General features: G+C 60.2%; 105 protein-coding genes and 9 pseudogenes. 74 read left to right on the forward strand and 40 right to left on the reverse strand.

What is annotated here, in order from left to right; translation table 11 throughout:
• From FJ492_RS10440 to FJ492_RS10450, 3 genes and pseudogenes are all read left to right on the forward strand, one after another.
• A pseudogene (locus FJ492_RS10440) lies at positions 1-258 on the forward strand (substrate-binding domain-containing protein); the annotation flags it as partial.
• Between the two features lie 122 nt (positions 259-380).
• Positions 381-1,457, forward strand: a complete 1,077-nt coding sequence (locus FJ492_RS10445; protein ID WP_140509604.1) for an ABC transporter permease — start codon at positions 381-383, stop codon at positions 1,455-1,457.
• Positions 1,458-1,459: 2 nt separating this feature from the next.
• Positions 1,460-2,230: an ATP-binding cassette domain-containing protein gene (locus FJ492_RS10450; protein WP_140661259.1), complete on the forward strand. Its 771-nt coding sequence runs from the start codon at positions 1,460-1,462 to the stop codon at positions 2,228-2,230.
• A gap of 118 nt (positions 2,231-2,348) precedes the next feature.
• Here FJ492_RS10450 and iolE (FJ492_RS10455) read toward each other — a convergent pair whose 3' ends face one another.
• Positions 2,349-3,248 carry a myo-inosose-2 dehydratase gene (iolE, locus tag FJ492_RS10455; RefSeq protein ID WP_140769842.1) on the reverse strand — a complete coding sequence of 300 codons (900 nt, stop codon included), beginning with the start codon at positions 3,246-3,248 and terminating at the stop codon, positions 2,349-2,351.
• Between the two features lie 280 nt (positions 3,249-3,528).
• Here iolE (FJ492_RS10455) and FJ492_RS10460 point away from each other — a divergent pair, with 280 nt between their 5' ends.
• The 5 genes from FJ492_RS10460 to FJ492_RS10480 all read left to right on the forward strand — a co-directional run bounded on the left by FJ492_RS10460 (position 3,529) and on the right by FJ492_RS10480 (position 9,316).
• Positions 3,529-4,965: an NAD-dependent succinate-semialdehyde dehydrogenase gene (locus FJ492_RS10460; RefSeq protein ID WP_140714444.1), complete on the forward strand. Its 1,437-nt coding sequence runs from the start codon at positions 3,529-3,531 to the stop codon at positions 4,963-4,965.
• 11 nt (positions 4,966-4,976) lie between these two features.
• A complete protein-coding gene (locus tag FJ492_RS10465; RefSeq protein ID WP_140769844.1) occupies positions 4,977-5,792 on the forward strand; it encodes an aldolase/citrate lyase family protein in 816 nt (271 codons plus the stop codon).
• Positions 5,792-6,757, forward strand: coding sequence for a hydroxyacid dehydrogenase (locus FJ492_RS10470; protein WP_140714448.1), 966 nt, complete (start codon positions 5,792-5,794; stop codon positions 6,755-6,757). The genes FJ492_RS10465 and FJ492_RS10470 overlap by 1 nt, the downstream gene beginning before the upstream one ends.
• Positions 6,747-7,871 carry a Gfo/Idh/MocA family oxidoreductase gene (locus FJ492_RS10475; RefSeq protein ID WP_140714450.1) on the forward strand — a complete coding sequence of 375 codons (1,125 nt, stop codon included), beginning with the start codon at positions 6,747-6,749 and terminating at the stop codon, positions 7,869-7,871. Before FJ492_RS10470 ends, FJ492_RS10475 begins: the two co-directional genes overlap by 11 nt.
• 230 nt (positions 7,872-8,101) lie before the next feature.
• Positions 8,102-9,316: a substrate-binding domain-containing protein gene (locus tag FJ492_RS10480; RefSeq protein WP_140714452.1), complete on the forward strand. Its 1,215-nt coding sequence runs from the start codon at positions 8,102-8,104 to the stop codon at positions 9,314-9,316.
• 76 nt (positions 9,317-9,392) lie between these two features.
• Here FJ492_RS10480 and FJ492_RS10485 read toward each other — a convergent pair whose 3' ends face one another.
• Positions 9,393-10,211 (reverse strand): SDR family oxidoreductase, encoded by an 819-nt coding sequence (locus tag FJ492_RS10485; RefSeq protein WP_140714454.1) that lies wholly within the window; start codon positions 10,209-10,211, stop codon positions 9,393-9,395.
• Positions 10,212-10,357: 146 nt separating this feature from the next.
• Here FJ492_RS10485 and iolG (FJ492_RS10490) point away from each other — a divergent pair, with 146 nt between their 5' ends.
• From iolG (FJ492_RS10490) to FJ492_RS10510, 5 genes are all read left to right on the forward strand, one after another.
• Positions 10,358-11,371, forward strand: coding sequence for an inositol 2-dehydrogenase (gene iolG, locus FJ492_RS10490; protein WP_210241530.1), 1,014 nt, complete (start codon positions 10,358-10,360; stop codon positions 11,369-11,371).
• A gap of 373 nt (positions 11,372-11,744) precedes the next feature.
• Complete coding sequence (locus FJ492_RS10495; RefSeq protein WP_140620354.1) at positions 11,745-12,809, forward strand: sugar ABC transporter substrate-binding protein; 1,065 nt, start codon at positions 11,745-11,747, stop codon at positions 12,807-12,809.
• A gap of 29 nt (positions 12,810-12,838) precedes the next feature.
• On the forward strand, positions 12,839-14,323 hold the full coding sequence (locus tag FJ492_RS10500) for a sugar ABC transporter ATP-binding protein (RefSeq protein ID WP_140714458.1): 1,485 nt from the start codon (positions 12,839-12,841) through the stop codon (positions 14,321-14,323).
• Positions 14,320-15,366, forward strand: coding sequence for an ABC transporter permease (locus FJ492_RS10505; protein ID WP_140714460.1), 1,047 nt, complete (start codon positions 14,320-14,322; stop codon positions 15,364-15,366). The genes FJ492_RS10500 and FJ492_RS10505 overlap by 4 nt, the downstream gene beginning before the upstream one ends.
• 68 nt (positions 15,367-15,434) lie before the next feature.
• On the forward strand, positions 15,435-16,397 hold the full coding sequence (locus FJ492_RS10510; RefSeq protein WP_140769848.1) for an aldo/keto reductase: 963 nt from the start codon (positions 15,435-15,437) through the stop codon (positions 16,395-16,397).
• A 9-nt stretch (positions 16,398-16,406) separates the two neighbouring features.
• On the opposite strand, the gene FJ492_RS10515 is transcribed toward FJ492_RS10510, so the two are convergent.
• The 9 genes and pseudogenes from FJ492_RS10515 to FJ492_RS10555 form a co-directional block, all read right to left on the reverse strand.
• Entirely contained in the window at positions 16,407-17,411 is a 1,005-nt protein-coding gene (locus FJ492_RS10515; RefSeq protein ID WP_181166628.1) for an ABC transporter permease, read from the reverse strand.
• A gap of 25 nt (positions 17,412-17,436) precedes the next feature.
• Positions 17,437-18,435 (reverse strand): ABC transporter permease, encoded by a 999-nt coding sequence (locus FJ492_RS10520; RefSeq protein WP_140714466.1) that lies wholly within the window; start codon positions 18,433-18,435, stop codon positions 17,437-17,439.
• A complete protein-coding gene (locus tag FJ492_RS10525) occupies positions 18,428-19,936 on the reverse strand; it encodes a sugar ABC transporter ATP-binding protein (RefSeq protein ID WP_140769852.1) in 1,509 nt (502 codons plus the stop codon). Before FJ492_RS10525 ends, FJ492_RS10520 begins: the two co-directional genes overlap by 8 nt.
• 129 nt (positions 19,937-20,065) lie before the next feature.
• Positions 20,066-20,920: pseudogene (locus tag FJ492_RS10530) on the reverse strand (substrate-binding domain-containing protein); the annotation flags it as partial.
• Positions 20,921-20,932: 12 nt separating this feature from the next.
• Positions 20,933-21,070, reverse strand: coding sequence for a twin-arginine translocation signal domain-containing protein (locus FJ492_RS29125; RefSeq protein WP_246675967.1), 138 nt, complete (start codon positions 21,068-21,070; stop codon positions 20,933-20,935).
• A 79-nt stretch (positions 21,071-21,149) separates the two neighbouring features.
• Positions 21,150-21,944: a FadR/GntR family transcriptional regulator gene (locus FJ492_RS10535; protein WP_181166629.1), complete on the reverse strand. Its 795-nt coding sequence runs from the start codon at positions 21,942-21,944 to the stop codon at positions 21,150-21,152.
• Positions 21,941-22,768, reverse strand: coding sequence for an SDR family oxidoreductase (locus FJ492_RS10540; protein WP_246676010.1), 828 nt, complete (start codon positions 22,766-22,768; stop codon positions 21,941-21,943). The genes FJ492_RS10535 and FJ492_RS10540 overlap by 4 nt, the downstream gene beginning before the upstream one ends.
• Positions 22,769-23,132: 364 nt before the next feature.
• Positions 23,133-23,735: a methyltransferase domain-containing protein gene (locus FJ492_RS10545; RefSeq protein WP_140769860.1), complete on the reverse strand. Its 603-nt coding sequence runs from the start codon at positions 23,733-23,735 to the stop codon at positions 23,133-23,135.
• Positions 23,736-24,179: 444 nt separating this feature from the next.
• Positions 24,180-24,629 (reverse strand): cupin domain-containing protein, encoded by a 450-nt coding sequence (locus FJ492_RS10555; protein ID WP_140714476.1) that lies wholly within the window; start codon positions 24,627-24,629, stop codon positions 24,180-24,182.
• 157 nt (positions 24,630-24,786) lie between these two features.
• Here FJ492_RS10555 and FJ492_RS10560 point away from each other — a divergent pair, with 157 nt between their 5' ends.
• The 3 genes and pseudogenes from FJ492_RS10560 to FJ492_RS10570 all read left to right on the forward strand — a co-directional run bounded on the left by FJ492_RS10560 (position 24,787) and on the right by FJ492_RS10570 (position 28,268).
• On the forward strand, positions 24,787-25,998 hold the full coding sequence (locus FJ492_RS10560; RefSeq protein ID WP_181166631.1) for a LuxR C-terminal-related transcriptional regulator: 1,212 nt from the start codon (positions 24,787-24,789) through the stop codon (positions 25,996-25,998).
• 106 nt (positions 25,999-26,104) lie between these two features.
• Positions 26,105-27,114 (forward strand): annotated as a pseudogene (locus FJ492_RS10565) (IS110 family transposase).
• A gap of 542 nt (positions 27,115-27,656) precedes the next feature.
• Entirely contained in the window at positions 27,657-28,268 is a 612-nt protein-coding gene (locus tag FJ492_RS10570) for a hypothetical protein (RefSeq protein WP_140714480.1), read from the forward strand.
• A 417-nt stretch (positions 28,269-28,685) separates the two neighbouring features.
• Here FJ492_RS10570 and FJ492_RS10575 read toward each other — a convergent pair.
• Positions 28,686-28,805, reverse strand: a pseudogene (locus FJ492_RS10575) (short-chain dehydrogenase/reductase); the annotation flags it as partial.
• A 182-nt stretch (positions 28,806-28,987) separates the two neighbouring features.
• Between FJ492_RS10575 and FJ492_RS28695 the strand changes: the two are divergent.
• The 7 genes from FJ492_RS28695 to FJ492_RS10605 all read left to right on the forward strand — a co-directional run bounded on the left by FJ492_RS28695 (position 28,988) and on the right by FJ492_RS10605 (position 34,872).
• The gene (locus FJ492_RS28695; protein ID WP_181165895.1) at positions 28,988-29,143 is read left to right on the forward strand and encodes a hypothetical protein; all 156 of its coding nucleotides are present in this window, start codon (positions 28,988-28,990) and stop codon (positions 29,141-29,143) included.
• Between the two features lie 305 nt (positions 29,144-29,448).
• A complete protein-coding gene (locus FJ492_RS10580; RefSeq protein WP_140769864.1) occupies positions 29,449-30,111 on the forward strand; it encodes an XRE family transcriptional regulator in 663 nt (220 codons plus the stop codon).
• Positions 30,112-30,220: 109 nt separating this feature from the next.
• Positions 30,221-31,177: an ABC transporter substrate-binding protein gene (locus tag FJ492_RS10585; protein WP_140714661.1), complete on the forward strand. Its 957-nt coding sequence runs from the start codon at positions 30,221-30,223 to the stop codon at positions 31,175-31,177.
• Between the two features lie 186 nt (positions 31,178-31,363).
• On the forward strand, positions 31,364-32,134 hold the full coding sequence (locus tag FJ492_RS10590; protein ID WP_140747214.1) for an amino acid ABC transporter ATP-binding protein: 771 nt from the start codon (positions 31,364-31,366) through the stop codon (positions 32,132-32,134).
• Positions 32,131-32,808: an amino acid ABC transporter permease gene (locus tag FJ492_RS10595; protein WP_140747074.1), complete on the forward strand. Its 678-nt coding sequence runs from the start codon at positions 32,131-32,133 to the stop codon at positions 32,806-32,808. The genes FJ492_RS10590 and FJ492_RS10595 overlap by 4 nt, the downstream gene beginning before the upstream one ends.
• Positions 32,805-33,485: an amino acid ABC transporter permease gene (locus tag FJ492_RS10600; RefSeq protein ID WP_140714486.1), complete on the forward strand. Its 681-nt coding sequence runs from the start codon at positions 32,805-32,807 to the stop codon at positions 33,483-33,485. Before FJ492_RS10595 ends, FJ492_RS10600 begins: the two co-directional genes overlap by 4 nt.
• 61 nt (positions 33,486-33,546) lie before the next feature.
• The gene (locus tag FJ492_RS10605) at positions 33,547-34,872 is read left to right on the forward strand and encodes an FAD-binding oxidoreductase (RefSeq protein WP_140714488.1); all 1,326 of its coding nucleotides are present in this window, start codon (positions 33,547-33,549) and stop codon (positions 34,870-34,872) included.
• 484 nt (positions 34,873-35,356) lie between these two features.
• Here FJ492_RS10605 and FJ492_RS10610 read toward each other — a convergent pair whose 3' ends face one another.
• On the reverse strand, positions 35,357-36,175 hold the full coding sequence (locus tag FJ492_RS10610; protein ID WP_246675970.1) for a site-specific integrase: 819 nt from the start codon (positions 36,173-36,175) through the stop codon (positions 35,357-35,359).
• Positions 36,176-36,329: 154 nt separating this feature from the next.
• Positions 36,330-36,620 (reverse strand): DUF982 domain-containing protein, encoded by a 291-nt coding sequence (locus FJ492_RS10615; protein ID WP_140714492.1) that lies wholly within the window; start codon positions 36,618-36,620, stop codon positions 36,330-36,332.
• Between the two features lie 861 nt (positions 36,621-37,481).
• Between FJ492_RS10615 and FJ492_RS10620 the strand changes: the two genes are divergently transcribed.
• The 5 genes from FJ492_RS10620 to FJ492_RS10645 all read left to right on the forward strand — a co-directional run bounded on the left by FJ492_RS10620 (position 37,482) and on the right by FJ492_RS10645 (position 43,476).
• Positions 37,482-38,501 carry a sugar ABC transporter substrate-binding protein gene (locus tag FJ492_RS10620; RefSeq protein ID WP_140714494.1) on the forward strand — a complete coding sequence of 340 codons (1,020 nt, stop codon included), beginning with the start codon at positions 37,482-37,484 and terminating at the stop codon, positions 38,499-38,501.
• 73 nt (positions 38,502-38,574) lie between these two features.
• Complete coding sequence (locus FJ492_RS10625; RefSeq protein ID WP_246675971.1) at positions 38,575-40,095, forward strand: sugar ABC transporter ATP-binding protein; 1,521 nt, start codon at positions 38,575-38,577, stop codon at positions 40,093-40,095.
• A gap of 13 nt (positions 40,096-40,108) precedes the next feature.
• A complete protein-coding gene (locus FJ492_RS10630) occupies positions 40,109-41,134 on the forward strand; it encodes an ABC transporter permease (RefSeq protein ID WP_140714496.1) in 1,026 nt (341 codons plus the stop codon).
• Between the two features lie 825 nt (positions 41,135-41,959).
• Positions 41,960-42,700 carry a hypothetical protein gene (locus FJ492_RS28700; protein ID WP_181166632.1) on the forward strand — a complete coding sequence of 247 codons (741 nt, stop codon included), beginning with the start codon at positions 41,960-41,962 and terminating at the stop codon, positions 42,698-42,700.
• Positions 42,701-42,876: 176 nt separating this feature from the next.
• Positions 42,877-43,476 carry a LysR family transcriptional regulator gene (locus tag FJ492_RS10645; RefSeq protein ID WP_181166633.1) on the forward strand — a complete coding sequence of 200 codons (600 nt, stop codon included), beginning with the start codon at positions 42,877-42,879 and terminating at the stop codon, positions 43,474-43,476.
• A gap of 374 nt (positions 43,477-43,850) precedes the next feature.
• On the opposite strand, the gene FJ492_RS10650 is transcribed toward FJ492_RS10645, so the two are convergent.
• Complete coding sequence (locus tag FJ492_RS10650) at positions 43,851-44,291, reverse strand: Lrp/AsnC family transcriptional regulator (RefSeq protein WP_140508126.1); 441 nt, start codon at positions 44,289-44,291, stop codon at positions 43,851-43,853.
• 135 nt (positions 44,292-44,426) lie between these two features.
• Between FJ492_RS10650 and rocF the strand changes: the two are divergent.
• Together rocF and FJ492_RS10660 are read left to right on the forward strand one after the other, a co-directional pair.
• Positions 44,427-45,358, forward strand: a pseudogene (gene rocF / locus FJ492_RS10655) (arginase).
• 2 nt (positions 45,359-45,360) lie between these two features.
• A complete protein-coding gene (locus tag FJ492_RS10660) occupies positions 45,361-46,416 on the forward strand; it encodes an ornithine cyclodeaminase (protein WP_140747053.1) in 1,056 nt (351 codons plus the stop codon).
• A 156-nt stretch (positions 46,417-46,572) separates the two neighbouring features.
• Here the strand turns inward: FJ492_RS10660 and FJ492_RS10665 are convergent.
• Positions 46,573-46,959, reverse strand: a pseudogene (locus FJ492_RS10665) (leucine zipper domain-containing protein); the annotation flags it as partial.
• 229 nt (positions 46,960-47,188) lie between these two features.
• On the opposite strand from FJ492_RS10665, the gene FJ492_RS10670 reads away from it, so the two are divergent.
• The gene (locus tag FJ492_RS10670) at positions 47,189-47,545 is read left to right on the forward strand and encodes a thermonuclease family protein (protein WP_246675973.1); all 357 of its coding nucleotides are present in this window, start codon (positions 47,189-47,191) and stop codon (positions 47,543-47,545) included.
• A gap of 312 nt (positions 47,546-47,857) precedes the next feature.
• Here the strand turns inward: FJ492_RS10670 and FJ492_RS10680 are convergent, their stop codons facing one another.
• Positions 47,858-48,175 carry a YMGG-like glycine zipper-containing protein gene (locus FJ492_RS10680; RefSeq protein ID WP_140508130.1) on the reverse strand — a complete coding sequence of 106 codons (318 nt, stop codon included), beginning with the start codon at positions 48,173-48,175 and terminating at the stop codon, positions 47,858-47,860.
• Between the two features lie 236 nt (positions 48,176-48,411).
• Here FJ492_RS10680 and FJ492_RS29135 point away from each other — a divergent pair, with 236 nt between their 5' ends.
• The 3 genes from FJ492_RS29135 (at position 48,412) to FJ492_RS10690 (ending at position 50,836) form a co-directional block, all read left to right on the forward strand.
• A complete protein-coding gene (locus FJ492_RS29135) occupies positions 48,412-48,834 on the forward strand; it encodes a recombinase family protein (protein ID WP_246675980.1) in 423 nt (140 codons plus the stop codon).
• Positions 48,835-48,908: 74 nt separating this feature from the next.
• Positions 48,909-49,976: a recombinase family protein gene (locus tag FJ492_RS10685; protein ID WP_246675981.1), complete on the forward strand. Its 1,068-nt coding sequence runs from the start codon at positions 48,909-48,911 to the stop codon at positions 49,974-49,976.
• The gene (locus FJ492_RS10690) at positions 49,973-50,836 is read left to right on the forward strand and encodes a plasmid partitioning protein RepB C-terminal domain-containing protein (protein WP_140769868.1); all 864 of its coding nucleotides are present in this window, start codon (positions 49,973-49,975) and stop codon (positions 50,834-50,836) included. Before FJ492_RS10685 ends, FJ492_RS10690 begins: the two co-directional genes overlap by 4 nt.
• A gap of 58 nt (positions 50,837-50,894) precedes the next feature.
• On the opposite strand, the gene FJ492_RS29140 is transcribed toward FJ492_RS10690, so the two are convergent.
• The gene (locus FJ492_RS29140; RefSeq protein WP_246675982.1) at positions 50,895-51,083 is read right to left on the reverse strand and encodes a hypothetical protein; all 189 of its coding nucleotides are present in this window, start codon (positions 51,081-51,083) and stop codon (positions 50,895-50,897) included.
• A gap of 684 nt (positions 51,084-51,767) precedes the next feature.
• Between FJ492_RS29140 and FJ492_RS10705 the strand changes: the two genes are divergently transcribed.
• From FJ492_RS10705 to FJ492_RS10725, 4 genes are all read left to right on the forward strand, one after another.
• Positions 51,768-52,043, forward strand: coding sequence for a hypothetical protein (locus FJ492_RS10705; RefSeq protein WP_140769870.1), 276 nt, complete (start codon positions 51,768-51,770; stop codon positions 52,041-52,043).
• 191 nt (positions 52,044-52,234) lie between these two features.
• A complete protein-coding gene (locus tag FJ492_RS10710; protein WP_140769872.1) occupies positions 52,235-52,540 on the forward strand; it encodes a hypothetical protein in 306 nt (101 codons plus the stop codon).
• Between the two features lie 1,584 nt (positions 52,541-54,124).
• On the forward strand, positions 54,125-54,946 hold the full coding sequence (locus FJ492_RS10720; protein WP_140508204.1) for a Ku protein: 822 nt from the start codon (positions 54,125-54,127) through the stop codon (positions 54,944-54,946).
• Between the two features lie 67 nt (positions 54,947-55,013).
• Positions 55,014-55,607, forward strand: a complete 594-nt coding sequence (locus tag FJ492_RS10725) for an SOS response-associated peptidase (RefSeq protein WP_140769874.1) — start codon at positions 55,014-55,016, stop codon at positions 55,605-55,607.
• A gap of 11 nt (positions 55,608-55,618) precedes the next feature.
• Here the strand turns inward: FJ492_RS10725 and FJ492_RS10730 are convergent, their stop codons facing one another.
• The gene (locus FJ492_RS10730; RefSeq protein WP_140769876.1) at positions 55,619-55,882 is read right to left on the reverse strand and encodes a hypothetical protein; all 264 of its coding nucleotides are present in this window, start codon (positions 55,880-55,882) and stop codon (positions 55,619-55,621) included.
• Positions 55,882-56,181 carry a hypothetical protein gene (locus FJ492_RS10735; protein WP_140769878.1) on the reverse strand — a complete coding sequence of 100 codons (300 nt, stop codon included), beginning with the start codon at positions 56,179-56,181 and terminating at the stop codon, positions 55,882-55,884. The genes FJ492_RS10730 and FJ492_RS10735 overlap by 1 nt, the downstream gene beginning before the upstream one ends.
• Before the next feature lie 122 nt (positions 56,182-56,303).
• Between FJ492_RS10735 and FJ492_RS10745 the strand changes: the two genes are divergently transcribed.
• The 5 genes and pseudogenes from FJ492_RS10745 to FJ492_RS10765 all read left to right on the forward strand — a co-directional run bounded on the left by FJ492_RS10745 (position 56,304) and on the right by FJ492_RS10765 (position 60,252).
• Positions 56,304-56,975 carry a hypothetical protein gene (locus FJ492_RS10745; RefSeq protein WP_246675983.1) on the forward strand — a complete coding sequence of 224 codons (672 nt, stop codon included), beginning with the start codon at positions 56,304-56,306 and terminating at the stop codon, positions 56,973-56,975.
• A gap of 13 nt (positions 56,976-56,988) precedes the next feature.
• Complete coding sequence (locus tag FJ492_RS10750) at positions 56,989-57,330, forward strand: hypothetical protein (protein WP_140769880.1); 342 nt, start codon at positions 56,989-56,991, stop codon at positions 57,328-57,330.
• 725 nt (positions 57,331-58,055) lie between these two features.
• Positions 58,056-58,496 (forward strand): DUF2867 domain-containing protein, encoded by a 441-nt coding sequence (locus FJ492_RS10755; protein ID WP_246675985.1) that lies wholly within the window; start codon positions 58,056-58,058, stop codon positions 58,494-58,496.
• Positions 58,497-58,851: 355 nt separating this feature from the next.
• Positions 58,852-59,559, forward strand: a pseudogene (locus FJ492_RS10760) (HAMP domain-containing protein); the annotation flags it as partial.
• Between the two features lie 267 nt (positions 59,560-59,826).
• On the forward strand, positions 59,827-60,252 hold the full coding sequence (locus FJ492_RS10765; protein ID WP_140769883.1) for a hypothetical protein: 426 nt from the start codon (positions 59,827-59,829) through the stop codon (positions 60,250-60,252).
• A 385-nt stretch (positions 60,253-60,637) separates the two neighbouring features.
• Here FJ492_RS10765 and FJ492_RS10770 read toward each other — a convergent pair whose 3' ends face one another.
• Together FJ492_RS10770 and FJ492_RS10775 are read right to left on the reverse strand one after the other, a co-directional pair.
• Positions 60,638-61,078, reverse strand: a complete 441-nt coding sequence (locus tag FJ492_RS10770) for an ion channel (RefSeq protein WP_140714524.1) — start codon at positions 61,076-61,078, stop codon at positions 60,638-60,640.
• Between the two features lie 359 nt (positions 61,079-61,437).
• A complete protein-coding gene (locus FJ492_RS10775) occupies positions 61,438-61,869 on the reverse strand; it encodes a recombinase family protein (protein ID WP_348641907.1) in 432 nt (143 codons plus the stop codon).
• A gap of 429 nt (positions 61,870-62,298) precedes the next feature.
• Between FJ492_RS10775 and FJ492_RS10780 the strand changes: the two genes are divergently transcribed.
• Genes FJ492_RS10780 through FJ492_RS10790 form a run of 3 tightly spaced genes read left to right on the forward strand, consistent with a single transcriptional unit; the run spans position 62,299 to position 64,147 of the window.
• Complete coding sequence (locus FJ492_RS10780) at positions 62,299-62,919, forward strand: hypothetical protein (protein WP_140769885.1); 621 nt, start codon at positions 62,299-62,301, stop codon at positions 62,917-62,919.
• A complete protein-coding gene (locus FJ492_RS10785) occupies positions 62,916-63,308 on the forward strand; it encodes a phage holin family protein (protein WP_140508152.1) in 393 nt (130 codons plus the stop codon). The genes FJ492_RS10780 and FJ492_RS10785 overlap by 4 nt, the downstream gene beginning before the upstream one ends.
• A complete protein-coding gene (locus FJ492_RS10790) occupies positions 63,305-64,147 on the forward strand; it encodes a DUF3618 domain-containing protein (RefSeq protein ID WP_140714526.1) in 843 nt (280 codons plus the stop codon). The genes FJ492_RS10785 and FJ492_RS10790 overlap by 4 nt, the downstream gene beginning before the upstream one ends.
• 403 nt (positions 64,148-64,550) lie before the next feature.
• Here FJ492_RS10790 and FJ492_RS10795 read toward each other — a convergent pair whose 3' ends face one another.
• Entirely contained in the window at positions 64,551-65,993 is a 1,443-nt protein-coding gene (locus FJ492_RS10795) for a PLP-dependent aminotransferase family protein (protein WP_246675988.1), read from the reverse strand.
• A gap of 274 nt (positions 65,994-66,267) precedes the next feature.
• Here FJ492_RS10795 and iolE (FJ492_RS10800) point away from each other — a divergent pair, with 274 nt between their 5' ends.
• From iolE (FJ492_RS10800) to FJ492_RS10830, 7 genes are all read left to right on the forward strand, one after another.
• Positions 66,268-67,176 (forward strand): myo-inosose-2 dehydratase, encoded by a 909-nt coding sequence (gene iolE, locus FJ492_RS10800; RefSeq protein WP_140747023.1) that lies wholly within the window; start codon positions 66,268-66,270, stop codon positions 67,174-67,176.
• A gap of 27 nt (positions 67,177-67,203) precedes the next feature.
• Positions 67,204-68,295, forward strand: a complete 1,092-nt coding sequence (locus tag FJ492_RS10805; protein WP_140769887.1) for an ABC transporter ATP-binding protein — start codon at positions 67,204-67,206, stop codon at positions 68,293-68,295.
• Position 68,296: 1 nt separating this feature from the next.
• Complete coding sequence (locus FJ492_RS10810) at positions 68,297-69,616, forward strand: extracellular solute-binding protein (protein WP_181166634.1); 1,320 nt, start codon at positions 68,297-68,299, stop codon at positions 69,614-69,616.
• Positions 69,616-70,524 carry a sugar ABC transporter permease gene (locus FJ492_RS10815; RefSeq protein WP_140747018.1) on the forward strand — a complete coding sequence of 303 codons (909 nt, stop codon included), beginning with the start codon at positions 69,616-69,618 and terminating at the stop codon, positions 70,522-70,524. Before FJ492_RS10810 ends, FJ492_RS10815 begins: the two co-directional genes overlap by 1 nt.
• A complete protein-coding gene (locus FJ492_RS10820; protein WP_140508165.1) occupies positions 70,521-71,339 on the forward strand; it encodes a carbohydrate ABC transporter permease in 819 nt (272 codons plus the stop codon). Before FJ492_RS10815 ends, FJ492_RS10820 begins: the two co-directional genes overlap by 4 nt.
• Positions 71,340-71,436: 97 nt before the next feature.
• A complete protein-coding gene (gene iolG / locus FJ492_RS10825) occupies positions 71,437-72,429 on the forward strand; it encodes an inositol 2-dehydrogenase (protein ID WP_140747015.1) in 993 nt (330 codons plus the stop codon).
• Between the two features lie 24 nt (positions 72,430-72,453).
• A complete protein-coding gene (locus FJ492_RS10830) occupies positions 72,454-73,392 on the forward strand; it encodes a sugar phosphate isomerase/epimerase (RefSeq protein ID WP_140508169.1) in 939 nt (312 codons plus the stop codon).
• A gap of 39 nt (positions 73,393-73,431) precedes the next feature.
• On the opposite strand, the gene FJ492_RS10835 is transcribed toward FJ492_RS10830, so the two are convergent.
• The 4 genes from FJ492_RS10835 to FJ492_RS10850 form a co-directional block, all read right to left on the reverse strand.
• On the reverse strand, positions 73,432-73,623 hold the full coding sequence (locus FJ492_RS10835) for a hypothetical protein (RefSeq protein ID WP_140508170.1): 192 nt from the start codon (positions 73,621-73,623) through the stop codon (positions 73,432-73,434).
• A gap of 484 nt (positions 73,624-74,107) precedes the next feature.
• On the reverse strand, positions 74,108-74,656 hold the full coding sequence (locus FJ492_RS10840; protein ID WP_140747012.1) for a hypothetical protein: 549 nt from the start codon (positions 74,654-74,656) through the stop codon (positions 74,108-74,110).
• Positions 74,657-74,666: 10 nt separating this feature from the next.
• Positions 74,667-75,842 carry a zinc-dependent alcohol dehydrogenase gene (locus FJ492_RS10845; RefSeq protein WP_140714600.1) on the reverse strand — a complete coding sequence of 392 codons (1,176 nt, stop codon included), beginning with the start codon at positions 75,840-75,842 and terminating at the stop codon, positions 74,667-74,669.
• Positions 75,843-76,360: 518 nt separating this feature from the next.
• Positions 76,361-77,476 (reverse strand): PHB depolymerase family esterase, encoded by a 1,116-nt coding sequence (locus FJ492_RS10850; protein WP_140769889.1) that lies wholly within the window; start codon positions 77,474-77,476, stop codon positions 76,361-76,363.
• Positions 77,477-78,069: 593 nt separating this feature from the next.
• Between FJ492_RS10850 and FJ492_RS10860 the strand changes: the two genes are divergently transcribed.
• From FJ492_RS10860 to FJ492_RS29560, 3 genes and pseudogenes are all read left to right on the forward strand, one after another.
• The gene (locus FJ492_RS10860) at positions 78,070-78,363 is read left to right on the forward strand and encodes a helix-turn-helix transcriptional regulator (protein WP_281405578.1); all 294 of its coding nucleotides are present in this window, start codon (positions 78,070-78,072) and stop codon (positions 78,361-78,363) included.
• A 396-nt stretch (positions 78,364-78,759) separates the two neighbouring features.
• Positions 78,760-79,173, forward strand: coding sequence for a hypothetical protein (locus tag FJ492_RS29145; protein WP_246675989.1), 414 nt, complete (start codon positions 78,760-78,762; stop codon positions 79,171-79,173).
• A 362-nt stretch (positions 79,174-79,535) separates the two neighbouring features.
• Positions 79,536-79,731, forward strand: a pseudogene (locus FJ492_RS29560) (hypothetical protein); the annotation flags it as partial.
• 413 nt (positions 79,732-80,144) lie between these two features.
• Here the strand turns inward: FJ492_RS29560 and FJ492_RS10875 are convergent.
• Together FJ492_RS10875 and FJ492_RS28705 are read right to left on the reverse strand one after the other, a co-directional pair.
• Positions 80,145-80,366 (reverse strand): DUF768 domain-containing protein, encoded by a 222-nt coding sequence (locus FJ492_RS10875; RefSeq protein WP_140747003.1) that lies wholly within the window; start codon positions 80,364-80,366, stop codon positions 80,145-80,147.
• A 387-nt stretch (positions 80,367-80,753) separates the two neighbouring features.
• A complete protein-coding gene (locus FJ492_RS28705; RefSeq protein WP_181165890.1) occupies positions 80,754-81,008 on the reverse strand; it encodes a hypothetical protein in 255 nt (84 codons plus the stop codon).
• 160 nt (positions 81,009-81,168) lie between these two features.
• On the opposite strand from FJ492_RS28705, the gene FJ492_RS29455 reads away from it, so the two are divergent.
• The gene (locus tag FJ492_RS29455) at positions 81,169-81,747 is read left to right on the forward strand and encodes a low affinity iron permease family protein (RefSeq protein WP_140769891.1); all 579 of its coding nucleotides are present in this window, start codon (positions 81,169-81,171) and stop codon (positions 81,745-81,747) included.
• A 294-nt stretch (positions 81,748-82,041) separates the two neighbouring features.
• On the opposite strand, the gene FJ492_RS10890 is transcribed toward FJ492_RS29455, so the two are convergent.
• Together FJ492_RS10890 and FJ492_RS10895 are read right to left on the reverse strand one after the other, a co-directional pair.
• The gene (locus tag FJ492_RS10890) at positions 82,042-83,121 is read right to left on the reverse strand and encodes a hybrid-cluster NAD(P)-dependent oxidoreductase (protein WP_140510063.1); all 1,080 of its coding nucleotides are present in this window, start codon (positions 83,119-83,121) and stop codon (positions 82,042-82,044) included.
• An 89-nt stretch (positions 83,122-83,210) separates the two neighbouring features.
• The gene (locus FJ492_RS10895; protein WP_140510065.1) at positions 83,211-84,068 is read right to left on the reverse strand and encodes a LysR family transcriptional regulator; all 858 of its coding nucleotides are present in this window, start codon (positions 84,066-84,068) and stop codon (positions 83,211-83,213) included.
• Positions 84,069-84,201: 133 nt separating this feature from the next.
• Here FJ492_RS10895 and FJ492_RS10900 point away from each other — a divergent pair, with 133 nt between their 5' ends.
• From FJ492_RS10900 to FJ492_RS10930, 7 genes are all read left to right on the forward strand, one after another.
• Complete coding sequence (locus tag FJ492_RS10900) at positions 84,202-85,284, forward strand: amidohydrolase family protein (RefSeq protein ID WP_140747001.1); 1,083 nt, start codon at positions 84,202-84,204, stop codon at positions 85,282-85,284.
• A gap of 11 nt (positions 85,285-85,295) precedes the next feature.
• Complete coding sequence (locus FJ492_RS10905; protein WP_140510069.1) at positions 85,296-85,649, forward strand: Rieske (2Fe-2S) protein; 354 nt, start codon at positions 85,296-85,298, stop codon at positions 85,647-85,649.
• A gap of 120 nt (positions 85,650-85,769) precedes the next feature.
• Positions 85,770-87,377, forward strand: coding sequence for an ABC transporter substrate-binding protein (locus tag FJ492_RS10910; RefSeq protein WP_140746998.1), 1,608 nt, complete (start codon positions 85,770-85,772; stop codon positions 87,375-87,377).
• 63 nt (positions 87,378-87,440) lie between these two features.
• Complete coding sequence (locus FJ492_RS10915; RefSeq protein WP_140510073.1) at positions 87,441-88,487, forward strand: ABC transporter permease; 1,047 nt, start codon at positions 87,441-87,443, stop codon at positions 88,485-88,487.
• 65 nt (positions 88,488-88,552) lie between these two features.
• Entirely contained in the window at positions 88,553-89,377 is an 825-nt protein-coding gene (locus tag FJ492_RS10920; RefSeq protein WP_246672792.1) for an ABC transporter permease, read from the forward strand.
• On the forward strand, positions 89,367-91,007 hold the full coding sequence (locus tag FJ492_RS10925) for an ABC transporter ATP-binding protein (protein ID WP_140714608.1): 1,641 nt from the start codon (positions 89,367-89,369) through the stop codon (positions 91,005-91,007). The genes FJ492_RS10920 and FJ492_RS10925 overlap by 11 nt, the downstream gene beginning before the upstream one ends.
• 147 nt (positions 91,008-91,154) lie before the next feature.
• On the forward strand, positions 91,155-91,358 hold the full coding sequence (locus FJ492_RS10930; protein WP_140746995.1) for a KTSC domain-containing protein: 204 nt from the start codon (positions 91,155-91,157) through the stop codon (positions 91,356-91,358).
• 339 nt (positions 91,359-91,697) lie between these two features.
• Here FJ492_RS10930 and FJ492_RS10935 read toward each other — a convergent pair whose 3' ends face one another.
• Positions 91,698-92,003: a hypothetical protein gene (locus FJ492_RS10935; protein WP_140510079.1), complete on the reverse strand. Its 306-nt coding sequence runs from the start codon at positions 92,001-92,003 to the stop codon at positions 91,698-91,700.
• Positions 92,004-92,304: 301 nt separating this feature from the next.
• On the opposite strand from FJ492_RS10935, the gene FJ492_RS10940 reads away from it, so the two are divergent.
• Positions 92,305-92,511: a hypothetical protein gene (locus FJ492_RS10940; RefSeq protein ID WP_140510081.1), complete on the forward strand. Its 207-nt coding sequence runs from the start codon at positions 92,305-92,307 to the stop codon at positions 92,509-92,511.
• Positions 92,512-92,626: 115 nt separating this feature from the next.
• Here the strand turns inward: FJ492_RS10940 and nadE are convergent, their stop codons facing one another.
• Complete coding sequence (gene nadE / locus FJ492_RS10945; protein WP_140746992.1) at positions 92,627-93,466, reverse strand: ammonia-dependent NAD(+) synthetase; 840 nt, start codon at positions 93,464-93,466, stop codon at positions 92,627-92,629.
• Positions 93,467-93,931: 465 nt separating this feature from the next.
• Between nadE and FJ492_RS10950 the strand changes: the two genes are divergently transcribed.
• Positions 93,932-94,297: a metalloregulator ArsR/SmtB family transcription factor gene (locus FJ492_RS10950; protein WP_140746989.1), complete on the forward strand. Its 366-nt coding sequence runs from the start codon at positions 93,932-93,934 to the stop codon at positions 94,295-94,297.
• A complete protein-coding gene (locus tag FJ492_RS10955; RefSeq protein WP_140510087.1) occupies positions 94,275-94,796 on the forward strand; it encodes an SRPBCC domain-containing protein in 522 nt (173 codons plus the stop codon). Before FJ492_RS10950 ends, FJ492_RS10955 begins: the two co-directional genes overlap by 23 nt.
• A 449-nt stretch (positions 94,797-95,245) precedes the next feature.
• Here the strand turns inward: FJ492_RS10955 and FJ492_RS10965 are convergent, their stop codons facing one another.
• Complete coding sequence (locus FJ492_RS10965; RefSeq protein ID WP_140746983.1) at positions 95,246-97,333, reverse strand: HWE histidine kinase domain-containing protein; 2,088 nt, start codon at positions 97,331-97,333, stop codon at positions 95,246-95,248.
• Positions 97,334-97,646: 313 nt separating this feature from the next.
• A complete protein-coding gene (locus FJ492_RS10970) occupies positions 97,647-98,681 on the reverse strand; it encodes a PAS domain-containing protein (RefSeq protein ID WP_140746980.1) in 1,035 nt (344 codons plus the stop codon).
• A 291-nt stretch (positions 98,682-98,972) separates the two neighbouring features.
• Between FJ492_RS10970 and FJ492_RS10975 the strand changes: the two genes are divergently transcribed.
• From FJ492_RS10975 to FJ492_RS10985, 3 genes and pseudogenes are all read left to right on the forward strand, one after another.
• Complete coding sequence (locus FJ492_RS10975) at positions 98,973-99,155, forward strand: CsbD family protein (RefSeq protein WP_027143691.1); 183 nt, start codon at positions 98,973-98,975, stop codon at positions 99,153-99,155.
• 154 nt (positions 99,156-99,309) lie between these two features.
• Positions 99,310-99,527 (forward strand): annotated as a pseudogene (locus FJ492_RS29155) (DNA repair exonuclease); the annotation flags it as partial.
• A gap of 205 nt (positions 99,528-99,732) precedes the next feature.
• Positions 99,733-100,161: a DUF1810 domain-containing protein gene (locus tag FJ492_RS10985; protein WP_140746977.1), complete on the forward strand. Its 429-nt coding sequence runs from the start codon at positions 99,733-99,735 to the stop codon at positions 100,159-100,161.
• A 1,105-nt stretch (positions 100,162-101,266) separates the two neighbouring features.
• Here FJ492_RS10985 and FJ492_RS10995 read toward each other — a convergent pair.
• Positions 101,267-102,310 carry an SDR family oxidoreductase gene (locus FJ492_RS10995; protein ID WP_140746974.1) on the reverse strand — a complete coding sequence of 348 codons (1,044 nt, stop codon included), beginning with the start codon at positions 102,308-102,310 and terminating at the stop codon, positions 101,267-101,269.
• Positions 102,311-102,692: 382 nt separating this feature from the next.
• Positions 102,693-103,010 carry a SemiSWEET transporter gene (locus tag FJ492_RS11000; protein ID WP_027146084.1) on the reverse strand — a complete coding sequence of 106 codons (318 nt, stop codon included), beginning with the start codon at positions 103,008-103,010 and terminating at the stop codon, positions 102,693-102,695.
• Between the two features lie 755 nt (positions 103,011-103,765).
• On the opposite strand from FJ492_RS11000, the gene FJ492_RS11010 reads away from it, so the two are divergent.
• From FJ492_RS11010 to FJ492_RS11040, 4 genes are all read left to right on the forward strand, one after another.
• A complete protein-coding gene (locus tag FJ492_RS11010) occupies positions 103,766-105,880 on the forward strand; it encodes a catalase (RefSeq protein ID WP_140746971.1) in 2,115 nt (704 codons plus the stop codon).
• Between the two features lie 32 nt (positions 105,881-105,912).
• The gene (locus FJ492_RS11015) at positions 105,913-106,260 is read left to right on the forward strand and encodes a hypothetical protein (RefSeq protein WP_140746968.1); all 348 of its coding nucleotides are present in this window, start codon (positions 105,913-105,915) and stop codon (positions 106,258-106,260) included.
• A gap of 531 nt (positions 106,261-106,791) precedes the next feature.
• On the forward strand, positions 106,792-107,208 hold the full coding sequence (locus FJ492_RS29565; RefSeq protein WP_181165888.1) for a hypothetical protein: 417 nt from the start codon (positions 106,792-106,794) through the stop codon (positions 107,206-107,208).
• 467 nt (positions 107,209-107,675) lie between these two features.
• Positions 107,676-107,999, forward strand: a complete 324-nt coding sequence (locus FJ492_RS11040; RefSeq protein WP_140714627.1) for a helix-turn-helix transcriptional regulator — start codon at positions 107,676-107,678, stop codon at positions 107,997-107,999.
• Here the strand turns inward: FJ492_RS11040 and FJ492_RS11045 are convergent, their stop codons facing one another.
• The 3 genes from FJ492_RS11045 to FJ492_RS11060 form a co-directional block, all read right to left on the reverse strand.
• Complete coding sequence (locus FJ492_RS11045) at positions 108,000-108,347, reverse strand: hypothetical protein (protein ID WP_181165887.1); 348 nt, start codon at positions 108,345-108,347, stop codon at positions 108,000-108,002. It abuts the gene before it with no gap.
• Positions 108,348-109,126: 779 nt separating this feature from the next.
• Positions 109,127-109,486, reverse strand: coding sequence for a sugar-binding domain-containing protein (locus tag FJ492_RS11050; protein ID WP_140769893.1), 360 nt, complete (start codon positions 109,484-109,486; stop codon positions 109,127-109,129).
• 1,216 nt (positions 109,487-110,702) lie between these two features.
• Positions 110,703-111,584: a YihY/virulence factor BrkB family protein gene (locus FJ492_RS11060; protein ID WP_140769895.1), complete on the reverse strand. Its 882-nt coding sequence runs from the start codon at positions 111,582-111,584 to the stop codon at positions 110,703-110,705.
• Positions 111,585-112,556: the final 972 nt, after the last annotated feature.

The following is a 112,556-nucleotide window of genomic DNA, read 5'->3' on the forward strand; positions in this document are numbered from 1 at the left end:
ATCCAGGCGATGAAGGCCGCCAACATCGACATGAAGGCAGTCGTCGTCGGCGGCGTCGACGCCACTCAGGACGCGCTCGCCGCCATGCAGGCCGGCGACCTCGACGTAACCGTGTTCCAGGACGCGGCCGGCCAGGGCGCGGGTGCGCTGGATGCGGCACTCAAGCTGTCCAAGGGCGAGAAAGTCGAACACAAGGTCTACATCCCATTCCAGTTGGTGACCCCCGCGAACATCGACAAGTTCCTGAAGAAGAACTGAGGTAGCAGATCGCTAGATACGGGGCGGCGCTTAAGCTCAAACAACAACAGCGCCGCTCCGCCTTTCTCCTGTCGCGCGACCGCGACGGGAGGGCGATCTCGGCTGACGGGAGGATCAAAGACGTGGCACAGACATCTCACGGCGTCGGCGGGGTCAGCTATGACGCCAAGAAGCGCACATGGCCGGCCGAATTCAACGTCTTTCTGGCGCTTGTCATCCTCGTCGTCATCTTCGAACTGATCGGCCGCATCTTTCTCGGCGACAGTTTCCTGTTCAACACCCGCAGCGACGTCTCCGGCATCTTCAACGAGGCCCGCCTGCAGATCATCATCCTGCAGGTGTCGATCGTCGGCATCATCGCCATCGGCGTCACGCAGGTGATCATTACAGGCGGCATCGACCTGTCCTCGGGCTCGATCGTCGGCGCGACCGCCATGATCGCCATGAGCTTCGCCCAGGTCGCGACCGTCAACGGCAACCCGAATCCCAAGGCGATGTTCCTGGCGCAGGGCTGGACCGACCTGCCGGTGATCGTCCCGGTGCTGGTGGCGATCGGCTGCGGCCTGCTCGCCGGCTTCGTCAACGGCGCGCTGATCGCCTACACGCGCATTCCGCCCTTCATCGCCACGCTCGGCATGATGGTGACCGCGCGCGGCATCGCCAAATGGTGGTCCAAGGGCCAGCCGATCTCGTTCCCAACAGACAGTTTCGCCGCGATCGGCAAGGGCCTGATGCCAGTCATCATCTTCCTGTCACTGGCGGTGCTGTTCCAGCTGATCATGACCTACACCAGATATGGAAAGCATTGCTACGCGATCGGCTCCAATGAGGATGCCGCGCGCATGTCGGGCATCAAGATCGCCAACCACAAGATCCTCGTCTACGTCATCGCCGGCATACTCGCCGCGCTCGCCGCCGTGGTGCTGTCCTCCAAGAACCTTACCGCCCAGGCCGGCATGGGCGTGATGTATGAACTCGACGCGATCGCCATGGCGGTCATCGGCGGCGTTTCGCTGTCGGGCGGCCGTGGCTCCATCATCGGCACGGTGATCGGCTCGCTGATCTTCGGCGTCATCATCTCCGGCTTCACCTTCCTGCGCCTCGACGCCTACTACCAGGAGATGGTCAAGGGCGTGATCATCGTCGGCGCGGTCGTTCTCGATCAGTGGCGCCAGCGCATGCGGGCATTGAGGGCTTGACCATGTCAGATATCGTCCTGAAGACCGAAAACCTGACCAAGCGCTATGGCGGCGTGCATGCGCTGGAAGGCGCCAACTTCGAGCTGCGCAAGGGCGAGCATGTCGCCATCATGGGCGACAACGGCGCCGGCAAGTCGACCTTCGTGCGCCAGATCACCGCTGTCGAGCAGCGGACCAGCGGCCAGGTCTGGTTCGACGGCAAGGAAGTGAATTTCGCCGGCCCGATCGAGGCGCGCGAGGCGGGCATCGAGACGGTGTTCCAGAATCTGGCGCTGGCCGACGATCTCGACGTGCCGTCGAACCTGTTTCTCGGCCGCGAAAAAGTACTGTTCAATCTCGGGCCGTTCTCCATCCTCGACCGCAAATACATGCGCAAGGCGACCGAGGCGGCGCTGGTGCGCACGGCGGTGAAGATCCCCAATCTGTCCAACACCATCCGCCACATGTCGGGTGGCCAGCGCCAGTGCGTGGCGATCGCTAGGACCGCGACCTTCGCCTCCAAGCTGATCATCATGGACGAGCCGACGGCCGCACTCGGCGTGCAGGAGACGGCGCAGGTCGAAAACATCATCCGCACGCTGAAGGACAATGGCGAGCCGCTGATCCTGATCAGCCACAATATGCGCCAGGTGTTCGACCTTTGCGATCGCATCGTGGTGTTCCGGCGCGGCCGCATCGTCGCCAATCTGCGCAAGGAGAATACCGACGGGCAGGACATCGTATCGTACATCACCGGCGCCAAGACCGGCGAGGCGGAGTTGCAGGCCGCCTGAGAATGGAAAAGACGTCTATGCCGCAAGAACCCCTGGCGCCGGCATCGACCAGATGGCGGCGCCCGGACCTTGCGTGAACTCGTTATGACGCAAGTCGGTCAGTCCGTCTGTTCATGGGTCAGCCCTCGACAGTGTAGCCCGCCGATGCCATGACGCGCAGCAGCTCGCGATGGCCGATCCTGGCCATTTCCAGCGGCGGGTTCTTGATCGGGTCCTGCTCGGCCTCGACGACAAACCAGCCTTCATAGCCGTGGCCGGCGAGCCGTTTGACGATGGCCTCGAAGTCGAGCGAGCCATCGCCCGGCACGGTGAAGGCGCCCTTGACGACCGCATCGAGGAAGCTTTCGCGGGAGCGATCCAACCCGTCGATGACGGGCTGGCGCACATCCTTGGTGTGAACGTGGCTGATGCGATGGTGGTGATTGTCGATCACGCGCAGCACGTCGCCACCGGCAAAGGCCATGTGGCCGGCATCGTAGAGAAGGGGTAGCGCCTCACCAGAATGCTCCATCAACAGGTCCACGTCCTGCTCGGATTCGATCGGTGCCGCCATGTGGTGATGGTAAGCGATTGGCATGCCCTGCTCGGCGCACCATTCGGCGAAAGCGGTCATCTTCCGGCCATAGGCCTTGATCTCCTCTTCGCTCAGGCGACGACGGGTGGCGAGGGGCGCCGAGCGGTCGCCCTGGATTGTGCCCGCGGTCTCGCCATACACGATACAGGGCGCGCCCACGGCCTTGAACAGCGCCATCTGTTCGGCAATGCGGTCCTTCTCGCGGGCAATGTCGCCATCAAGCAGCAAGCCCGAGAACCAGCCCCCGCAGACTTTCATGCCATAGGTGTCGAGGATCGGTCCGAGCACGCCTGCATCCATCGGGAATCGGCGCCCGGTCTCCATGCCGGAAAAGCCAGCCTCCCGCGCTTCGGCAAGGCATCCCTCGAGCGAAATGTCACCACTCAGTTCCGCAAGATCGTCGTTCCACCACGCGATCGGCGCGATGCCAAGCTTGGCTTTCATGCTCTAATTTCTCCTTCCACAGAGGACGCAAATGGCTGCGTTGCGATCTATTATGAAATGTCTATTGACAAATCAATAGATGCTGCAATGATTATTGCAATACGGTTTTAGGGAGGACTGCGCCAACTCGCGCAGGGCACGCGGTCCATCGGATATGCCGAGGATCAGCGCCGCCGGAGGGTACTCCAAACGGAGTGAAACACCCGTCCCGCAATGCCGGAATCTTGTGACCGCCGCGCTGTCTGCGTGGCGTGTCTCGTGCTGTTTTCAGGATGCTCAGATGTATGGCGACTACGGACTTTTCATCGACGGAGCCTGGCATTCAACGGGCGGAGGAGGCCTAACCCCGGTATTCAGTCCGGTTACCGAAAGGGCGCTCGGCGAGGTAGCTTGCGCGAATGGGGAGGACACTCGCGACGCACTCGAAAGTGCCCAACGGGGGTTTCGTTCATGGAAAGCCAAATCCGCCTTCGAGCGGGCTGATGCCCTGCATCGCATTGCCGATGAAATGCTGCGCCGCAAGGACGAAGGGGCGCGGATGATCTCCAGCGAGACCGGCAAGCCGCTGGCGCAGTCTGAGCGGGAATGGGCTCTCGCGGTCGATCAATTCCGCTGGCACGCCGAAGAGGCGCGTCGCATCTACGGGCGTGTCATCGAGAGCCGTGTCCCGGGCGGGCGTTTCGAGGTCCTGCATGAGCCTGTCGGCGTCGCCGCGGCCTTCACGGCCTGGAACTTCCCCGCAGCACTCGTGGCCCGCAAGGTCGCGCCGGCGCTGGCCGCAGGCTGCTCGATCGTGGTGCGTCCCTCGAGCCAAACCCCGGGCACGGCCATGGTCATGATTGACTGCATGCGAGCGGGCAACCTGCCTGCGGGCGCGGTCAGCCTGCTGGTCGGTCCGACGGATGCCACCTACACGCCCATCATGGCGTCGAAAATAGTCCGCAAAGTGTCCCTGACCGGCTCAACGCGGGTCGGTCAGCAGATGATCCGCGATGCCGCCGATACAGTCAAAAAGGTCTCGATGGAGCTGGGCGGCAACGCGCCGCTGATCGTCTTCGACGATGCCGATCTCGAGACGACACTCGGTGTGGCCGTGCCGACCAAATATGCCAATGCCGGCCAGGTCTGCGTCACGCCCGACCGCTTCTTCATCCATGAAAGCCTGCATGACAAATTCGTTGAAGGGTTCGTCTCCCGGGTCAAGTCGCTGAAGCTTGGCGATGGTCTCGACCCCTCGGTGCAGATGGGGCCGCTGATCAACGGCAAACGGCTCTCCGACATCGAGGCCGTAGTCGCGGAGGCCGAACGGCAAGGGGCAACGATCGCCGCTGGCGGCCGCCGTGCGGCGACCTTCAACGCCGGGCATTTCTTCGAGCCGACGGTGCTGACCAACGTCAGCGACGACATGGCGGTCTTCGCCGAGGAGAATTTCGGTCCGGTGGCGGCGATCACCTCGTTCTCCAGCGACGACGAGGCGCTGCAGCGCGCCAACACCTCCGATATGGGGCTTTCGGCCTATGCGTTCACGCAAAGCCCGAAGCGTGCACGCCGGGCGATTGCCGAGCTGAAGGCTGGAATGGTCGGCATCAATAGCTTCGCACTTGCTGCCTCGGAGGCGCCGTTCGGCGGTACCAATTTTTCGGGCATGGGCAGGGAAGGGGGGATCGAGTCGATCACAGATTACCTCGATACCAAGCTCGCCCAGGTCGTTTTCTAAGGGTTGCCGCCATGATCCCCAATACCCTCAAGAAGCTCTGGGCCGAAGGCCGTCCGACCATCAATGGCTGGCTCTCCATAGGCAACTCATTCACCGCCGAGATCATGGCCGCGCAAGGTTATGACAGCATTGGCATCGACCTGCAGCACGGTGCGCTAGACTACAACGCCATGCTGCCCATGCTGCAGGCCATGCGTGCCTCGGGCGTCACCCCGCTGGTGCGCGTCCCCTGGCTTGAGCCGGGCATCATCATGAAGGCGCTGGACGCGGGTGCCTACGGGATCATTTGCCCGATGATCAACACCGCGGAGGAAGCCGCACGATTTGTCTCCTGTGTGCGCTATCCGCCGGCCGGTCAGCGCTCTTTCGGGCCAACCCGCGCCAATTTCGCGGTCGGCGCCAACTATGCAACGGAAGCCAATGGCGAAATCCTTGCCTTCGCGATGGTCGAGACCGCCGAGGCGATGGCCAATCTCCATGCGATCGCAGCGACGCCAGGGCTCGACGGCATCTATGTCGGGCCGGCCGACCTCACCTTCAGCCTGCACGGCGGTCGCCTGCCTCCGGCCTTCGATCGCGAAGAGCCGGAAATGATCGAGGTTTTGCAAGCCATTGTGCGGGCCTGCCGCAAACACGGCATTCGCGCCGCGCTGCACTGCGGCACTCCGGAATACGCCGGGCGCGCCGTGGCATGGGGCTTCGACATGACCACCGTCTCCAATGACGTGCGTTTACTCGCCGGCGCCGCAGAAACCGCCGTCAAGCGGTTCAGGGCCCTGATGGCTGGAGCCTCAGCCAAGAGCGTCAACGCCAAGGGGGGCTACTGATGCCTCACGTGCTTGTTGCCGGCAAACTGCATCCAAGCGGTATAGCCCTGCTCGATCGGACGCCAGGCGTAACCTACGACTATGTCGAGGAGGTTTCCGAGCCAAGCTATGCCTCGCTGATCGGCAAGGCCGATGGGCTGGTCATTCGCACCCAGCCGCTTTCCGCGCCGACGGTCGACAAGGCACGCAACCTCCGCATCGTCTCGCGGCATGGGGTCGGCTACGACTCGGTTGATCTGCCGGCGCTCAATAAGCGCGGGATCGCGCTGGCGGTCGTCGGCGATGTCAATTCGGTCTCGGTGGCTGAGCACGCCATGATGCTGCTGTTAGCTGCCAGCAAGCGCACGCTGCGCGCCGATCGGGCCGTCCGCGAAAAAGGATGGAACTGGCGCAACAAGCTCGAGGCGTCAGAACTTGCGGGCAAGCGGCTGCTCATCCTGGGTTACGGCCGGATAGGTCGGCATCTTGCCCGCATGGCTGCCGGCTTTTCTATGGAGGTTGAAGCCTACGATCCGTTTCTCGAAAAGATTGGCTGGCCGGATGGTCCGGTGAGGCCGGCCTGCGACCTCGCCGCTGCGCTGGGCCGTGCCGACGCGATATCCGTGCATGCGCCCAAAGGCGAGAGGCCGTTGATCGGTGCCCGTGAATTCGAGCTCATCAAGCGTGGCGTCGTCCTGATCAATACCGCCCGTGGTGGCGTGGTCGAGGAGCTCGCTCTGATTGAGGCGCTGCGGACCGGCACGGTTGCGGCCGCGGGCCTCGATGTTTTCGACCAGGAGCCGCCAACGCCGGACAACCCGTTGCTGGCGATGGATCAGGTCATCCTCACGCCCCACATCGCCGGTCTTACCGTTGAATGCGGGGAACGCATGGCGCTGTCGTCGGTCAAGAACGTCCTCGATTTTTTTGAAAGCAAGATCGATCCCGCGCTGGTCGTCAATGGGGCCGAAATCAATGGGAAATGAGAAGCCCAAGCTGCGGGTCGGGCTGATCGGGACCGGTTTCATGGGCAAGACCCATTCGTTTGGATTCGCCGCAGCGGAACGTGTTTTCGATCTTCCGTTCGAGCTCGAGCTTCATACCATCGCGGACCGTACCGAAGAACTTGCCGGCGCAGCCGCGCGGACGCTCGGCTTCAAGAACGCTACCGGAGATTGGCGCCGCCTTGTCGGCGATCCGGACATCGATCTCGTCGACATCACCGCGCCAAACGCGTTCCACCGCGAGATGGCGCTGGCCGCTATCGCCGCCGGCAAGCACGTTTATTGCGAGAAACCGCTTGCTCCGCGTGCAGCCGAGGCCGCCGAGATGGCAAATGCTGCCGTGGCTGCCGGCGTGCGCACCCAGGTCGGGTTCAACTACCTTTGCAATCCGATGATGGCCCTGGCCCGTGAACTCATCGCGACCGGTGAGCTTGGCGAAATCCGCAGCTATCGCGGAATCCACGCCGAAGACTACATGGGCGATGCTGAAAGTCCCTTCACCTTTCGCCTCGACCCGGTTGGGGGCGGTGCGCTGGCCGATCTCGGCAGTCATGCCTTGGCGACCGCCGAGTTCCTTCTCGGCCCGATCGAGCGCGTTCTTGGCGACGAGGTCACCGTCATCAACAGTCGTCCGGACGGCAAGGGCGGCCGTACGGCCGTCGAGGTCGACGACATCGGCCGGGCTTTCTTGCGCTTCGCCAGCGGCGCCACCGGCAGCATCGAGGCGAGTTGGGTGGCGAGCGGCCGCAAAATGCAGCACGATTTCGAGATATATGGCTCGAGAGGTGCGCTGACCTTCAGCCAGGAGCGCTTCAACGAACTGCAATTCTACACCAATGCGGACGCCGGTCGAGTTCGCGGCTTCCGTCGTATTGAGGCCGGGCCTGATCATCCACCCTATGGGCTGTTTTGCGTGGCCCCCGGCCATCAGCTTGGTTTCAACGATCTCAAGGCCATCGAGGTCGCGCTGTTTCTCGAAGCTATCGCCGGGATCCGCGCCGAGCCATTCAGCTTCCGCTCCGGACAGCGCATCCAGGAACTTGTGGAAGCGATCCATACCTCGGCGACTGCAGGCCGTTGGGTCAGCACAGTTTGATGGCAATTTCGAATGCGGCGCCCGGGCGGTCGCCGAAGAACTTCATTCGACGGGCTTGCGCGTTTTGCAGGGCAGGAACTTTATCCTGTGGGCGTCGCACGTAGCCAGAATCCATGAGATAGGTGGTATCGGCGCGTCCTATTTTGCCGATACAGGATGGATCGCGCGAAGCCGGATGACGGCGAGTCCAATGCCGCCCCGAAGCGATTCATGCGTTTTTGCAAGGAATATTGCTCGATCGCAAAGTTTCGGTATTGTGGGTGATCGAAAAAGGATCAGGCATGGACCACTTACGATCGAAGCCTCAGTCTGCCGGCGAGTTGATGACTATCTTGAACTCAGCTCAGGATAACATGGGCAGAGGCGGGCGTCGCGTGGCGAATTTCTTCATCGCGAACCTTGGCGAGACAGCCCTTCTGTCAGGTTCCGAGGTTGCCAGTCGCTGCGGCGTGAACGCATCCAGTGTGGTGCGTTTTGTCCAGACCTTGGGATTTTCGGGCTACCGGGAATTTCAATCAGTTCTCCAACAGCATCTGTCCGCCTCAATTGTGGAAGCCAGGCAGTCCGGCGCGGGTGGAATTACCTTGCCCGAGATTTCAAAACCGCTTCGTCTCGTTCTTCTTGCCGACTCAGGACGATCGTTCAACGAGGCTGCGGAAGCCGCCGCCAAGAACTTCAGCGCGCAATATGCATCGACTGAGATCGAAACGGAGTCGTATGCTTCATACGACGTCCAGCCTGAGGACTTTGCGCGCCGGATCGAGAGCGCGGCTGAAAAGTCCGATGGCATTATTCTGGTCGCCAGAGAGCATCCAGCAATCAACGATGCCGTGAGGGCGGCCACTGGACGGGGCCTCCCGGTGATCTGCCTGACCACCGATCTCCCTTTGTCAGGTCGAGTAGCCTATGTTGGCTCGGATCAATATGTGTCGGGGGCTACGGCAGCCTGGCTGTGTGGCCGAATGCTCCCGCGTGGGACTGCCGGCAAAGTCCTATTTGTTTGCAGCGTGCCGTTTCGCTGCCACCAAGATCGGGAGCAGGGATTCCGGCACGTCCTGCGATCCGAATTCTCAACCCTCGCTATCGATGAGAGGGTGAGCTCCAATGAGAGTATTGAGGTCATATACGAGGCAGTCCGGCGATACATCGCAAAGAGCGGTCCGCCGGCAGCCATCTACAACGTTTCAGGGGCCAACCTCGGGGTTGGGCGCGCATTGGAGGCTGAAGGTCTCAGTAATTCGACCGTCTTTGTCGGCCACGAATTGAACGCGAATTCCCGCTCTCTGCTCGAGCGGGGAATCATGGATGTGACGATCGGCCACGACTTCGATCGCGAAATTGCGCTATCGGTAGATTGCATACGGACGGCGCGCCAAGGCATCCAGCCTGTAAATCGAATTACGCAAAGCCAGGTTTTTACCCGCTTCAACTGCGCCACCTTCTGATTGATCGCAGTGTTCTGCGGCGAGTTAGGATGATTGGCGACGAAGTGGCGAATCCTTCTGTCGCCAGGTCGCCTCTCTAGATGGCCAGCTTGGCCACAGGCGTTGGAGGGGCGAAGGGGTAGGCGCCCCAGACCGACTGGTCGAAATTGATCACCGAGCCAGTCATCATCCCGGCATCCTCCGAAGCCAAAAATGCGACGGCCTTGGCCACCTCCGCAGGAGCCAACAGGCGCTCAAAAGGTTGTTCGGCCGCAGCCTTTTCGAGCCAATTTGCGTCTGCGCCGTGATACTCGCGCTGGATGCGATCCTCGCCGTCGGAAGCCATCCAGCCGATGTTCAGCTGATTGACCCGGATCTTGTTCCGCATCGTTGCAAACGCCGTGTTGCGCGTCAGTGTGGCAAGAGCACCCTTGGAGGCGCAGTAGGATGCGATAAACGGCTGCCCGGCGAGCGCTGATGTAGAGCCAATGTTCACGATCGCACCTTCGATACTGTCTCGGACCATCCGTCGAATTGCTTCCTGCATCAAGAAAAAGGGAGCGCGCGTGTTGATCGCGAACATCCGGTCGAAAAGCTCCTCGCTCGTGTTGAGGATGTCACCACGGTCCGTAAGGCCGGCGGCGTTTACCAGGATATCGACGCGCCCAAAGGCCGTATCCGCGGCCTCAATCACCGTCCGGCAATCGGCCACATTCGCCAGATCGGCCTGAACGAAGCGCACGACGCAGCCCGTTTTAGCCTCAATCGCTGCAGCGACGGCGCCGCCCTTGTCGGCGTTGCGCCCACAGGTGACAATTCCGGCCGCGCCCGCGTCTGCGAGATGCATGGCGATCGCAGCGCCCAGTCCCTGCGTCCCGCCGGTGACCACCGCGAATTTCCCATCGACTCTGTTCATTTTCAAGGCCTCCTCGGTCTGCAATGAATTTTGCAGAAGAAATCAATGCGGAATTAGTATTGACACACGTGCGGAAATGCAAGATATTTTGCATCGTGCACGCAAAGATTGGTGCTTGGCTTGCACGATAGGCCGCAGGGAGGAAATTGATGTTGCGTATCGCCGTGCTCGGCTGTGGCCGAATTGGTCAAATGCATGCTGCCAATGTCGCGCGGCATCCCCGATCCACGTTGGCGGCGGTATTTGATGTCAATTCAGAGGCGGCCGAAAAGGTCGCGGCGGCTCAAGGCGTTAAGGCCGCGGCCAGTGCAGAGGAGATTTTCGCCTCCGACACGGTGGACGCCGTTCTGATCGCCACGGCAACTCCCACCCACGCCGACTACATAGAAATGTCAGTCGCTGCGGGTAAGGCGGTGCTATGCGAGAAGCCGATCGACCTTAGCCTCGCCCGCGTCGAGGCGTGCGCCGCCAACATCGGCAAGACCAAAATCCCGATCCAACTCGGCTTCAACCGTCGTTACGATCCTGGGCACAGCGCAGCGCGAACTGCGATGCTGGCCGGCGATATCGGCGAACTGCACCAGGTCGTTATCACGTCCCGTGACCCCGCGTTGCCTCCAAGAGCCTATCTGGAGGCTGCGGGTGGGCTGTTCCGCGATATGACGATCCACGACTTCGATTTGGCTCGCTTCATGCTTGGCGAAGAGCCGACCGAGGTCTTCGCGCTAGCCAACGCACTCATCGATCCGGCGCTCGGAAAGGAACTCGATGAAGTCGACAGTGCGATGTTCATCCTGAGGACCGCGTCGGGCAAGCAGTGCCACATCAACAATTCGCGCACGGCGGTCTACGGCTACGATCAGCGCGTTGAGTTGATCGGGAGCGCCGGTATGCTTCTTTCCGACAACCGCAAACCCCACGAATTGCGACGCTTTACCAGCACGGCCGCCGAGGCAAGCCAGCCGTACCAGTTCTTCTTCCTAGAGCGCTACCTGGAGGCCTTCATGGCGGAGATCGACGGGTTCGTGGACTGTGTGGAGAAAGGCGCCGTTCCGCTGGCAAGTTTCGAAGATGGGCGCCGTGCGCTCATCCTGGCGGAAGCGGCTTACAAATCCATGAAAGAGGGACGTTTGGTGCGCGTCTCCGAGGTGGCTGCATAAGCATTCGGCGGCGGATCCGCAGGAGGATGAAAGATCCGCGCAGTGGGAGGAGTGGCGTTTGGTGAAGTATGGGCTCGCACGGATCGTCGTGTCGGGAAATGACCGAGACCGGCCCCGCGATGGCGCGGGCATCTTGGCTCCGCCTTCCTTGCGATCACGATCGAAGGAGAATCCCGACAGCGTGCCCGCACTCCAACTTCTCCAGCAGGGCTTCTTTCAGTGCTGCCGGCACTGCAATTGCATTTGCGCGTGACGACATCGCGAACGGTGTCTCATCGCAAGGTCGAACCTTTCTGTGGTGAGCACAGAAGGCCTAAGCGGTGTCAGGCCCCGCTCAACGGGCAGTCGGACCGCGCAACAAAAGGAGGAACCAATGAAATTTCCAAGTCTCCCCATTTCTCGCCGCAGGGCCGCCAGCACAGTGGCTTTCGGCGCGCTGTTCCTTGCAATAACCGCTGGGACCGCGCTTGCCGAATACAAAGCCGCGGACGTGAGGATCGGTTTCACCCCGAAGTTTCTCAAGGATGATTTCCAGACCCTGATGCTGGATCTCTCGAAGAAGGCCTTCGATGCAAAAGGTTTCACCCTGGTCGGTGCTCCTGATCCGAATGGCGATATCGCTGCCGAAGTCGATGCGCTCCAGAACCTGATTGCCAACGGCGCAAACGTTCTGGTCTTCGCTCCCATTGACGCAGCCGGAATCGTTCCCGCGGTCAAGAAGGCGAATGACGCCAACGTCCTCGTTTTCTCGATCGATGACGCCCCCGCGGGCGGCAAAGTGACGGCAACGGTGCGCGCGGACAATGTCGACGCCGGCGTTCAAGGCGCCAAGGAGATGGCCAAGCGCCTGCAGGCGAAGCCGTGCTGGACCGATAACAGCTGCATCGTGCTTGAGCTACAGGGTGCCCTGACCACACCAAACGGCCGCGATCGATCCGATGGTTTTTCCAAAACGCTGCATGAACTCGCGCCCAAGGTAAACCTGATACAGCGCCCGACCGAATGGACTGCCGATATGGCCGCCGATGCTGCGCAGAACGTCCTCACGCAGAATCCCTCGTTGAGCGGCATCTTCATGGCGTCCGAACTCATGGCCTCGGCCGTGAACGCGCAGCTCACCAACGGCGGCAAGGGCGCTCCGGTGGGTGACCCGAACTCGGTGATCCGCATCGCAATCGATGGAACGCCTCAAGGGCTTCAGCTGATCCGCAGCAAGGCCCTCGACGCGACGGTGTCACAGCCCCTGAGCGCCTATGCGACCAAGACGGCCGAGCTGATCGAACTCGTCTCCAAGGGTGGCAAGATCGAGATCGGGCCACGTGACGACGGCCAGGTCATCGATACACCCGTTGGACCGCAGTACCAGCTCAAGGCGACGCTGGTGACAGCCGACAATGTGGACTCACCTGATCTGTGGGCGAACAAGATCGGCAAGTAAGCAGGACCCAAGGGGAGGAGCCGAAGATCATGGACAACGCGCGACCCATCGTCGAGATGCGTGACATCGCCAAGACCTTTGGCTCGACCCGGGCTCTTCGCGGCGTGAATTTCACCGTCATGCGTGGTGAAGTTCACGCCCTGTTGGGCCGCAATGGCGCGGGAAAGAGCACGCTCGTTTCCACCTTGAGCGGATATGTTTCGGCCGATACCGGATCGATCAGAATCGGAGAGGTCGAGGTAGAAGCGGTCGGCCAACACTATGCGCCCAGCATTCGCAAGCTGATCGCCCACGTTCAACAAACCCCTCAGCTGTTCAACCTGCTAACAGTGGCGGAGAACCTTTTTGTAGAGAACCCTCTCGTCCGCAGAGGGTTCGGCGTGGTGAGCCACAAGCTGATGTTGGAGCGCGCCGCTGAGCTGCTGAGCGAATGGAATATGGACATCCAGCCCCGCTCGCTTGCAGGAGAGCTGGGCGCCGGGACGAGACAGCTGCTCGAGATCATGAAGGCCCTCAGTCGGGGTGTGCCCATCATGATTCTGGACGAGCCAACCGCGGCGTTGAGCAATGCGGAAAAACGGATTCTGTTCGAGCATGTGCGGGCACTCAAAGCCAAGGGAGTCTCGTTCGTCTATATCTCGCATCACCTGGACGAGGTTTTCGAGATTGCCGATACAGTCACGATCTTGAGGGATGGCAAGGTCGTGAAGGAACGCGAGCCAGTGGGGGGTCTCGACGTAGAGACCATCGCCGACCTTATGATGGGTGAAAAGACGGTCCGAAGCACGCGACAGGACTTCCTGACGGAGGAAGCCCCTGTTCTGCTCCAGGCCAAGGGAATTCGGCTCGACAGCTTTTCGGAAAAGGATATCAACTTTGCCGTTAGGGCGGGCGAGATCGTGGCCCTGGCAGGTCCGGTGGGTGGCGGGAAGGAAGCACTCGCGATGGTCCTTGCTGGCCAGCAAAGGCCTGAAAGAGGCGAGGTGATCAGCCCGCGTGGAAAGCTACCGACTATCGGGCTGGTTCCGACCGACAGGCATGCCAGCGGCTACGTTGGCATTCTGGGTGTTCGTGAAAATGTGGCGATCGGTGGCCTTGACGTCCTGTCCGGCAAACTTGGTTTTATCAGCAAAGGCAAGGAAGCCAAGCACGTCGGGCGCCTTGCCCAACAGACGAACGTAATCGCATCGTCTCTGGAGCAAGCGGTGAGCCAGCTCAGTGGCGGCAATCAGCAGAAGGTTGTTTTCGCGCGCGCGCTTTGTCGAGCTCCCGAGGTCATCATCGCTCTCAGCCCAACCCGCGGCGTCGATGTAGGAGCCAAGGAGCAGCTCTATTCGCTGTTACGGGATCTTGCCAGCAAGGGGTTAGGCGTTGTGGTGGTCTCGGACGAAGAAGACGAAATTGATCAACTGGCAAACCGGGTCGTTATCGTGTTCGAGGGGCACGTCGTTGATGAACTGGTGGGCGGATACACAATCAAAGATCTAATCCTGCGAATGGAGGGCGTCGTATGAGCACCGATATCGTGAGCAAATCCACGCCGAAGAAGGAACATTCCGGACAGTCACGACTATCCGTCTTTGGAAGCGCCTTTGTGGCCGGTGGTTATACGATGTACCCGGTCCTTCTCATACTGGTGATCGTTGGTGCCATCGTTGCTCCTCGGTTCGCCACGGCGGCCAATCTGCTGAATATCCTCGACCAGGTCAGCGTTCTGGGCCTGACGACAATCGGACTGACTTTCGTAGTCCTGATAGGTCGACTGGATCTCTCGCTCGAGGGAATTGTCGGCTTCGCTCCGATGTTGGCGGCTGTCACACTCGTGCCTGCGGCGGCTGGCGGGCTTGGATTGGAGTTGCCGAGTTGGACTGGCCTATTCGTTGCCCTGGGTACTGCGGGGTTGATCGGGTTTTTCAATGGTTTCATGGTCGTCAGGGTGGGTCTAAACCCGTTCATCTCGACGCTCGGGCTGCTTGTGCTGCTTCGCGGCGGAGTGCTGATCATTTCCAACGGGCGATCGATCTACTCTCCCGGCAAAGCGCTGACCTATCTCGGTTCCGAGAGTTGGCTCGGTGTTCCAGTGTCTGTGATCGTATTCATTGTGGTAGCGGCCGTGGTCGGCCTGGTCTTCCACTACCACCGCTATGGCCGCGCCTTGTATGCTATAGGCGGCAATGAAGACGCTGCGAGGGCCGCCGGCATTAACGTGGACAAGGTTATTTGGTCGGCGTTTGTCTTCGCGGCTCTCTTGGCGGGCTTAGCCGGTGTTCTGATGACGGGGCGCCTTGATTCGACGGTGACAACCCAAGGGCAGGGGATCATTTTCTCCGCCTTTGCCGCCGCGGTGATCGGGGGCGTAAGTCTTGGCGGCGGCAGAGGGACGATCGTCGGAGTTGTTAGCGGAGTGCTCTTGATTGGCGTCATCAACAACTTGCTCACGTTGGCGCAGGTTCCGTCCTTTTACGTTCAGGCATCGACCGGTGCCGTCATCATAGTGGCAGCGGTGCTGACGACGATCGCGAGCCAACGCTCGAGCGGCGTGCGAACCCGAACGTGAGATATTATGCCGGCAGGGACCAAGGGTTTCTGCCGGCATAACTGCCAAGCTCGAATGTGGAGGCGGCGGTGAAACGGAGACCAATCGGCCGGACTGGATTGGAAGTTACCGAAATCTGTTTCGGAACAGCTCCTCTCGGCGGGATGCCGGACACGTACGGCTATAGCGTCGACGAAGCCACGGCCCTTGCGACCATCCGAGCGATTTTCGACGGCCCGGTCAACTTCATCGACGCTTCTCGCAACTACGGCTTTGGCCGTAGCGAGGAGCGGATTGGAACTGTGATCAGGGAGCGTGGTGGTCTACCTCCAGGATTTGTGCTTTCGACGAAATTAGACCGGGATATGAGTACAGGCCGCTTCGACGCCGTTCACGCCAGGCAGTCGCTCGAGGAGAGTCTTCTGGCTCTCGGTCTCGATCGCGTTCATATACTGCACCTTCATGACCCTGAGCATTCCGTGGATCTCAACGAGATCACGCGGCCAGGCGGTGCGCTCGATGAATTGTTTCGGATAAAAGAGGAAGGGCTCGCGACCGCCGTGGGGCTGGCAATGGGCCGTCTCGATATCATGTTGCCGATGGTCAAAGACTGGCCCTTTGATGTCCTGCTCAATCACAATCGCTTCACGCTTTTGAACCGATCGGCAGGTCCTCTCTTCGAGCTAGCCAATGAAAGAGGGATAGCTGTGTTCAATGCGGCTCCTTACGCTGGGGGCGTCTTGGCAAAGGGCAGTTCGCGGGTGTCTCGGATTACATATCAAGAGATTGATGAAACAATGCTCGCACCTGTGCGCCAGATCGAGGGGCTGTGCAGAAAGCATTCCGTGGCCCCTGGCGCGGCAGCACTGCAGTTCTCACTAAATGAGCCGCGGATAACCTCGACCGTTGTGGGTGTTTCAAAACCCGAAAGGATCGCCCAGACGCTTGAGTGGGCCACCGCGGCCATCCCTGAACAGGCTTGGGAGGATCTTGGGAAGATTGGGTATTCGGTGGATGATCCCGAGGCCCGGCGGATTTACAAGCCGGGCTAGTCTGCGTCATCAAAGGCGCACTGCCAAACGTTTGGCCGCGACCACCAACAGCAAGATCACCCCCCAAGCTGTGAGCGCCAGATGAGGGCTTAGTCCGATGATGTTGAAGCCGCTGGCGATGACTTGAAGAATGATCAGCGCGACGAACAGGCCAGCGATCTTTCCAAAACCGCCATACGGATCGATCCCGCCCAAGATGGCCGCGAGAACCGTTATCAATAAATAGGATTGTGCGATCTCGGCGCCGGCTGAATTGAACCGGGCCATCATGACAATGGCCGCAAGCCAGCACAACAGCGCCGACAGTACATAGACCCAGATTAGAACCCGGCCCGTGTCGACACCCGAATACCTGGTCGCCTCCGGGTTGGATCCGATCATGTGCATGCGGATGCCAAGCGGCGTGCGGGTAAGCAGCACATGAATGATTATCGCCACGACCGTGAACAGCAGGAACGAGGTGGGTACGTCCAGCACGGTTTCGTTGGACACCGCGATCAGAGCCTCGGGAAAGCCTGACACCGTGCGTCCGCGCGTGCAGTAAATGCTGATTCCATGAAGAAGCGTCATCGTGCCAAGCGTGACCAGGATGGGGTGAACGCCGGCGTACGCGACGAGGAAGCCTGTGATCAGGCCGGTCAGCACACAAAGCGCCAGCCCTGCCAGCAAGGCAGCTGTCATCCATAGCGCTAGCTCAAGGCCAGCGGCGTCCGGGGGCATCAGCGAAGTTAAGATCCAGGCCATCAGAAGGCCCGCCAGATTGGCGGTCGCGATAATTGCCAGATTGATGCCGCCCGATATCAGCGGAATTGCCATCGCCAGCGAGAGAAGGCCGAGTTCGGGCAGTTGGAACATCATCGCCTGCAGCGTCGCGGCGCGCAGGAAGATGCCCGGTTCCAGGACCGAAAAGACAGCCATCAGTGCCACGAGGAGCACAAGCAGGCCACCCTTGCCGATGATCGGCTGGCGCAAAAGCGCCATCACGCTGTCGAACTGGCTGTTGAGCTGTCGCACCCTTTGCTCCGACATCGGATTCCTCTCAACCGGCCTGGATGTGTTGCCGTCGAGTGGAACGCTTTTCAGCGTATCCGGTCATCACGATCGAGACCAGGATCGCCAGCCCGGTGACGACGCCGAAGAAGTACGAGGAAATACCGAGAAGATTGAGCCCGTTCTGCAGCATGGCCAGGAAGAGCACACCTAGCAGGACACCGGCCATCGATCCCTTTCCGCCGACGAGGCTGGCGCCGCCGAGGATGGCTACGGCAAGCACATTGAGCTCCTGCCCGGCCATCGCGGTCGGAACCGCCTGGTGAACGCGATAGGCCTGGATGAAGCCGCCGACTGAGGCGAGAAACCCAAGATAGCCATAGGCAAAGAGCTGGACGCCGAGCACGTTGATGCCAATACGGCTTGCCGCTTCCGGATTGCCGCCAAAGGCATAAACCTGCCGGCCGAGCCGTGTGTGCTTCATCAGAAAGTGCGTGAGCAGCACCACCGCCAGCATAACGAGGGTGGGCAGGCCGATCTTGACCACGTCGCCCGAGGCAAGGATTGTCCGATAGACAACGACAGGCTCGGCCCACCAGTCGGGCAGATTGTAGATCTCATGCGCATCGGTGATGTAGATCAGGAGCGCGTAGTAGATGCTCGACGTCGCGATAGTGACGATGATCGAGCCGACGCGCAGAAAATGCACGAGCACCGCGTTCAGCGCCCCAAGTGCGGTACCAAATGCTGCCGCGATCACCAGCGTTGGAATGACCGGCATTTCGTAGGTGGTGGCAAGCGTCGCGGCCAGATATTGGGCGGCCGCCGCCGTGGCCGTGAACGAAATATCGATGCCGCCGCAGACCAGGACGACGAACACGCCGGCGGCGAGGATCGCTATCACCGAATAAGCCTCGACCAGGTTCACAAGGTTCGACGCCGTCAGAAAGTGTGGAGACGACGCGGTGAGAATGATGGCCGTCACGATGATGGCTGAGCCAAGGGCGCGTTCGGGCTGTCCGAAGATGGTCGCCACCAGTCTAGGCATGCACCGCCTCCGAGAGCTGGGCCTCGGCGACCGAGCCGGGCAGGAACTCGCCGACGATGCGGCCCTGTCGCATGTGAAGAACGCGGTCGCTGTTGAAATAAACTTCCGGCACCTCGTCCGAGATCAGCAGGATGCTCATTCCCTCCCGCGCCAGCGACCTGATCAGCGCGTGGATGCCAGCCTTGTTGCGGATGTCCACGCCGATTGTCGGGCCGTCGAGGATGAGTACTTTCGGATTGGTTGCCAGCCATTTGGCAAGCACGACGCGCTGCTGGTTGCCGCCCGACAAGGTCTGACTTGCATCCTCGATGCTTGCCGCGCGAATCTTCAATTGCTCGACCCATGATTTCGCCAAGGCTGCCCGGCGACGGAACGGCACCATGCCGAACCGGTCGCTGAGCGATTTCAGCACGGTGATCGCGATGTTGTCTGCTATCGACTGCCGCAGGTTCACCCCCAGTGCGAGCCGGTCTTCCGAGGCATAAGCAATGCCTGCGGATATGGCCGCCTTGTTGGAGCGCAGCCGCACGGGATTTCCACCGACCAGGATCTCGCCGCGATCGAGTTTGGTCATGCCGAAAAGCGAGAGCGCCAGTTCGGTCCGGCCGGCACCCAGAAGGCCGATCAGGCCGAGGATCTCACCTTCGCGGATAGTGAAGGATACGTCCTCAAATTCGCCGACACGGGTCGCGCCCCTTACTTCGAGCACCGGCTTTCTTTCGTCGACGGGGCGCGCCGAAACCTTGTTCTCCAGGCTTTCGCCGGTCATCAACTCGGCGATGCGGTTGTCGTCGATCTCGCGGGCGGGAAAGGTGCCGACCTTCTTCCCATCGCGCAGCACGGTGATACGCTCGGCGATTTCGGTGACCTCTTCCAGCCGGTGGCTGACAAAAACGATGCTGATGCCCTGCGCCTTGAGCCTGCGGACGGTGGCCAGCAGCAGGTCGACTTCGTGGCGCGTCAGCGATGCGGTCGGCTCATCCATGAACAGGACGCGCGCGTTGGAAGCGATTCCCCGGCATATCGCCACGATCTGCCGCTGCGCGACCGACAGCCTGCCGACCAGCAGATCGAGGGGAAGTTGAGTATCCAGGCGCTCCAGCGCCGCCTTGGCGACCTTGCGCATTTCGGCTCGGGGCGGCAGCTTCAGCGGGGCTGACAATTCCAGCCCGATGCCGATGTTTTCCTCGACCGTGAGATTCGGAAATAGCGACAGGTCTTGGAAAATCACCTGGATACCAAGCGTCCTTGCCTGCTGGGGCGTCAGGCGGGCATGCGTTGTCCCGTCGATCGTGATGGAGCCGCCCGCATCCGGCGCGTGGACGCCGGAAAGTATCTTGATCAAGGTGGACTTGCCGGAGCCGTTCTCGCCGACTAGGCAATGGACCTCGCCAGCGGCGATCGACCAATCGATCGCGTCCAATGCCCGCGTCCCGCCAAATTGCTTGCTGATCGTGGTCAATGTGAGGAGGCTTGCGTCGCCGGCGGAAGGGCTATTCATCAGCTGACCTGCTTTTATCCACCGCAGGATTCTCGAAAGGCAAGCGAACACAACGTCCCATCCCCGACTGGAATGGGATGTTGCCGACTGCCCACCGGATACCGTGGGTCCGCTCCGACATCTGTCTGGTCAGATCACCTTGGCCCATTCATCGATGGTCTTCGGGTTAAGATCGATCTGCTTGTTGGCCCGGATGACATGGCTCGAGGCGTCCACCTCACAGGGCCCCATGCCCGGGATGTCGACGCCGTTCTTGATCTCCGTGCCGGCCGCGACCGTCTTGCCGAGCGCGACCATCGCATACCCTGAATCAACCGGGTTCCAAAGGAAACCACGGGTGATGGCGCCGGACTTCATCAGCTTCTGGCCCTGGCTCGGGATGAATGGCCCGACAACGATGACCTTGCCTATCTGGTCGCGGTCGCTGACGGCATTGCCCGCACCGATCGGCCCGTTCGCGCCGAAGATGAGGAACCCCTTCAGGTCGGGATTTGCCTGCATCTGGTCCATGGCGGTCTTGTAACTGTCGTCGACGCTATTCGAGACACCAAAGCGGTCGCCGACCTGTTGCATCTTAGGATATTTCTGCTTCTGAAGTTCAAGCGCAAAATCAGCCCACAGATTGTGCTGCACCACAGTCAGGCCGCCGACGAAGACGACATACTTGCCCTCGCCGCCGATCGCCTCGGCGAAGGCTTCGAGATGGGCCTCGCCAAAGGCCTTGTCCTGGATAAGCTCGATGTCCCAGTCGGCATTCTTCTGGCCGGGCGATTCATTCATGATGACCTTGATGCCGGCGCTCTGCGCCCGCTTCAGGACGGGCTCGAGCGCCTTGCCGTCATTCGGCACGACGCCGATCACGTCGACCTTCTTGGCGATCAGGTCCTCGATGGCCCGCACCTGCTCGGCGGGATCGTCAGTCGTCGGATTGATGATCGACGCGTCGACGCCAAGATCCTTTCCGGCCTTGAGAACGCCTTTCTCGACGTTGTCGAATCACGGGATTTTGACCTTGCCTACGATGCCTATCTTGGCCGGTTCGCCGGCTGCCCGGGCGGCGGCAGGTGCTAGGGCCGTTATCACGCCTAAAGCCGTCGCGCTCTTCATGAACGTGCGGCGGGAAATGTCGCGCATGGAAAGTTTCCTCCCATTCCAAAGTGGACAGGCCACTTTAGCCCGACCCACCTTCGAACGCAAGTGTCGCGTGTTCGAGTCAGCGTCGCAGCGCCGATATGCGTGAGAGTGCGGCGACGTCGGACTCGATCATCGCGCGGGTGCTTTCCTCGATATGGTCGAGATGCGCCGACATGGCCTCCGCCGCGCCTACGGCGTCGTGATCGGCAATGGCGCGAACGATCCTTTTATGTTCGCCAAGACTCCGACGGATGAGGGCAATGTCCTCGGTGGCGCGGCGGCGCACATCGAGCCCCATGTTGTAGAGCCCGTAGGCTATGCGATCGAGAACCGTGTTGCCGGACATTTGCCAAAGCCTGCCATGAAACTGCGCGTCGAGAATTCTGAAACCCACGGGGTCAGCCAACACGTTCTCATGCGCCACCAGCATGCCGTTGAGCGCCTCGACATCGGCATCGCCAGCATTGACTGCCGCCTTGCGCGCGATCTCGATTTCGATGATGCGGCGGCTCTCGAATACATCCGCAAGGTTGGAGGGTGTGAGTGACAGGAAGAAGTCGAGCGGCGCAAGCAGGGTTCGCGCATCGAGGCTGGTGATGTAAGCGCCGCCGCCGTGGCGGCTGTCCACCACGCCTAGCGTCGACAGGGCTCGTATCGCCTCGCGCAGACTCGGCCGGCTGATATTGAGGATCTCGATCAGCTCGCGCTCGGAAGGCAGCCGGTCTCCGGATCGCAACATGCCAGTTCGCACTAGGTCGAGGATTCGGTTGACGACCGCCTGGGCAACGCCGGTGTTGGCGGCCTGCAGCGTCTCAGCTATGGGGTGCAGCTTCGTGCCTGTCCGCTTCGACGGCCTGTCGGAACGTTGTGTCATGAGCTTTCCCATGCCTCCGCGGGTTTGAATTCGCCCCAGCTCGGTATGGGCAGTTGTAGCCCGTTTTTGATCCAGAGAAATCGCCCGTTTATGTGGGCGGCGTTTTCGCCCATCAGCCTTTCGATGAGCTCGCTCGCCTTTTCGGGATCATCGCCACCCGTCCGCTCGACCCAGGCCGCCCACTCGCGATAGCGTTCGGCGACAGGTCCGAGATCCGACACGCCATCGCGGATATCGGCCCACATCTCCGTCTTCACGTCGCCCGGATGGATCACATTCGCCGTTACGCCGGTGCCTTCGAGCTCTGCGGCGAGATGGCGCGTGAACTGATTGAGCGCGGCCTTGCTCGTGCCATAGGCGCTGTTGATCGGCCCCGGCTCATGCAGGGCAGCGGCGGAGGTGATGTTGACGATGCGCCCCCAGCGCTTGCGGACCATGTCTTCGACGAAGGCGCGGCTTGTCAGATAAGGGCCGATCGTATTGATCATTACCGTGTTGATCCAGGCCGCCGGATCGGTTTTCCAGACCAGTTGGATGGGGCCAAAGATGCCGGCCGCGTTGACAAGGATCGAAGGCGGGCCAAGGCGGGCTTCGACCTCACTTTTGATCGAGGCGACGGACTCGGCGGATGCCACATCGCCAGCGATGACAATGCCGGATCCGCCCCTAGCTTCAATGTGCTCCAGTGTATTGTTGAGCTGGTCCATGCTTCGCGAGACCAACGCAACCCTTGCGCCGCCTCGGGCAAGCCGCAGCGCAGCCAATCTGCCGATACCTCTGCCGGCGCCGGTGATCAACGCAACCTTACCTGCCAAGCCTTCCATGCTGTCCTCCAGCGATTGCGCAGAAAGGGATAGCGAAATTGAAGTGGTCTGTCCACTTTGTCGTTTCGCATCCCTTACTCGGATTTGGAAGGCCGCTTGGACCCGTCGCTTGGAGTCCGATTGAATGGAAGAAAGTTGGGGCGGCCGCGGGCGTCCCGGGACTGCCGACAATTATGGCTCGTTGAAAGCTGCGTCCAGCATTACTCGCGGGCCCCGGCTCGGCGCAGCTTGACTGCCGCCGGTCGCCGTTAAGGCCGTCCGAGTTCGTCAAGCGCATGGCGCAGTTGACCGAAGTGACCTCCTACTGACGTCTTGAACGTCTGCTTCGCGCCCAATTTCCGCCCGTTGAGGTCAACTCTGCTACTCACCATAAGTGGACAGTGCCCGGGCAGGGCTCGTTCGTTGGAGTTCTGACCCGAAGCAGCCAGAGCCAACGATCGAGCTCAGCCATCACCCCCTTCGGGCAACAATCTCGACCGGCGCGATCAGGTCGGCCTGAAATACTTTCGCTCATGTTTTTGACGATCTCGGGGCGCCGCGCTCCCATGAGTGTCTGGACGCCCAGTACTGCTCGCCCTGTAGTCGCCTGGGCGCGCTGCCGCGCGAAATGGTCAAGCGCAACATCGCGCCGCTGGCGCTCTGACAAAATCTCGAACCCCGCCGCGGAAAGCGTGTCACGGTACTGCTCTGGCGCGGCGATCGCGTTCGTGTCTGCCGTACTCGCCCATGGCAGCGGATAAGCCAGCTCGCCCGCCCCGGCGCGCATGACGTCGAAGACACCAAAACGCGCACCCGCGCGAAGCACCCGCGCAACCTCCGAAAACAGTGCGCCCTTGTCGGCAATGTTCATTCCAACGTGCAACATGTAAGCGGCGGTGAACGATCCATCTGGGAAGGGCAGCCCCAAACGCATCGCCTTGCTGCAACGAGACGAGCTCCTCGAGATGGAGCCAACTGGAAAGGACATTGCCGGCGTCAATGTAGTCGCGAGTAAGATCTATGCCAGTCACCTGGCAGCCGTATTGCGCAGCAATTTGTCTGGCCGGTCCGCTGAGGCCGCAGCCGATGTCGAGCACTCGATCCTCTGCGGTAAGCGCAAGTTGCCCTGCCAACTCTCCCGTGGCGGCGCGGCCGCCAATATGAAACTCGTCCACCGGCGAAAGGTCCTCGGCCGTGACCGTGCTTTCGGTTTTCCCCAGGCAAAACCATCACGGATGTCTGCGATCAGGGTGCCTCGTGCGTAGTGGTCAGCAACCTGTGAACGCGGCGCTGCTTCCATGATCATCGCCCCCTTTTTGGTGGCAGCTTCGTGGATCATCTCAGCCGACCATCGACATTCCCGAACTCGGTCGGTCCGACCATCATACCATTCGATCCGATGAAGCCAAATGCGGCGACACGCCCAGTACGGCTATGGCCCAGCGATCGTGAAGGGTGGCCCGGTAATCTCCATGTCGAACTGGGCCGCGATCGCCTTGATTGCGGCCAGATCTCGCGGAATCTCCAGTCCCTGCCCGGCAACCGCCGGGAAAAAGCCTTCGAGACCTCCCGGGGACAGGAGGGCGATCCATTGCGCAGGCTCGACGACGACGAACGCGTGCTCAACGCCAGCGGGAATGTGGAATATTTCTCCGGCGCTGCGTTCGGAAGTTTCCCCGGCGCGCCAGAAGCGCAGCCGTCCATGGAGAATGACGAAGATTTCGTCGGCCTCGAAATGGCGGTGGCGTGGCGGTCCGTCGCCCGGACCAGCATTGGATGCAAATGCCCCGAGCTTGCCGCCGGTCTCGCGCGCCGTCAGGAGCGTTTCGTAGTGCGTACCGTTCCAATCGGTCTGAGTACCAGGTGCTGCCCGCGTTTGCATCTTCGCCACATGTGGTTGGAGTGAAGCTTGATGGCGTCACGATAGCTACACGCTGACCTCGGGCGGTCGCCTCGTATGAACATATGAGATGCGGGGAGAATGGTTGTCAGCAAAGCCGGCTTCCGGCAGACTGCAGATCCCTTCAGGTGAGGGAGCGGTGAAACCGGCACGCATGCACGACTTCGACGGCATGGTCGGACAGATCTACGATGCGGCGGTCGAACCCGGCCGCTGGCCGCAGGTTCTCGAGACGCTGTCGGATTTCCTCGAAGGCGCCGCCACCAAGCTGACATTCCAGAACGCAAGGACGTTGCGCAGCGAAGCGAATTCGGTGCGCATGCCGCCGGAGGCGGACCTCACCTACGCGCAGTATTACTACAAGACCAATGTGTTCCTGCCGCGCATCGCCAGGCTGCGCGCCGGCGCGTTGATTCCGGTGTGGGACCTCCTGCCGCGCGAAGTCTACCAGCGCTCCGAGTTCTATAACGACTTCTGCCGGCCCGGCGACATGTGCCACCCGATCGGGGTCGTGCTGGCCAACGAACCGGACATGCGCGTCGTTTTCACCTGCGGGCGCTCCAGGACAGCCGGCGAGTTCGAGCCCGAACATCTCGACCGGCTGCGCCGCGTCGGGCCGCATCTGGTTCGAGCGGCGAGCGTGGGATTGCGCCTCTCGCGTTCGGAGATCGCCAGGAGTGCCAATGTCGAGGCGCTCGACCGCGTCGCCCAGGGCGTGCTGATCGTGGCGGCGAATAGCGAAATCCTGTTCGCCAACCGGGCGGCCGAAGTGCTGCTCACCGAAGCCGACGGAATCAGGATCGAGAAATCGGCGCTGCGCGCAAATAAGCAAGCGAATGCCGCGCAATTTCGCCGGTTGATTGCCACGGCCGCAGAGCGGTCGGAGAACGCGGGCGGTGTCATGGCGCTTACGCGCCCGGCGCCGCGTCGGCCGCTGAGCGTGCTGGTGGCGCCGCTCAAAATCGAGTCGACATGGTTCATGCCCGGCCGCCCAGCCGCGATCGTGTTCGTGGCCGATCCGGACAAAGCACCGCGGACCATGCAGGCCCAGTTGCGCGATCTCTACAGGCTGACCCCGGCCGAGGCGGCCGTGGCCACCGCGATCACCCGTGGCGAAGGGCTGCAGGCGGTCGCAGACGAAGTTGGCATCAGCCTGACCACGGCGCGCACCCACCTGCAGCACGTCTTCGAAAAGACGGAGACACGGCGACAGGCGGAACTGGTGCGCCTCATCGCGGCCAGTGGGTTTTACGAGCGACAATCGCTGGAGCGCAGCAAGGCTCGCCCAAGCTGGTCGCAAGAGCCTTCTGCAACTCGACGACATAGCACGCCCGCGGATCCGGGGGGCTGATCCTCACTATCCCTCTGCAGACCTGCCGGTCCGCTTGTGATGCGGTGGACGGCTCTCCTCCCGCCCTGCGGTATGATCGTGGGGCCAGAACTGGAGGAGATCTATGATGAGCAACGTTACGACGATTGGTCTGGATATTGCGAAGTCAGTGTTTCAAGTCCACGGGGTGGATGCGACGAGTGAGGTTGTCGTTCGCAGGAAGCTGACGCGTGGGCGCGTGCTGGCATTCTTCGAGAGCCTGCCACGTTGCCTGGTCGGTATCGAAGCCTGCAGCTCGTCGCATTATTGGGCGAGAGAACTGACTGCACGTGGCCATGATGTCCGGCTGCTGCCGGCACAGTATGTGAAGCCTTATCTGAAGCGACAGAAGAATGATGCCGCAGATGCAGAGGCGATCTGCGAGGCGGTCACTCGGCCGACCATGCGCTTCGTGCCTGTGAAATCACCCGAGCAACAAAGTGTGATGATGCTGCACCGGGTCCGGTTGATGCTCAACCGCCAGCGCACGCAGATATCGAACGCGTTGCGGGCACACCTATCCGAGTTCGGGATCGTAGCGCCGATCGGGCGGAATGGGATTGAGCAACTGCTCGTGGTCGTCAACGACGAGAACGAGGCCAGGATACCAGCTGACGCGCGGCTATGCCTTCGCATGCTCGAGGCGCAGCTCAGGGTCGTGAAGAAAACGATCGTAGGGTTCGGGCGAATGCGCGTGAGACCGAGCTTGGTCGCAGGTTGATGGAAATCCCAGGCGTCGGCCCGCTGCTGGCAAGTGCATTCGTGGCTACGGTCGCGGATGCGCATCCGTTCAAGTCGGGGCGCTGTCTATCGGCATGGATCGGACTCGTGCCGAAGCAGAACTCGAGCGGGGGAAAGGAGAGGCTCGGCAGTATCTCCAAGGCCGGCAATCGCTACTTGCGGCAGTTGCTCGTGGTGGGTGCGATGGCGGTCATCCGCTATGCCGAGCGCAACGGTACCAGGAGGCCATGGCTCGTGCAGTTGATGGCGCGGCGAACAGCCAAGGTTGCGGCGGTTGCGTTGGCCAACAAGACCGCCCGGATGGTCTGGGCACTGATGACGAACGGCGAGCGCTACAGGGAGCCGGTCATCGCATAGAACAAGATCAGGCGAGCGATCGCTGACGAGGTTGGAAAGGGCGACAGGAGCTAATGCACAAAGCCGGTTGATACCGCCGGATCAGGAAAACCCACTGGGGCCGTGCACCTCGAGTGCGAGCTTACGATCGGGACCTGAGACGCGCGAATGGCATTATGGCCAGCGGCACATGATAGGCCGCACCTACAGGTCGGATACATGGCCGCACCAACCAGCAAAGGCAAAGCTTAAAGAATCCCTTGCCAACGGAGAGCCGTCCATACACGGCCCCATTCCGGTCGAAGCAGGGCAAGGGATGCATTGAATCAGCTTTGCCGCTGCTTGAACGCGTACATCATTGGGAATGCCGATCTGAGGCGGAATTTCCACTTATCGTCAATGTCCAGATTTCCGGGCCGGGCTCTTTTGCAACCAAAACATCACGGACACGTTGTATTTCGGTCCGCAATCAGGAGAGGATGCCGTGAACGGAATAATCTATCTTATTGGCCTCGTCGTGGTCGTTTTGTTCATCCTATCACTTTTTGGACTTCGGTAAGATCATGGCCAAAATAGCCTCAACGGAAAGCGCTGCAGTGACCCCAAAAGCGGCTACATCGTCCTATCTTGAGTGGGGAGGCATATTTGGCGGGGGTGTCATCGCTTGCGCCATTTCGGTGGTTCTCCTGCAATTCGGATCGAGCGCTGGTTTGGCGCTGGGTTCTCCGACTCTTCCCAACGGTGGCGCCTCCTGGAATGTGCTCGTGGCCGGGCTGTGGGTAGTTATCGTTGCTATAGCAAGTTCCGCAGCCGGCGGTTATGTAGCTGGACGAATGCGAACGCGCTGGGAAGATAGCAATCAAAGTGAAAGCGAATTCCGCGATGGCATACACGGCATCGCAGTCTGGGCCCTAGCGACACTTGGAGCAGCGTTTTTCTTGGCGATGATTGGTGGCCACGGCGCGGCCGCCGTGGTCAATCGCCCCGACGCGCAACTCAACGAAAGCACGGTGCGCCTTTCAGCGCACATAACTGCCATTTTTAGCTTCGCGGCTGCTGCAGGCTCCGCGCTTGGCGCTGCGGCAGCATGGTTTGCAGCGATTACCGGGGGTGAACACCGCGATGAGGGAATCGCTTTTCACCACGTCGTACCGGTTTTCTTGCGCAAGCGTTAGTGCGCAACAATGCGCTCGCCCGGCCGGCAAAGCCGACCGCAGCTGTTCCAAGATCTGTTGAGATCCGTTGGAGAGTGTCAACTTGTCGCCAAGCTTGTCCAAAACCCGACGAACTGGAAACGGCCCCATACCGGTCTTCCAAGAATGTCTATCGGATCGCAATTCCTTGGGATGCTGGCATTCAGTCACGAGGCGACTGGACAATCCAATCCGCCATCAGATGGCCGCAAATCTCTATGTTGCCTCGTCCGTTCCTTGCGCTGGGACCACGTCAGGTAGGAATGAGCGCAAGTACGACACCGCCGCTCGAGCTGATTCCTCTGCATAGTGGGTCGTGACCTTGCCGTGCATAGCGTACGAGAGGGATTGGATGCCATCCACTAATGCAATGGCGGTTGCAACCTTGTCAGCCAGGTCATCGGTCCTGACCATTGAGCATCCGGCCCAGTCCGTCCGGAAGGAACCGGGGCAGGGCGCAGTCACGTAGACGCCGAACGGCGCCATCTCCGCGCGCATGACTTTCGAAATGCCCTGAAGAGTGAGCGGGTCCGGCCACTAGTGCAATCGCATTTGCCGTCTACGGAATGCCGCTTTGCGCCTAATATCGGACGTTAACCTAACCTTCTGTTTCATCGGGAAGCGGACATTTCGGAACCGAACAGAGGCAACGCCGGTTCTGCCGAACGCAGACGCAGGGCAAGTGGCAAAATCTTCGCGGCGTGACCACGCTCGTCAACAGCAAGTCGATGCTGACCGACGAGTGTGCGATGGGCAGCCATCTCAAGCAAAAATGCGAGGTGTACTGTGTGACCGGTGAGCCGAGCCCGCTGCGCGACAGCATCGATGAAGACGCCCGGTATCGCCGATCCCGGTGATCGCTCGAGGCCGGCGGCTGCAGTGCTTCTGCGACGCGCTGTGTGGTTCGGAATTCGCACACCGGCCCAATTCCGGATGGCTGTGCAGGTCGTGCCGCGTCAGCTCGGGGACGAGATCAGCTTATCATGGCGAGTATGCAACTTGCACTCCGTTATCGAGAATCGGCGTCGCTTGCCGTTCCGGGCTGCTTACGATATTCACTAAAGTGAATGACGTCACTATCCTGGCCTGCGCCGTCGGATAGCCTGGGGAGCGGCGCACCTGCGTCCGGCGAACTCGGGATTGCATAAGAAGGTTCGGTACAATGAAGGCCACGAAGACGGATGCGGAGCAGATCGCGGCCATGACGCCCCGATCTGAATCCATTGCCGAAGCTGTTTCTACCAGCGCCGTCTCTCTTGGCGAACGGGTGCGCAGCCTCAGGACGGCGCGCGATCTGACGATTGCCGAGCTCGCTCAGCGCGCCGGGCTGTCATCCGGCATCATCAGTCAGATCGAGCGTGGACGATCAAACCCTTCGATCCGTACGCTACAGCTGCTGCGGGCAGCCCTCGGGATGAATCTGTGGGAGTTTCTCGAACCACCGGGCAGGGCTGTGACCGTAAGTGGCGCCGAACGGGAGATTCCTGACTTCATATGCCGCAAATCTCAGCGCCAAACGTTGGTTGTCGGCAAGACGAAGCTTGTCAAAGAGCTGCTTTCGCCACGGAACGACCAGAACCTGCGCTTCATGATTGTGACGCTGCCCCCAGGCAGCGAAAGCGAGGATGTGCTGCAAAGTCCGGGGCAGAAAGGTGGTTACATGCTGTCCGGGCGCGCACGCCTACAGGTTGGCGACCGCTCAGGCGATCTGGAGGAGGGCGACAGTTTTCAGTTTCCCGCCGATATTTCCCACAAGATCGACAATCCTTATGAAGAGCCCGCGCAGGTGATGTGGATCATGAGCATCCTGGATGCGCATCTCTAAGGCTTTGCTGCGGACCCCATCAATGCAGTGATACGGAGGCGTTGCATCGACGTTCACTCTATGCAACAAAATGAACCTGTCAGCATTATGGTGAACAAAGGAGGCTAAAATGCCCGCGAATGGGACCGGTACTCAAGTTTCTCGCCGTGATTTTCTCCGACACACAACTGTCATCGGCGCCGGCTTGATGGCCGCGCCGCTGCTCAGCCGAAGTGCTTTGGCGGCGGCGCCCAAGTTCAAGACGGCTGAAGACGGCTTCATCACCATCGCCATGAGCGGCGCGATGCCGATGACCGGCTATGAAGGCGGCAAGTTGATGGGCAGCGACGCCGAGATGATCGCCGCAATCGCCAACAAGCTTGGCCTCGCCGTAAAGCCGGCGATCATGCAGTGGTCCGCGACGATCGAGGCGATCAAGTCCGGCCGTGCCGACATCATGGTCGGCAACATGTCATGGACGCCGAAGCGGGCGGACGCCATGCTGTTGACAGATGCCATCTACTACGCCGGCAACCTCGCCACGATGCGCGCGGATATGCCCTTCAAGGACTCGATCGGTATCGCGGACTTCAAGGGCTACAGCCTGGGCACCAGTGTCGGGTACAATTTCGTCCCCGATCTCAAGAAGATCCCCGACACCAAAGAAGTGAAGCTCTACGATACGGACGACGCGGCGATCCGCGACGTGCAGGCTGGGCGCCTCGACTTTGCCTTCCTCGACGGTCCGGAAGTCGACTACATGGTGCTAAAGAATGGCGACCTGAAGCTGAAGCAAGTGCCGCTCCGCTCGACGGAAGGCTATCCGCTCCTAACGGACAAGGGTATTGCTGTGATGGGCATGAGTCTCGACAACCCTGATCTCTTCGATGCATTCAATGCCGGCGTGAAGTGGCTGTGGTCTTCCAAGACCAACGGCACGATCCTGACGAAGAACGGCATGACGAGTCCCGATTACCTTGTGGCGCCGCAGGCAAATCCGCGTATTGGCGTCGACCGGGATGAAAGCGGCAAGATTCTCGGAGCGGCCGCGCACACGCCGAAGGATTTCTCGTCGCTGTTCGGATGAATTTGCGCGCGCTCGCGGCTGGTGGGCCGATGGGTCCGCTGGCCGTTGCGCATCGGGGCTGTCCGTCAATGCCTTCGCTGCGGTCGATGACATGCCGGACGAGAGGAAATTACGCCCATGCATGACGCAGTTCAGGTAACCGCGGCAATCGAAGGCGCAACGGGAGGAACTGCTTGGGATCAGGCTATCGTCAGGATCGAAGGACTCCGCAAGTGCTATGGCGCCCTTGAGGTTCTGAAGGATATCAATCTCGACGTCATGCGCGGCGAGAAGATCTCCATTATCGGCCCAAGCGGCTCCGGCAAGACGACCCTGCTCCGCTGCATCAACTGGATCGAGAAGCCAAGCGGAGGCCACGTTTACATTGACGGCAACCTCATCGGTGAAAAGCTTGTGGGTGGCCGCCACGTCGCAATGGACGACCGCGAGCTTGCACGCCTTCGGGTTGGCACGGGCATGGTCTTTCAACGTTTCAACCTGTTCCCACACCTGACCGCGCTGCAGAACATTACGATCGGGCCGCGCAAGGTGCTCAAGATGCCGGCGACCGAGGCCGAAGCCGGGGCGATGACGCTGTTGGATAAGGTCGGACTGACGGCCAAGCGAGACGCCTATCCCGAAATGCTGTCGGGCGGCCAGCAGCAGCGCGTCGCGATTGCGCGCGCATTGGCGATGCGCCCGAAAGTCATGCTGTTCGATGAAGCGACGTCGGCGCTTGATCCCGAGTTAATCGGCGAGGTCCTTGCCGTCATGCGGCAACTCGCCGGGGAGGGCATGACGATGATCATCGTCACCCACGAGATGAAGTTCGCGGAAGAGATTTCGGACCGCGTGATCTTCATGGATCATGGAGTGGTAGTTGAGCAAGGCAAGCCCGAGCAGTTGTTCCGCTCGCCGGCTCAGCAGCGAACGCAGACTTTCCTGCGTGCCGTCCTTGGCCGACAGGCTTACCAATGACGGAGACGGACTGGGCCGCGGCCATCGCGCATCTTCCTCATTTCCTCGGTGCTTTGCTGACCGGGGCGGTAATGACCGTCATTGTCACGGTCGGCGGGTTTGTCGGATCGATCGCCCTGGGTGTTTTGTTCGGTGCGTTCTCGACCTCGCAGATGAAGCTGCTGCGTGCCGTTGCCCATCTCTACGTCGAGATATTCCGCGGCCTGCCATTGCTGACATTGCTGTTCATCATCTTCTTCGGATTGGCGAGGGTCGGCATTAGGCTTGACCCGATCTCCGCTGCAATCGTCGGTTTCAGCATCAATGGCGGCGCCTATCTTTCGGAAGTATTCCGCGCCGGCATCGAGTCGGTTCACGCTGGCCAGAGCGAGGCCGCTCTCTCAATCGGCATGACGCGAATGACGGCGTTCCGCTACATAATCCTGCCGCAAGCCATCCGCGTGGTTCTGCCGCCGCTCGCCAATTTTGCCATAGGTCTGCTCAAGGACACGTCACTTGCGTCTGCGGTAGCGGCGCCGGAGATGATGTTCAACGCCGGCAAGCTAGTGTCCGAAACCTTCTTCGCGACGGAGGTGTACCTGTTGGTAGCGACGATCTATCTGTGCATGAGTTTGCCGCTGTCCTTCGTTACCCGAATGCTTGAGCGCAGGATGCGCCAGGGAAGCGCGCAATGAGTCTCGCCGAGCTTCAGGCTATTGCTGCCGACTGGACGCCCCAGCTCCTGGCGGCAGCAGGCTACACGCTCAAGATGACCTCGGTGGCCTACATTATCGGCGCCGTCGCTGGCCTGCTCCTTGCCTTGGCGAGGCTGTCGCAGCGCCGCGTCATCTCGCTGCCTGCCCTGGTCTATATCGAGTTCATCCGTGGCACGCCGACCCTCACGCAGCTCTTCCTGGTGTATTTCAGCCTTGCACTGGTCGGCATTGTCCTTCCCGCGTTTGAAGCCGCCGTGATAGCCCTAGGCCTACACTATGCGGCCTACATGGCGGAGACCTATCGCGCGGGTATCGAGGCCATTCATCGCGGACAGCATGAAGCCGCGCAGGCGATCGGAATGACCCGCGCGGAGACGATGCGCTACATCATCTTGCCGCAGTCCCTGCGGATCATTCTGCCGCCGATGGGCAATTCCGCCATATCGCTGATGAAAGACACGTCTGTCGCTTCTCTCATCTCAGCACCCGAGTTGATGTTGCGGGCGCATGATCTCACCAGCGAATACTATATGCCAATGCAGCTCTACCTCATCGTCGGCGCAATGTATCTCATCATGACCTATCCCCTTTCGATGGCGGTTCGCCACCTAGAGCGCATGGCGGGGAAGGGTCGCCTATCCGGAAGGCGCCGATGACGGTCGATATCCCTGTTTGGACGGGCCGAACGCTCCGGCGGCGAGAAAGGTTTCACCCATAATGTCGCCTACAGTCCTGCGCATTCCCAGCGATGACGTTCTTCCGGTCGCGGTGGATGCCGTCGTGATTGGCGGCGGCATTGTCGGTTCGGCCGCAGCCTATTTTCTCGCCAAGCGCGGCATCTCCGTCGCCCTGATCGAGAAGGGGCATGTTGGCGCAGAGCAATCGTCCCGCAACTGGGGTTGGTGCCGCCAACAGAACCGCGACGAGCGCGAACTGCCGCTGGCGGGCATATCCATGCAGTTATGGGACGAACTGAGGCAAGAGACAGGCCGCGATCTCGGCTTCCGGCGATGCGGCCTCGTCTATGTGACGAACGATCCTCGTCAGTTGGCAGAATGGGACCACTGGCGCACGACGGCCGCGCGCCAGTTCGAGGTGAATACACGAATGCTGTCCGGCGCTGAAGCGACCGCTGCGACGGCCGGAACCGGCCGCAGCTGGCTGGGCGGCGTTCATTCGATCGACGACGGAAAGGCGGAGCCGTCGCTTGCCGCTCCGATCCTCGCCGAGGCGGCGCGTGGCGCCGGCGCGAAGATCATCCAGAATTGCGCTGCTCGGGGACTCGACATCAGCAAAGGCCGGGTCACCGGCGTGGTGACGGAACGCGGGTTGATCAAGGCCGATGCAGTGCTCTGTGCCGGCGGGGCGTGGGCTTCCGCCTTCTGCCGCCGGCATGGGATCTCCTTCCCGCAGGCCAGCGTGCGGCAAACCATCCTGCGGACCAAGCCGGCACCGAAGTTGCCCGAGGCGGTCTATACACCGGACTGCGCGCTCACCCGTCGGCTCGACGGAAGCTACACGATGGCGATCAGCGGAAAGGCGACGCTTGAGATCACGCCGCAAGGGCTGCGCCACGCGCGGTCTTTTCTGCCGATGTTCAAGCAGCGCCTGAAATCGATCGAGATCGGCATCGGCCGCTCGTTCTTTTCGGGACCGGAGGCGATCGGAAACTGGCGCCTCGACGCGGAGACGCCGTTCGAGCGCGCACGCGTTCTAGATCCGGTGCCGAACCCCCGTACCGTCGCCAAGATCCTCACACGAGCCAGGGGCCTTTATCCTGTGCTGGCCGGCGTGGACGTCGCCGAGAGCTGGGGCGGTTTCGTCGATTGCACACCCGATGCCGTTCCGGTCATCTCACCGGTCGAGGCTCTGAAGGGCTTCTTCCTGGCCGCGGGTTTCAGCGGCCATGGCTTCGGAATCGGTCCCGCGGCCGGCAAACTCGCCGCCAATCTCGTTGCCAACGATGTCCCGATTGTCGATCCCAGACCGTTTCGTCTCTCGCGACTGTTGGACGGCTCGAAGGCCGAGGTTGGCGCGGTCTGATGCCATGCGAAGGGACGAAAGCGCTGATCTCGAGCATCGCGAGAGTCTTGAGGTCTGCCGCTCAGGCGACGCCGAGAAAGCGTCAGCCCTCCTTTACGCGCATATTATTCATGCCTGCGAGTCTTTGCTCATGGCCTAAAAGCGGGAAGTGAGAAAGGTGCAACATCGCGCAATCCTGAATCACAGCGATTTCGGCAAGGCGCATTGCGTCGAACCGATCGAAGATGAACCAAGATATGGTGTATTGGAGCGGCGAAGCCTGCCGATGAACCGCGCGCGGCTGCGGGACCATACGGAACGATACGGGAAGAGTTGCTGAATTGGTCCACGAAAAGACCAATGAAATCAATGGCCAGAGCGCACCCTCCGGGCCCACCATAACCATTGATTTCGTTGATGAAAACTGGCCTCGGCCCAAAATGTTTTGGGCCCGTTATGGCCCGGGTATGCTGTGGCGGCCACCTTTTGTTCCAGCTCGATCTGATCACTTGACGACTCGCACGGCCGCTCGGCGCTTCATGGCGTCGCGTTTGGCCTCGCGCTCGTTGATCGCACGAGCGATGTCGACCGCGATCCGCTTCTTGTTTGCCTCAAGCACGTAGTCGTCCGTTACGGTCATAGAGGAATGCCCCATTGCCTCCATGATGGCGTGCGCCTGAACGTTGCATTCCGCGAGGTATGTGCCGAATGTACGGCGCAAACCGTGAAGCGTGTACCCGTGGGGAATTTCCGCCTGGCGCGTCCAGTGCTGCATCATCCCGCTCAGGCTCTTCTCCGAGAAGGCCCGTCCGTAAGCATTTTTCAGGACGGTGCCACCCGCCGAGCGATCGAGCGGTTCCAAGGCCGCCGCCAGTTTGTCAACGATTGGAATGAACATCTCTCTTCCGCCGTGGCGATTGCGATTCTTCTTCTGACGAAAGCCAAAGGCTTCGATCAACTCGAGCGAACCGTCGAACAGTTCAATCTCCTCGGCTACGAGATCCTCCCACTCCAAGGCGGCGACGTCGCCGCGACGGTTTCCGAGCCAAAAGCCTAGGGCATAGCAGGTGCGCGCGGCCGTGCCGACTGGATGCCGTGCCTCGAACTTCTCGCGAACCGCAATCGGCCAAGCGGGATTCTTGGTGGATCTAGGCACCCGCACGCGGATGGACAATGCGGGATCGTTTTGCGGCTTGATCCACTTCTCGACCTCAATCGCGACCCATAGCAGTTTCTTGATGGCGACCAGCATGTGTTTGGCAACCGTGCGGTTTGTCGCAAAGATGCCTTCCGTTAGGCGGTTCGCCACGGTCGTGCCTTGCACGAATGTCGTATCACCCCTCTTTGCCCTGGAGCCGTACAACTACAGCTATCAAGGATTGGCCAGTGGCCGAACTGCAGACCGTGCGGCGCCGGATATCATGGCGCGAACTCTATGCGCTGCGGCCCGACCTGCGGCCGGTGAATGAGTGCCATGCTCAAGCTGTCAGCCACTCATCAGCAGCACGTGCCGCCGCCACTTCGAGCGCGTCGGGCGCGAGGATGCCGCGGGCAAGCGCAAAAGCTTCGAAGGCAATGCGCGCTGTTTCGACGTCTTTGTCACCGACCAAAGCAGATTGGCAGACACAGAGCGCGGCTGTGAATGTCGGGCTGCGGCTGCCCGGCCACTCATTCAGCATTTCGTAGGCCTCCACTACCGACACAATATCGCGCGGGAAGCCCATCCCGACAAATACTGGAACGGGCTTTGAAAACAGTTCGGGTCTCATCGGTGACTCCGTTAATTTGCGTGCCGAAACAACACGCAAATTGTAGAGTGGTTGCGATGACCTCGACAGTAGACCAAACGGGTGTATTGACCACTTCCCACCTGCGCCCAATGGAGGTCTCCCTGCGCCAGCAACGCCTTTTTGGAGACCGCGTCTGCCGCTTCGCGCACACTATTTAGAGTGAAATGTTGAGGCCAAAAGCGCAGGAGGCGAGGCTAGGCTTTGAGCGAGTGCGGGCCATTGGATCATGGCGGCTGTCGGTCGCAGCGCATCGATTTATCGATCGACGCAGGCGCGCGTCTTCACACGCCGCAGTCACGTCAGGAACGATGGCAGGTCGGGACTCAACAGGCTGGCCAAATCAGCGGCCCGGTTGCATCGGGGGGACTAGCTTCTTCGGGGAAGTGCAACCGGGCCACACCGGTTTCCTCCCGGCAATCCAACCATGATGGCGAGCGGGATGAATACAAGCCATCTCTACAAGAGTTGCGGTGCCGACCAGGCATGCCACCATTCGGCGGCGGAGCTATCCGGAAGACTTACTTGCATACCCGTCGAGCCTGGGACCTCCTCTAGATTGTGCAGTCTCCTGACCCGGAGCACCGCCTCGCCTGAGCCCGTGTTCCAAGAAGGAGGAAGCCCGCTGCGTGTAGCGTACTGGAGCGGGTCTTTGCGTCCTCGGTCATTGCTTTGTCGATCTTAGGGAATGGTCGGTTCCTGAACGCGCCAGGGCTGTAGTGCCACTAACCCTGGATTCCGTGAGGATGCCGAACGACGTTGTCTCGGAACCTTGACCACAAGATCGGCGGGGCCATAATGGCCGTATGGCTCGCACTTCCATGAGCCATACTGGGAGGAATTATGAAAAACAAAATAGACGATGACCGACGCAATCTTCTGACCTTAGCGGCTGTTGGCGGTGCCGCTGCACTTCTGGGCGGCTTCGGGATCAGCCAGGCTCGCGCCGCCGCCACGGCCTCCGGGCGTTCCGAAAAACCGCTCAAGGCAGCGTTCTCCAACGCCGGACTTCAGGCGACATGGTGCGCCCAAGGTAAGGCAGCGGCGGAATACTGGGGCAAATTATTCAACGTCGAGGTGACTTGGTTCGACGGGGAACTCGATGCCGTAAAGCAGCGCGCGGCGATCGACAACATGGCTTCCCAGAAATGGGATTTCGTGGCGATCCAGGCCTTTGGTATCGGCACGCTGGTGCAGCCGGTGCAAAAGATGATCGACGCCGGGATCCCTGTCATCGACATGGACACCCTGATTGCGCCACTCGACAAGATCAATGTGCACAGCTTCCTCGCGCCTGATAATGAATTCATGGGATCATCGGTGACCCAGGCGCTCATCACCGCCATCGGCGGCAAGGGCAAGGTCATCACCACGCAGGGCGCGCTCGGCCACACGGGCGCCCAAGGGCGAAACCGGGGCTTCGAATCAATCGTCAAACAGCATCCCGACATCGAGGTTCTGGAAAACCAGCCGGCCGACTGGGACGTCACCAAGGTGGCGCGGCTATGGGAGACCTATCTTACGAAATATCCGCAGATTGACGCGGCCTATTTCCACAACGACGACATGGCGCTTGCAGCGTACAACGTCATGAAGGCCCATAACCGTATCAACATCAAGATCGGCGGTTGCGACGCCATGCCCCCTGCCATAGCCGCCGTTGCCGAAGGGCGCATGCACGCCACCGTGCGCAATCCGTCCTGCCGTATTCATGGCGGCGCCATTGTAGCCGGCGTCGCCGCGGTGACAGGTGGCGAGAAGTCAGGCGAAGGAATTCCGAAAAGCGTCGTAACCGACGGTCCCGTGGTTACCAAGGAGAATGCCTCCGGCATGCAATGGATGGAAGACCATTTCCTGATCTGATCTTCGTCCCAACTGGCTGGCGGATCATCCGCCAGCCATTCGCGCAGCACTGGAAAATCGCCACGCGGACAGAATGAACGCTCAAGCTGAAGCCTCCTTGCGAGCGGTCGCGCCGCGCCTTCGCATGGATGGGATATCGAAATCCTTCGGCGGCGTGGTGGCGCTGCAGGATGTGGATTTCGTGTTGCGCGCCGGCGAGATCCATGGGCTCGTTGGGGAAAACGGCGCCGGCAAATCAACCCTGATGAAGATCATCGCCGGTGTGCACGCCGAATATAACGGCCGCATGTTCATCGACGGAGAGCAGGTCCATTTCCGCTCGGCCCGTGATGCGCTTGCGGCGGGCATCGGCATGGTGCATCAGGAACTGAGCGTCGTTCCCGATCTCACAGTTGCCGAAAATGTCTTTCTTGGAAAACAGCCGACGAAGGCGGGACTGATCGATTGGTCCGGTATGATGGCCGCAGCCCGGGAACAACTCGCCAATCTTGGCATCGAGGTCGATCCCCGCGCGTCGATGGGATCATTGTCGATCGGCCTCCAGCAACTGGTCGAACTCGCTCGCGTGCTCTTCTCGGGAGCGCGGATCATCATACTAGACGAGCCTACCTCGGCGCTGTCGCCGCCAGAGGTGCATCGCCTGTTCGAGGTGCTTCGCGGTGTTCGTGCGAGCGGCCGCAGCATGATCTTCATTTCCCATTTCCTCGACGACATCCTATCAGTTTCCGATAAGGTGACCATCTTCCGCAACGGGCGCCGTGTTGTTACCGAAGCCGCGGCCTTGATCGACAAAGGCTGGGTTATCGAACGTATGATCGGCAGCGGTCACGAGGAGCTGGAGGCAAGTTATACCGGCGCGATCGCACTCAATAGCAAGTCCGCGGCGCCCGTAATCCTCTCGGCGCGAGGTCTTGCGGTGGGGCGCGCCTTCGCCGATGTGTCGCTTGACGCGCGGGCCGGCGAGATTCTCGGCATCTATGGTTTTATGGGCTGCGGCCAGGTCGAACTGGCGCGGACATTGTTCGGCAAGCTCAAGCCGAGCACCGGGACGTTGTCAATTGAGGGCGCGGCGAAACGTTTTCGCAACACGGCGCACGCTCGCCGCGCGGGAATCGCCTTCGTGCCGGAGAGCCGCCGTTCCATGCTGTTCTACCAGGAACCGGTCTATAAAAATGTCTCGATCAGCGTGCTTGGCCGCATCTCGCGCCTCTGGTTGAAGCCGGCAGCGGAGCGCGAGATCGCCAGCCGCCATGTTGAACTGCTGAATATCCGTCCGTCGAATGTAATGGCGCTGCTCGCCAGTCTTTCCGGCGGCAACCAGCAGAAGGTCGCGCTGGCGAAATGGCTGACATACATCCCTAAGGTGCTGATCTTGAGCGAGCCGACCCGAGGCATGGATGTTGGCGCCAAAGACGATGTTGTGAAGATCGTACGGGCGCTGCGCAACCAGGGCCTTGCTGTCATCGTTGTCTCGGCCGAGCCCGAAACCGTCCTGTCGCTCGCCGACCGTATCATCGTCATGAAGAAAGGCCGGATTGTGCACGAGTTCGCCGGCGAGACGATCAGCAAGGACCGGCTGCTCGACGCGGCTTGAGGGAGAACGCCAAATGACAATGCAGGTTCAGGAAGCCGTAAAAGGGTCCCCGTCGCGGGCTGGCGCCTTCCTGCGCAACCGGATGCGCAACATTGCGCCTTTCGCGACGCTGATCATCCTGCTCGCGTTCTTCAGCATCGCCAGCCCATCTTTCCTCAGCGTCGACAACGGGGTCAACGTGCTGACGCAGATTTCCGTCACGGGCGTCATCGCGGTGGGGCTCACTTTTGTCATCCTCTGCGCCGAGATAGATCTTTCGGTAGCGGCTATCGCCAATGCTACCGGCATCGCCGTTGCCTATTTCACGATGCAGGAATCCTACGTCAACATTCCCAACCTCCCCCTGCCGGGCTATGCGGCGATCGGGTTGGCGCTGCTCATCTGCGCCTTCCTGGGCCTGGTCAACGCCTTCGGCACGACGCTGATTGGAATTCCCTCGTTCATCATGACACTTGCCATGATGCAGATCGGCGCTGGCATTTGCGCGCTTCTGGTGCGCGGTCAGATCGCCTATGCGGTTCCCGATCTGGTTACGATGATGGGTTCCGGCACGATAGCCGGCTTTCCGTGGATCATCATCGTGCTGGCCGTATTCCTGCTGGTCGGTCATATCGTTTTGACCTACACGCGCTTCGGCCGATACGTCTACATGGTCGGTGGCAACCGCGAAGCAGCGGAATATTCTGGTGTCAACGTTAAACTGGTCTTGGGCGCGGTGATGGTCATTTCGGCGGTCTGTTCCGGTGTGGCCGGGATGATTGGTGTGGCCCATTTCGGCAGCGCCCAGCAGAACGAGTTCGACGGCTATCTGCTTGACGCCATCGCAGCGGTGGTGGTCGGTGGCACCAGCCTCTTTGGCGGCCGTGGCGGGATCGGCAACACGATCATCGGTCTGTGCATACTGGGCGTCCTCAACAATGGCCTCGATCACGTTCAGATCGACAGTTTTTTGAAAATCCTCATCCGCGGCATCATTCTGCTCGTCGCACTGATCATCAATGTCTATGTGCAGAATCTGCGTGATCGTCAACGCATCTGATTACCGGCGGTTGCCAAGGCACCTAATGTGCAACTTCCTCCAGACACTCGGCGGCGCGAGAGCTGCCGGGATTTGCGCCCAGGTATGGAGCTTCGGCCGGCCTGCACCTCTGCCAGACGTAGCAGGGCGATCATAGGAGCGATTTCAGTTCCGGAGCTGCGTGAGTGACTTAGTGGTGGTCAATCGAGTTCGATCCAAGCTGGCGCAGGGTCGCTTGGCTTGTCCCACCCGCGCAACTCGACGTCCACGCCGGCATTGCGGAGCTTGTCCGAAAGGGAAGGGCTCACGAGCAGATGGTCCATTCGGAGGCCGGAGCTTCGATCGTAGCCGCCCCGGTATGAGAAGTTCCAGTAGGTGCTGCTTGCGTATCGGCTAACGGCAGCTCGTCTTACCTGGATCACCAAAAGCGGGCGGACTATTTTCCGCCAAGAATGCGCCATTCCGATTTTGCGATGGCAGGTGCTGCTCATTTTGACCGCAGCCACGGGCAGTTGCCCACTCTTAGGAAAAGACGCTTGGGGCAATCGCTCGCTCTCGCAGCTGTGAGCAAAGTTCGGTCCACGACGGATCAGAAACGAAACTGCTCAGACCTCCACAGGCATCAGCGAAAGGCATATCGCCGAAGCGGTCGATGACCTCCCTGGTTTCGCCTATGCTGCCCTTTCGGATTGACTCGAATGGATCCTCATCGCATTCAATGACGCGATGCCCCCAAGCTCCTGGCACATCATCGCTCGCGAGAGCGCGTCGAAGGTCCGCATCCATGTCTGCGGTCTCTAGAGCCCGACAAATGACGTAGCGCATCAGGGGATAGTAGACCGGCTGGTGACTGCCTCCGAGCGCGCGCACGCCGGGCAGGATCGACAGGACCAGAAACATAAGGAGCAGGTTGGGAATAAGGCTGCGGTTCGCCAGCCGCTCAATGATATCGGGAGCCGCGAAGCGAGCTACCTTCGTTCTGGTCGCCAGATTGATGAGTTCTCCACCCACCATGCGCAGCGGCAGGCGCTTTCCGTTTTCATAGTACCAAAAGAAATCGGTACCGCGCGCGAGCCAGCCACCCCAGGGGCCAGCCGCCAGCCTGTCGATCTCGTCAAGGATATTCAAAGCCAGCTTTGGGCTTTCATGTACTCGCCCAACAGACCCAAGCAGATCGAGTTCGTGACCCAGCACCTCAAGGAGGGTGGCATCTTCGTCTTCGTCGAAAAATTCAGGGCGGCCGATGAAAGCGACTACCAGCGTCGAGAGTACCAGAAGGATTATGGCTTCAAGGCGAGGTACTTTCCCCCGGACGAAATCGCAAAAAAGAAGACGGACGTCCTCGGGACCATGTTCAACAATGAGGTGACGCTGGCAGAGATGGCGCGCTCCGTAGGTGCGCATTTCAAGTACTGCACGATGACGTGGAACAGCGGCAATTTCTGCAGCCTTGCGGCGAGCAACAGCAAGGAAAATCTCGACCTCTACGCTTCACAGATGTCAGCGCCCGCCATTCCGCATGAATATGTCTACGAGACCAGCGTATCTGACGTAGCGACGATCGCCATAACGGACAATCCGATGTGACGCAGCCATGGGGTGGCAGCTGCGCGAGGCTCCAGGCGGGCAGGCGAGACTGTTGATCCGCCTGAGTGCCGCCTGTCCGCAATACGGATCCGATCGCATGGCGGTGGGACAGGCGCCTCCTGCAGCGATGGTCACGAAGCTCGAGGGACATGACGCGGAACGGGAACGCCATCCAGTTGCTGACCTATGCTTTTGCGGCCATGGATCACGGCAGCTTGCGTCAGGCCGCAAGAGCCCTGAGAGTCCAGGAATCCTCGGTCAGCCGCAACGTCGTCAAACTCGAACAGCTTCTCGACATGCAGCTGTTCGAGCGCGATGTGCGCGGCGTTCGCTTGACGAAGACAGGCCGCGCCTGGATCGAAAACGTGCGGGCTCACTACGACGGCCTGCTCGATGCTTTCGCCGAGGGTGTGCGCGATAACAAGGATGCCAAGACACTCAGGATTGGGCTGTGCTGGGTGACAGGAGGAGAATTCCTCAAACGCCTCATGGAGCGTTTCGGCAAGCTGTACCCGGACGTAAGGCTGACCATTGAGGATGTCCCATCGGGCCAATACCTTTCTGCAATACGCCGCAGGCGCTTCGACCTTATGTTCACACATCACATTGGCACCTCCAAATTCTGCAGCAGCGAAGTGTTCTGGCAAGAGCGCCTCTTCGTGCTCCTGCCGTCCTGTCATTCTCTTGTCGAGAGGCCGGTGCTCAGATGGTCCGACCTCGCGGACATGCCTCTGCTCGTCCCGGTTGGGGTGGAAGGGCCGCCGTCGGACCTGTGACCTGCTCGAACGCATTGCGGCCGATGGCGGGCCCGCCATTCATACGTGTCGCGCGAACCAGGCGACAGTCATCTTCCAGGTGGGACTGGGGCAAGGCGTCACTTTAGGCGCGGCGAGCTATGCCAGGACAGTCGCCACCGATTCTGCCCTGTGGAAGCCGCTTCGCGGGAAAAACAGCGTCAGTCCGATCAGGGGCGTGTGGCTAGAATCGAATCCAAAGCGTGCCGTCCTCCGGTTCGTCGGGCTCGCCAAGAACATGGCGGAGGGAAGTCCAAGACGGCGACGCGCGAAGCCCGCAAGGTTTATTCCGGGGGCTACGCCCAGCTAGGGTCAGGACTCATGATCCAAAAGACTGCAGCGAAAAGTCGACATACCTAGGTTAACCGCGCTCGGGTCGTGCGCGGTGTGGCCAGGAGAAGGCTGGTTTCGCTGCCTGTTATCCCGGCAATGAGCCGGATGCGGCGCAGCACCGCATCGAAATCAGTCAGCGAGGCGGTCCCAAGCTCGACAACCAGATCCCAGCGGCCATTGGTGGTATGGATAGTCGAAACTTCGGGGAAGCCCCCCAGCGTCCGGACCACGCGGTCGGCGGCATGCCCCTCGATCTCAATCATCATGATACCGCGAATGCGCTGGTCGACAGCGTCAGCGCGCAGCACCACCGTGTATCCGATGATGTCGCCGGACCGTTCCAACCGCTCCATACGTGCCCTGACCGTAGCGCGCGAGACGCCGAGATCGACGGCGAGATCCGACACGCTGCGCCGAGCGTCATGCCGAAGCAAGGTAACGAGCCGTTCGTCCAGCGCATCCATCGAGTTACCATTTTGACCAATTTTGCTGCCATTACAATTAAACATTGTTCCCGAATTGCCAATTCTGCCCGTTCATATCGCCGGCTCGCCATGGTCTCCTCGCGGGTTATAAGAACTTGGCCGCGGGAAAAAACAATGCGTTGCAAAATCGTCGGGGCGCCGGTGCAAGACGGCGCTGGCAGAATGGGATGTGAGATGGGCCGAGCGCGCTGAGAACCGCCGGACTTGTCGAGGTGCTGTCCAGCCTCGGCCATGCGGTGGAGGATATGGGCGCCGTCCAGGCAATCCCGGTAAGACGCGTCGTGCACCGCAACCTGGCGCTGAAGGCTCTGCCTGAAATCTCGGCGTGGACATCCGCCATTTCCGAGGCCGCCTATGCGGCGAGCGAAGATGCCATGCCGATCTTTCTCGGCGGCGATCATTCAGTCTCAGCAGGAACCGTATCGGGCCTTGCCCGCCGCGCCGCCGCGACCGGACGCCCGCTGTTCGTGCTGTGGCTGGACGCTCACCCGGACTTCCACACGCTCGACACCACCGCGAGCGGCAATCTGCATGGTGTTCCGCTCGCCTACGCCAGCGGCCAGCAGGGCTTCGCCGGTTATTTCCCGGATTTGCCGGCAGCGGTCGATCCGTCGCGTATCTGCACGATGGGACTTCGAAGTGTCGATCCGGCGGAGCGCAGGGCCCTCAACGAGGCAGGCGTGATCGTGCACGACATGCGCGCCATTGATGAGCATGGCATCGCGCCGCTGCTGCGGGACTTCCTGGCGCACGTGTCTGCGGAAGCCGGACTGCTGCATGTCAGTCTCGACGTCGACTTCCTCGATCCTTCGATCGCTCCGGCAGTCGGCACCACGGTTCCCGGAGGCGCGACGTTCCGCGAGGCGCATCTGGTGATGGAGATGCTGTCTGATAGCGGGCTCGTCTCCAGCCTGGACCTGGTCGAGCTGAATCCCTTTCTGGACGAGCGTGGCCGAACCGCGACGCTGATGGTCGACCTGACGGCCAGCCTGATGGGCCGCCGCATCATGGACCGCCCGACCCGCAGCCATTCCGGGAGCTTTTGATTATGACCACGGCAAAGCTGAACGTCGTACCCTTCGTCAGCGTCGATCGCATGATGAAGCTGGTGATCGCAATCGGCGTCGAGCGCTTCCTGACCGAGCTCGCCAGCTACATCGAGGAGGATTTCCGGCGCTGGAACCTGTTCGACAAGACGCCACGGATCGCCTCGCACAGCCATGACGGCGTTATCGAACTGATGCCGACAAGCGACGGGCGCCTTTACGGCTTCAAATACGTCAACGGCCATCCGAAGAACATGCGCCAGGGTTTGCAGACGGTCACCGCCTTCGGCGTACTTGCCGACGTCGGGAACGGCTACCCGATGCTGCTCACCGAAATGACCATCCTGACCGCCCTTCGCACCGCCGCCACGTCTGCGGTCGCCGCCAAGTACCTGGCGCCGAGCGGAACGCGCACTATGGCCGTCATCGGCAATGGCGCCCAGTCGGAATTCCAGGCGATCGCCTTCAAGGCGCTGACCGGCGTCGATACGCTGAAGCTGTATGACCTGGATCGGTCCGCGTCACAAAAATGCGCGAAGAACCTGGCTGGCATGGGCTTTGACATCACCATCTGTGGGACTGGACAGGAGGCGGTCGAAGGTGCGGGGATCATCACCACCGTCACCGCCGACAAGCAGTGCGCCACCATTCTCACCGACAACATGGTCGGTTCCGGCGTCCACATCAACGCCGTCGGCGGCGATTGCCCCGGCAAGACCGAACTGCACAGGGACATCCTGCTGCGCTCCGACATTTTCGTTGAGTTCCCGCCACAGACCCGCATCGAGGGCGAGATCCAGCAGCTGGATCCAAACCATCCCGTGACCGAGCTCTGGCAAGTGATTGCCGCCAAGGCGCAAGGCCGCCGAGACGCCAAGCAGATCACGCTGTTCGATTCAGTCGGCTTCGCGATCGAGGATTTTTCGGCGCTGCGCTATGTGCGCGACCAGCTGCAGGCGACCGGCCTCTATGAGGAACTCGATCTGTTGGCCGACCCCGACGAGCCGCGCGATTTGTTCGGAATGCTGCTGAGGGCGGCTCTGCAACCCGCTGCGTGAGGAATTTTGCCATTCGACGGGTCGGCGCAACCGATGGGAAGCCGACCTCAGCGGTCATTCCAAGTCAGCGGTCATTCCAAGTCAGCGGTCATTCACGACTGTCGCGGGATCTTTCATTCATATCGACTCATGACCGACTTCATGCGGCGGGGATGGCTCGCGCTCGTAGCGTAGCACCGGCTCGGCCAGCTCCAAGTCCGTCAGTCGCGAAAGTCCGCACGCGCAAGCACCCGGCTCACCGTTGCTGGCGAACGCCAACCTCATGCGCGATATCCTGACCGGTGAGACGCTGGCGCCGCAGCGCCACGATCCGCTCAACGATCGGCGGTTCGGTGGCGCTGGGGATTTGCTTGGGTCGCGACGAGCGGTCGGCCATGCCGGCCGGCCCTCAGCTTTATAGCGCTCGACCCAACGCGCCACGATCTTCGCCGTCACCGCATATTTCAACGCCGCTTGGGCTTGAGAAAGGCCGCCTTCTATCGCCGACAGCGCCATCTCCTCTCGACGCAGCGGCGTCAGACGGCCATTCTTATGGATGTTCATTCGGACCCTCCGGTGAATCTAGACTTGATAACTCCAGTCTTCACAGTCGGGCCGAATGGATGATCTATGGAAAGCTCACAACTAGATGACTGAGCAATTGCCTAGCGGCGCCTGCCTCTTAACCGCTGCACTACTTATCCTTCCTCTGCCTGCCACGGCCGCGCCGCTGTCAGGCGTCCCCTCTGTCATCGACGGCGACACCATCGAAATTCACGGGCAGCGAATTCGCTTGAACGGCATTGACGCGCCCGAAAGCGCGCAGCTGTGCCTTGACGCCGCCGGCAAGAAATATCCTTGCGGGCAAAAGGCATCTCTCGCGCTGGCGGACTTTCTCGAGGCGCATCGCCCGACATCCTGCATCGAGGTCGACCGCGACCAGTTCAGGCGCATGGTGGCCGTCTGCACGGCAGGCGGTGTCGATATCGGCGAATGGGTGGTCAAGAAGGGCTATGCGGTCGACTGGCCGAAATACGGTGCTGGCTTCTATGACAAGGCCGAGACTGACGCCAGGAAAGCCAAGTACGGCCCATGGGCAGGATCGTTCGACAGGCCTTGGAAATGGCGCAAGCAAATGACTGTCAACTAGGTCAGCCATTCGACGGAGATCGCGTCCTCCCGGCTCAAGCAGGGAGGGCGCGTTCGCGCGACTTGCGGTTGGCGGCTTCGAGGAAAACCGTGAAGGCTTCGATCTGGCGGATGCTCAGCCAGTTGCGGTTGTCGTAGCGAAGCAGCCGCTTCACTACATGCCCGCCGCGATTTTTTCAGGGCACCGGCAAGGCTTATCATGCTCGACCTCCTGCTGCCCGCCGCAAAACCGTCATATCCCGCAAAGCGTACAACGGAACGACGGTGTGTGTGAGCCGGCGTTAACGCGCCGGCTCACACAGTCGGAAGCTCATCAATAATTGCCGTTGTAGTAACGGTCGTCGCAAGGCGCGGTGTAGATGCGGCCGTAACGGTCCTGGTAGCGGCAGAGCTGGTCCTCCCGGCGCTGCGGGGTGGTGGCGGAGCCGACGACGGCGCCAAGCAGCGCGCCGCTGGCCGCGCCGATGACTGTGCTCTTAGTATTGCCGCCGATGGCCTGGCCGACGAGAGCACCGCCGGCGCCGCCCAATAGCGCACCCGTGGTGGCGCGCTGCTGGCCTTCGGTCTGCGACTGGCAGCCCGCGAGTGCCGCGGTGACCAGCACCGCTAAAATAGCCTTTCTAACGATCATGACTGGAACTCCTATGAAGCCCCGGGAACTGACAAGCGGGGGGCGATGGCCCGAGTGCGGCTGCATTGCGGCGGAACGGCGGCGCGCCGGCTCACGAAGTGAGACAAGGTTTGCCGGTAGTTGAAAGCCATGGTTTCCAAAGCGGAAAGCTAGCCGGACGGACGATTCGATAAACTGGACTGGAATTGCTATGCGCTGACCGCTAGGATTGACAATCGTCCCGATGGTGCAAGGCGATGGACAAGGTTGCTGCGGCCCGCGAATCTCCTAAGGAGAGGAGAAGGGTTCGCGCGGCTCAATATGTACGAATGTCCACCGAGCACCAGACTTATTCCCTTGAGAATCAGAAGGATGCAATCCGCAGTTATGCCGAGGTCATGGCGTACGATATCGTCGCCACCTATGAAGATCCCGGCCGTAGCGGGTTGCACATAGAAGGCCGGCCCGGCCTCAAGAAGCTGCTGTTCGACATTGAACACGGACTCGCCGACTACGAGACGGTCGTCGTTTACGACGTGAGCAGATGGGGCCGGTTCCAAAGCGTCGATGAAAGCGCTTCCTACGAATATCGATGTCAGATGGCGGGTGTACGGATCGAGTTTGCGCCGAGCAATTCGCGAATGATGGCACCGTCGGATCCGATGTACTCAAGGCCATAAAGCGCAGCATGGCTGCAGAGTACAGCCGGATGCTGTCACAGAGGGTCTTTTTGGGCCAGGTGAGGATGGCCCGCATGGGCTTCCACGTAGGCGGCATGCAGGGGCTCGGACTAAGGCGTCTGATGGTTGACCAGTTCAGACAGCCCAAACTCATCCTCGCCCGCTACGAACACAAGAATTTCCAGACAGACCGGGTGATCATCGTACCGGGGCCACCGGAAGAGATAGCCACTGTTCGATTGATCTTTCGCCTGTTTGTCCGGTCACGCAAAAACGAACCTCAAATCGCAAAATATCTGAATGACCGGGGGATCCTGAATGACTTCGGCCGGCCTTGGAAGCGCGAAGGCGTGCGCCGTGTCCTGACCAATGAGAAATATATCGGGAACAACGTTTGGAATAGACGATGCACCAAACTCAAAACCAAGGTTGTGTACAATCCCCCGGACCAATGGGTCAGAGCGGACAACGCCTTTGAACCTATCATCAGTCGCCAATTGTTCGACAAAGCACAGCAAATATTGAAATCGCTTTATCTTCACATGAGCGATGACGATATGCTGGCAGCCCTACGAAAACTCCACAAACGTCATGGGAAACTGTCTTATGACATCATTAACGCAGCGCCCGAATGCCCTTCGAGCTATCGCTATAGCGCGCATTTCGGAGGTCTGCTCGGTGCATACAAGCTGATCGGTTGCCTGCCGCCCAGAAAGTCTCATTTCATCGAAATTGACAGGCGCCTCAAGGCTATCCGCCATCGCGCAATGGAAGACCTGCTGGTCGCGATCGAACAGGTAGGCGGCCGAGCTTCCCAAGGCCCTGAAACGGAGCTCATCCGCATCAATGGCGAGTTGACCTTAGCGCTCGCGATCGCCCGGTGTCGCGTTTCGCATTCTGCCTATCCCCGCTGGTCTTCGAGGGCCGTGCGAGAGGCCAGGGCGGATATTTTCGTTTTGATCCGAATGCAGCCGGGCAATCTGATCATTCGCGATTACCTGATCGCTCCGACACACGAAATCTCTGAGTTTAAAGGAAATTTCCATGTCAACAATGGAATGAAGCTGGATGCGTTTCTTTTCCGATCACTAGATCCGCTCGTTGCGCTGGCTGAGCGAGCATTCGTAGGGAACGCCGCATGAAGGTGCGCCGCGTAGTTTTAGGCTTGGAAGCCGCCGACCTCATTTTGCAAAATAACCGCACAAGACACGCAGCGCTTTTGGAAAAGATGCACGAGCCCAACAGATGGTTCACCGGTCCATGGCTGTGCAAAACCTATCAGGCTGAATGCCAAAGAACGCGGGACATGATCGCCGAAGCGAGTATCTCTCGGCATCTGCTGGAGACGATCACAGAGGTGTTTCGATATCCGATTAAGCAGGAATCGTTCCGTCGCCTGCTATCGGCCGAAAGCCTGGCCTCTGTGCCGAAGGCCCTAACCGAAGGGCCTACTTTGAACCTGCTCGCGGACAGTTCAGCGCCAAGGCCGCTGGTCAATGGAGTTTCTCCCGAGGCTCTCGATCTTTTGCAGGATTGGAATGTGCCTCCACAGGTCTTCGCGTCCTTGCGCAAGATGGTTCCGGAAAGGCAGCTCAAAGCGGCAAGGCTCATGATCGCCCTGAAGAGAATGGGCTTCCACTATGCGCAACTCCTCTCAACGCTCACTCCGGCGTCGCAGTTGGCGGATCCCTCCGTGCCGAGAAAGAAGTTTGTCGGGGTGACAGCCGACCAGCTGGCCGCCATGGAAGCTGAGTTTGATTTGCTGAACGAAGAATTTCTGTACTGCGCAAGCCTTCGTGGCACCTGGGCGCTGGAGTTGATGGTGGCAAGGCTCTATCTCGACCGTCTGATGGAAAACGCACGGGTGGTCAGACACCTTGCGCGGGATTTCCCGGAGCAGCTCGGGAGGTTCCAATCGATACTGGACATTCCAGCAGGTGGGGAAGCTTTGACGAGCCAACCGGTAAAAACCGGGCTAAAGCGCACGCATTTCGTCTTTTAAGTTGACGCCTTCGGGCAAGATGCAGCCCGCTACTCATTGCGCCTCAGCCCTTCGGGCTTTACCATGGCATGATGCGAGCATTTTGTGCACCAGGCCCCAAAGTGTGCCACTCACGGAGGTCGCGAAGGGAAACATCCAAGCCGGCGTGAACGCTGCCATCGATGATCGTTTGCGGCGGAATCACGACCTGGCCTGGTGTGATGATCTTTTCCATGACATGGCGACTGTTGTAGTGGATCAGCAGCATGCCGGGGCGGCGCCGGATGGCTGCCTGCCAAGCGGCTGGCTGACCATGGCATCCGGAGACCGACACATGGTTTCGAGATGCGTCTTCTCATCTCGGTCCCAGATTCGATCCGGAAATTGTCTCCGGTCGTGTCTGCCATCTAGGGTCGCGCCTTGTGCCAGCCGCGAGAGAAGCCGTTGGAAACTGCCGCGCGCGCGAGCTCGCGCTCGATTTCGGCGTTCCTGGCCAGAATGTTCAGCAGTGCGATCACGGCGTCGCCGCGGCCACAGCAACGGCATGCTGCGCCGCCATTTCCAGTTCCGACATAGCTTCGCCGGTCGGCTCGTTTTGGCGCTTTCGCATCTATCCTCCAACCGACACGACGGTACGGCGACCCGGCCTACATGCTTGGGAGGCGTGTAGCGGTGCCGGCTGGCCACCGAGTGCCGTGAGAACGAATAAGGAACATTTTCCTTGCCCGTCAAGACGGATCGTGGAATCTATCCCGCATGAGCGACGAACCGACGAGCTTGCCGATGGCATGACGCCGGCGCCGCGAGAGCGCACCAGAGCGCTCGGCCACATCTGCGAGCAAACCCGTTGCGCGAAGCATGCCGGGCTCGGTTTTGCGCGGCCTCGTTAGGACCCACACTGGTTCTCTTGAGCACAAAAGGGACGGCGAGCAGTATCTATAGGAGACATGCCATGCTTTACATGGACGAAAGCCGTCAGCCTGAGTTGAACACAAACCTCGTCAGCGACCGGCCGGAAATCGAGAAGACCGTCAGGCGCGTGTGCAAGTTGCTGAACAAGCTGTCGCAGGACGGAGCGATTTATGCGCACGGCTGGGTCGGCGCCGAACTTATCAACAGCCTGGTCGGTGACGAGGAGAGGGCCATCGAGCTATCGCGGATCATCCAGCGACAGATCGAAAAAGAACTGCGATCGGTGCATAGCGCGAAGGGATCGTCGACCAACTAAATGGCGGCGGCCCGTTCGAGATCGCAACTAGTCGTGGTTATGGCTGTGGCGCAAGTCGGCGTTGCCGTGGTCTTCGGAGCGCGAATGTTTTGGTCCGGATAACTTGGCGGCTCTAAGCCGTGTCACCGGGGTGGCAAAATGCAAGTATTAGCACTTGCTTGACGAAGCCGTTGACCGCCCAGAATCATCGTATGGCTCAGGGCATCAAGATCGGCGATGAGGTCGCGATAACCGCAACCGTCCGGCGGCGGGTAACTGAGGACCACGTGAGCGTTTCCATCCCTTCTTATGGACAGCCGCATTCGATTGTCGATCAAACAGCGAAGGTGCAGAAGGGGCAGCACATCGAGCTGATTGGCAGCGTCACCCACATCGACGAAAGTCACGTGACGGTGAACCTAGGCATTCCCGTCACCCTCGATGCCGATGCCGTCAGACTGGTGACGCCCTATAAGCCGCCCACGCGGAAGACGCCACGGATGGATAAGGCCACATAGAAAGCCGCCATCAAGCGGGACGTCTCACCCGCCTGGAAATGGCCCGCAATAGGTCCGCTTCGTTCGTGGTCCCGGCATCGAAAACCTGGAACACTTCCCTAGCCAGGGATTCCCGTTGTTCCCTGTCTTTTTTGGCTAGGCGGCGCTCGCTACACAGCCGGTCAAACACCCGCTGGAGCTTATCCAGATCAGCGGGCCAGTAGACATTACTGTTGCTCGACCAAGACATTGCCGCCGACCTCGGCGCGGCTTTGAGAAGACACCATTGAGGCAGCAGGAACCCGCTCCAGAACGCTACACGGAGCGGGTTCCTATTCCTAATCCTGACCACAGGGCGGGCTCAGGCAAGCGCTGCTGCGGCCAATGGAATTGCTGAAAGGGTGTTGCCTGCCGCGGTGGGAACGCAAGTAGGTCTTCCGGATGGCACCACCGCCGAATGGAGGAACTCCTCGGCACGAACAGAGTTGCCGACGCCGGGACATGGCCGGATTGAACCGGAGCCGGTCAAAGGCAGAGGCAGGGTCTGACAAGGCCGTTGCGTCCCACCCTCGCCCTCTCACGAGAACCCCCCAGAGCGGGGTTCTGTTAAGGCGACGCATGCAGCTTGCGTGACCCACGGCATCGGCTCCCAACAGCGCATCGAGTATGATGGACATTGCGCTATCCTCCGTTGAACCTGACCATCAATGCACATCTCGGCGGGGCGCTTTTTGGCCTTCAGGTTCGATGGGAATTCCCCAGGTCTCTGCGTGGCTGAAGAGCCCGCACCGCTCGGGGCGGTGCGGGCCGACCAGAGATTGGGTCTTTGGTCAGCGACAGGCCGGTGCAACGCTGTCGCCGTTTGGTCAATTTTCAGCGACGGACAAGGTTCCGTGCTGCGAAAAAGCCGGCCACCTTTCGGCAGCGGGAGGGCTGGAGTGGTTGCGACGGGTTGACCGATTGAGGCCGAAGCTACGTCCAAAACTGTCGTGTTCTGGAAAGCGGTGGTCTATGCCCATCGCATTCGCGATTTGGGTGGTACGCAATTGGTCCATTTAATGATGTGATCCCTCCTCAACGTAGGTCAGGGCCGGCCGCAATAAACCCGCCGCCCCATTCACGGCAGCGGCGGGCGTCGCTAGGGATGAACCAAGGGACTGCCCGGGGCGGGGTGACCCAGGCTCATAGCAAGATGCAATTTCGGTGCCGAGTGAACTGTGCCGCCATTAAACACTAATGACAAAGCCGGCCGCGTGGCCGACGGACTTGGAGGTGACTGCAGCTGAGGAATTGACCACCGCATGCTCAACATGCCGTGCCAGACAAGGTTCCGAGCACCAAGCCGGCCGGGTCGGAACGGGCTCCGATCACTCAACCTGAATCGGTCAATGCCACGCCGGATCTCGGCGGAACCGGTGAACGCGTGATCGGCAATGCCGTGAAGGGATATCGGCAACAGAGATGGGGAGGAAGTTGACAGCATTTTCGCGGTCATGGTCGATGCTGTCGCCAACCTCGCCCGAGATGGAGGAGTCTCGTGACACTTCGGCGGAACGGGTGACGACTTCGAGTGTTCTTACTGGCGGCAACAAAAGGAGCAACGTCATGGCGGCACCCCGAGCGGTTTGGAAGGGCTTCCTGAAGGTCGGGTCGGTTTCGTGCGGCGTGAAGATTGTCGGTGCGACCAGCGAGGCCTCCAAGATCCACTTCAAGATTTTGAACCGCGAAGATGGCCTGCCTGTCAAAAGCGCGTATGTGGATGAAGAGACCGGGGATGTCGTCGAGAGCCAGGACCAGGTTAAGGGTTATGAGGTGGACAAGGACCATTTCATCAATATCGAGCCTGACGAGATCAAGAAACTCAAGCTGACATCGGCCCACACTCTCGAGGTGGATTCATTTGTCGCGATCGAAGACATCGACACCCGATATCTGGAAAAGCCCTATTACCTGATCCCGGCGGACGGTGCCTCCCTCGAAGCCTTTTGCGTTCTTCGCGACGCGATGGCGAACAAGCGCGTGGCTGCGCGCTCTTGCGTGGTGCTCTACCAGCGCGGGCGCGAGGTGCTGATCCAACCTTTCCAGAAGGGGATGCTGCTGACCGAATTGCGCGCTCACAGCGAGATGACGTCGGAAAAGACCGTGTTTGAGGGCTTGAAAAGCCATAAATACGACGAAGACCTTCTTGAGATAGCCGAACTGTTGATCGACAAGAAAGTCACCAAGTTCGACCCGTCGAAATTCGAAGACACATATGAGGACGCGTTAATCGCCATGATCGACGCCAAGCGCAAAGGCAAAGCGCCGCCCAAGCCGGTGCCCGCACCAAAAGAGAATGTCGTCGATCTGGCCTCGGTCCTTCGCAAGAGCCTGGCCAAGGAAGGCATCAAGGGCGGCGCCAAAGCCAAGAGCCGAAAGTCGGCGTAGAAATGCTGGCGCTTGTCAAGCGTCCAGGTCTTCGTTCTGTTCCTGGAAGAACGCCGAAGGGGCTCCCATGTGCAATGACTACGAGCAGCACGTCCTCTGGGCCGAATATTGCCGGATGATGGCCTCGCTGACGTTGAAGATCCCGAACCATCAGACCGAACTCGATCTGCCGCAGGCAGACGACATTCGCATCAACGACCCAGCTCCAATTATGCGTGCCGGCGGCGGCGTCATAGAACTTGCATCGATGACGTTCGGGTTCCCGCCATCAGGACCGAAAAGGGGACCGGTGTTCAATTTCCGCTCGGAAGGCAGGCAATTCGCAAACAGCAACCGGTGTCTGGTCCCGGCGTCTGCATTCTTCGAATTCACTGGCATCAAGTATCCAAAGGCCAAACATCGGTTTACGCTCAACGGCGCTCCGTTTATGGCGATTGCCGGCTTATGGCGTGAGGGCACCGGCAACAAGCCGCCGACCTTCACGATGCTCACGACCGATCCTGGGGCGGACGTTGCGCCATATCACAACCGCCAGGTGGTTGTGCTCAAGCCTGAAAATTGGCGGGCTTGGCTCGATCTTACAAAGCCCGAGGCCGAACTCTTGCGGCCGCTTTCGGCCGGGGCGCTCTCGGTGGAGACTGTGCGGCCCGAAAGCGCGTGACACGGCGGCGCCTATTCCATCTCTGGCACATCGCCACTGACGAATAGCGTTGTGGGCGGACCGTAATCGCCTAGTGCAGGGTCGGCATCTCGGCTCCAGGCGATCACGCCAATATGCTTCGAGGCGAGCCCCTTGGCCATCCTGATCGCGCGCTCCTCGCTTTGCTGATCAGTCGGGCCATAGGCCGTGAACATTTCGCCATCTTCACCGCGGTCGAAGGCCACGACAACGATGAGTTTCGGCTTTTTCTGGGAAGGCAGGCCGTGGTCGGACATCAATCCACCAACTCAAGGAATTGATAGTTCTCCGGCACCGCATCACTTGGCCAGTCAGCGCAGCAGGCTATGATTGCCGCCTTATTGGGGTCCATCCAGATCGCCGCCGCTACATCCTCGTCCTTCGAGGGTGCTTCATCGTCGTCAAAACTGGAATCGTCCCAGTTTTCGAGCGCGAACATCCCATCCGTTGCCTCTTCCGCGGATATTCCCGCTGCGGCAAGGACAGCTTTGGCCGCTTCGATGCCGCGTTGCTTCTCTTCCGGCGAAGCGCCTTTGATTTCCAGCTGAAGCCTCATCACTCGCCTCCCGCGGCCAATCTGGTCAACAGTGAACGAAATAAGAACAAAAAGTCAAGAGCGGCCTTGACGAGGCAGGAATAGATTCCTTATTCCTGAAAGACATATGAGCAGGAAAGGCTATGGGAAAGCGCCAGAACGCGCCGGGCGGCGAAGCTATGTCGGATTTGGAAACCGCGGTGCAGCAGGCCATCGCTGCGGCGGGCGGCGATTGCGTAGTCGCACTGCTGCACGTTCTATCCAGGAAAACTGAACTCGAACGTGAGCTCGCGCTGTCGCGCGCGGCAGTTTCCAACGGCTTCTCTCGCGGCTGGCACAGGGGACGCGACCTGATGGCGAATACGGCCGAGGACAATTTCCGCATCGAAGTCTGGGACAGGGAGGAAAAGACCCATCTCGAAACAATTTCAACGTCCCCGGATGCGACAGTCAGCCAAGCCGCCTGGCAGGCTGCAATTCGCCGTCGACCCGGCATGCTGCTGATCCACTACAACAGCCGGCATGTCATGGAAAGAATCTTGACGCCTGGGGAGGTGAAGATCCCGCCACAGGCAATTGTCGACGGAAGCATTCATGCCGGTCTGGACGTCTCACTCGGGGACTTACGCGAATGGCACAAGCTGCGGGCGTGGTGCAAGACTTGCTCTCATCACGCCGAGGTGAAGGCGGCCGCGCTGATCGGGCGATACGGGAAGGCCGCGCTATTCAGTACCGTTGAGCGGGCGCTTCTCTGCACGAACTGCGATCGAGGTGGCCCAGTGAGATTGGAAATCCACAAACTTCCCCGGAACTGAGAGGATGTTCAAAATGCACGATCTGATCACTTTCTTCCAGACCAATGCGACTCTGGTGATCGCCAACCCTATAGCCTTTATGACTTTCGCAGTTCTTTTTGGAGGCGGAGGGTTCATCGTTGGCCGCTACTTTTTGACAGAGCGCATTGCAAACTTGGAAAGCCGGATCGCAAGGCGTGATGACGAAATCGAAGCCCTGAAAATTGGACGTAAGCGCAAGCCTGAAGAGCCGTCACTGATCCCAATAAAAGGCACTTCGGCAATTGAGAACGATGCTATGCCGCTGTTGGGACAATGGCCGGATCGGCGCCGGCCAGGAACACTGTCTGCGCCACCACGTCAGCGACGCGGCTAACCATCTGGTTGTTTAGGCTCGGTCGCCCTTAAATTCTGAAAGGGCCTGCGGGGAATTTCTGCGCGAGATATCGAACGACGCGCACATTGTTTATCAGGAAGCTTCGCGAACCTTTGCCGTTGCAGTAATCGAAGCCGACCGCAACTGACCGCCACCAGGTCCGAATGGACGACCTCCTGAAAGCTCACATCTACCGTACAAATTGGATGGTTGGGTAAGACGAACAAAGTCTGCAGACGATCCCTTGCTTTCCGGCCATTCGCGCAACCAGAGTACGAAGCTTCTAGCCATCGTGATGACCGGCGTGCCGCCGACAATTTTTGCTCAGCGGTCAGGTTTAAAGAAGCATTGAATTTCCTCAGCCCAGGCCGTGTACTTATTAACCAAGCGTCATGTGAGTGGTGACGACATCCCGCTTTGCTCCTCTAGCGACGAAGTTCGTGCGGCAGGGCAGTATGTCGCGGTGGGCCAACAGCGGAAGTTCCTTGCTATGTTTGAGGGAGAGCCCTCACTCGTGCTATTGAAATGCACCACCTCTTCGCTTCCATTTTCCCGGGCGGAACATCTATGGCGCGCGTTGCTCGAGTCGATTTGCCGCAACGTTCGGTGCTTGAGCCGCTCTACGCCAAGGCGGGATTCGCTGACGCATTCGCGATCGATCTGCCGAGCAATGCGACGGGCGATGCCGAGCGCCTCGCCGCCCATATGCTTACGGGTCAGGCGCGGTGGGTTGGCTGGCTATAACTATAAGGCACAAATTGGTTGCGGGGTTTGGCCTTAAGACATCGTCTGAGTTGCGCGATGACGTTGCGACCGACAGGATCGATTTCTTCCGGGTCTACGATCGGCGCCGTCATGAGATTGTTCTTGGCGAGGACGATCGCCATCTCGACTTCCGTTTGTCCGTTTTGGTCGAAGAGTCCGCTTCGTGCCGCCGACTCGTCGCTACAACGGTCGTGACCTTCAATCATTTGGGAGGGCAAGCCTATATTGCGGGAATTGCGCCTTTCCATCGCCTGATCGTAAAGTCGTCTTTGCGTCGAGCCGAGCGATCGGGCTGGGTCAACTGTGAGGTGGTGCGCCGCCGGCCTGGATCATGGCGACTCTCGAGGTCCTTCGCCTTGCGTTCAAAGCGTCGCGTAGTCGTTGCCGTGTTGCTCAATTAGGTTGTGATGGCCGAGAACAACATTGCCTTCCGCTCCCAAGCGGCAACGGTACGGTAAATGTGGCACGATGTGGAGCGGCGCGCGGCGACCCACGGGCGCCGCCTTCGGCTTCCAGCGTGGGCCGTAGCGCCGCACCTCGGCGGGAACCCGCCTGGGTGAGACGCGCATTCCAAGCGCGCGCCGGCTGTAAACCCCCCGGGACTACCGTTTTCCCCCGCTTCCTTATTCTTGCAAGGAACCAATCGATGCATTCCACGTTGTCACCGTTGCGGCGAGGTGCATCCTTGGCCGCGGGGGCGGATTCATTAGATAAACAACATTTGCAAACCGCTGGGGTGGGAGTGGCAATGTGAGCGTGCAGGCATCAAGAAAGCAATTAGATCGCCGACAAGTTCTCAATTCCTTGAAAGCATTCAGACGGGGAGACTTCTCGGTCCGCATCGATAATGTTTATGAGGGTATAGACTCCGACATCGCCGAGACCTTCAACCAGATCGTCGAACTGAACGATCAGGTGACACGCGAGTTCGAACGCCTGAGCAGGGTGGTGGGCAAGGATGGCCGGATCGGCGAGCGCGGCCATGTTCGCAATGCTACTGGCAGTTGGGAATCCAGCGTCCGGTCAGTCAACGACCTCATCGAAGACATGGTCCAGCCCACGGCGGAAGTGGCCCGCGTCATCGGCGCCGTTGCGAAGGGCGACCTGTCTCAAGCGATGATGGTCGAAATCGATGGCCGACCGCTGCGTGGCGAGTTCCTGCGCATTGGCAAGATTGTCAACACTATGGTCGGGCAACTGGCCTCTTTTGCATCGGAGGTGACGCGTGTCGCGCGCGAGGTAGGCACTGAGGGAAAGTTGGGTGGACAGGTCCGTGTGAAGGGCGTGGCTGGCACATGGAAGGACCTGACCGACAACGTCAACGCTATGGCCACCAATCTCACTGGGCAGGGGCGCAACATTGCCGAAGTGACCACAGCAGTCGCCTCCGGTGATTTGTCAAAGAAGATCACGGTCGATGTCAAAGGCGAAATCCTCGAACTCAAGAAAACCATCAACACGATGGCGCCCAGTTTGTGGGGTTCTAGAAGCTTTTCGAACTTTCTGCCTCGCGTATTCCCGCGAAGCTTTGGCATGGAGGCCCTAACCCGCTGCGACGACTTTCTCTACGTCGCGTTGTTGCAACGGTCATCAGCAGCGAGCTTTCGGAAAATCGGCATGGGCGCAGAAACCAGCCCACGCAACGTACACCGATAACATGCGTTCTATTGGCAGAGCAGTCGCCGATCTGAGGATCAGCTTCATGCGCAGACAAAGCCGGAGGCGATTGGGATGACTAAGTTCAGAGAAGCCCTCGAGCGCGGCAAGACAGCCTACCACCAGCAAGAGCAGGATGCGAATGTCCCAGTGACGGACTTTGCCACCAAAGCCAGTGCTTGGCTAAACGATGTCGTTGTTGCCTCGTTAGAAGCGGCCAAGGCCGAGGTGGCGGGCGAGATGACGATCGATATAGACACGGCACCGCGGCGCCGTGGCAGAGTGTTAACGCCCGCTGTTCGGTTCCAAATCTTCCGAAAACCAGGATTGAAAAAGACGGCCAGAAGGGCATTCACCGTCAACGTTCAGCTAAGTGGAGAGGTGTCGGTTTCTTCACCGGGTATGGTGGCCGAGGCTGTTGGAAATCTGGGGGATAGGTCTGGGGAGAGGTTTCGCAATCTCGTCGTCAAGCTGATCGAAGACGTCGCCAGGGGCATGTGACGGGGGAATACCCATGAAAGGCGTGCCGCTGCAGTGAGAACCATTAGCCCCGAGTTCGTCGCAGATTCGTTCCCTGGCGACCGGAGCCGATTTGGAAAGCTTTGAGGTAGTACGTACCCGGCGCATTGGGTCACGATTTCGAAGGAATGTCCGCCTCACCGTAGCGGCAGTTCGCGCCGCCTCAGAGACCAAGGCTCGGTAGGCGCTGACCGAGAGTTTCATCAATCCGGCGCGGTCACAGATCTAAAGCGCGCCCGCTGAGGGACCGTTTCTAGAGCCGCTCCACATTCAGAATAAATTCCTACTGTCTAGGGCGCTGTCGATTAAGGACACTGCGGATCGGTTGTGGCCTCCCGACCGAAGCCGACCGCGACGATCTCCGGCTCTACCTCCTCTTCCAAAAATTCTCCATGGACAGGTAGGTGAACGACGCTGTCCAGCTTAACAGCACCAGGCCGGTGAGTGCCTCTGAAGAGGCAATCAGTCGCATCGGACCCTCGGCCCTGATGTCACCGACTCCCAGCGTTGTATAGTTGGTGATGGAGAAATACAGGAAGTCGATCCAGCCATCGGAGATTTTTCCGACGATTTCGCCTAACAGGCCGCAGCTATGAAGGCCCCAGAAGACGAAACCGTAGAACGTAATCTCGACAGTATGCGCGGCAAGCGCTCCAAAAATAACGATCAGCAATCGTCCTCGGCTCGGAAATCCGCCGATCTCGGCTGACCGGGCCGAGCTCGCGACCATTTTGAAAGCCTCGTAGTGGACGAGAACGCACGCGATTGCCAGAACGAGCGATACGAGACTGACTGCGATGACGTTCATTATGGGTGCACCGTTTGAGGAAGGCTTCGTGTTGATCGCCCAAATCGGTGCCTGTGTGAAGGTCTGGTTTTCTGCGGCGCGGCTGATTGGCTCGTCCGGCTCGCCCCCAGGCCGCGGACAAGCGTTTGCCCGCAACGGTATTTCTTGCCGGCGTCGATACGATCGAGATCCATGGCAACGAATTCGCTTCAATGGAATTGACGCGCCAGAGAGCGCTCAACTTTGGCCTGGACGGCAGGCAGAGGAAGGATAAGTAGCGCAATGTCGTGTAGGGAATGAAGACAGATCCTCAAAGTGAACTTCAGCGGCATGAGATGCCTTGGCAGCTGCTTCGGCAGGTGTTGGTGGGTTGCCGAGCTTCATGCCGGTGGTCTTGCGCGAGGCAAGGGCGGCCTTGGTCCCGAGATCAGCCGCCGCTCCTTCTCGGCAAGCGCTGCGTAGAGGTGCAGCATGAACGGATCGGCATCTGCGCCAAGTTCAGCCACGATGAACGGAACACGTTGCACCCTAAGCCCAGGGATGAAGGCAACGTTGCGCGACAATCGATCGAGCTTAGCAACAATGACCGGGCATTTGGCCCGGCGCGCGAGGGCGAGGGCCGCTGTCAGTTGAGGCCGGTGGTCGAGAGCATCCGAGCCTTTGCCCGTTTCGATCTCGGTAAACTCATCGACGATCGCAATGCCGTCGGCTTCCGTGCAGCGAGCCACGGCGGCACGCTGCGCCTCGATGCTAAGGCCTGACCGGCCCTGCCTATGAGTTGACAACCGATAGTACGCGACGGCGCTCGACATGGCTCAAACGTCCTGGGTGCCCTCGACAGCATGCGAGGCCATTGCCGGTGATGCTTTTCTGCTCGGTCAGTCCGATCGCCCACCGCTGCGCGCAGCTGGACAGTGTCTCGATAGGAGCGTGGGTCATTGCGGTCCTGGCATTCGGGTGGGCAGGTGGACCCTAACTTGGTCAAGCGATCTCTCTCAAGCGCACTTTGACGGTAGCTCAGGTGGATTGGCTCGGAAGCATTCTTTCTCACAAGGAACTTTCGGCCAACTCTCCCCGCGTTGCTCTTGGACCCAAAAAGCTCTTGGCCGACGGAACATCGCAGGTTCCATGAAGTTGGAGCAGCACGGAGGAACGTGCCATGAACAGTGTCATCTATCTTATCGGCCTCGTCGTTGTCGTGCTCGCGGTCCTCTCCTTCCTCGGTTTTCACTAGGTGACCCATGCAACGTAATGACGGCCAGGGCCGTAACCCCGCTGATTTCGACAAGGCGACAAGTGACGTTTCCGACAGACTTGCCCGGGAAAAAGAGCGCGCAAGCGAGTTGCTTCACGATGCCCGCGACGAACTGACCCGCAAGGCTGGCGACTACGCGACAGAAGCAACGCAGGTTGTTTCGGACAAGGCGCAGGAGACGCAGCGCGACATTGCATCGAGCTTGGCGGCGTTGGGCGGCGCGCTACGCGCGGCCAGCGATCACCTGGCCAACAATGATGAAAGGGCTGCATCGAAATTTGCCTTGGACGCCGCCGGCGGCCTGGAGCGGCTTTCCTCCTCATTGAAACAAAAACCGTTCGGCCAGGTGCTTGAGGATGTGCAGTCCTTCGGCCGGCAAAACCCCGGTGCCCTGCTCGCTGGCTCCGTATTGGCTGGATTGGCGCTTGGACGGTTCATCAAAGCTTCCCCACCGACGAGCCCCGAAGCACCTCGGAGTGCCCCGCGAGAAGCCAACTCGCAGACCGTTCGAGCTGCTGATTGGTCGGCTGACAGGTCCCGAGCCTCCCGAGGCTATGGCAATGCCGATGACGCCCTGACTACGCAGGATGCGGAGCAAGACAGATGAACACTCAGGACAATCCCAGCCTCGCGACCCTAGTGACCGACTTGGCCCAGAACGTCACCACGCTGGTGCAAACCGAAGCCAGGCTTCTGCGGGCGGAGCTTTCAGAAAAGCTTACCAAAACGGGCGCTGGCGCCGCTGAGGTGCTGGGCGGAGCAATATGCCTGCTCGCAGCTCTGATCGTACTGCTGCAAGCACTGGTCATCGCATTGACTCGGGCAGGGTTGGGCGCCGGGTGGTCCTCCCTGTTGGTCGGCGCGGTGGTAGCAATTCTTGGCGTCATCCTGCTGCGCACCGGGATGGCAAGCATGGCGCCTTCCGAACTGACTCCTGACCGGACGCAGGAACAGCTCAGGCGCGACGCGAATGTGATCAAGGAACAAGTGAGATGACCGACAAATCCGCAGCCGAACTTGAACGCGAGGCGGAGGCCGCGCGCGCCAGGGTAGTGGAAACCGCCGAATCCATTCGAGGCAAGATGACACCGGGGCAATTGCTGGACGAATTCACCGGCATCTTCTCCGGGGGAGAAAGTTCGGCCATGCTCGACAACCTGAGAACACAGGTCAGGGACAATCCCTTGCCCGTGACTATGGTGGGCGCAGGTCTGGCTTGGCTGATGCTGGGCAGCGGTCCGTCGAACGGCAGGCGCGACCCCCCGGCCGCGTATGCGGCGCCTACTCCCCCCAGCGGGCGTGACGAGGCGGAGGGCGGCGGCCTGGGCAGCACGCTCTCCGAAACCGCTGAAGCGCTCTCGTCGGCCGCAAGCAGCGTTGGCGCCACAATATCAGGAGCAGCAAGCGGGGCCGCCGAAGGACTGGCGAGCAACGCTGCCAGTGCAGGATCGACGGCTGGCGGGATGGCTGCGAAAGCCAGCCGCTCGGCACAGGAGCTATTGAATGATCAGCCCTTGGCTGTTGCGGCGGTCGGTCTCGCCATCGGCGCCGCGATAGGCGCCATGCTGCCCCATACCGCGATGGAGGATGAGCAACTGGGCGGATATCGCGAGAAGCTTCGCCAGACCTCGGAGAGCATACTCGAGCAAGGCGTCGATCAGGCCAAGCAGGTTGCCGCAGACGCCTATGAGACGATCAAGCAGGAAGCTGGACGGCAGGACACACAAGCAGGCACGGTGGCCGACCAGATTGGTGAAATCGTCAAGTCTGCGGCTGACACGACAGAGCAGTCCGTACGCGAAAGGGTCTCTCGTCCTCCAGAGCAAAAATCCTAGGTGTGTAGTCCCCAACTGTGATGGTGTAAAAACAGAGCTGGAGCCATCGGCGGTATTCTGGTCGGCGAACGTTAGGACAGCTTTTTCAACATTGGCCGATAGCTGCCCAACTAACCTTCGCCTGGGGTCGAGCCGGTTGCACAGCCTGCTCCAAGGGAGCAGCAAATTCGGCGCATAGCGGAGCACGCTGTGCAGCGGATCGGCAACGGTGGACCGAAGCGAAGCGGCAAGTCTCAACCTCCTTGTAAATCCTCGGGCCTGCCATTCAGTCCGCCCATTTCCGGATGTTTCACCCTTCAGAATAACCCGGACGTAGTTAGCACCGAGTAGTTGGCAATACTTGACCGAAACAGCGGCGGCAGTCTGGCGGCGCCAACCACCACTTCATCGCGGGCAGACGGGCTCACGGCAAGGTCCGTACGTGCTCGATGGCCTGGCGTAGACGTCGCATTCCCGCCTCGCTCTCGGCCTTGTTGCAGGCGGCATAGCCAAGCACCAGGCCATTGCCGGAGGATGACCAGTAATATTTCGACAGCGGCGATGCGTTGACACCGAGTTTGTCGGCACAATGCACGACCGCCCGGTCGTCACAACGTTCGTGAAGCGAGGCAACGACCTGGATACCGGCTTCCGCCGCCGAAAGAGTGATGTGATCGGCCAGTTCGGTCTCGCACAATTCGTAGAAAAACTTGCGTCGCTCGGCGTAAATGCGGCGCATGCGCTTGAGGTGGCGGCTCATGTGACCTTCATCGATGAAATCGGCTAGCGCCGCCTGAAGCACCAGGGGTGCGAATTGCCCGGTGGTGCTCAGCGCATGCGGAATGCCCTTGCACAAGGCGGCGGGCAAGACCATGAACCCCAGCCTGAGCGCCGGAAACAGCAACTTGGCAAAGGTGCCGACATAGATGACCCGGTCAGCGTAATCCATGCTCTGTATGGCGGGGACCGGCCTTCCCTGAAATCTGTACTCGCCGTCGAAATCATCTTCGATGATCCAGGAATTGTTGCGCTCGGCGATTTCGAATAGCCGCAGCCGCTGGTCCATGCGCATCGTGATCCCCAGAGGATGCTGGCAGGCGGGCGTCACGTAGATCAGGCGCGGTGAAACCTCGGGCTGGTTCATCTGCCAGCCGTCGCGGTCAACGACAAGCGGCACAATATTGGCGCCGGCGACCGTGAAAGTCGCCTTGGCCGCGTAATAGCCCGGTTCCTCCAGCCAGACCGTGTCGCCCGGATCGAGCAGCAGACGCGCCAGCAGATCGAACGCCGCCTGCGCTCCCGTCGTCACGACGATCTGTTCGGGAGAACACCGCACCCCCCTGGCCGAGATCAGATAGCCGGCAATCGCTTCCTTGAGCGCCGGCAGGCCGGTCACATGATAGGTACCGAACAACATGTCGGCGCCAAACGTTGCCCGGCGTGCGAGCAGCCTGCCCCAGACGCCAAACGGGAAGTTTTGCGGGTCCGGCATGCCCGGATGAAAGGCAAAGCGTCCCGGCGATCCGTGATGGAAGGGTTGCTGCATCAGGCTCTCGCCGCGCCTGGAAAGCGGGCGCTGGATTGCCGTGGCCATGGGTTTGCTGCCTAGATCGGTCGAGTTCACGGGCAGGTCGATGACCACCGGGCGCGCGCCCTGCCGGCTTGCGAGATAGCCTTCCGTCGCCAACTGGTCATACGCACCGACGATAGTGTTACGGGCCAGGCCCAGATCCTCAGCCAGAGCGCGCGTCGATGGCAATTCCGATCCCGGCGCCAGACGACGCCCACGGATCATGGCGGCAATCTGCCGATAGAGCTGGCGATGGATCGGTTCATCGATTGTCCGATCGATAATCAGCGCGTCCATCGGAAAGGCTTGGCGCCTTCGCCTTGATATCTGCATCGGAAAGGCCTCGCGGCAAGAGAGCTGATCGAGCTTAAGCGAGCGCCGCGCCAATTGAAACTGGCACCTTCACTTCCCGTCAAACTGGCTCTCGCGATGGAGACAGATCGGCGCTTAGATGAAAAGAAAGAGGAAGCGACGGGCCGGACAGACCACACGCGGAACGCCTTCACCGACCTGATTGGGTTCAGATGAGGCGCCGCCAGCAACGGCATGGCCTGTCCGATGAGGAGCGATGATGGCTGTCCGCATAGGCATAAATCCGATCACATGGAGCAACGACGACGTGCCCGAGCTGGGCGGGGATACACCACTCGAGGTCTGCCTTTCCGAAACGGCCGAAGCCGGCTATGCGGGAACGGAGCTCGGCGGCAAGTTCCCGCGTGCCAGCAAGGCGCTGGCTGCAGTTCTCGCGGCCTATGATCTTAAGCTGGTCTCCGGCTGGTACGATGGCCGGATCTGCGAAAAGGAGGTCGAAGAGGAGTTCGACGCCATCCTGCCGCATCTGACGCTGCTGCGCGACCTCGGCGCCAAGCACGTCGTCTACGCCGATACCTCGCGCGGCCGCCATGGCGCCATTCACGATCCGATCTCGCAGCGTCCCAAGCTTGCCGACGGCGAGTGGAAGTCCTACGGCAACAAGATCACGCGACTGGCCGAACGGTTCGCGGATTTCGGCATCGGCATGGCCTTTCACCACCACATGGGAACCATCATCGAGACCGATCACGAGATCGGCAGGCTGATGGCCAGTTCAGGGCAAGCCGTTGGCCTCCTCTATGACACCGGCCATTGCCTGTTTTCCGGCGGAGATCCCGAGACGTTGCTGCGGCGGCATGTGGGCCGCGTCGTCCACGTGCACTGCAAGGATGTGCGCCCGGATGTGCTGAAGCGCGCTCGCGCCCTGGATATGAGCTTCATGGGCGCGGTGATGGAAGGCATCTTCACCGTGCCGGGAGATGGGTCCATTGACTATTTGACGCTTTTGCGGCTGCTCGCCGACAATGGCTATGCCGGCTGGCTGGTGGTCGAGGCCGAACAGGATCCTGGCAAGGCTCATCCGCTTACCTATGCGACGATGGGCTATCGCAACCTGCGCGACCTGGCCCTCGAGGCCGGTTTCGAGGTCAAGGAACGGGAGAACTGATACCCTTCGGGGCGCTAGGGAGCGGCAATGAGTTCTGTCCTGTACCAAGGTGTGGTCAAGAACTACGGCGCGCTGAACGTCTTGCGCTCGCTTGACCTTGCCGTCCCCGACCACATGTTCCTGGCCCTGCTCGGTCCTTCGGGTTGCGGTAAGACGACGGCGTTGCGCATCCTTGCCGGTCTCGACATGCCGAGCGCCGGCAAACTTTTCATCGGCGAGCGCGAGGTCACCCGGCTGCAGCCGCGCGACCGCGACATCGCCATGGTGTTCCAGAGCTATGCGCTCTATCCTCAGATGACGGTTGGCGAGAACATCGGCTATCCCTTGTGGATCCGCAGCATGCCGGACGGCGAGCGTCGCGCCAAGATCGGCGAGGTCGCAGCGGTTCTCGAGATCGGCCACCTGCTCGATCGCCGGCCGCGCCAGCTCTCGGGCGGCCAGAGGCAACGGGTGGCGCTTGCGCGTGCCATCGTCCGCGATCCGGCGGCCTTCCTCATGGACGAGCCGCTGTCGAACCTGGACGCAAGGTTGCGCCTGACCATGCGCGGCGAGATCAAGCGGCTTTGTCAGCGGCTCGGCGCAACCACCCTCTATGTCACCCACGACCAGGTCGAGGCTTTGACCATGGCGGACTTCGTCGCGGTGATGCACGCCGGTGAGCTGCAGCAGATGGCGCCGCCGGGAGATATCTACGATCGCCCAGCCAACCGTTTCGTGGCCACCTTCGTCGGCAATCCGCCGATGAACATCCTTCCGGTCGCGCTTGCCGAACAAGGCATCGCGATCGGTGGAACGCTGGTTCCGATCCCCGCTGCCCGACTGGCGGCATGCCGTGTGGCGCAAGTGGTCGAGATCGGGCTGCGGCCGGAAGACATGAGCGTTTCGGCACCGGGCGCGCCCAACGCGCTGCCTGGTGAAATTTATGTTGTCGAACCCATGGGCAACGAGACGTTGGTCAATGTTCGCATCGGCGGCGGCAATGTCTCGGTCCGCGCTGGCCGCGACTTCAGGGGCGCGGTGGGCGCCAATATCGCGGCCACTTTTGATGTGTCGAACGCATGCTTCTTCAATTCGGCCGGCCTCACGGCCGTCCACAGGGTCAACAGTGATGGAGAGTGAAATGACGCAGTCCAGCAGAAGCAGACTTACTCGCCGCTCCGTACTCAAGGGAGGACTTGGCTTGGCGCTTGCCAGCACCGCCCTTACCGTACTCGGCCTGCCTGTCCCGGCCAGGGCGGCCGGCAAGAAGGTGATCATCGGCGCTTTCGCCGATGGCGGCCTGACGCCGTTCAAACAGAAGATCATCCCGCTGGCCAAGGATGCCGGCTTCGACATCGAATTCCTCGAGGATGAATATGGCGTGACGCTGGAGAAGTGGTTCGCCGACGCCAAGAACAGCGCCGGCCAGTACGACCTCTATCTTCTCGACGATCCATGGGTGCCGCAGTTCGGCGCCGCCAATGTGCTCGAGGATCTTGGAGCGGCCGGCATCGACGGCGGCGACAAGGACTGGATTGGCTCGATGATCGACATGGGCTACTGGCCGCCGCAGAAGGGCGCACGCGTGAAAGGCTTCGAAACCGCCACGCCGACGCTGATCTGCGTGCCGTTCGTCGGCGATCTGCAGACCCTGACTTACCGCAACGACGTCTACACGAGCGGTGCGCCGAAAACCTGGGACGAGGTCATCGCCAAGGGCAAGGAAGGCGTGGCGGCGGGCAAGATCAAATATCCGGTCGTGTTCCGCGGCGTTTCCGGCAATCCGATCGTGACCAGCTGGTACCCGGTCTTCCTGTCATTTGGTGGCTCCTTCTTCGACGACAAGTGGAACCCGGTCTTCAACTCCGCCGAAGGCAAGGCCTCGGCAGAATTCTTCGTCGGCACCATGAAGCAAAACGCGCCGAGCGGCGTCGTCGAGTTCGACTCGGACCAGGAAGGTGCGGCGATCCTCGGCGGCGAAGCAGGCGCGATCATCCAGTATTCCGGCAATGCGCTGAAGGCCGACGATCCGACACAGACCAAGGTGGCTGGCAAGCTCGATTTCGGCGTCGTGCCGAAGCACACTGCGGCGATCGCCCAGATGGGCATCTTCATCGCCGGCATTCCGAAATCGGCGCCCAACAAGGCCAATTCGGTCGAATTCCTGAAGTGGTATGTCAGCGCCGACATCCAGGCCAAGCTGTCGGAAGCAGGTTCCATTCCGGTCAAGCGCAGCGCCTTCGGCATTGCCAAGCCCGGCAACCGGCTGATCCCGGTCGCTCTGCAGCAGCTCGACGCCGGCGCCCTGCCGAGGCCGCGCACGCCAGACTGGGCCAAGGTCGAGGAACTGCTCGGCATCGAACTCAACAAGGCGCTGCAGGCTGGCTCGGGTGGCGGGGCCGCATTGGACAATGCCGCCAAGCAGGTCAAGGACTACCTGTCTTCGGTCGGCTACTATTGATGGGAAACGGCGGGACGCAGAGCCGCAAATATCGTCTGCAGGGGGCGGGGCTCGACCTCGCCCTCCCTTATCTCATGCTGGCGCCAGGCCTGCTGATCGTGCTTGGCGTGCTCGTCTATCCCTTGTGGGACGGTCTGCGCGCCAGCACCAAGGTCTATCGCTACGGCTCGGTCGTCGCCGATGTCGGCACGCATAACTACATCCAGCTGTGGAGCGACCCGCAGTTTTTGAACTCGCTCTGGGTGACGGTCGAATTCGTCGCCCTGTCGGTCACCTTCGAGGCGATCCTGGGCTTTGCCCTGGCGCTATTTTGCCTGCGGGAATTTCGCGGCATCCGCTTGCTCAGAACCATTCTGATCATCCCGATGGTGATCACGCCGGTCGTCGTCGCCATCGTCTTCCGGCTGATCTACGCCAGCGACGCCGGTATGCTGACGGCAATCTCCGAGTGGACGGGCGGCGGCCAGGTGCAGATCCTCGGCAGCCCCGTCAAGGCCTTCATCGGCCTCGTCGTTCTCGATGTCTGGGAATGGACGCCGCTGATGTTCCTGATCCTGCTGGCCGGCCTGCAGTCGCTACCGCACGAACCCTTCGAGGCCGCCCGGGTCGACGGCGCCGGCAACTGGCGCGTGTTTGCCGACCTGACCTTTCCGATGATGCGGCCCGTGCTGGCGATCGCCATCGTGCTTCGAACGATCGACGCCTTCGGCACGTTCGACCAGGTATTCGTGCTCACCCGGGGCGGACCGGGCGAGGCGACGCGGTTGGTCTCGATCTACGGCTATGACACCGCCTTCAAATTCCAGCAGACGGGCTATGCGGCGGCACTGTTCGTCACCATCGGTCTCGTCGTGCTTGCCCTGGCCTTCAGCGCCGTGCGGCTTTTGCGCAGGGTCGACGCATCATGAACAGTCGTCTGGCCCGCATCGGAGTAATGAGCGCGGTGCTGACTATCGTGCTCTTGCCCATCTACTGGCTCGTCTCGACCTCGCTGAAGTCCAATCGCGAGATCACCCAGGAAGGCACGCTCTATCCGCATGTTCCGACTCTGGACAATTACATTAGGCTGTTCACGGAGAAGCAGTTTGGCGCCTATCTGACCAACTCGCTGGTGGTGACATTCTTCTCCGTGGCGATCGCCCTGGTCGCCGGCGCCATGGGGGCCTATGCGATCGCCCGCTTTCGCCTGCCTTTCGCCATGGAGCGCAAGGTCGGATTGTTCCTGCTGACGCTGCGCATCGTGCCGCCGGTCGTCATCCTGATCCCGGTCTATCTGCTGATGCTCAAGCTCGGCCTGCTCGACAGCTGGTTGGGTTTGATCGCCACCTACACCGCCTTCAACATCACCTTCTGCGTCTGGATGATGGAGAGCTTCTTTCGCGAAATCCCCGTGGATCTCGAGGAAGCCGCCATGGTCGATGGCGATTCCCGTTTCGGTGCGTTCCGGCGCATCACCCTGCCGCTGGCAGCACCCGGCCTCGCGGCGACCGCCATCTTTGCCGTGCTTGTCACTTTCAACGAATTCCTGTTCGCGCTGGCGCTGACGGCCACGCCCCGGGCGATGACGATGCCGCGCGGCACCGCCACGCTGATCGGCCGCATCGACACCGACTGGGCCTCAATGTCGGCGGCCGGCGTCATCGGCGCGCTGCCGATCGTCTTCTTCGCGCTTCTGGTGCAGCGCCATCTGGTTCGCGGGCTGACCATGGGAGCCGTGAAATGACGACCCGGCTGGGCAGCCACTCACCTCAATCAAGTCGCCGTCCCGGCCACGTTCAAGGCCGCGCGACACCACGCGGCCTTTCAGGGAAATCAAACCCATGATCGATGTCTGTCTATTCGGAGCGGGCCTTATCGGCCAGGTGCATGCAGCCAACCTGGCGCGCCATCCCCGGGTGCGCCTGCGCTACATCGTCGATCCGAACACCGAGGCCGCTGCGAAGGTCTCTGCCCTGACAGGAGCTGAAATCGCCGACACCCAGACCGTGATGAATGACCCATCGGTTCGCATGGTGTTCATTGCTTCGGCAACGAGAACGCATGCGGACCTGGCCATGGCCGCGGCCGCCAGAGGCAAGGCGATCTTCTGTGAAAAGCCAATCGATCTTGATCTCAAGCGCACGGATCAATGTCTGGCGGCTGTCGAGAAGGCAGGTGTGCCCTTTCAGATCGGATTCAACCGTCGGTTCGACCCGAGTTTTCGGGCGCTGAAGGCCCGCCTTGCGCAAGGCGAGATCGGCGCCATTGAACAGGTCATCATCACCAGCCGGGATCCGGAACCGGAAACCGAGGAAGCGCTGGCAGGGGGAGGGGGCGTCTTCCGGGAAATGACCATCCACGACTTCGACATGGCACGAAACCTGTTGGGCGAGGAGCCGGTGGAGCTCTTCGCGACCGGGTCGTCACTTGTCGCGCCGCAATATGCCAAGCTGGGGGACTACGATACCGCGATGTTCGTGCTGCGCACGGCGTCCGGCCGGCAATGTCACATCAACAACAGCGTCAGGGCCGCCTACGGCTATGACCAGCGCATCGAGGTGCATGGCGCGGATGGGATGCTGCGGGCCGGCAACAGGGAGCCGACATCGGTCGAAATATCAGGCGCAAAGGCGATATCGCGCGACAAACCATATTACTTTTTCGTTGAGCGCTATGCCGAGTCCTATGCCGCCGAGATCGATCATTTCATTATCTGCGTCGAAACAGGGCGACGGCCCGACGTCTCGGCAAGCGACGGCCGGAAAGCGATGATCCTGTGCGAGGCCGCGCTTGCCTCCGCTAGGTCGGGCAGGTTCGAGACCGTCAGGTTTTAGTGCAATCGAACGAGGAGCTTCCAGATGAAGATCGGGATGATTACGGACAGTCTCGGCGACCTCTCATTCGACGAGATGTTGCGCGCTTCGGCCGAGCTTGGACTGCAGACATTGGAGTTCGCCTGCGGCAACTGGTCGTCCGCGCCCCATATCGACCTGCAGGCCATGCTGGCGAGCGCTGCCACGCGCAAGGACTTCGTTGCCAAGGTCCAGGATCACGGGCTGACGATTGCGGCGCTCAATTGCTCGGGCAATCCACTGCACCCGGGGCCGCAGGGCAAGGTCCACCATAGCGTGACACAGGACACCATCCGGCTGGCCGGCCTGATGGAGATTGATCGTGTAGTCATGATGTCGGGCCTGCCGGGCGGGCCGGGTGACGCCAACCCGAACTGGATCATCACCGATTGGCCGCCGGAATGCCTCAAGATCCAGCGCTATCAGTGGGAAGAGCGGATAATTCCCTACTGGCGCGACCTCGTCGCGTTTTCAAACAACCTCGGCATCCACAAACTATGCCTGGAACTGCATGGCCATCAGTCCGTGTACAATGTCCAGACATTGTTCAAGCTGCGTGACGCTGTCGGAGAAACGGTCGGCGCCAACTATGACCCTAGTCATCCGCTGTGGATGGGGGCGGACCCGATTGCCGCCATCCGCACGCTCGGCTCGGCCATCTACTATGTCCACGCCAAGGATACCCGAATCGAGCCAATCACCGCGGCCATCGACGGCACGCTCGATCCGCGCCCACCAAACCTCTATGCCGAACGGGCCTGGAATTACATCACACTCGGATACGGTCACGGTGAGACCTGGTGGCGGCAGTTCTGTACCGCGCTCAAGCAGGTTGGCTACGACGATGTCTTGTCAATCGAGCACGAGGACATGATGCTGACCCCGATGGAAGGTATGCGAAAATCGGTTGCGCTCCTGCGCAATGTCGCAATCAACCTTTCATAAAGCGGGAACTTGCCTATGTTCGGGCACGGAAGCGGCCTCCTACTGACTAGTTCTCGGCGTGGCTGAAGACGACAGTACCGCTGTCCTTGCGAACTTCAACGCATATGACGCCGTCGTCAACCCTTCGGTCTGGAACATGGCGATTGCGTGATCTTTGGCCGTCTTTTCAGCGTCAAAGGTCACCTTGTCAAAAACGCCCTGCCGTCCGTACCAGATCACTGTGAACGCCATTTCCGGCTCCTCGGAATGAAGCGCCTGCCACAGAGGTCAACACGGTGTGTAGCAATGGCCTAGTCGCCGTCGCAGCTTGGAGGCTTGGCGCCGTCCAACCAACATTGTCAACCAGCGCGTTACTCGCGCTGGCGCTCATTTGGAAGTGGACCCGACATCATGCGTAGGGCGGCGCGATCGTCCTTTGGGCCGCGCTGGCCAGATTGATACGGCCCTGACGCAGCCCTGGAGCAAGATCCTGCAGAAGGGTCGCGGGACACAATCGAGCGCGAACTCGACCGGACAGAGGTCAGGGATGGCTCCGATTGGGCAGAGCGCTCCCGAAGATGTCTGCAAAGACAGGTAGCGGAAGCGGCGGAGTTGCCCAAGCGAGGCTCGCCCTGACGGGTTTCCAGAACCTGGCCTAGGCAGGAAACACGTCGCGCGATCCTGATGGACCTCGCACGCGGCCATCCGGCTCGCGTCGCCTGGCGCCGCGACCTGTTCAGGCGGCCCCGGCTGCTGAAGTACGACCCGCGCGGGCCGCTTGCCGGGCGGCGGCGAGGCCGCCCGGGAAGCCGGTGCGATCGCTGTAATCGCGCGGTTTGACGTGGCCGCGAGAATGACGTGTGGTTACGCCTTGCGCGCCGACGAGGTCGAGCAATGCCACGCCGCCGACTATGGCAAGTGCAAGGCCCACATTGCCGCGCTTCGGATTTTCATGCCGAAACGCGGGCAATAGCGTTGCGATGTCCAGTACATCACCCGCTACCCGGCTCCACATCCCCGCCGGCTTGTCCACCGAAAGCGAGAGTATGCCGCTGCTGATTTCCCGAGTCCCATAAGCCCGAATCAGGCTTTCCTTCCCACTCATACCGAGCGCGCCGGCAACCCTGTCTGCCGCTACGAGTTCGAAGACGCCCAGCGCTATACTGAGCCAGCCTAGCTTGCGCGCGAGGCTGTCGGCCGCGCCGATCACGCTCGGGCCGATCTTCAGCACTTTGGGATCGCCAGGCAATCTGCTGATGTTGGTGAGTTTTGCAACCAAGTTCATGACGTTTTTCCTACGGTTTCAGTACCACCTTGATGCAACTGTCCTGCTTGTTGCGGAACACCCGGTACATGTCGGGCCCCTGGTCGAGCCCCACGGTGTGGGTAATGACGAAAGACGGGTCGATTTGACCCTCCTCGATGCGGCGCAGCAGATCGTCCGTCCAGCGGTTCACATGCGTCTGTCCCATGCGGAAGGTGAGCCCCTTGTTCATTGCCTGCCCCATCGGAATTTTGTCCAGCAGACCGCTATAGACACCCGGGATCGAGATCACGCCGGCCGGCCGGCAGACGTAGATCATTTCGCGCAGAACGTGCGGCCGGTCGTTTTCACTCAGCACCATCTGCTTTGCGCGGTCGTAAACGGTGTCCGGCTGGGCGAGCGAAACGTGGCTTTCCATGCCAATGCAGTCGATGCACTTCTCCGGACCCTTGCCGCTGGTGAGCTCGTTCAGCCGTTCGACGACACTCTCCTCAGCGAAGTTGACGGGTATGGCGCCGCCTGCCGCGGCCATCGAAAGCCGTTCCGGCAGGTAATCTATGGCTACGACCTGCCCCGCACCGAGCAGTAGCGCGCTGCGGATCGCCATCTGCCCGACAGGGCCGCAGCCCCACACGGCAACCGTATCGGTGGGCTCTATGTCGCACTGGGCAGCTGCCTGCCATCCCGTGGGGAGGATATCCCCGAGGAAAAGCGCCTGCTCGTCGGTCAGAGTGTCGGGCACCTTGATGTGCGTCGTGTCGGCAAACGGCACCCGCACATACTCGGCCTGTCCGCCGGGATAGCCGCCGGTCAGATGGGTGTAGCCGAACAATCCCGCCGTCGCGTGCCCGAACACCTTCTCGGCAAGGTTCTTCTTGCGATTCGTGCGTTCGCAAACGGAGAAATTCTGCCGCTTGCACTGGTCGCACTGACCGCAAATGATGGTGAAGGGTACGACGATGCGGTCCCCCTTTTTGAGAGCGCCGTTGACCCCCGAGCCTATCTCGACGACTTCTCCCATCATCTCGTGACCCATGATGTCGCCGGGCAGCATGGCCGGCACAAAGTTGTGGTACAGATGGAGATCGGAGCCGCAGATCGCACAACTCGTCACCTTGACGATCGCGTCGCGTTCATCCTCAATCTCGGGATCGGAAACCTCGTCGCAGCGTATGTCTTCCTTGCCGTGCCAGACCAACGCTCGCATAGGTCGCTCCTCTATTCGCCAGGTCCTTATGGCGGCCTCACGCCTCTCCGAAGCGAGCCGCTGCAGTTCGGTTGGTCGACTGTGCCCGCTGCCGTCCAACCTCGACGGTCGTTCTATGTTCCGGGACAAGGACGAATCTTTCGCTTGTGCCGGCCGGAGACCGGCGCCTGCGCCAAATCATCGCCTAGTGTTCCCGTTGGGCCGCTTGCAGTCAGCTGGCAGGCTCATGGCGGCTTTAGACTGCGGTGGCGAAGCCTGGGATAATAATCTGGATTTCCACCGGGGAGCCCAGCTTCGGCCCGACCATGATCAATTCAATTGTCCAGAAGCAGCTTCAGGGTGTGATCCTGCGGGAGTGGAGGGTTTAAAGTTCAACAAAAGCGTTCCCGGCACACCTGACCTCCCGACGCCAAGGATGCCTAAAGTCGCGCGTTACTGTAACGGTCCCGTTTTCGAATAGGGAGGCTCGGGGGCTGGCCTGAAACAAAAGTTGTGCCGATTGAAGTATGGCCGTTACTCTATTTCATTAAGCCGGCAGCGCGAAGAGCGTCTTCGATAATCTGACCAGGGCCGGCGTCCGGGCCGCTCGGCGGCTGGAACGGCGGGTGCGCGACCGCCAAAGGGGAGTGTCGCGCCGATCTCGTCGATGGATGGGCGTCTGGCGACTGGCCCTCAGTGCCGGCTAGTCCCCAAAACCGGGAGATAAGCGAAGTGGATGATATGCCGGTGTCGATCATAAAAGGTCCGCCGTCACTCAAGCCGTCTGCCGAGTCCACAGGTGTCCCGTGCGCCATACCTGGGATGAGGTAGGATTCGATGACTTCCTGATTCGTAGCATCCCTCCAAACGTCGCGGCGATAGCCCTGCCGCTCCGCGGTGTCGGCTTGAGCTTCGCTTTGTCCATGAAGTGCAAGCCATTGCCGGACGAGTTGGTCGGAATTGACGGGACTGACCGTCGTGTCGGCGCTTCCATGCCAGACGGAGAGCTTCGGCCACGGTCCGGAGTGACCGGACGCCTGCTTGACTGCCGACGCCAACTGCTTCGCGGTTGGGCCGCCATGACCTCGCATACGGTCGAATGCCTGCGGCAAGGTAGTGGCGCTGCCATAGGGTAGACCAGCTATGATGGCCCCGCCCGCAAAGACTTCCGGATAAGTGGCCAGCATCGCGGCGGCCATTGCCCCGCCAGCGGAAAGTCCGGTGACGAAGATCCCAGTCCGGTCCACATCGTTTGCGATGACTACGGCCTCTATCATTTGCCGGATCGAAAGTGCCTCACCCGAGCCTCTTCGGGTGTCGTCTGGGGCGAACCAGTTGAAACAAAGATTGGCATTGTTGCTACGCTGCTGTTCTGGATAGAGCACGGCAAAGCCCTTGCGATCTGCCATCCTCGACCAGCCCGCGCCGCGGTCATAGGACACAGCCAACTGCGTGCAGCCATGGAGAGCAACGACCAGAGGTGCATCCGCTGCCAGGTCCTTGGGGCGGTATGTCCAGCCCCGCAACCGTCCTGGGTTGGACCCGAACGCCTGAAGTTCGGAAAATCGATCCCTTCCGACGTCACCGGCCACGAACGAGTTGCTTTGCTTTCGCCGAGCAGCCAAGCGTGCGACGGTATCGGTGAGACTTCTCATGTCGGCATCCTTTTGCGTGAAATCCAAAGCAGATCAAACACCGGAACGCCGCCTTTCCAAGTTGGTTGCTGCGCTGCAGCATAAATACCTGCCTCTGCGAACAGGTTTTCTCCTGCGCATCCATTCTGGCGAACACACCTCGCCTTGGGGCCGGAGCGGGCGCGGTAATGACGGCACATTCAGGTCATGTGCAACCATCCTCGGCTCGCCGCATGCGAAGAGAGCGGTCCGGGGGGCTGGTGACCTTGTCCTCTGAGGCGCTGCGAACGGATCGCGGCTACTACTCTGCCAACGAGAAGATGCATCACTATCCGGCGAGGCAGCGCGACTATCGGATTTCCTCGCGCTTCGACCAGTCGCTGCCGATCCTGGTGTCGGCCCGGGCGCCATCCCAATCGAGGATCAGCTGGGTGCGGAACCCGTCATACTTGATCGCGTGGATCCAGTCGTCGCCCGATCAAGAGCACGGCGGAACAAACGACAATCGGCCCTCGCCGGCATGCTGAGAGCCGCTTCCGTTCCGTTAGCGCGCGCTGAAATACTTCGGGAACCTTCCGCACGGTCCGCTGTTCGTCGGCAAGGAGGTCCATGAAGTGCGAAACCTGACGGCAGAGCAGTCGCGAGCAGCAAGAGCGCTATTGAACTGGTCGCGAGTGCGGCTTGGCGCCAAGTGCAATCTTAGCGAAGCGACGATCAGCGAATTTGAGAACGGGGTAAGGAAACCGCATCCCCGCACTGTCGCCGCCTTGCTCCTGGCTTTCGAAGGAGCCGGAATTGTCTTTCCCGCCGAAGGGGGCCCATTACTAGCGCGCTCTGAAGGGCAGACTAGTCGCCGGACCGGCAATAGAACGTGGCGCCGCCGGCAGACAAATCGCGCGGCGGAATGAAGAAAACTCCACATATCGATGAGGGAAAAGTGAGGGTGAACCTTGGCATTTTTAAAGGAAGGGACCGCCACGGAAGCGCTCATGCCGTCCGACAAACGTAAGCGAAGGTTCGCTTTTCGCCCTTGGTCTCCGTGACACGCACCCAGCTTTCCTCCTGGCGCCTGACAGGCTGGCCGATGTGTGCCCCTGCCGCTTTGAAGGGAAGCTGTGCGATGACCATGCTCGAAGACACAGCCGATCCGGCGGCCATGATCTCACCCGATACTGCGGCACCTCGCGCCCCCTTGCCACCAACCGCCAGTCAATTAGCTGTAGCTAAAAGAGTTCCGGAACTGCATACTGCATGCGCGACGCAACAAAGCTACCACTTTGCAACCTCATCGGAATGCAGCGACGATGACGAAGTATCAGGTCGAAGAGATCTACAGCAATACAGTCGTGTCGTCTGGCACTGTCGTGGAGAGCGATCCTATGAAAGCCGCCGAGGCCGCCGCCGGACAACAAAGAGTGTCGCCAAGAGCACTGCAGGATCATTGGTTCCGGGTGGTCGATGAAGAGAAAGCCACCGCGTATGAGTACAGCTTGGTCGGACCTGACGAACGTCCAGACCTCTTGGAATGGAGTGAGCACTCCGACTTCGGTCCTCCGATTCATGGCAAGGTGCACGGACTTGAGCTCACCAACGAGGGCGATCACTTCTACAACTGTCCCGCATGCGGTCAGCCCGTCGATCAGCGCGATTTGGGCCAAGTCTTCTGGCATGAAGTGCCCGGCCATGAGCCGCTGGAGCGAAGCCCGAGGCGAAGGTGATCCAGTTTCCTAAACGGAAATGAGACGCCGCCGGCCGGGCCAGCCGCGAGCGCCAATCACCGGACGCTTCGCGTACCCGCATCTTGCCCCAACGCAATTGGCCCGCGCCCTGGCAGAAAGGCGCGGGCCGGCCAAACCTACCCGCTTGGCCAGCAGCAAAGGGACTCGGCTGCGTTCGCCCGAACTTGTCGCGCGTCCGGCTGTTCCCGTCCGGAAAGATAAAAGCTTTCCGCAGCAGCCACGCGCATCATGCACCGCACTGGCGGGCCGAATTCTCCTTTAAGTATTCTACTTCTTTCCATGCACCCATGTAAGTCGAATGCTTGCTGCGACCGATACTGCGAGTGGTACGGTGGTGTCGAATTGGAGGCCTTGTAAATGTCGACCCAGAACACGAACCGCTACGAAAAGAACTCGACCAGGGCCTTGTATCGGAATCTCAAGCGCGCCGGGACTTTTCTTAAGAGGGCGGGGCGTTTCGCTGCGGTCTCGCCGCTGGCTGTAACTCTCCTGCTCGGCACAAGCTTGAATTCCAAGGCGATTGCCAAATCAGGCGGATCACGTCCTGGCAACGGATGAGGGGACAAGGACCACACCCACTCTGGCCCTCCCGGTTGACTCCACATTCAAGCCCAGCGGCGGGTCTCACGGGGATCGAGGTCAGGCGATCCCAAGTAGGCCCCCTGCTGCCAACCCCTAGTCAATCATCAGCTTTAGCTAAAACAGTTCCGGAACTCTTACCATGGCGGGATGTTGCTTGCCCCATGGCAAAGCCTTCACACCTTGGGCCGCCCTCAAGTGCAAGCCGCACGAGCCCTCCGACGAGGGCGACCATTTCTATAGTGCAAGATCTGCGGACAGCCGGTCGACATCACGATTTGCATCAGGCGATGTGGCACGAGCAGCCGAGGCATGAGCGGCTGAAGCCCGAAGTAGTCAAAGACCCATGAACCGAAAAGCGCAGTGTACGGCTACTCAGTCAAACCGGGACCAAAACGCACTATAGCATCGAGGATCGTGCGGTAGAGGCTGTCGACATCCTCATCGATCTCTACCCGCTTGATACCGATCGCCTTGGCATCGGCGATCAGCTTGTGTGTGAGTTCATCAATCGAGATGACGTCCGCCGTAGCGTTCTCAGGGACGTTGTTCGCGATCCATTGTTTTAGGAACTTGATGCCGCGCGTGCTCATTCCGACACAAGTCGCGCGGGGATATTAGGTTCCGCTGGTGCCCCACGCGCGCCGGCGGTCTTCGGGTCCCGTGCTATCGTTGCCGGCTCGCTTGTCGATCGCCGCCTGCAAACGTGCCGCGGCCACAAGGATGCTATCCGATGTTGGCTGAACGGGATCATGCTGGATCGTAGCTGGACTAACATTGTTATCCGAAATGTCCCCGCTCGCCGGCGACCGGAATCAAAGCGGGATATTTACGATCTCCACTGGTTGGATCGCGCATTGCGACTGCTTTCCAACCTCATCTCCCCCAAATTGTTCGCGCTGTAACAGTTATCGTGACCTTACGGCTGCCAGGGGTTTTGATGCTACCGCAGATGTCGCGAATAGCCAAGGGAACGGTCGCTACTCTTCCTCGCCACAGGCGCCGTTCGAGAGATTGATCAATGCGGCGCGGTCACAGATCTCAAGCCACGCTGGTCTAATGGAACCGTTTCGGGCGGATGCGCATTGATGGTCCAGTTCAACGGAGGGCAGCGCAGTGTCCATCATCGGCAGCATCACCGGCATTTTCTCCTCGAACGAGGAGGCCACGAAAAAGGCGCCTGCTAAGAAGGCAGCGACGAAGAAAGCAGCGACTGCGAAGGCGAGCACGGCCAAGAAGACTGGAGCTGCCCCAGCTATGGCAGCCCACTCAAAGGACTCCGCGGCCAGGGGTAGATCTGGTCAGCCCAAATCGGCCACTAAGAAAAAAGCGGCTGCCCATTGAGTTCAAAGGAACCCCGCTCGGCGGGGTTTCTTGTGATGGCTTGGGAGCTGAATGGAAAAGACATTCGCAAGGATCGCTAACGCTGTCGCTCGCGGGGCAGGTCGTCCGATCACCTTCATCCTTTGCATGGCTTTGATCGCGGTCTGGGGCTTTTCGGGACCTTTCCTCGGTTTTTCGGAAACCTGGCAGCTCATCATCAACACCTCGACGACGATCATCACCTTCCTGATGGTTTTCCTTATCCAGAATACGCAGAATCGAGATGGGGCAGCGGTACAGGCAAAGCTTGACGAACTGGTGCGCGTGAGTGCGGGCAAGAACAGCTTCATCGGGATAGATCATTTAACGGCGGCCGAGGTCGAAGAGATCCGGTCTACCTGCGAGGCCGCAGTTGCCCGCTCCCAATCCTCGGAACCGGCAGGCAAGAGGGACAAGGAAGAGAAATGTCGCCAACCGCAAGCTCAAAACACCTGGGGGCACCGAAGAGAAACGGCACTAGAGCCGCTCCCCATTCACGGGTTGAATAAATTCCTGCTGGCGAGCCCGATATCTTTGCAGATCGAGGCGGGCGAACTTGAGCTCGCAGAACATATTCAGGCCGTTCTCCGATCGACAACGTGGACTGGATGATCACCGGCAGGCGGAGGTCAGCTACTGAATGGCTGGTATGCGCCCCTCATCTCAGCCGCACAGATCGGCTTTGCCACTCCTTGGCAGCAGACATCGCCACCGAATACCGGACGCCCTGAAGTCCGGCCAAAATTTTGATGCGGACTCAGGCACTCAAACGCCGTTCCCGGAGCACCTAGCCACACAGCTTTGGGTCTGCCCTTCTTGGAATTCACGCCTGGAATTCAGCTGAAATCGCATGCGTGACCAGCTTTCGGTCAATTCGGCAATCACCCGTTCAGATCTCAACCGAAGTCAAAGATCGAGTAAAACTGAGCCTTGAGCGCGGCTGCAACAGGCCAGGACAAAGCCCGCTGACTTTTCTTCGGACGTAAGTCCGCCAAGATCCTGCATCGCAACTTCGCCCGAGAGCTTGGCAATCCGGCACGCACCGCAAATTCCCTGCTGACAGCCGGTCGGAACATAGACACCACAGTTGCGCGCCGCCTCCAGCAGGGTCTCTCCGGGTGCGCAACGATGCTCCAATCCGGAACGGGCGAAATGGACCGAGGACGAAACCGCAGAGGCCACATCCGGAGCAGCACCGCCCAGGGCGCCCCCGAAGCTCTCCTCATGATAACCCCGGGGGTCAACGCCTGCCTGGCCAAGACCGTCTCGCAGCGCCTTCATGTACTGTTCGGGGCCGCAGGCGTAGACCGTGCGCTCGCGAAGATCGGGGACCAGGCGCAGGAGCAAGGGGCCGTCCATGCGGCCCGTCGGTCCTGCCCAGGAGGGATCTGCCCTGGAACAGACGCATGTCACGCTCAGGTTGCGGAATCGGGCAGCGAGCGCATCGAGTTCCGACCTGAAAATGAGATCTCGCGGCGACCGGGCACTGTAAATGAGGCACAGGTCCAGATCGGAAGCTCTGTCCGTCAGGGTTCGCAGCATAGACATAAGAGGCGTGATCCCGCTGCCGCCCGCAAGAAAGAGAGGCTTTTCGCCTGGCAAGCCGTCAAGTTTGAACGAGCCCCGCGGGCCTTCAATCTTGATTTCGTCGCCCGCCCGCAGATTCTCGTGGATCCAATTGGAAACGAGCCCGCCTGGTGTCCGCTTGACCGTAATGTGCAGGTCGAGCGGACGTGTTGGTGGCGACGAAACGGAATAGGACCGGGCCACCACAACGCCATCGATCGCGAGGTGAAGGACCACGTATTGCCCCGCATTGAAGCAGAACATGCAATCTGAGGCGGCCGAGAACACAAAGGTCTTCACGTCGTGCGTCTCGTCGATGACCGCACGGCAGAGCATTGCCTGTGGCGATGCGTCGGCCCATTGCCGCTGCCGCATCGGTGCGAAAAAATCGGAAGCCGGAAACGAAGTATGTGCGTTCATGTTTGGCTCTCAATGACGCGCCAAACATGGCAGCCGCAGGCTGTCCGGAACAGTGGGTTGAGCCCAGCTTTTTAATCGGGAATTTCGATCTACGTCTCGAGCGACATCACCGCCAGCTGCAGCGCACGAAGCCCTTTGCGGATGATCGGCTCATGCTTGCGCCGGGCGAGCATGGCCGTATGGACGGGCTGGTAGAGCGTCGGTGCGCCGTCGACCAGGAAGGACGGGCACTCGGCGGTAAACCTGCGGGCATCGTCGTTGCGCATGTAACAACTCCCCCCGGTTCGCCGCAGCATGGCTTCGGCCAGGCTCTCGGATCCCATGGAAAGGCGGGAAATTGCCAACGAAGGGATCAGCTCGGAATGGGTTTTCTCAAGGACGACGGTGTAGCCCGGCCGAATGTAGCTGTCGGGATCGACCTCCGACATCGTCCTGGCAAAGGTCGAGACCATCACATACTCCTCGACCATAAGGTGCTCATAAGCAATTTCGGGAAGATAGCGGGGGGCGTAGAGCACGGCTATGTCCAGATTTCCCATGCTGAGATCGGTCACCATCTGGTTGGAGTAGTCGGATTCCACATGGATCGAGGCTTTGGGAAGGGCTTGACAGAGCGCCTCCACCCACCCAGGCAGCACTGAGCGTGTCATGCCAACCTGCGCGGCCACGCGAAGGGTTCCTTCGAACCGGTTGAACGCGCGCACGTCGTGACGCGCCTGCGACCAGGTCGACAGCATCGCCCGCGCGTAGGCTTCGAAACGTCGTCCCGCCGCGGTCGGTTCAGCGCCGGCGCGACCACGATGGAAGAGCTCCGATCCTACCGCGCTTTCGAGGCTCTTGATCCGGCTGCTTACCGTCGACTGCGTAATGTTGAGCCGGTCGGCAGTCCGGTTGAAGTTCCGGGACTCGATGATGTCCAGGAACGTCTCAATGTGGTCCAGCTGCACGGACAAACCCCCCAATCGAAAAACCCGATCATTACCCAGAGATCATTGGCTTGATCCGGCAATTGTCAAGGCGGAAGCTAGGCGAGCTAAACGGCAAGTAAAGCCGCGGTCTGGAGAGGGAGCGAAAGCTAAAGTGTTTATCGTCGACTGCGATTGTCACAACTACTGGTCCAGCGCCACGGTATTGGAACCGTATCTTTCCGGGATCTGGAAGGACATGTTCATCGAGGGCGAGAAGACCGGCCCCAGGGGGTCCTTCCCGCATGGCCATCGCCCCTGGTTCCATCCGCAGGATTTCTCCCGGAAGGATGTGCGACCCGAGACCGAAGCCGACAACTACCGGATCATGAAGGAAAAACACCTCGACAAATACAATGTCGGTGTGGCGATCCTCACCGGGGACGAGCCTATAGAAGCCTCGACTCTCGCAAACCCATATTACGCCAGTGCGCTGGTCAGTGCCTACAATGACTATCAGATCGCCGAGTGGTTGCCGAAAGACAACCGCTTCATGGGTTCCATCATCATTGCGCCTCAGGATCCGAAGCTGGCGGCCGCCGAGATCCGTCGGCTCGGCACTCACCCCCGCATGGTCCAGGTTCTAGCCTCCCAAGGCTCCGTGAAGCCGTATGGTGATCCCTTCTACCACCCGATCTACGAAGCCTGTGCGGAGATGGGATTGCCGTTTGCCATTCACCTGGGCGGCCACGGTGGTGTCAACTGGAACGCCGTCGCGCCTGCCCCCACGACCTTCTTCTGGGAAACGCACGCCATCCTGCACATGTCGGCGATCAGTCACGTCGCCAGCATGATCGCTCACGGGGTCTTCGAGAAATGGCCAGAACTCTACTTCGTCGTAGTCGAATGCGGCGTCGCCTGGGTGCCGACCGTGCTGTGGCGCCTCGACGCCGACTACAAGGCGCTGCGCAAGGAAACACCATGGCTGAAGATGCTGCCATCGGAGTACTGCCGCCGTAACATACGCTTCTCCACACAGCCGCTGGAGCAGCCGGCCAACGTGCAGCATCTCTGGTCCATCCTGGAAGCCATGGACGGCGAGAACACGCTGATGTTTGCGTCGGACTATCCGCATTGGGACTATGACGACGCCAACACGCTGCACATCCCGCCAGCCTGGAGAGCGAAGGTGATGGGTCAGAATGCGCTGGACGTCTACAAGCGCATTCCTGCCATCCTAACCGCGAATGCTGCCTGACGGAGCAGAACATGGCCGAGAAAACCTACATATGCCGCGTCGACGAGATCAAGGCCGGGACACCCGTCATTGCCAAGGTCCGGAGCCTTTCGGTGGGCGTGTTCCGCATCGGAGAGAGCTTCCATGCGCTGCTCAACATCTGTCCGCATCGCGGCGCGCCGCTCTGTGAGGGGCCACAATGCGGGACGACCGCGCCTGTCGAGGAAGCCCGCTTCATCTATCACCGGGAAAACGAGATCGTGCGCTGCGCCTGGCATGGCTGGGAGTTCGACATCAAGACGGGTTCGGCGCTGGTCGATCCCACTGTGCGTGCGCGGACGTTTCCCGTCATGGTGGAGGACGGCAACATCTATGTGACCGCCTGATCTGGCAGACGGGAGGCAAATCGACGAAGGACCAGAACGGCGGAGAAGGAGCACTTACGCATCGCGTGCTTGACGACGGTTGAAAAAAGAACGCGGAAAATCCGCAATGGGAGAACGGCAATGTCGGAATCAGAGTACAAACTGCGCATCGCGAAAGGTCTTATCGGGAGCGGCAAGGTTTCGCGGCGTGACTTCATCCATCTAGGCTTAGCGGCAGGCCTGACCGTCGTCGCCGCAGATCAGCTCTTTGTCACTGCGGCACGAGCAGAACCGCAGCAAGGCGGCTTCGCAAAGCTCGGCATGGCGCATGGAGCGACGACAGATTCTATTGATCCGGCTGGGTATCCCGACACTTTCTCCCAAACCGCCTTTTCAGGCGCTATGTCTAACAGCCTGACGGAGGTGGATGCGAAGGGCGGCATACAGCCGGACCTGGCAGAAAGCTTCGAATCTTCCAATGGCGCCAAGACGTGGGTCTTCAACCTACGCAAGGGCGCGACCTTCCACAATGGCAAGAGCGTGACGGCAGACGACGTCGTGACCTCTATGCGGTATCACATGGGCGCCGACACCAAATCTGCGGCGAAGCCTCTGCTTGCGTCTGTGAAGGACATTAAGGCGGACGGGCCAGAAACGGTTGTATTCACACTCGACAGCGGCAACGCCGATTTCCCCTACATTATGAGCGATTATCATCTCGTGATCATGCCGAGCGTTGACGGGAAAGCGGATTGGGCATCAGGGGCCCGAACCGGCGCATTCGTGCTCGAGAATTTTCAGCCTGGCGTCTCGGCCAAGCTCAAGCGCAATCCGAATTATTTCAAGAACGGCAAGCCTTACCTGGATGAGGTGGAGTTCGTCGCCATTACGGATTTGGCCGCACGCATGGCTGCGCTCTCGACCGGGGAAGTGGATTACATTGGCCGCGCCGACCTGAAAACACTCGGCATGTTGAAGCGCAATCCCAAAATCGACATCATCGAGATCACCGGCTACGGGCATTATACTTTGCCGATGAATGTCACCATGGCGCCTTTCGACAATCCGGATGTGCGCATGGCAATGAAATGGGCCATCAACCGACAAGAGATCGCCGACAAGATCTTCCTTGGACATGCTACCGTTGCCAATGACGATCCAATCGCGCCGGCGATCAAGTTTTACAAGAACCCGGAGCCGCAGCACAGTTTCGATCCCGACAAGGCGCGCCATTATCTGAAGAAGGCGGGGCCGGATAAGCTGAAGGTCGATCTCTCGGTCGCAGATGCGGCTTTCGCAGGTGCAGTAGACGCGGCCGCACTCATTCGCGAGACGGCCGCACAGTGCGGCATCGAGGTCAATGTCGTGCGCGAAGCGGAGGACGCCTATTGGGACAACGTCTGGCTCAAGAAGCCCTGGTGCGCTTCCTATTGGAGCGGTCGCGCCACCGCCGACTGGATGTTCACGCAAGCCTTCGCAGCCGAATCCAGCTGGAACGAGTCGTTCTGGAAGAATCCACGCTTCAACGAATTGCTTGTCCAAGCCCGAGCCGAGACGGATGACGCCAAGCGCGCCGCCATGTATGCCGAAATGCAGCAGCTGACCCATGATGATGGCGGTACTATCGTGCTGGTGTTCAACAACTTTGTCAGCGCCAAATCCAAGAAACTCGCCCATGGCGATGTGGCGCCAAATTGGGAAAATGACGGACTGAAGATGGCCGAGCGCTGGTGGATGGCTGTAGCATAGGGTGTTTGCCAAGCGCGCCGCCCGCACCGCGGACGGCGCGCTCTTGGGACTGCGCGCATGCGTGTGAATCCGGTCGCAAAAACGGTTATGCAACGGTTAGGCCTCGGCCTGATCACGTTGTTCGTCGTTTCCATCATCATCTTTTCGGCGATCGCAATGCTGCCTGGCGACTTCGCCAAGGCGACGCTCGGTCAAGCCGCTACCCCCGAAACAGTCGCGGCCCTTCAACACGAGATCGGCCTCGATCGCCCGCCAATCGAGCGCTACTTCAGCTGGATTGGTAAGATGGCACAGGGTGATTTTGGTTCCTCCTTCGCCAGCCGGACCGGCTACCGGCGAACGGTCGCGGAGATCATCGCACCACGTCTCTACAACACCATGTTCCTGGCGGTAATGACCGCGCTGGTCGCGGTGCCGCTGGCGTTGGGGTTGGGTATTCTTGCGGCCCTCTACCGCAACAGTTGGTTCGATCGGCTTGTAAACACGGTGACACTTACGACAATTTCGTTCCCTGAATTCTTCGTCGCCTACATGCTCGCCTTCCTGATCATCTCGCGCGACACGTTCGCCGGCACCGATCTCGCACAGTCTTTACCCGTCTGGCTCGCAGCTTCGATCGACTGGACCTTGAACGTCGTACCTAAGTTCCCGACCCTGGCGAATATCAGCGACCAGACTCCGTTTTGGGAGCATGTCTGGCGTGCGGCTCTGCCGTCCATCACGCTTACACTCGTCATCGTCGCTCACATGATGCGAATGACGCGCGCGGCGATCATCAACATGCTTTCAAGCCCCTATATCGACATGGCTCGGTTGAAGGGAATGACGCCAATGGTGGTCGTGCTCCGGCACGCTTTGCCAAACGCCTGGGCCCCGATCGTGACGGTTGTCGCCTTCAATCTTGCCTACCTCATCGTCGGCGTCGTGGTCGTAGAGGTAGTGTTCGTCTACCCCGGCGTCGGCCAACTGATGGTCGATGCCGTGAAATCGAGGGACGTACCAGTCGTGCAAGCCTGCGCCCTTGTCTTCGCCGCCACCTACATCCTGCTCAATCTGATCGCCGATATCATTTCGATCGCCACCAATCCGAGGCTTTTGCACCCAAGATGACAAGTGCGGAGCCCCTCATCCAGACCACGAGAGCGCCCAGGGTAAGGCGCACACGCCGATCTCGGATGAGGATAGCGCTGAAGAAGGCGCCGCTCAGTGCCTGGTTCGGCATGGTTGTAACCCTCTGCTACGTTCTGGTCGCTCTATTTGCGCCTCTCATCGCTCCTTATCGAGAGACGCAGGTCTTTAGCGAGGCATTCGCCCCGTGGAGCCACGAGTTTATGTTCGGGACTGACCAGCTCGGTCGCGACATGCTCACTCGACTCATCTACGGGGCTCGCAACACGATCGGCATCGCCGTCACCACAACTATCATATCCTTTGCAGCGGGTGTGACGCTCGGCCTGCTGGCGGCAATGTACCGGGGGTGGCCAGACCAGATATTGTCACGTGCGGTGGACGTGTTGATGTCGATCCCAAGCCTGATTTTTGCGCTGATGCTGCTTTCGATATTCGGCTCTTCGATAACCAGTCTCGTCTTGATCATCGCATTGCTGGATTCCACACGCGTGTTTCGTCTGGCGCGCGCCGTTGGCCTGAACGTAGTGGTTATGGAGTATGTCGAGGTCGCGCAATTGCGCGGCGAAGGTCCCGCATGGATTCTCCGCAAGGAAATCCTGCCCAACATCCTGCCGCCGCTCATCGCGGAATTTGGCCTGCGATTCTGCTTTGTGTTTCTGACCATCGCGGCATTGTCGTTCCTGGGCGTCGGCATACAGCCGCCATCGGCTGACTGGGGGTCGATGGTGCGGGAAAACGCAACACTGATCACCTATGGCGATGTCACGCCGCTGCTGCCGGCCGGCGCCATTGCCCTCCTGACGGTAGCGGTGAACTTCGTCGTGGACTGGTTGCTACATTCAACCAGCGGACTTCGTGATGAAAAGTAGCAGTGCCACGGCGCGCGAAAAGGGAACAGATCTTCTCAAGGTCCGGGACCTCCACGTTGAAGGCTTCTCGGACGAGCGCTGGCACCCGATTGTTCGGGGCGTCGATCTCTCGCTTAAACGCGGAGAAGTGCTTGGCCTGATCGGCGAATCCGGCGCCGGGAAGTCGACCATCGGCCTTGCGGCAATGGGTTATGCCAAGCCGGGGTGCCGTATTAGCCAGGGCTCGGTGCTGTTCGACGGTGCCGATCTTTTGTCAATGAGCGAAGCCCGCCGTCGGCGGCTCCGGGGCTCCCGCATCGCCTATGTGGCGCAAAGCGCAGCCGCCTGGTTCAACCCGGCTCACCGGCTCCTCGATCAAACCGTGGAAACGGCAGTTGCGCACGGGATCGCCAGCAGAGACAAGGCCAATCGCGACGCTATTGAGCTTTATCGACGCCTCCAGCTTCCAGAACCTGAGACCATCGGCTTCCGGTATCCGCATCAGGTGTCCGGTGGTCAGTTGCAGCGAGCCATGACGGCCATGGCCATGGCTTGCCGGCCCGACCTGATCGTGTTCGATGAGCCGACCACTGCGCTCGATGTGACGACGCAAGTGGAGGTCCTGGCCTCGATCCGCAGGATTGTCGAGGAATTCAACACAGCAGCGATCTATGTGACGCACGATCTGGCGGTGGTGGCGCAGATGGCGGACCGGATTATGGTCTTGCAACACGGACAGACTGTTGAGGAAGCCGATACGCGACAGATGCTTACGGCTCCTACCCAAGAATACACTCGGACCCTCTGGGCCGTGCGCAAGCTCGCGAAGCCGGAGATTCGGACCCAGGATCATCTACTGACCATCGACAACGTCACCGCGGCCTACTCTGGAAGGGTTAAGGTGCTCCTTGATGTGTCCATCAAGGTTCCGCGCGGCCGGACGGTAGCAGTCGTGGGCGAATCAGGGTCGGGGAAATCGACGCTCGCGCGCGTCGTTACCGGTTTGCTGCCTGCGATGTCCGGATCGATGTCATTTGATGGCAAGCCGCTTGCCCTCTTCTTGAAAGGACGTTCGAAAGACCTGCTGCGCCGCATCCAAATGGTCTATCAGTCGCCGGACAGCGCCCTTAACCCTCGCCAGACTGTGGAGGAGATAATTTCGCGTCCGCTCGAGTTCTACTTAGGCTTGAAGGGGCAGCAGCGCGACCAGCGGGTCGGCGAGCTCATGCACATGATCGAGATGGACGAAAGCTTCCTCGACAGACTGCCCGGTGAATTGTCCGGTGGCCAGAAGCAGCGGATCTGCATAGCCCGCGCGCTCGCTGCCAATCCGGAGCTCATCATTTGTGACGAGGTCACCTCGGCACTGGATCAGATTGTGCAGGAAGAAATCTTGAAGCTCCTGATGCGCCTGCAGCACGAACTCGGCATCAGCTATATCTTCATTACCCACGATATCGCGACGGTAAGAGCGATTGCTGACGAGGTCGTGGTTATGCACAAAGGGCAGGTGGTGGAGCAGGGTTTGAAAACCGAGATACTGACGCCACCCCACGCAGCCTACACCGAACTGCTTCTCTCCTCGGTGCCGCAGATGGATCCGGACTGGCTCACGGGCCTGCTTGCTCGACGGGACCCAATTTTCAAATAGCAATAGAAGCGGTACCGGCATTCGCCGACTATCTTCCGGTTCTCTGTTAGCCGAAACTCAGGGGCCATCTTCGAGCTAAGGGTTGTCGCGCCAACGGTCCCCTTCGACGCCCTTAGGAACGCGTGGTCCCGTCTTCCGTTGACTGCGATGCCATCCACCTTGATACGCAGAACGGAGTACGATCCGGACAGACGGATCCTCTCTGTATGGCTAATGACCAACGACAAGCGTTATGATTTCGAGGATGTACCGCCCGAAACCTTTGATGCATTTCGATCCGCCTTCGCCAAGGGGCGGTACTTCAACAGCCACATCCGCAACCATTTCCGTTACCGCCGAAGCGACAGCTAACAGGCTTCAAGCGTATCCTATCTAGGGGGCGGCTTGCCACGCCTGCCTTCCATCAGTGACCGTCCGCAAGGCCCCCATGTTCGTCATCAGAGGGGAGGTGGGTCCAACCAGGCCGGAGCCAACAACCTCGCAGGATGTTCGGCAAACGCGAATTGCGAGCCTGCGGTGGGCGGTCAGGGCGGCGCGCTAAATAGCTAATGATCCACTTGCAGTGTCTCTAGTTCGCCAGATCCACCATGCGGGATCATACGAAGGATGTGGGTTGGCTAATCATCCAGTAAGCCATTGGTTTATGCGACCAGCATTCTTCCACTTCGTTGCTGTTGTGGGGAGGCGGCCTCATGTCGGCTTGTCCACCAGGGGTGTGCTCCTCGTAGGGGCCTTATAGGCGTTCACCAGCCTGACGACAGCGGCATCGACCGTGACGGGAGTCCCGAGGTTCACGGTTACACGGTTTTCCTGGATGTGGGTGACGTTGCCGATCAACTCGATGTGCTGTCCCTTCTGCAGCTTCGTTGTTTGGTCCACGACCGAGTGGGGTTGCCCATAGGAGGGTATGGAAACGCTCACCCGGTCCTCAGTGACACGCTTGCGCACTGTCGCGGTGATTACGACCTCGTCGCCGATGTTGATGCCCTTTGCCATTCCCATGATTCTGGGGCGGCCAACGGCTTCGTCAAGCGAGCGGTAATGTGTCACGGCGCAGAGGAACAAACGACCGCGCGGCCATGCCTGGAAGGCATGGCGCCTCCTATCATTTGAATTGCAGCTGAGAACCGAGGATCTGCGTACCGGCATGTATGAAGGCTGCCCACCGCAGCCGATCGGGCTTGGCGCTGCCACGTTCACTGCGCCCTTTTGGGTGGCGGAGTGGGGTGCGAAGTACGGGTGCCAACAACTCCTCCGCCGTCGCTGGAACCTTTTTCAGCGGCGCGGATTCCTCTGCATGACAAAAACCCCTGAAGTTGCCCCACCCCTTCTCGCCGAGACCAGCCCCGACCGACCTGTCAATTGCGAGGTCGCTCTGGAAACTGCCTTCGCGGCCCTTGTCGCCACCTCCACCGCCCAGGGGTGGACTCCGGAAGAGACGGCGGAGACGCTGTACAAGCTCGCTGTTGAGCATCTCGAACAGCTCAAGGCCACAGCGGCCTAATCGCTCCGGCCCCCGTCGGACCTGTCATCCCGGCTCGGCCGCCGAACCTCAACGGTAAGCAAATGCCAGCATTGTCGTGCCCCATCCGATAACAGGCAGGACAGACGAAACAACGTTACGGTACCGGCAAGCCTGTCCGAAAATCGGGTGTCACCGGAAGCGAGCGCTTATGAGCGGTGCTGAAATACGCATCAAGGATACGCCTTCGCGCCGCCTCGTTGATTTCCTTACCTTCGAGGAAATCGTCGATCTGATCATATGTGATCCCATATGCATCTTCGTCAGGACGAAGTGGGACAAGGTTCTCCAAATCTGCGGTCGGCACCTTGTTGACAAGTTCGGACGGAGCGCCCAGATGCGCTGCCAGGGCGCGCACCCTGCGTTTGTTTAGCCCGGAAAGGGGAAGGACGTCAGCGGCGCCGTCGCCGAATTTGGTGAAGAAGCCCATCATTGCCTCGGCCGCATGATCGGTGCCTATGACCAGTCCTCGGCTGCCAGCAGCGAGCGCGAATTGGGCAATCATGCGCTGACGGGCCTTGATGTTGCCCAGCACGAAATCCTCCCGATGGGCATCCCCGAGTTCCACGCCAGCCACCTTGATCGAGTCAAGCATTGCGTCGGCCGCCGGTTTGATGTCGAGTCTGTGCACTTCGTCCGCCCCAATGGTGTCGAGTGCTCGCTGTGCGTCCCTCTCGTCGGCCTGTGTGCCGTACGGCAGCCGGACAGCATGAAACTTGGCATCGTATCCTGAGCTCCGCAGTTCGGTTACCGCTCGTTGAGCCAGAAGTGCGGCCGCGAGCGAATCCACCCCGCCGCTGATGCCCAGCACATACGTGCTGAGGCCGGCTGCACGCAGGTAGGTGCCAAGAAAGTCGCTGCGCCGGCGCGCCTCCAATGCGGCATCGAAATCCGGAGCGACGCCCAAGGCGCTGATGATCGCTTCTTGTTCTGTCATGTCGAGATATGCTCCTGTCCTCCCTTGATTCATGGCAGTCGTTGGTGCCCCCGATTCAGGTTTGGCAACCCGGTCTCGTTCTGCGTGGGAAACCGGAAAATGTTTCAATAACCGAGCCCATGCCGTCAGACCAGGGCGGTCGCTCATCACCTTGGCCGAAGCGGAATTCTGGTCCTTCTAACCGTGTATCGCATCCGACCACTTAAGGGGCATCGCACCGCGTCCACGCCCAACCTCGATCGAGACGCTTGCGTGCTGTGGATCAAGCTCGCGACGGTGAAATGCGAGAGCCCTTCATTCAGGAGACCCACGGGCCTGATTGGCCCGCCATCGTCACGCAAAGCGAGACCAGGCGCTTTGCGTTGGTTGTCGCGATCCGGGCCGAGCGTCCCACAGCAGAGGCGCCGCCCAGTTCGCTTGATCTCCCTTGCATTGCGCCAATCCGGGCGCTAAATACTGAACCACATGGTTCAGTATTTTAGAGTCCCTCTCGATACCTCGTTCGCCGCGCTCTCGGACTCCACCCGACGCGGCGTTCTCGAGCAGCTCGGACGTGCGGACGCTTCGATCACGGAGCTTGCCGAGAAATTCCACATGACCCTAACCGGCATGAAGAAGCATGTGGGCGTGCTGGAGCAGGCGGGGCTGGTTGTCACGAAGAAGGTTGGGCGCGTGCGGACCTGCAAGCTCGGCCTTGGCGGACTGGAGCAGGAGGCGGCATGGATCGAGAGATACCGGCAACTCTGGGACGCACGCTTCGACGCGTTGGACAAGGTGGTCGAGGAATTGAAACGCAAGGAGAAAGTCGATGGACAAAAGAAGAAACAGTGAGCCTACCCCCTCGAACAACCCCACGACGGTGGAACGGACGTCGGAGCGTGAGTTGGTCGTCACACGGAGCTTCAACGGTCCGGCGCGCGTCGTGTTTGAGGCCTGGACCAAACCCGAGCTGTTCAAGCAATGGTGGGTGCCGAAGTCGACGGGCATGGTGCTGCGTTCCTGCGAGATGGACGTTCGTGTAGGGGGCGGGTACCGTTTGGTGTTCGGACATGATGCCTCGAATACTGACGAGTTCTTCGGCAGGTATATCGAGGTGACACCGTACTCTCGCCTTGTTTGGAGCAATGACGAAGGCGGTGACGAGGGATCCCTCACCACGGTAACCTTCGAGGAAAAGGGGGGCAAGACACTGCTAGTCGTCAATGAGCTCTATCCTTCGAAGGAAGCTCTCGACGCCGCCGGCACCGGGGCAGCTGATGCGATGGGCGAGGCATTCGACCAACTGGACAAGCTTCTCGTCACGCTGCACGGCAGCGCCGGCCGTTCATGAAGTCTTAGATCTCGCGCTCGGCCGCATAGCCTGTCACCTGCGGTGTCCCCTAGCTCAGGGAGCGTCGAGGTCGAGCGCTTCACCGGGCATTTGGCTCGGTGCGCCTGGGCGAGGGGGCTGCCAGTTGAGGGCGGCGGCCGAGGACATTGAGGCCGTCGATGACTTACTGAGGCCGAGCCGGCACAGGATGCTCTCGACCTTCAGCGAAGCGGCCAAGCGCAGCCCCCCGCTTGATGCCAAGGCCTGACCGACCTCCACCATTAGGTTGGCGCTAGACATCACTCAAATGAACCGCGGCGACACGAGATTGCATGGAAGACCTACGCGCAAGAACGATGCCTCGGCCAACGTGGACAGAGATCCCGACGAATGGGTGAGCGGTGATGACCCGATGACCGCCAGTGGCAACCGCCATAGCGGTTCGCGTCCCGGGTGAGCGGCGCGTTCGATCACCCGGAGCGTTGCCGGGAAAACTTTCTACGATTCCGCTCGGAGGTGTCGTTGTTGTCCACCACGGGATTGAGCTCAGACGCAAAACTCACTCGCATGTTGCAGATCAGTCCCGATTTAAGGAACTTCAGAGTGACACGTCCTGAGGTGCGGGACGCGAATACACGCTCGAGGAGCTGCGTGCCGAAGCCCTTTCGCTCGACAGGTTCCACAGCCGGACCTCCCCGTTCGCGCCATTCTAGATCCAGCCAGCGATGCTGTTTTTGACCGAGAAGCTTCCACTGAATCGACACCGTGCCTGTATCGTTCGACAGCGCTCCATACTTTAGCGCATTCGTCGTAAGCTCATGAAAAGCAAGAGCGGCTGAAAGAGCGACGTTCGGTGGAAGCCAAACAGACTCGCCACTGATCTTGAAGCGCTCGATCGGAGCGTGTGAGCGGATTGATGTGGCAATCAGATCCTTGACGTCGGCGCCACTCCAGTTCTGCTGCGTCAGCAGGTCGTTAGCCTTGGCCAGCGAGACGAGACGGCTGGAGAGCGTGCGTCCTGCTTCGGGCAAACTTGTGGCGTTGCGGAGTGTCTGGGTGGCAATGGACTGAACCACAGCAAGGATATTCTTCACGCGATGGTTCAGCTCGTTGGTCAACAGTTTCAGGTGCTCCTCACCGCGTTTCCGGTCCGTGATGTCGAGACTGATTTGTACGGCGCCTATAATGTCGCCGGCCGGGTCGCGAATTGGACGTGCGCTGGAAAGTAGAAAGCGCTCGACCCCTGATGGCAGCGTGTAGGCGAACTCTTCATGATCGGTCAGCTGCCCGCGCATGGCGCGGCTAAGTGGGCGGTCTTCGCGGCTCACTATGTGGCCGTCCTTGACGGCCACGGTGTCGATGACGAGCTCGGGCCTGCCGAAGGATTTGTGCGCATCCGTCGGCAGGCCCATGAGTTCGGCCGCGAAGCGGTTGCGGATCACCTGAAGGGCTTTCGGATCATAAGTAAACCAGACCGCCGCCGGCGCTGTCTCCAACACCGCCTCCAACTCATACCGCCGTTCGGCGATCGCACGCTCTGCGTCCACCATCGCCTGGGCGATGGTGGCGAACTCCGTAACGGAAGTCGACAGGGGTTCGACGCTGCGGCCATGACCGAGCGCCTCGGCCCGTGTCGCCAGTTCAGCGGTGGCCTGTGTAAATCTCTTGCCGACGACATATCCGAGAGCAACGGAAACAAGGAGCGACAGGAGACCTATCGCGCAAATCGCCACAAGCGAGCGCCAAAGCGGCGCCTGCGCCGCTGAAAGAGGCACGTTTGCGGTGTAGAACCAATCAGAGTACGGGGATCTGTAGTAGCCGGCCAGCAGCGTCACCCCTTCGAAGTTGTGGGATGTAAAGGAACCGGAGCGCCCAACGATCTTTGCCACGTATTCGGGCAATCCGCGCTTTCCGGTCCATTCGTCGTGCAACTTGGAACGTGCCACGTAGTTTCCGTCGCGATCTCCCACGCCCACAGTCCATCCTTCCGGTACGGCCGGCATCAAAACATCGCGGATCCGGGCAGTCGGTACAGAAAGCGAAAGAAGCAGGTCCTCCCCCTTCGGGGCGGGCACCCGGATGGCAACAGCAACGCGGTATTCGCCTGACCCCTTGCCGGTGAAAACATCGCTGACGAAAACACCTGAGCGGTTGAGTTTCTCGCGGTCAACAGCAGCTATCGGTTCCACGGACGGTAAAGCGGCGCCGTAGCCGATTTCGGTGTTCATCAGCTGATTGCGGCCAAGATCGCGCAGGACAATCGTCCGGTCCGTCCCATGGACAAGATCGAGCGCCTCGCGGTGGAAGGCTCGCAGATCGCCATTCGCGAGCGCGGCGGATTTGGAAAGGCCGTCGAGAATGGTTTGGAGATTTGCGAGCTCGCCTTCTACAACGAGCGACACCTGTCGAGCCGTTTGCACGGCATCCTGTTCAAAACGATATCGTTCATGCAGGGCATACTGGCCTAGTAAATAGCCGGCAAACAGCCAAACCGGGACAACCGCGGCGGCGATCAAACCAAGCAGGTGCGATCGAACTGATCGACGAGGCAAGTCCATATCCCGTGCCGCCTCAGGAACCCTCAACCATAGTCAGCGGGCCAGGAACAGCAAGCGTTAGTTCAAGCGAATATAGTGCCGTTGGACCCCTGGTCCGGCGAAGCGGGCGCTGTCGTCTCGCTTGCCGGCTTGCGCGGGCCCATCAAGGTCGAGCCCGGAACCGGTCCGCCTTTGCTCTTCATTTCCGCAAGCTTTGGATTGCGGCAGCAGGGTTGTCGCTGCCGAAGCAGCCATCGTGCAAACCAGAAGGACGATGGCGTTCAGGTGCGAGCACAATGCTAGGCAGAGACCGCCATGGACATGCAGCCTCTCTTTATCGCGAGACTGTGACGTTGGGCACTTCAGCTACGATCCTTACCCCTTGATCGGACCACTCGCGGTGTAACGACCCCTGAAGCTGTCGCTGTATTGTAGCTTCGGTCATGAGTGTCCCGAAACCCTTTCGCCGAGGCGTGGGTGGGGGCGGTCCGCCGGTCTCCTGCCACTCGAGGATAAAACCATTATTCTGGGGTCTGGCTTGCCATTTTATTTGTAGCTGACCCGTCTCTTTCGAAAGCGAGCCGTGGGAAGCGGCGTTGACTGCTAGTTCATGAATGAACAGCGCCAAGGGCTGAACAGAATGCGCTGCAAGCATGACATCCGGACCATCCAGCAGAGCGCGAGACGCTCCGTACGGCTCAATCTGAGACGAGATTGTTTCCTGCAATGGAATCTCGTGCCAGCCCCGCTGCGACAACAAGCCATGCGCCCTAGCCAGGGCCTGTATGCGCCTTTGGACCGAGGCGGCATATAGCGCGGGGTCGTCAGATCTCGTCAAGCGTACGATGCTGTCGACAAGGGCAAGTACATTGTTGGCTCGATGGTCCACCTCCAAAAGCAACCGATGCTCTGACGCTTCTAGGCTCTCGATCCTGCGAAAATCTGTGCGGTCTATCTGAGATGCGAAATGGTAAACCAGACGGCCATCGTCGTCATGGATTGGACTGATGTGCAGCAGATTCCAGAACGCCGATCCATCTTTCCGGTAGTTCAGCAACTCGACGTTGATCTCACGCTCCTCCTGCAATCCTGCTCGGATCTCGGCGATGGCCGCAGGGGATGTCGCTGCGCCTTGAAGAAACCGGCAATTGCGTCCAAGCACCTCACTTGCCCCATAGCGCGTGAGGTTCAGAAAAGCCTGGTTCGCTAGTACGATAGGAAAATCTTCCTGGGTGGCGTCAGTCACCACCATCGGCATTCTCGTCCGTTGTAGGGCTATCGTAGCCAGTTCCTTTACATCAGGCATAGCCCGATCGGTAACGGCGACCGGTTCATCACCGTGGAGACCGGATGTGCCTTCGCTGTCCATCGATGTTTCCCTGAGCTGACATGAGCTCAACGTCGATGGAACTAAAACGTTTCCCTTGGAAATGGTCAGTACACCTCACCGTCCTTCAAAGCTTCGGTCGCTGTTCGAAGGCAAAAGGTGCAATCAACTGCGGGAGAATGGCGTTTATCACCCGCCGCCATTCGGGAAGGTGTGCAATGAGGTTAGCGCATCGGGGTGGGGTGGCACGGCGCCGGCACGTGGCTATTCCTGCTCCTCTGGAACATTTCAGATGCCGCACACGTTGGTTCTGATCAACCGAGGAGAAGGACCATGCACAAGGACGAAGTCAAGGGCTCAGCAAAGAAGCTGCGCGGCGAGGTAAAGGACAAGGTCGGAAAGGCAACGGGCGACGACAAGCTTCGCGCTGATGGGGCCGCCGACAAGGCCGAAGGCAGCCTGCAAAAGGGGGTTGGCAAGGCAAAGGACGCAATTCGGGACGCCTTGAAGGATTGAACGCCGAGCTTGACGACGCGGCGATGCTGCGAGGGTTCAGGTTGCTGGGCTAACCCAAATAGGAAAGGATGCCGCTTTCAGTCTTCATCAGGCCATTGAACTGCCTGTAGCACCTTTCTGCTAATCTGGACGAACTACAGCCCTCTGTTCAGGCTTGGAGAGTTCACGGAATAAATTTCGATCTATTCATACGGCCGACATCCATCTCGATTCCCGTTACGCTCGCTCGCGCTCAGAAATTCTGAGGTCGCCGAGCTCGTCGGTGATGCCAGCCGACAGGCATTCGCTCCAATAGTGGACCTTTGCCTAGCGGCGCGTGTCGATGCTCTGGTCATTGCCGGAGATCTTTACAATGGCGACCAGACCTCGATTGTTCCCGACCTCATCCACCAGGGGGACAAGATCTAAAAAAGCCCGGCTACAAGATGTGAGACCACCATGCCCTGGAACCGTTACGAACTTACAAAATTCGCGGCCAGCGACGATCTGCATATTTGGTTGGGGTATATTATTGCAGCCACCGACTAAAGCGCGCGCTATTCGCCGGCGCACGCCAGAACCGGCCAGTCAGCTAAGCATGGCCTTTGACGATCCATACGACTTGGCGCGCTTTCGTGCCGCCCAGGAGCCGGTCTTCGAAGCCGCCCTGGCCGAGCTGCGCGCTGGCCGCAAGCATTCCCACTGGATGTGGTTTGTTTTCCCGCAGCTGCGTGGACTCGGACACTCGCCGAACGCGCAGTACTATGGCATCTCGTCCAAGGATGAAGCGCGGGCGTATCTGGCCGATGCCGTTCTTGGCGAACGCCTGCATCATGCGACAGCCGCGGCTCTTGGTGTAAACGGCCGCTCAGCACACGAAATCTTCGGCTCTCCAGACGATGTGAAGTTCTGCTCATCAATGACGCTGTTTGGCGAAACCGCCGGCGTCGACGGCTCAATCTTCCGCGAGGCACTAGACCGCTTCTTCGGCGGCGAGCGCGACCAGCGCACGCTGGACCTGCTCTGAAACAGCTCGACGCATGCGACGGTCACGGCGATTCCTGGCAGGCAGCGTGGTTGCCGGCCAAGGCTGCAATCGTCGATGCCCTGCTGCGAGACGTGCCCGCGAAGACGTTTCGACGGCCGCCGCCTTGGGCCCGGGCTAGAGACCCCTAGCACAGCTCTCCACCCCAGCAACGCCGTTAGGAGCAAGAGAGCCGGCTATTTCTGACGAAGTCGAATCTCTGCCTCTTGTGCTCGGACCGCGCCAGCCGGTGAGGAGCGCCCTTGGGGGTCCTCATAGAGCTTATTGACCGCTTCATCCTGGTGGATTTCCACGCGCCGTGAAAGCCTCCTTTGATTCAGCAGAGCATAGATGATTATCAAGGCGAGGATGACAGGTCCGACGATACTCAGCGTCCAAATGGTGCCCGGTCCACTCATATAAATTCTCCTTCGCGGCCAAACACCGAGCGCGGGAGAAGGTTCCCCGATTGCTGCGGCTAAGCGCACCTCCTGAGTTCGACAACTTGGACACCGAGCCGGAACGCCTGACCATCCGCATATGAGCGGGCGTACTCTTCAGCTTCGAAGGGCAACGTGAGGGAGCTGCCATAGGCGGTCACACGCACCGACCATTTCCTCTCCCGGATGATTTCAACGGCATGCTGCTCGTGCGGAGCCATGCTTTCCTCCCAGAACTTACGTTGAGGCAGCATCTATAGCGTCGCAAAATTCGTTTGAATGCAAATAATCCGACATGTGGCGTGTCGGAATGCCGAACCGTGCCGGAGCGTTTAGGCCGTTGTAGCCTTTAGCTGTTCGAGATGCTCAATAGCGAGCTTGTGGAGCGTCTCGGCCGTCTCTCCAGTGTCCATCCTTGGGCAATGGACGTAGCCACATCAGTCGTTCCTGCGTCTAACAAGTCTTGGCCGCCTCTTGAAGCTGAAGGTCATACTGGGATGGCGAGATGCAGTGCGACCGTCCGCGATCTGGCTGTCGGGTATCCCGCGCTGGCCTGTCTCCTCGATGGCAATCAATCGGGCGTGGGGATTTGCCACGACTGAGACTTCGTCGTTCACCAGGCGCCGCTACCGCAACCTACATAGCAACAAAGGCCTGCGCTTCGTCCGTCAGCGATACCGAGTTGCGAGTTGGGCGCCGCGACCGGCATCGAACAGGGCGCGATTTGCGTCCGCGACAGCGGAGAGCCTGCCCCCTTCCTCCAAGGCCGGAATGCAGACCGTGTCACCCTGCCGGAGGCCAGCCAAGGATGCCTTGACGACGTCGGCCGGCTCCATCACCGGCACATTGGGCCTGAGGACCGGCTTGCCGTCGATGTCATGGAATTCTGTCCTGACGACTGCGGGACAAAGCGCCTGGACGCGAATACCTTTGCCCTGGAGTTCAGCCGCCAGAAGCTCGCTGAAGGTGGTGACGAAGGCTTTCGTTGCGGCATAAACCGAGCGCTTCGGCAGGAACGGGAAGTTCAGGCTTCCGCTGAAGCTGAGCAGGGAAGAGACATTGACGATGGCGCCTTCGCCGCGCGCAATCATCGCAGGAAGTGCCGCATGCGACAAACGCATGACCGCAGTTATCTGCACGGCGACCTCTTCCTCGGCGCGGTCGATCGAGAGGTCGACGAACGGCATGTAGGTCTGGAAACCGGCGTTGTTGACGAGCAGCGATACGTCCCCGGACCGGATCCGCTGTTCCACCTTGTCGAGGCCTTTCGACAGCGCCAGATCGGCGACGATGATTTCCGCGGAGGCGCCGCCGGCCTCAATCTCGCGGGCTACCGACTCGAGCCGGTCGCGCCGCCGGGCGACGAGCACGACGTCGTACCCGTCGCTGGCCAGGCGCTCGGCAAAAGCTTTGCCGATTCCGGAGGATGCGCCGGTAATGACAGCGACGCCCAAAGAACCACCAGTGGAATTGTTCACGTCGTCCTCCCAATGTATCGTGACGAGAATTGATCTCCTGTTGTCCAAGATATCGCCTGCGGCCGGTTTTGTACTCACCAAATCTCGTCCAGCGCCCAGTGCGGTGCTGCTCCTTGGAGGCAAAAAGGCGCTTTCGAGTGCGGCCATGCCGAAAACGGACCGAACGCTTTCGGCCCGTTCTCGCTGACAGCCCAGCAGGTTTGCGCCCATGCCGAGCCATACGGTCGAAGGCATCGCGCACCACCTCCAGGTAGGGGAGCCGCCGCCCTGGTGAAGCTCCCATGGCGTTCCGCCGCCTCGAAGGGGGTACGGTTGGGACACTGTCGGCGAGCGCTCAGGGATGGCTGCGTATCTCCTGGGCGATCACAGCAAGCTTCGCGCTTGTTGCCAAGGGCGGGCCTTGATTGCGGTCACCTCATGGCGGAGGAAGCGCCGACGACTCAGCGAAGGAACTGCTCCAGTTTCTCGCAAGAGCCGAAGCATAATCACCGTTTCCCTTTAGCCTCGGTCCAAATCCCTGGCTACAAATGTCTACGGAAAACTCGGCTTCAGTTTGCGCCAGCGTTGGGTGCCGGCTCCTCAGTGAAGATTGCGTCGGTTGTCCGTCCAATGGAGATCAACTCTTAGTATCCCCGGCGCGTCCTGTCGGGTCGACAGCCTCTGCCACTGCTTCTTTCTTGGCTCTTGGAAGCACGGTCATCAGGAGGATGAATGCAGAGAGGATGAGGCAGACCGCATTGGTGATGATGATGGGCCATTCGTCTTTCATCAGGCCAAAGGTCAGCCATAGCGCAAAACCCAAGACAGTCAGCACGTACATCGGCGCCGAGATACTGTTAGTGTCGCGCGTTCTGATGATTTTCCAGGCCTGCGGCGTAAAGCTGGTCATCGAACATATGGCTGCGAGATATCCGACGATCGTGACAATTTCCATCGAAAGTCCAATCTTAGGAACGTCCGGCTCAGAGCTTATTCGCCTGCGCGAGACTCGAAACGCGGACGACGCCGTGCTGGCTTCCCAACGTGAGCGTGGAATCCGTGCTCTGCGCTTGAGACACACCCGAAATCTGTTGGTCGCTGGTGTCGTATGTCGTGGTCGTCGATGACTGGGGACGTTTTAGGGAAACACCGCGTAGCGCAGACCATTCTGAGATCCGTCAGATGAAGGATCACCAAGCTCCTGGAGCCACCATGACCCGGCGTGGCGCGATCATCAGCCCGGTCCTGCGGGGGTGCTCGCAGGTGCCTCGACAGTTCACCCGCAATGGCATTGAGCTTTGCTTTAAGGCTGTCGTTGAACATGTCGCCGACCATGGTCATGCCGGAAGACCATTGCGACGTCCCGCCGAAGTCGGCATGGCTGAAGTGGGCCATGGTTCCGCCACCGCGGCGCAAGGCTTGAAAGACCGCCCTCACGTCGGAAACGCCGTGTTCGCGTGCAAGCCTGGCGGTTAAATCAGCGTCTTCCCCGGCGCTTGCGATCGAATGTTCACCTCAGTTTTGTCCCCGACAAAACTGCACTCGGCGGTCTTGGTTCCAGAGGGTGGGGTGGCCGCTCTCGAAAGGGCGGCAATACTCCGGCGCAGTCTTTCCCAAAAGAGGAACTGGGCCGCTGTCACAAGGAACTTAAGGGTGAGGCCGGCATTGAGAGTGTTCTGAAGTCAGGTTTCTCAAACAGGAAATATTAGCATGGCCAAGACCGCTAGACAGTCGTCGGGCAAGCCCGCGACGATCCATGATCAAAAGCTGACGCGCGGTAATGGAGGGGAGCTTCACCAGGTCGCGGAAGGGGATACCGATACCCCCATCCTGACTACCGCGCAAGGCGGTCCCGTGGCTGATGACCAGAACACATTGAAGATCGGCGAGCGCGGACCGGCGCTCATCGAAGACTTCCATTTCCGGGAGAAAATCTTCCACTTCGACCACGAGCGAATTCCCGAGCGCGTCGTCCATGCGAGAGGCTATGGCGCCCACGGCTTTTTCGAGACCTACGAGTCGCTGTCCGCCTACACGCGCGCCGACATCTTTCAGCGCGCCGGAGAAAAGACGCCGGTTTTCGTGCGCTTCTCGACTGTCGCCGGATCGAAAGGTTCGTTCGATCTCGCGCGCGACGTTCGCGGGTTCGCGGTCAAATTCTATACGCAGGAGGGCAATTGGGATTTGGTCGGCAACAACATTCCGGTGTTCTTCATCCAAGACGCTATCAAGTTTCCGGATGTCATCCATTCCGTGAAGCCGGAGCCCGATCGCGCCTTTCCGCAGGCCCAGTCGGCCCATGACAATTTCTGGGACTTCATAAGCCTCACGCCGGAATCGATGCACATGATCATGTGGGTCATGTCCGATCGTGCCATCCCGCGCTCCTTCCGGTTCATGCAGGGCTTTGGGGTCCACACCTTCAGGTTGGTCAATGCGAAGGACGAATCCACCTTCGTCAAATTTATCTGGAAGCCAAAGCTCGGCATGCAGTCGGTGGTTTGGAACGAAGCCGTCAAGATCAACGGCGCCGACCCGGATTTCCACCGGCGCGACCTGTGGAATGCGATCCAGTCCGGTGATTTCCCGGAATGGGAGCTCAACCTTCAGCTATTCGACCAGGAGTTTGCCGACAGTTTTGACTTTGACGTTCTCGACCCGACCAAGATCATTCCGGAGGAAATCCTGCGTCCGATTCCGGTCGGTCGCCTAGTGCTCGACCGTATGCCTGATAACTTCTTCGCTGAGACCGAGCAGGTCGCGTTCATGACGCAGAACGTGCCGCCGGGCATCGACTTCTCCAACGACCCCCTACTACAGGGCCGCAACTTCTCCTATCTCGACACACAGCTCAAGCGGCTGGGCAGTCCGAACTTCACGCACATCCCGATCAACGCGCCCAAATGCCCGTTCCATCATTTCCAGCAGGACGGCCACATGGCCATGCGCAACCCGGTTGGACGCGTGAACTACCAGCCGAATTCGTTTGGCGAAGGACCGCGCGAATCTCGCGAGCGCGGGTTCAGGTCGTTCGCCGACGCGGAACAGGGCCAGAAAGTCCGACTACGCGCCGAGAGCTTCGCGGACCACTACAGCCAGGCGCGCCAGTTCTTCAACAGCCAGACCGCCCCGGAGCAGCGTCATGTCGCCATGGCCCTCACCTTCGAGCTCAGCAAGGTCGAGACGGTCGCTATCCGCGAGCGCATGGTCGCGCATCTTCTAAATATCGATGAGGGACTTGCCGAAACCGTTGCCGATAAACTCGGCATGAAGGACCTTCCTCAGCCTGCGGACGCCGCTGTTGCGCCCCGCGATCTCGAACCGTCGCCGGCGCTCAGCATCATCGAGAACGGGCCGGAGAGTTTCGCTGGCCGCAAGGTCGGAGTGCTCGTCGGTCCCGGCGCCGATGCCTCGCTGCTGAAGAAGTTGCAGTCGGCGATCGAGAAAGAAGGCGCCGTCATGGAGGTTGTCGCGCCAAAGGTCGGCGGCGTCGAAGCCGCCGACGGAAGCTGGATAGCGGCGAAGCACATGATCGACGGCGGGCCTTCAGTCCTGTTCGACGCGGTTGCGCTCCTCCTCTCTGAAGAGGGAGCTGAGCGCTTGACTGGTGAGGCTGCTGCGCGGGATTTCGTTGCCGACGCTTTCGCCCACTGCAAGTTCATCGCTTTCACTTCGGGGAGCATTCCGTTGTTGCAGAGGGCCGGCGTCGATCCGGAAGCCGACGAGGGCCTGATTGGGCTCTATGATCCGAAGGCTGTCGCCAAGTTCATCGCATCCTGCCGCAAGCTTCGGCTCTGGAGCCGCGAAATGGCGGTCAAGCTATAGCAGGCTCGACACATCCAAAAAGGAGTTCCGCAGTGCAAATTGTTCGAACCGATGTCTCGCGCGCGACCTCGCCAACCGGAGAGCCCATCCTGCGTGTTGTCTTTTGGGGTGAAGGCGGAGACTGTGTCACGGTCGACATGGCGAGTATCGAAGCTGGCAACGACGACGCGGCTCTCGATCGGGCGCGGGCTATCTTGGTGCAGACAGCCACTTTCGGCATTGCGGCTAAAGGACTAGGACGCAGCGGCAACTTCGATGACGTTGCCTTTACCGCGGCCGGCAATGGCCACGGCGATGTCTACATCTTCGAGTGCCGTGACGGTGATGGCAGTCGGCAGGTTCCGCCGTCGAGAATGCCGAGCTACGGGGCCGCCGCCTAGCGTTTCCCAAGCGAGTGCTTTGGATCTAAGCCAACCTCTGCTTCACGCTTGTTGTACGAGCGCGCGCAAAAAGCGGTGTGGCGGCCGCGAAAACATTCTTTCGGCACAATGGCCTGAGATCGCTTTGGTAGCACTGTTCCGATTTGGCGCGTGGGGCATGATCTGGTCGGGTCATACCAGCCTACAATGAAGAGCACGGCCTCGGCGCGGCGAACCAGGCGCCTCGCCACGGCGGGGAGGTACAGTCTCTTGTCAGCTACCTTATGGATGCCAACCTCTGGTTTGAATCTTTCCAACTACAGCGTAATGGTCCTCTCGTCGATTTTTCTACGGCACAAAGGCTCGCCGGAATCGAAGCCTGCTGGCGCGGCAAACGCCGAGCCGGGGGCGGGAGCGTCGCCTCACCGGAAATCGTTAATCGTCCGAGATCAGCCGATAGTGAAAACGGTCCCGGATATTGTCATTGAAGAATCGGCCTTGGCGAAGGCGTTTCGGAATGCGGTGTAGACCTCCACAGGAACCCTCGTAGTCATGGCGCTTGCCACTCGCAGCGAACCACACGGAGAAAACCTCGCTCTCGGGATCGTATTCGCTCTTGCGGATCGACGTCGAAGGCCGGGCGTCGACCTAGACGAGCGCCATCGGCATGTAGCGGATGATAACCTTGTCCTGCCGAAATCTTCGTTCGAGTTCCGCGCGGCGGTCGTGCCAGTCCGCCAGATCGATTTCTTCCGTCATCACCTCGAAGATAACGATGTCGTCTCTTTCAGATTCCGCGCCTTGCCGCCACAGGCCCTCCGCAGGCGCCTGAAGAAAAGCCGTAACGCCTTTAAATCGGCTCGCCAGTTCCTCCTTGACCCGATCGAAATCTTCCCGCGGAAAAGGCTGGCCGCCGTTGTCGGCTCGGGGAAGCAAGATCTGGATAAGGTGCATGCGGCCACTCGCTGAATGGCAGTCAACGCTTACGAAGTCGACGCGTTCCTTTGTGCAAGAGGTAGGCTAGGACTTGGGCGCTACGCCTAGTTCATCAGGCCCGGCGCGCGCAGGGCGACTCCATTCGGCTCCGCGCCAGATTCTCTAACGTCGCCGCGCCAGCCGGGGTGCGTCTCGACCCACAATGGCGCAGCTGGACGCTTGTTGGTGGCCACGCAAATCAGTCGAACTTCGACCTCTCGCCGGAAATATTCCCGTTTGAGCAAAAGGGAGGCCCCCGCTCTCGATAAGATACGCGAGAGGCAGTGCCAGTTCGCCTCGAGGAATGCCCCAGAGCAAAGCCGCCATCTGCAGGCCCCGCGCCGCCCACCAGGCTTTGTCGATATCGAAGAAGGGCGCCCAAGCCGAAATCGATCTCGTTACGGCGCGATTGAAGGCGGCTGAGGCGCACTATCGCGAAAACTATGGGAAAGGAACAAGGTATGACTGAAAACATCACCGCCGAAGTAAGCAGCGGCAATGTGTTTGCGGATTTGGGCTTTGACAATCCCGAAGAGGAATTGCTCAAGGCCAAGCTGGCTCGTGAGATCCGCGCCATTATCAAGCGTCGGCGCCTGACCCAGGCGAAATCGGCTCAATTGCTTGGCATGAAACAGCCAGACGTATCAGCGATCGTCACCGGCCGTACGGGGAAGTTTTCAATCGATCGCCTTGTTCGGTGCCTGGGCCGGCTCGATTACAAAGTTGATGTGGTCGTTCGACACAAGCCGCGTAAATCCGTACGAACGGCAGCAGAAGCGGCCTAACTATCGGCAGAAACTTGGAGTCCGGCTCTCGATAAGATCTCCCTCGTCAGAGATTTCCATTTCCTCTTCCTCCAGGCCTATTTCGGTGGAGACGAATCCGGCACCTTGGGCGGCCCCATCGCGACCAAAACGAATTAGCCGTTCGCGACCGAGAGCTGCGAGGTTACACTTCCCCAGATGTCTTAAAGGAGACTTGGTCGGCGTCTCGCCGCGATCGACCTGGCGCTCTGTTTCCGTCGCCCAGCACCGTGCGTCGTCGCGGCGCAGGAAGGTCTCGCTGACGTAGCGATCTTTGCGACGGACTTGGACACGCCAGGAGCCGGACGAGAGTTTTGTGTAGGTGGCCATTTTTTGTGTGCGCTCCATGTGCACTGAGAGATCGAAACGTGGCGAAAAGGGTCGTATTCTGGCGTAAATTCGTGTGCACTCGGCAGGTTCTGGCCGCGGCTATTCGCGTAACGTTAGCGAGATTGCGAGGATCAGGAGCGTGTTCGACGGCAGGATTTCGATACCCGCCATGCCCGGCCGGCACCAGTCCACGGGAGGCGCCAGAGTGGCACAATGTGTCATGACGGGCTTCGCCAGCCCGCTGCGCCCCCAACAGGGCACAGTGGAAAACCTGTGAGCGTCGGGTTGTGTCGGGCCAAGAGCCTACACCAGGCCGAGCTTGCAGGGCGGTGCAAATCGCTTTATAGAGCGCGCGGCCGATTGAGGGCGGCCACCCGTTTTCAAAGGTCGCCCCATGTCCGATAACTTCTCGCGTCTAACCGCCTTTCTCGCCGTTGTGCTAGCCCTCCTTTGTGCTGGTTTCCAGTTCCACAACGGCCACGCCATTCCCACGCTCTACTTCATGGTCGGCGCAATCCTGGTGACGGCGTTCACTCACCTGAACGTTCGCAGAGGACTGATTTAGCGATCATGCGATAATTTCGCGCCAGTTGCCTTTTCAGTGAAAACGCTTTGAGCGTAACATCCAACGGGATCGGTGCGCTGGCTGGTAGGCGATGCAGGGATTGACCCTGCGACCACTGCATAAGAAGCGTGGTCCTGGCTTTGTCCTGGCCCGTTGCAGCCGCGCGCAAGGCGCTGTTTCACTCGATCTTTGGCAACCGATGCTGAAGGCCCGTCTACGCTAGGGCCTTTTCTGCAAGGATCGCCGCAGCGGTTTGCTCGTCCGTGATCAAAACATCGACGACACCGAGACGCAGCACCGCGCGCAGCACCGGAACCTTGTCGAGGCCACCGGAGGGCAAGATGACGGTGTCGATGTCGCGCAGGCTTTCAGGAGCGAGGCCTATCACACGATGGTTGAGCGGGTGATTGACGAGCTGTCCATCGGCATCGATCCAGTGGCCGCAAATATCGCCGACGGCGCCTGCCTGGTGCAGCGATATGAGATCGTCCTCGCCTATCAGCCCGATCCGAAATGGTGGCGTCCTTGTGCACCGCACCGACCGAGACGAAAGCGGCATCGACGTCGCGGGCATGGCTGAAGGCGTCCTCCAGGATCGACTGGCGCATCAGCAGATCGCGCGTGGCCTCGGTATCGGTGAACACCGGTGCGGCGATGTAGAAACAGTCCGCGTCGTAAAGCGCAGCGAGCCGCGACGCCATCTCATAGATGCTGATCGCCGACCCGCGCGTCAGTCCGCCGAGCAAGGAAACGACGGACATCCCTTTGACCGGACGTACGGTCACCGACCGGAGGCTGAGTTGGAGCGTGCGACCCCATCCCACGCCCACCGATATCCCGTCGCGGATCCTGAGCGACAGGGCTTGCCCGGCGGCGGCTGCGATGACTTGGGGTAGCAGAGCAGGATCGGGCGGTGTCGGAACCACGATTGGATCCGAGACGCCGTAGCTATGACGCAACCGGTTCTCCAGCTCAATGCAGTTCGCCACCTTCGAATTGATGCGGATCTGAACTATCCCCCGCTCGCGGGCCTGCGCCAGCATTCGGTTGACGCGAAGGCGAGTTAGGCCAAGGGACTTGGCGATTTGGGCTTGCGTGAGGTCTCCGACATAAGCCAGCCAGGCGGCGCGGACGAGGAGCCCTTCCTCACGATCGGTCGAGACGGAGCTGGTTACGGCGTGGCGGCCATCACGTTTTAGACTTGCCGCGGGGCTACCCAGCGACCCCGCCTCGTACTACCATTGCGCTTTCGCTGGACATTAGGGGCCGCACCCATTTCATTGCGGTTGCACGTGAGGATGAATTGGACATCTTCGAGCGGCTTGAGGCTTTGATAGACATGCCCAACACGGCAGCGGTGAAGCAGGCGCGCGAACTGCTAAGACAGCTAGAGGAAAGGTCAGACGGTGCAACCGACACGATCGACCAATTTCTGCTTGATCTAATGACGTTGGACTTTGTCGTTGAGTCTTGCCACCCGCGTTTCGATGCTCCCGCGCGGAAACTGGCGCGAATTAGGCTGACAATGCTCAAGATGTTATGCGGAGCTCCCGCCTAACAGAGCCCCGCTGCGTCTCCGGCGTTCCCGACGGGGTCGGCCGCGTCCGGATCAATTCATTGGTGGCACGCGCAGCAGCCCGCCACCTCGAGCATTGGGCTTTGGCTCACGGCGCGAGATCATCAGGCCACGCTGACGCAGTCCCGCAGCGCTGCGTATCGCATCTCACAATCCCGAATCTCGCCTTGAACAGGCGTTAGTGCTGAAGAAAAGGCACCGCGTGGAGTCAGCTTCACTGCCCCCGACGAGGACTACTGTTGTGCGAGGACTGTCCGCCTCCCCGTTGGCTGCCGTGTTCCAGGGAATACGCATGAGTGAACTCGGCCCCGAGAAGAAATATCAATGACGCGTAGTAGATCCACAGCAGCACGACGATCAGCGCACTGGCCGCACCGAACGAAGACGCCACGCCACTGCTCCCAATGTAAAGGCCGATTAAGCTCTTGCCGATGGTGAACAGTGCAGAGGTGACAAATGCCCCGAACCATACATCGCGCCACTGCAACTCCCTATCCGGTAGGACTTTGTAGATCGCTGCGAATAACAGCGCGATAAGGAAGAAGGAGAACAGGATGTTCAGCCCTTCAACGATGACTGATCCGAAGGGCAGCAGCTGGTTGATCCAGCCACTGAGGGCGCTAATTGCTGCGCTCGCCGCCAGCGAGACGAGCAACAAAAAGCCGAGTGCAATGACCAATCCCAAGCTGGCCGTCCGCGCCCGGATCAGCCGAGCAATCGAGCTTCCTCCGGGTTTGGCCTCCAAATTATGTTCAATGCCGATTGCATTTCGCCAAATACACCGGATGCCGCAAGAAGCAACGTGCACAGGCCAACTAAGGTCGCGATCATTTCCCGACTTCGGATTTGAGGCGCTTTGCAGCGCACTTTGTAGCACCTCGGCGCTTTGGGGTCCCATCAATCCAGAAAGCTGACCGGCTATTGCAGTGCGTGCGGCGTCGTGTCCAAACACCAGGCCCGCTACGGCCACGACCAGCAACAAAACAGGTCCAAGTGACGTGACCGCAAAGAACGCCATGGCTGCACCGTGACTGAGAGCGCCGTCGGCAATGAAGCCCGCCACGCTGGCCTTCGCAATGCGCCACGCCTCAAGCATGGATTTCCTCGACGGAAGGTATCAACTTTCCCGGACAAAGTTCATGCCTGATGTCCCGAAGGGGCAAACTTGCGACAAAGGGAAGCGTTCCACACCAGTGAGAAAGTCCCGCGCGGGGTTCGGTCCCAAGCTCCATCGCGACACGGGTTTTTTCCGGGTCTATGTCTAATCGCTCAAGGCCGCCTAGGCTTTTTTGGCTTGCCGGCGCGAGGCTTCTGGCCAGCACCTTCTTCCCGAGACTGCTTAGAGTTGGCGAGCCGTTGGCGGACCGCATTTTCCGTACTTTCGGCCGCGGACCTGACGACCTCGCGGACCTTGTCGGTCAGCGTGCCTTCGCGCGACGCCTGCCGCGCAGCTTCGGTGACCGCCTGATAGCCTTCGGCTGCGATCCTCTTAACCTCAGCAGTGCCCTCTTCGAGCTTAGCTGCGGCAACGTCCCGAAGCTTGTCGGGGTAGCCACCCAACTCCCGCCCTCGATTGACCTATGCTGGTTGGTCCAAGCACTCCGGAAGTGCCCCGGGTCCCAACCGATGGCCTCTTTGTTGGGCTGCTGGAACATGTGTCAGAGACCAATGTTCGGGAGCCGGCCCGCTTTATTCCCGGGCGGTCGTCCCATGTGACTGCCCGCTGGCTATGGCCGGCGGGCATATGGGAACTTGATATTCGTCGGCAGGTTCGAAAAGCGGCAGCTCCCGTGCTGCCGGTCAGGTCCCCGAGACCTGGCCGGGCCGCTTCCCTCGCCAGTGAGGCGGGCCCTGTGCGATCGGCAAAGGCGGCGGCCCTGGAACCTGAACGACTGTCGCTGGTTGGTAGATTGGTGGCAGTGGCTCTCCAGGGCTCGCCGCCGGTTGAGGTCCGGGCCTCAACTGCCCGCGCTTCTGCCGAGGGGCGCGGGCGACCATTTTAGGGGACCGATATGCCGCGCAAGGTTGACAAGCTAAGGCACGAACGGGCTGACCGCGTATCTCGCGT

This window comes from Mesorhizobium sp. B2-5-4 (genome assembly GCF_006441095.1).
In the GTDB taxonomy this organism is placed as follows: Bacteria; Pseudomonadota; Alphaproteobacteria; order Rhizobiales; family Rhizobiaceae; genus Mesorhizobium; species Mesorhizobium salmacidum.

What these genes read in the sequence shown, in the direction of transcription:
- FJ492_RS10965 (WP_140746983.1), bottom strand. Translation starts at nt 97,333, where the DNA reads ATGGACTTGCCTCGTCGATCAGTTCGATCGCACCTGCTTGGTTTGATC.
- FJ492_RS10545 (WP_140769860.1), bottom strand. Translation starts at nt 23,735, where the DNA reads ATGTCCTTTCCAGTTGGCTCCATCTCGAGGAGCTCGTCTCGTTGCAGC.
- FJ492_RS29565 (WP_181165888.1), top strand. Translation starts at nt 106,792, where the DNA reads ATGGCGCTTGCCACTCGCAGCGAACCACACGGAGAAAACCTCGCTCTC.
- FJ492_RS11000 (WP_027146084.1), bottom strand. Translation starts at nt 103,010, where the DNA reads ATGGAAATTGTCACGATCGTCGGATATCTCGCAGCCATATGTTCGATG.
- FJ492_RS10785 (WP_140508152.1), top strand. Translation starts at nt 62,916, where the DNA reads ATGAACACTCAGGACAATCCCAGCCTCGCGACCCTAGTGACCGACTTG.
- FJ492_RS10660 (WP_140747053.1), top strand. Translation starts at nt 45,361, where the DNA reads ATGACCACGGCAAAGCTGAACGTCGTACCCTTCGTCAGCGTCGATCGC.
- FJ492_RS10605 (WP_140714488.1), top strand. Translation starts at nt 33,547, where the DNA reads ATGTCGCCTACAGTCCTGCGCATTCCCAGCGATGACGTTCTTCCGGTC.
- FJ492_RS10830 (WP_140508169.1), top strand. Translation starts at nt 72,454, where the DNA reads ATGAAGATCGGGATGATTACGGACAGTCTCGGCGACCTCTCATTCGAC.
- FJ492_RS10680 (WP_140508130.1), bottom strand. Translation starts at nt 48,175, where the DNA reads ATGATCGTTAGAAAGGCTATTTTAGCGGTGCTGGTCACCGCGGCACTC.
- FJ492_RS10505 (WP_140714460.1), top strand. Translation starts at nt 14,320, where the DNA reads ATGAGCACCGATATCGTGAGCAAATCCACGCCGAAGAAGGAACATTCC.
- FJ492_RS10835 (WP_140508170.1), bottom strand. Translation starts at nt 73,623, where the DNA reads ATGGCGTTCACAGTGATCTGGTACGGACGGCAGGGCGTTTTTGACAAG.
- FJ492_RS10935 (WP_140510079.1), bottom strand. Translation starts at nt 92,003, where the DNA reads ATGGCAAAGGGCATCAACATCGGCGACGAGGTCGTAATCACCGCGACA.
- FJ492_RS10850 (WP_140769889.1), bottom strand. Translation starts at nt 77,476, where the DNA reads ATGAGAAGTCTCACCGATACCGTCGCACGCTTGGCTGCTCGGCGAAAG.
- FJ492_RS10905 (WP_140510069.1), top strand. Translation starts at nt 85,296, where the DNA reads ATGGCCGAGAAAACCTACATATGCCGCGTCGACGAGATCAAGGCCGGG.
- FJ492_RS10585 (WP_140714661.1), top strand. Translation starts at nt 30,221, where the DNA reads ATGCCCGCGAATGGGACCGGTACTCAAGTTTCTCGCCGTGATTTTCTC.
- FJ492_RS10970 (WP_140746980.1), bottom strand. Translation starts at nt 98,681, where the DNA reads ATGGACAGCGAAGGCACATCCGGTCTCCACGGTGATGAACCGGTCGCC.
- FJ492_RS10470 (WP_140714448.1), top strand. Translation starts at nt 5,792, where the DNA reads ATGCCTCACGTGCTTGTTGCCGGCAAACTGCATCCAAGCGGTATAGCC.
- FJ492_RS10555 (WP_140714476.1), bottom strand. Translation starts at nt 24,629, where the DNA reads ATGCAAACGCGGGCAGCACCTGGTACTCAGACCGATTGGAACGGTACG.
- FJ492_RS10620 (WP_140714494.1), top strand. Translation starts at nt 37,482, where the DNA reads ATGAAAAACAAAATAGACGATGACCGACGCAATCTTCTGACCTTAGCG.
- FJ492_RS11010 (WP_140746971.1), top strand. Translation starts at nt 103,766, where the DNA reads ATGGCCAAGACCGCTAGACAGTCGTCGGGCAAGCCCGCGACGATCCAT.
- FJ492_RS10725 (WP_140769874.1), top strand. Translation starts at nt 55,014, where the DNA reads ATGTGCAATGACTACGAGCAGCACGTCCTCTGGGCCGAATATTGCCGG.
- iolE (WP_140769842.1), bottom strand. Translation starts at nt 3,248, where the DNA reads ATGAAAGCCAAGCTTGGCATCGCGCCGATCGCGTGGTGGAACGACGAT.
- FJ492_RS10985 (WP_140746977.1), top strand. Translation starts at nt 99,733, where the DNA reads ATGGCCTTTGACGATCCATACGACTTGGCGCGCTTTCGTGCCGCCCAG.
- FJ492_RS10790 (WP_140714526.1), top strand. Translation starts at nt 63,305, where the DNA reads ATGACCGACAAATCCGCAGCCGAACTTGAACGCGAGGCGGAGGCCGCG.
- FJ492_RS10595 (WP_140747074.1), top strand. Translation starts at nt 32,131, where the DNA reads ATGACGGAGACGGACTGGGCCGCGGCCATCGCGCATCTTCCTCATTTC.
- FJ492_RS10540 (WP_246676010.1), bottom strand. Translation starts at nt 22,768, where the DNA reads ATGGAAGGCTTGGCAGGTAAGGTTGCGTTGATCACCGGCGCCGGCAGA.
- FJ492_RS10805 (WP_140769887.1), top strand. Translation starts at nt 67,204, where the DNA reads ATGAGTTCTGTCCTGTACCAAGGTGTGGTCAAGAACTACGGCGCGCTG.
- FJ492_RS10910 (WP_140746998.1), top strand. Translation starts at nt 85,770, where the DNA reads ATGTCGGAATCAGAGTACAAACTGCGCATCGCGAAAGGTCTTATCGGG.
- FJ492_RS10750 (WP_140769880.1), top strand. Translation starts at nt 56,989, where the DNA reads ATGCACGATCTGATCACTTTCTTCCAGACCAATGCGACTCTGGTGATC.
- FJ492_RS10570 (WP_140714480.1), top strand. Translation starts at nt 27,657, where the DNA reads ATGGCCAAAATAGCCTCAACGGAAAGCGCTGCAGTGACCCCAAAAGCG.
- FJ492_RS10465 (WP_140769844.1), top strand. Translation starts at nt 4,977, where the DNA reads ATGATCCCCAATACCCTCAAGAAGCTCTGGGCCGAAGGCCGTCCGACC.
- FJ492_RS10475 (WP_140714450.1), top strand. Translation starts at nt 6,747, where the DNA reads ATGGGAAATGAGAAGCCCAAGCTGCGGGTCGGGCTGATCGGGACCGGT.
- FJ492_RS11040 (WP_140714627.1), top strand. Translation starts at nt 107,676, where the DNA reads ATGACTGAAAACATCACCGCCGAAGTAAGCAGCGGCAATGTGTTTGCG.
- FJ492_RS29125 (WP_246675967.1), bottom strand. Translation starts at nt 21,070, where the DNA reads ATGCGCGACATTTCCCGCCGCACGTTCATGAAGAGCGCGACGGCTTTA.
- FJ492_RS10500 (WP_140714458.1), top strand. Translation starts at nt 12,839, where the DNA reads ATGGACAACGCGCGACCCATCGTCGAGATGCGTGACATCGCCAAGACC.
- FJ492_RS10495 (WP_140620354.1), top strand. Translation starts at nt 11,745, where the DNA reads ATGAAATTTCCAAGTCTCCCCATTTCTCGCCGCAGGGCCGCCAGCACA.
- FJ492_RS10930 (WP_140746995.1), top strand. Translation starts at nt 91,155, where the DNA reads ATGCCATCCACCTTGATACGCAGAACGGAGTACGATCCGGACAGACGG.
- FJ492_RS10780 (WP_140769885.1), top strand. Translation starts at nt 62,299, where the DNA reads ATGCAACGTAATGACGGCCAGGGCCGTAACCCCGCTGATTTCGACAAG.
- FJ492_RS10940 (WP_140510081.1), top strand. Translation starts at nt 92,305, where the DNA reads ATGACAAAAACCCCTGAAGTTGCCCCACCCCTTCTCGCCGAGACCAGC.
- FJ492_RS10765 (WP_140769883.1), top strand. Translation starts at nt 59,827, where the DNA reads ATGACTAAGTTCAGAGAAGCCCTCGAGCGCGGCAAGACAGCCTACCAC.
- FJ492_RS10770 (WP_140714524.1), bottom strand. Translation starts at nt 61,078, where the DNA reads ATGAACGTCATCGCAGTCAGTCTCGTATCGCTCGTTCTGGCAATCGCG.
- FJ492_RS10735 (WP_140769878.1), bottom strand. Translation starts at nt 56,181, where the DNA reads ATGAGGCTTCAGCTGGAAATCAAAGGCGCTTCGCCGGAAGAGAAGCAA.
- iolE (WP_140747023.1), top strand. Translation starts at nt 66,268, where the DNA reads ATGGCTGTCCGCATAGGCATAAATCCGATCACATGGAGCAACGACGAC.
- FJ492_RS10840 (WP_140747012.1), bottom strand. Translation starts at nt 74,656, where the DNA reads ATGAACTTGGTTGCAAAACTCACCAACATCAGCAGATTGCCTGGCGAT.
- FJ492_RS10685 (WP_246675981.1), top strand. Translation starts at nt 48,909, where the DNA reads ATGGGCTTCCACGTAGGCGGCATGCAGGGGCTCGGACTAAGGCGTCTG.
- FJ492_RS10650 (WP_140508126.1), bottom strand. Translation starts at nt 44,291, where the DNA reads ATGGATGCGCTGGACGAACGGCTCGTTACCTTGCTTCGGCATGACGCT.
- FJ492_RS10520 (WP_140714466.1), bottom strand. Translation starts at nt 18,435, where the DNA reads ATGCCTAGACTGGTGGCGACCATCTTCGGACAGCCCGAACGCGCCCTT.
- FJ492_RS10815 (WP_140747018.1), top strand. Translation starts at nt 69,616, where the DNA reads ATGGGAAACGGCGGGACGCAGAGCCGCAAATATCGTCTGCAGGGGGCG.
- FJ492_RS29135 (WP_246675980.1), top strand. Translation starts at nt 48,412, where the DNA reads ATGGACAAGGTTGCTGCGGCCCGCGAATCTCCTAAGGAGAGGAGAAGG.
- FJ492_RS11050 (WP_140769893.1), bottom strand. Translation starts at nt 109,486, where the DNA reads ATGCCCGCGACGTCGATGCCGCTTTCGTCTCGGTCGGTGCGGTGCACA.
- FJ492_RS10580 (WP_140769864.1), top strand. Translation starts at nt 29,449, where the DNA reads ATGAAGGCCACGAAGACGGATGCGGAGCAGATCGCGGCCATGACGCCC.
- FJ492_RS10955 (WP_140510087.1), top strand. Translation starts at nt 94,275, where the DNA reads ATGGACAAAAGAAGAAACAGTGAGCCTACCCCCTCGAACAACCCCACG.
- FJ492_RS10535 (WP_181166629.1), bottom strand. Translation starts at nt 21,944, where the DNA reads ATGACACAACGTTCCGACAGGCCGTCGAAGCGGACAGGCACGAAGCTG.
- FJ492_RS10450 (WP_140661259.1), top strand. Translation starts at nt 1,460, where the DNA reads ATGTCAGATATCGTCCTGAAGACCGAAAACCTGACCAAGCGCTATGGC.
- FJ492_RS10775 (WP_348641907.1), bottom strand. Translation starts at nt 61,869, where the DNA reads ATGTCGAGCGCCGTCGCGTACTATCGGTTGTCAACTCATAGGCAGGGC.
- FJ492_RS10920 (WP_246672792.1), top strand. Translation starts at nt 88,553, where the DNA reads ATGAGGATAGCGCTGAAGAAGGCGCCGCTCAGTGCCTGGTTCGGCATG.
- FJ492_RS10625 (WP_246675971.1), top strand. Translation starts at nt 38,575, where the DNA reads ATGAACGCTCAAGCTGAAGCCTCCTTGCGAGCGGTCGCGCCGCGCCTT.
- FJ492_RS10975 (WP_027143691.1), top strand. Translation starts at nt 98,973, where the DNA reads ATGCACAAGGACGAAGTCAAGGGCTCAGCAAAGAAGCTGCGCGGCGAG.
- FJ492_RS11060 (WP_140769895.1), bottom strand. Translation starts at nt 111,584, where the DNA reads ATGCTTGAGGCGTGGCGCATTGCGAAGGCCAGCGTGGCGGGCTTCATT.
- FJ492_RS29455 (WP_140769891.1), top strand. Translation starts at nt 81,169, where the DNA reads ATGGAAAAGACATTCGCAAGGATCGCTAACGCTGTCGCTCGCGGGGCA.
- FJ492_RS10810 (WP_181166634.1), top strand. Translation starts at nt 68,297, where the DNA reads ATGACGCAGTCCAGCAGAAGCAGACTTACTCGCCGCTCCGTACTCAAG.
- FJ492_RS10795 (WP_246675988.1), bottom strand. Translation starts at nt 65,993, where the DNA reads ATGGACGCGCTGATTATCGATCGGACAATCGATGAACCGATCCATCGC.
- FJ492_RS29140 (WP_246675982.1), bottom strand. Translation starts at nt 51,083, where the DNA reads ATGCTGCTGATCCACTACAACAGTCGCCATGTCATGGAAAAGATCATC.
- FJ492_RS10950 (WP_140746989.1), top strand. Translation starts at nt 93,932, where the DNA reads ATGGTTCAGTATTTTAGAGTCCCTCTCGATACCTCGTTCGCCGCGCTC.
- FJ492_RS10730 (WP_140769876.1), bottom strand. Translation starts at nt 55,882, where the DNA reads ATGTCCGACCACGGCCTGCCTTCCCAGAAAAAGCCGAAACTCATCGTT.
- FJ492_RS10710 (WP_140769872.1), top strand. Translation starts at nt 52,235, where the DNA reads ATGGCTCAGGGCATCAAGATCGGCGATGAGGTCGCGATAACCGCAACC.
- FJ492_RS10460 (WP_140714444.1), top strand. Translation starts at nt 3,529, where the DNA reads ATGTATGGCGACTACGGACTTTTCATCGACGGAGCCTGGCATTCAACG.
- FJ492_RS10525 (WP_140769852.1), bottom strand. Translation starts at nt 19,936, where the DNA reads ATGAATAGCCCTTCCGCCGGCGACGCAAGCCTCCTCACATTGACCACG.
- FJ492_RS11045 (WP_181165887.1), bottom strand. Translation starts at nt 108,347, where the DNA reads ATGGCCACCTACACAAAACTCTCGTCCGGCTCCTGGCGTGTCCAAGTC.
- FJ492_RS10995 (WP_140746974.1), bottom strand. Translation starts at nt 102,310, where the DNA reads ATGCCTTCGACCGTATGGCTCGGCATGGGCGCAAACCTGCTGGGCTGT.
- FJ492_RS10745 (WP_246675983.1), top strand. Translation starts at nt 56,304, where the DNA reads ATGGGAAAGCGCCAGAACGCGCCGGGCGGCGAAGCTATGTCGGATTTG.
- FJ492_RS10875 (WP_140747003.1), bottom strand. Translation starts at nt 80,366, where the DNA reads ATGAGCACGCGCGGCATCAAGTTCCTAAAACAATGGATCGCGAACAAC.
- FJ492_RS10720 (WP_140508204.1), top strand. Translation starts at nt 54,125, where the DNA reads ATGGCGGCACCCCGAGCGGTTTGGAAGGGCTTCCTGAAGGTCGGGTCG.
- nadE (WP_140746992.1), bottom strand. Translation starts at nt 93,466, where the DNA reads ATGACAGAACAAGAAGCGATCATCAGCGCCTTGGGCGTCGCTCCGGAT.
- FJ492_RS10705 (WP_140769870.1), top strand. Translation starts at nt 51,768, where the DNA reads ATGCTTTACATGGACGAAAGCCGTCAGCCTGAGTTGAACACAAACCTC.
- FJ492_RS10485 (WP_140714454.1), bottom strand. Translation starts at nt 10,211, where the DNA reads ATGAACAGAGTCGATGGGAAATTCGCGGTGGTCACCGGCGGGACGCAG.
- FJ492_RS10845 (WP_140714600.1), bottom strand. Translation starts at nt 75,842, where the DNA reads ATGCGAGCGTTGGTCTGGCACGGCAAGGAAGACATACGCTGCGACGAG.
- FJ492_RS10600 (WP_140714486.1), top strand. Translation starts at nt 32,805, where the DNA reads ATGAGTCTCGCCGAGCTTCAGGCTATTGCTGCCGACTGGACGCCCCAG.
- FJ492_RS10820 (WP_140508165.1), top strand. Translation starts at nt 70,521, where the DNA reads ATGAACAGTCGTCTGGCCCGCATCGGAGTAATGAGCGCGGTGCTGACT.
- iolG (WP_140747015.1), top strand. Translation starts at nt 71,437, where the DNA reads ATGATCGATGTCTGTCTATTCGGAGCGGGCCTTATCGGCCAGGTGCAT.
- FJ492_RS10690 (WP_140769868.1), top strand. Translation starts at nt 49,973, where the DNA reads ATGAAGGTGCGCCGCGTAGTTTTAGGCTTGGAAGCCGCCGACCTCATT.
- FJ492_RS10615 (WP_140714492.1), bottom strand. Translation starts at nt 36,620, where the DNA reads ATGAGACCCGAACTGTTTTCAAAGCCCGTTCCAGTATTTGTCGGGATG.
- FJ492_RS29145 (WP_246675989.1), top strand. Translation starts at nt 78,760, where the DNA reads ATGACGAAGTATCAGGTCGAAGAGATCTACAGCAATACAGTCGTGTCG.
- FJ492_RS10925 (WP_140714608.1), top strand. Translation starts at nt 89,367, where the DNA reads ATGAAAAGTAGCAGTGCCACGGCGCGCGAAAAGGGAACAGATCTTCTC.
- FJ492_RS10890 (WP_140510063.1), bottom strand. Translation starts at nt 83,121, where the DNA reads ATGAACGCACATACTTCGTTTCCGGCTTCCGATTTTTTCGCACCGATG.
- FJ492_RS10630 (WP_140714496.1), top strand. Translation starts at nt 40,109, where the DNA reads ATGACAATGCAGGTTCAGGAAGCCGTAAAAGGGTCCCCGTCGCGGGCT.